Raw genomic sequence first — 89,436 nt, forward strand, 5'->3', positions numbered from 1 at the left:
GATGGCGCCATCGAGATCGACAACTCGGCGGCAGAACGCGCTTTGCGCGGCGTCGCGATCGGCCGCCGCAACTATCTGTTTGCCGGTGCCGACAGCGGCGGCGAACGCGCTGCCGCCATCTACTCCTTGATCGGTACGGCCAAGCTCAATGGTGTCGATCCTGGGGCTTGGTTGCGTCATGTGCTGACCCATATCGCCGACCATCCGGTCAACCGCGTTGACGATTTCCTACCCTGGAACTGCGCCGCGCAGATCGCTCCTGCCTGAAAAACACGCCGCTTCCCAGCGGTGTGATGCCATCATCGGGCAAGTCAACACCCGGTTCAAGACGTCGCTGGCACGACGCTTACATCCAATACGATGTACACGTCACCACCATCGAGGATTCATCAATTCAAAAAGCCGCCAAGGGTTGGCGTACCGTCACACAAGAAGAAGGCGATCTATTTATTGTTGAAGTTGACCCTGGAGTACCCAGCAGCCAGTTCGAATTACCTTTTTCCCAAGTAGATTTCTTCGCTGACGAACAACAAAAAAGAATTTCACAACGAGACCCAAGCATGAAGCTCTAGTTGAATTAGATATTCATGTCAAACTTAGTATGGAGCCGAATCGAAGTCAGACCGTACTATGCATTTGTAAGATGCACACTCCATACGCTGCTGCATTACATTCCTGAGAGCCCGACCAATATGGTCCAACATGCACAACGGGACGAAGAAACCGCATACGACGAAAGCACTCAATGACCCTACGAAATATCGGCTTCGACAGCATCGACAAATTCAGCTTGCAGCGACTAATTGACGACGGAACAGCGGAGTCTAGAAATATCGAATACAAAGCCACGACCTACGGCGGAAACGACGATGCACGTGCCGAATTTTTAGCCGACGTGTCGTCATTGGCAAATACTGTTGGAGGTGACCTTATACTAGGCATATCTGCATCTGACGGCACCCCTACTGCATTTTCTCCGCTAAAGATCGCGGCGGAGCAAGAGTGTCTGCGACTACAAAACATGGCGTTATCCGGACTAGAACCGAGAATCCCGAACCTTCAGATTAAGTCAGTGCCACTTTCGCCGGACGATTTCGCAATCGTAATTCGGATTCCTCGAAGTTATAATCCACCTCACCGCGTGGTCTTCAAGGGGAAAAACCGTTTTTGGGCACGATCATCGGCAGGCAAATATGAGCCCGATGTGGAAGAACTTAGGGCACTCTTCGTGCTGGCACCACAACTCGCCGACAAAATGCGAGAATTTCGCGAAAGCCGGATAGCTAAGATCGCGGCCGGTGAGGCTCCGGTAACGTTGACTGGCAAGTGTTGCCTGGCTCTACATGTAATTCCGCTTTCTGCCTTCGACATCGGATCAGGAACTGCGCTATCCATTTCCGACATCCATCAGAATTATAATTACTTCCCACCGATGTTCGGATCCACGAACAATTGGCGAGTCAATTTCGACGGCTTACTTACACTATCAAGTCCAGACCTCAGTGCAACGCAACAGCGGGCTTATGTACAAGTATTTCGCTCAGGAATAATTGAATCCGTAGCGGTAGTCGGTCAGATCAATCAGGGAGACAGCACCAAGTCAATAATTGAAGCGTTATCTGTCGAGATGGGAATTATTGCCTCGTCCCGCAAATATGCAGAATCGCTTGCCGCAAGTGGGCTGGCGACGCCATTTGTACTAGTGGTGAGGCTCTTAGGGACAAAAGGCCACCAATTGGTATATACGCGATACGGATTCCCGAAAACGGCAGTACCGAACTTGGATCGAGACCAACTTCATTTTTCCGAAGTGATTCTCGATACCATACCAGCTAACGATCTGACTTTTGCGCCAATGGTACGAAGCGTCCTCGACCAACTAGCAAACGCAGCTGGTTTTGCACAAACTGCGTCTTTCAACTCCGAAGGAGTATATGTGGTCGATAAATAAATCGAAAGTGGCCAGATGATTTGTACCTGACACACTCTACTAGGCGTCCGCAAAGCATCCTCCGCAGCCCGTCGAACCACATCGACATACGGAATCCCCCCACAAAAAAGTATCTTAAAAATGGGGGAATTACCGGCAGCCTGGCGCGGTGCATCCAAACTGCAACCAACGATTAGATATCTGACACACAGCTCTTTCCTCCATTACGTCGGCCAGTCGAAGGCGCTCACTGAGAGTTTGGTCCTTTCTGTGCCATGGCGACTAGACGCTATAGTTATAATACTGATTTGTCTCGTAGTCATATAGCGAAATGGAGCCTCCACTAACACTTCCTGCAAAAAACTTTTGAGAGTCGTAGTCGTATCCTTCAAATGTTTTTTCTTTGAGTTTCAACTGCACGAATTTGGAGTTGTGATAGTCATAGAAATCAAGAGACCCATTTCCACCACCAGAGAAATGGCTTGACGTTGAATAGTCGTACCCCGTAACGGCACCGACCGCTATGCTGGCAGAAATGTTCTTAAAACCCGACATGGAGTAATCGTAAACGGCTGTCACATCTTTCCGTAGTGCCGCAGCGCCAACAACAGCTGCAACCCGTACGCGTGTTGTGTTCTTCATTTTGCGCCTCCCTTCAGCATTGCCGACTAGACATATCCAATAGTTTCTTAGTCTTTTCTCTGCCCACCAACAAATACGCCGGCAAGTACGCCAAGTGCACCGGATCCTATGGCAACAATACCTTCTGGCGGGCTAATCTTGAAGAAGGCGAGAACGCTTAAGCTAATCAATGATAAAACCAATACTCCACCTAGCATATAAACTACATGCCGATAGAAAACGGGGTCACTATGATACGCAGGACGCCTTTCATCTAGGTTAGAAATCACCTCGTCAGGCGTAAGCTTTACAACTTCTTTTGCGAACCGAGGTTGATCATTTCCCGATGGCATTGGCCGCCCCTCCATGAATATTTCTTAGTCAGATCGGATGTTATCCAAAATTGGCATGCTGAGCTCTCGATAAGACTCTGATTTTTCATCGAGGGCGGCAATAATGCGACCGGTTTTCTTCTGTTTAATTGCCCATTCCAACAAGCTCAACGCATTATTAAACAATTCTTTGCGTGTCTTAATTCCGCCTTCACTCATAATCCGATCAAGATCTGCGATTTTTGTGTCAGGCAAGTCGAACTGAATGCGAGTTAACGTTTCTTCTGACATGATATTCACCTTTCTAGATTTCCGTATTCTCGGGTTCTTTTAAATCCCCTTTTCATCCCAGAAATATTAAACAATTGATTCAATCTCATTCGAATTCCCAAAACGGCTAATTGGAATTTAGCCCAAACTAACGTGCGGCAACAAAATTCTCCAAAAATGCATCGAAGTTAGTCATCGCAGAATTCGCGGTATCAGTATCGACATCCCCTCTCAGAGGTGCCGGGATTTCCGTAACGTCAGGTTCAGGAATCCATTCTTTAGGCTGAAGCTGTTCTGGAGGTTCTTTGGAAATGTTTAGTGACTTTACATTCAACGTTGTAATCATTGCTACAACTCCTTCTTAAAGGCAGTGTATTGCTCAGTGTAAATGGACACATGATGATTCTCCCGTTCTAAGTAAGTAAATAACTCCAAAAAACTTCATGATGTCAACGACATCAACTCCAGTATAGCGGGAAAAATATTATTTGCAGTAAAAAAAGAGTTAAAAACTAGATTTATTTAATCATAATAGACTCATTTTACACTCATTTTTTATCGAAACAGTATGACAAGTACAACAACCTAGAAGAAAATTCCATTTAAGCAATAATTTAGATAGGTCGCGTTACGTCTGCGCAAAGGCATCTTGTGCTGCTCGACGCACAGCATCCACGCACAACACGCCGGGGGCATAGTCCACCGACCCAATGTAATGTGCGCTCTCAAGGAAGGCCATGCAGACGGTATCCCACAGATCAGGAGATGGAATCCCCTCTTCCTTCATTTTGTCCTTCGGCTCGATGTGATATCTGGCCTTCTCATCGAAAAAATAAGGAATCTTGGACGCCTGGTCGAGTAGGTCCTGGACGTGCTGATTGGAGAAAGTGATACGGGCGTCCTTCACGGCCTCGGCGGCCAGGACGGAGCACTGCGCTCGGAGGTTGAAGAAGCGATCCTTATTCTTCTTTTTGAAGCATGGGTTGCCCCAATTGATCTTGACCACGTTGGGACAACCGAGGTTTTCTAGCATCTTGGCGAACTGGATACCTTGGCCGCCGACGTCGACCAAGATGGTGCAGTTAGACAGGCGCTGCGTATAGTGGAACACCTCGCCGGCGATGTGCTGCCAGTCCAGGGCGTTCGAGAAAATAGGTACGTCCATGATGTCCACGCGGCGCGGGTCGGCATCAATGCGGTCGCCGTTGCCGATCACTCGCGCGTAAGTACCGACGGTCTTGTCGCGAAACACGCCTGCAGCCACGTCAATGATGAACAGGTTGCCATAGGGTTCGCCGGTGCTGATTGTGCGTTCGGCGCCAACCAGCTTCTCTACCTGGCTGCGGCCCAGCAGGAAACGTTCAGACTGCTCGGGGAACAAGCCCAACACGCGGATCTGGTACTCAACCGAATCCCGGCCGCCGCTCTCTTTTTCCCGTTCCTTGAGCCATTTGGTGGTCGCAAAGGGCGAACGCTCCGAGTTGAAGCGCAGCGAATGCCAGGAACCACCATTACGCGCCGACAGCTTGTGATGCGAGGCGTGGTGCCGGCCACTGCTGCGAACGCCCTGAGAGGCGATCAGCGTCCGGTTACAAGGCTGCGTCTGCGTACCATCGATCACGTCGAAATGGTCGTCGCTCACGCCGGCGGCCTCATCGACAATGATCAGCTGCGCCCAGCGGTGCTTACCTGCGATGCCGACAGATTGCCCTTTGGCGAGCGCAACGCGGCCAACGAACCATTGCTCCTCGAAGCCAGTCACATACACGCGGGTCTTGGTGATGACGAAGTAGTCGCATAACCAGGAGTGCGGGCCGTTCGCCATTGCAATCTTCGAGTCCTGCATTTCCTTCCACACGCCGTCCGCGACCTGCTGCAAGTTCGGCGCACCAATGTAGGTATTCGAGCCGATCTCAAGCTTGCCGTCGTAGACCGCATAGGGATAGCACAGGAGATGCCAGAGCGCGATACGCCCGAACGAATTGGTCTTGCCGGTAGAGGTGCCAGAAACCACACTGACCTTGGCATCCATGGGTTCCATTGCCTGATACAGGTCAATCTGGTCCGCGCTGGGTGAAACGCCGCACACCTCGACAGCGAAGCGTAGCGGGTCAAACTGATATCGTTCTACGAATTCCGGGTAACGCGGATCATCTAGCAGGCGTTTCTTAGCCATTCGCGGCCGTTCCGCGCTCTTCATCCACCTGGCGCTGGCGTTCCTGGGCACGCAGCATAGCGCCAGCAAAACGTTCTTCCAGCGCTTCCCTGGTGTAGCTCTTCTCCACAGCGTCGGCCAGCTTGTCTTTATATAGACCAAAGTGGCGAGCCAGCTTATCCAGGGCATCGGTCTGGTTGTGCATCTGGATCTCCAGGCCGTCCTTGGTTTGCTTCACGCCGGCGTACAGCGGCAGGCTCTCACGGCCAAGCTTGCGGGTATCAGTGAAAAATGGGCGCCCGACGCCCTCGCCCCAGCATTCCGGGCACTCTGGGTGCGGATCACGATTGCCGACGAAACCCAGGCCGCCCTTATCGTCCCACTCCAGTTCAGGCAGCTCATCCAGCACACGCTTTGCGTTGGTATCGAAGAGCGCCTGCTTAGCATCCTCCATCTCAGCCGGCGTGAACTGATAACGGTGCCCCTCTCCCCAGCAGTACCGGCAATTGACCCGGCGATACTGCGTCAAGCAGTTCGGGTTGGCCTGCGAGATCTCCACCCACCGGGATATCACCATGTCGCCGTCAAAAATGCCCTGCTCGATGCGATCGTTCATTACAGCATCGACAGCTTGCTTAACACTAACATTTGCTAATAGACGGGCCGACTGCTCATTGGCAGTTTTTGCACTGTAGCCGGCGCGAGTGGCCGCCTGCGTACCGTTCATGTCCTTGGTGTACTCGACAACGAACAGCCTTGTTCTGGGAGGCAGATCAAAGCCGTTGATGATCTCCTGCGCACGGCGAAGGCGCACTTGCGCGGCACTGTCATCAACTGACACTTCGGGCGCCGTATCTTTCGTCGGAACCTTTACCGCCTTCTTAGTCGCCTTGCGTGCCGGAGGTCCGGACTTAGCTACCTTAGTCATTCACACTTCCTACGCCTGCACGATCGACCCAGCCAACTTGGCGAGCCCTTCTGGCAATATGCACACGTGCTTCACATCAAACAAATCGTTGAGTCACCATTAGAATGCATAAAGACTCGCTCCTCTTTGCAGGTTTTCCTTTTCCTGATCTAGCATCAAATTTGTAGTCAGAGATTGCGAGCTCAAATCCTGCAGCCAGCACCAATATCTAAAAGGCCCACCGCTCGGTGGGCCTTCTCTTTTATTGATCAGCATTGGCGTTTTTTCAGTGCAAGTTCTAAAGCGTATACGCACCCAATGACAGCTTCCAACCAGGAATATGCCTTGATGCGATTCGTCCTCTGAAAAGGGTGCACAATAACCCTATCGCTCGATCCATTCGTATGTAATGGGCCGGTCGAAGTGGGAGGATGTCATGTACAAGAAAATTTTGGTTGCCTATAACGGCTCACCAGAAAGTCTATCCGCGCTGCATGAATGTATGCGTATCAACCCGCCACCTTCGACAGAAATCCATTTGCTGGCGGTAGTTCAGCTTTCGCCGTATGGCATGGCGGGCGGCTACGCGCCTGAGATTGCATTCACTACTAAGCTGCAGATGATGGAGCAGGAGTTGGAGCGAGGGCGGGCTCTGATGGTGTCTGCCGGACTCGATGTGACGCCTCATCTGCAGATGGGTGAGCCAGTCGAGGTCATCGGTGCGCTGGCTGATGCACTGGACATCGGTCTCATTATTGTCGGCCATCCACGCCGCAAGGCGCTAGCGACGCGCTGGTGGCGCGGGTCTATGGATGCATTGCTGATCGAGAGGGTTAAATCCAGCATCCTGGTTGCCGTTCCTCCGTGACCGTAGAGCCAAGCACCGGAGTGGGCATTCAAGGCAGTGTCAAATCGAATGACTGAAGAAGTTCTTTCAAATGGCGATACTCAGGGTCTCTGAGCTCCTTTTTTGATGCCTCTAATACAGTAAGCAACGGACCTATGACTTCAGTCCCGAATATTTTTTCATTTTCAATCCGACGCAAAATACTGACAAAATCCTGATGAGAGATATTTGCTCGTCGAAAGCAATTTATCGTATATCTAACAAAGCCAGGTGCGTCAACAAATGCCCCCCTCTTTTGACCGACAACTTGCATATCGTAATTACAGGGTTGCTTTGAATTATTTACAAATGCAAAATCAACATCCGAGCCATATTCCGACGTAAACGTTACATACCAACATTTACGAAATATTTGATATGGGAACCAAATCATCGTCATATTCCAGTCGGATCCACCGAAACCAAATTTTGGGAATGCTTCTGCAAGCATAGATAGTTGGCTCCCCAAATTTTTTGTTACTGTCGCGGCCATGCTGTAAGAGTCGCTGTCAGGCGCGACTGATTTCCCCGCGATGAAAATTTTTAATTCATCATCCCAAGGGCAGAACGGACTAAGGCTCTGGTCTATTTCGGTAATCCTTTCCACGCTAGCCCCCCAGCATTGGTCCAGTATAGCGGGAGCCATGACGTCTTCAGTGATCGATATGGCTTCCCTCTGAAGTATGGAATTTAGAATCGTGGATCGCAGTGTATTCAACTTGGGAATTCGGTCAGAGGTATTTGATTGAAGTTTCGATGGAAATTAATCATCTCAACGTCACCGCGAAAATTATTAATATACCATCGGATTGTCTACGGCTATGAACGTCGCATATTGGCCGTTTTGAGCCGGTCGCCACAGACACATTTCGCCACTTAACAGATGATCGATTCCCTTGACGGCAGACCTTCAACGGCTAATTTAAATAAATCTGCGAAGTAATTTTTGCTCAAAATGAATTGTTAAACATTACTGTCGAGACTGTTTGAACAACCAATCTCGCCACCAATATCCTGGGTAGATTTCCGCGGGTAATTGATGATCTATACCGTCGTATTCTCTGAATTGGATATTCTTTCCGCCAATGCGTACCAATTCATTGAAAAATCTGCGATCGGCAGTTATAGGGTTTTCAGTGTCCGAGTTTCCATGAATGATCAATATAGATAGATTTTTGAAGGTTGGAGCGGACGAATCTGCCGGTGCGATTCCTGAAACTGGTACTACTGCAGCAAATAGATTCGGTCTGAGAGTCGGTGAAAGCCATGCTGCCGACCCACCCATTGAAAATCCTACGGCATAGATCTTAGATTTGTCGACGGCATGATGTGCAGTGAAGTCTTCTACCAGCTCAAGTGCAGCATTCAAAGCCGCAGTGGGTTCCGCGTGTTGGTCTGACGATGGCGGCCCATAATTGGCACTTCTGATAGGGAACTGAGGGATCAGAACGTAAGCCTGATAACGCTCACGTACATCTGACACTGCCCATGTTTTGGCGAGCCGATCAAGCTGCGTCAAATTGTCTGTACCAACACCGCCGGAGCCGTGTAGTTGCAGCACAAGGGGATAGGATTTCCCCTGGATACTATGTGACGGAGTCAAAAATCTGTATCGCAGCTTTGTTCCATCAGAAGCTTGAAAATCGGCAGTATCAAACTTTGTCGGTTCGATGGAGCCAAAAGCATCTTTGGCAAAAGATGTGGAGTTCTTGATGATGTTGTATTTGGGAGTTATAGATTCGCAGCCACTTGTGGCAATGCAGGACGCAAGGATGAGGATAGACAACCAGATATTTTGCATGAGTAGCAGAGCTATGTTTTTATTTATCTGTTCCATGATTCACACTATCCAATGAAAACTGTATTGTAGTTGGATCCAACGACAGCTCTTGGCCGAGGCTGTGTAAAAACGCAGAAAAATTTTGTTGAAAGGAAAATCGACCTTTCAAAACGGCCGCTATGCCATTTTTTCGGCATCGGCAATGGTGTCCCTACCCACGAATTTTTGTCAGATTTACGTTTTTACACAGCCTCGGCCAGAACCAGACATTCATCATTGCTGAGGAATAACGCTTTGAATCAATGCACCTACCGCCAACTACATGACGCGCTGCTGGACTACCAGGGGGACCGTGCATATGCTGAGGTGCTGTTACCTTGGCTGCAGGCGAATACAGATCAGCATCTGTGGTTGCGTTCTATTAATCAACGCGAGGGCAAGCCGATTCCCTCAGTTAAAGAGGACGAATTATGGGACCTCTATGCATTGAGTCGAGTCTTTGATCTCTTGCTTTTGCGATTTCAAGACGGAGGAGCAGAGGCGGACTGGGATGGTCCACATATTTCTACGGATGAATTCTTGGAGTTCACAAAGGCCTTTGGTCTAACTGTGGTGACGCCTACTTCCTATTCAGCTTTCTATCACGAGGTTGTGAAAGTTGAGTTGTCCGACAAGCTATCTCGCGCTCCAGCGATCAAGGCGTACCGATGGCCATGCGTGATGCTTGGAAACCTGCTGATCTTGCGGGGCGGGGTGGAATTGACCTCAGGAGCTAACATTCTCAGTCCGGACGTAGCTGAGAACTCGACCCTTTACTGGACGTATCGCCGAAAGGGACGTCCACATCAAGACCTGTCGCACGGATGGGGGAGTAACTCGCAGTGGCGAACGGCTTTTCGCCGAGACTATGTAATTGGGAACGTCCAATATTTCAACGTCGACGGCAAACAGGACCTGCAAGCGAAGGGTGAAAAGTTGACGCGGATACTAGAATCAGACCCTGAGCTGACATTGGAAGAACGCGTCGAGTTGCTAACGAATCGTTGCTTTGTAAAATGCGCAAAACCGCATGATGAATTATGGCCTTACGATGATCGCTTTCAAATAGCGCTCAGCTAAAGTCCGCCACCGCCAACTCCTGAGATAGCCCCATATGTTGCATACACGCGCCCACTCGCTGCCGGATGGAGTGTCAGTAGCCAGACAAAGATTGCCAAGCTGACGCCCGCAGGCAGCAGCAACCAAATCCCACCTTTGCCACTTAACCAAAGCAAGGGCATCAGCGAGGCATCAGATGCCCACGGGCCGTAACCGTCCAACAGCTCCTCCAAAAATTGTTCCAAAGCATCCAAATCAACATGCCGCGGGTGTATTATTTGGCAAGTTAGGAGCAAGGTTGCTCCTGACAGGGAAAATAGGAGATTAAGTTGCTTCAACAATTTTCAAAGTCATTCTTGATAGCGTGCGCATTGTACGGTGTTGCCACATCCGCGTCTTTCGCCGGTGACGATAAGCAATTGACAATTACACCTAAGCCTGGCAAAACCGTTTGTCAGTCAACATCCACCATCATCGGCGAGACTTCAGTTAAAGCAGAGCTATGCGTCAGCCAAGGAAATTTTTCGCATGATAACTATTTTTTGAAAATTGATGGAAAAACGCTGATCAAAGGAATTGACGATGAAACTACGAATGGCATTTCATCGGCATATAACAATCAGCAAATCAATCTGAAATGCGTACCTCAAGAGGTAAAGCCAAATGCTACGCCAGAAGAGATTCAAAAGATCATGCCAAACACACCCGTGGAAAAAACACGGTCCTATGCTGAACTAATGAAAAATTCGAGTCTTTCAATGGAAGTCGGAAGACTATGCACGGCAGTTGCTGACAACAAGCAATTCATTGAGGTTCAGGTAATTTTTGAATAGATGGGCGTGGTTCCAACGAAGTTGGACAGGGCATGTCCGATCGAGTCGGAACTATTACAACTTAGCATGCTGGTATCGGCCAATATCCCTACCTTAGGAACCTGAATGTCTTTTTTGATCAGCCTGATTCCGCTCTTAATGATTGGATTTCTTTACGTTTGGTATCTCCGCTTGGCGGCACGCTGGACACTCAAGATTTCGTTAAGTCGAAAACTCGCCTGGATATTTGTTGCGATTGTTTTCATCGTGTCTATGTTAGTTCGTAGATTTCTATCTCTGGAAGGCATTCCAGTTGCAACAATTGCGGGTATGGCTCTTCACCTTGCATTTGGCTCACTTTTTTTTGGGAATTTTGCGATTGATCAAGATCGAAAACGACCGAAAATCATCGGCGGATTGAAAATGACTTCTGTTGCTATGGCCTTGTTACTCGCAACTGTCGGGGCGCTATTTTTTGCTGTGAATATTCTTCAGAAAAATGTACCGGCCTCCTAGCATGGCGGTCGATCTGAGTGATAGTTGCGCGCTGCAAATCCTAATGTTATTTCGAACGACCAATCGCCAATCTCTACGTTAACGGCGTATGGCTAACCGAGGCGGTTCCCTTTCATTACATTGATTTTCAAGACTAATTCATAGGTGCGCGATGGAATGGTTGGAACCATGGTGGTCAACGGAGAAATTACCCCAGGAATTTCATGATTCTCTCCAAAGACAGTTGGAAATCGAGGTGGGACCAGGGCATGCGATGTACGGATTGCCTGTTCATCTCATTGCAAGAGGCAATGGCGACGACGCTCTGTTTGAGATTTTAGACGGAACCGGTCGAGTAGCCGACGTCCACTTAACATGGAGTAAAGGGCAGGAACAACCTCCCTGGCCAGGAACAACTATTTATGAAAATTTAGCGGTATGGGCAGCATCAGTCATGATTCCGAATCACCAAGATTGGACCGACTGAAACACACCAGATGTCGCTAGTTGTCTACTTGCATGAATGTCTGCTATTGATAGGCGCGACAGCTCGCTTTGGGTCGAGATCGACCTGTTGCGGTCGGCTCAAAACGGCCATGAGCGGACGACTGCCAATGAAAGCGCAGCCGACTTTAGACATGAAAGGACATAATGACAAACTGGAACATAATAAAAGTCGTTCTGACGAGTCTCTCGATAGTTTTGCTATCTAGTTGTGGTCATTATCAGCAAATGACTCTTTATCAACCGAGCATGCCTGAGGCGGCACGTAAAGATTTCAAGAGTTATAGCGAATATAACGGCTATATGAGCATGCAGCCAGCGCACGGTGTGTTCGTACAGTTGGCGGCAGAGGGTGGCATTACTCAGTCGCCGAGACTGGTAATGACGATTTTTTTGGACAAAGAAGCGTCAATGCGCTGGATCTCCGCCATCGCACTCGTATCAGATCTTCAAGGCAAGAATCAACATAGTGTGCGCATTGGCCAATTGGGTTTTCGAAATTATTGCGGACCTCCGCCAAAACGGATTTGTTCGATCTCCGATATCAATCTGGTGGACGGCCCAGTCGAAATAAAAAAATACCAGCGAGGAACTGGAGAGTGGGATAGAACCGAGACAATACACGTGGCGACAGGCCCAACAAACCGCATCCGAGGTACGCGATTGATCACTGAGCAGGTAATGCTTTCCGGAAAAGAGCGTTGGCTGAAAGTCGATGTACCACTTGCCATCGATGAAGGCTATCCCGACCTCAGAGAATTAATCTTGGCACTGCCGCCACTTGAGATCAATGGACAAAAAACTGACTTTCCACCAATTAAGATACTTCAGCAGAAACAAACAATTTATAGTCCTTTAAAGTTCTTCTAAGCAGGGGTCGCTTTAACGATTTTCTCGCGGGCTTCATCGCATGTCCGTAATCGAATTTGGCCTGTCGCGACCGTCTCAAAACGGCCAAAAGCAGCCGCTTCTTCTTGTGACTCCAGACGGGACACTAATGCGGCTAACATCAGGAGTGTTATGAAGATAAATGTTATTCGCCAGGCGTGCTGTGCAGCCGATGACCAAATCAACAGACTTGATGCGGTTTACGAAGTAGATGGGAACACTACTATCGAGGTTTTAATGCGGAAAATTTGCTCGTTAAATTTTTTACAATACTCGTCCACCCACAATCGACTAAGTGCCGAGGTCGACGGTCGGCAAGTCGCGGAAATATACCCCTCAGGCGACCCGACTTGGACTTTGGGTATCTTGCCTACTGAACCAGTCACGTCGGCAATAGGCGACAACACCTTGCATTTTGTCTTCCGTCTAAACTCTACTCGTGCTGAAAGCTAACGTCGGCCAATCGCGGTCGATCGATAGTGTCTGCCAAACTGATGGAGAGTCATGGCGGAGCCCTATAGAACTGTTTGGTCACCATAGTCAAAACAAATTTAAAAAAGGAAGAACATGTTGTTGGTTCCGGAGCCGTCTCGTTACTATTGTGAACCTGATGAGGATTATTTCTTCGCCTGGTTGAAAGCTATTCCAGCGGTTAAGGCTGTCACTGGTACTCCCTCTGGCTTGGAGTTAATCATGGAAGAACCAATAGATAAATTAAGTTTTTACGAACTCGTCGGTTTAATGACCAGATATGGTTTGGACAGAAGGTGTCTCCGGCCGTTATGTGATTCGCAATCTGATCCTTGGTTCAAGGATCCAAAAAACTATTGGTATGAGGCTGTCTTTGGTACTTAGCGACAGGTAGGCGCATTTGACCAATTGCCTGCAATCGGCCAGAAGCAGCCATTTAAGAGATTTTCCTGAAAGCGGCCATTCAGTATGCCAAAATCCTTCCCCTAACTATGCAATTACTTTCTTCGTCGTCGACATATTTCTATAAATTCATACTGCCAGTATTGTTGGCGGTGGTAGCTTGCGTTATATATTTTCGGATGCTAATTGAGGATAGATATAACGCACCGCTGGTTCTATTTGCCTCTGGTGTCATTTTATTTTTTGAGTACTGGTTCTTCGGTCGAGCAAAGAAAATCTCACTCGACGGCACGAATTTGGTGATATCAAATTTTCGGCAGGAAGTTCGGGTCCCGCTATCAAATCTCGAAAAAGCATCTGGTAGTCTCGGAATGAGGCCCGATGTGGTTTGGTTATATTTTCGACAGGCCACACCCTTCGGAAAAAAAATACTTTTTGTGCCAACTGAAAGGGCATTTCCGGGTTTTAACCAGCATCCTATCGTTGCCATGCTTAACGCAAAGGCTAGAACTCACCAATAACCAATCAACCGGCTGTAGCCGGCCAAAAGGAGACGATCGGGTATTTTGTCTATATTTCTAAGAAGCTGACTCAACCATAAAAAAGAAAATCTTCATGCACTCTGAAATACATATAGAAAATATTTTCACTGAGAATACTGAGGCGGGCCTATTTCTTATAATGCAGTGTCAAGTAATCAATGGCGCGGTGCAGATCGGTGCGAACGTGAGCTTGCCGTTTAGTGCTGGAATCGATATGACGATACCAGTCGATGGTATTGAAGTTATTGGAAATCGACACATTAAAATTAAAGTTCTATGTGAAGATTCTGCGGAAATTGATTTTCTTCTCGGGTTGAATCTCACCGGAGAGAACTTACTGGTTGAATAAACCAGTTGGAAAGTATAAGTGCATTACAAATTCGACTCTACGTACTAATATCCACCCTCGTTTTCCGTGCAACGGATGTCTGCTTTGGAGAAATTCGACCGGCGGCTTGGGGTCGGGTGCTGCCGGTCAAGCGGCACATTCCAGTCAGATCAAATCACGATTCATACAAATAATGGATAGCTGCCATCGTCCGTCGCCGCCTTCGCGCGGAAATCGGCAATCATCGACCGGCGCTCTACAAACTGCTTTGCCTTACACGCGGCGTCGCCGGCGGCGTCCACCGCACTCTCCAGGATCGAGCCGGCCAGAACATCGTTCTGAAATGCCTCGTTCTTGCGGCATACCTTGTCGTACGCCTCCTGCAGCTGGCCAATACGCTGGGTCAAGCTTTCGAGATGCGAACGCAATGGCGCCACCTCCCCGGCGTTCTTGAGCAAGACGGTGACCATCGCCGCGACGTTCTGCTCTACAGTCCCCTGCACCGACCGCAGCACCGCCACCTGCTCTGCTGTGCGCGGATCCCGCTCAGGTTCATTCGACAGCCCAAGGAGGTAATCAGCACTCACCCCATAGGCGATAGCAGCACGCACAATGAACTCTCTCGATACGTTCGCCTGGCCGGCTTCAATCTTGGAAAGCTGCGACGAATTGCTATAACCTAAAGTCTTCGCCGCTTCACGCTGATCGAGGTGGTTGAGCTTCCTGGCCAGAATGAGGCGACGGCAGATTTCTTCTCCTTTATCGCTGGCCTGGGCACCAGCGCCAGCACGTCTGTCCGCCGACGCCGAAAACGCCGCAATGTCATTAATGTATCCCATAGTGCTCTCCACCTTCATTTTGCAATTCGTTCATACGCCCAGCTCCTGGCACTGAATACTCACTACGGCAACGGCAGCGCTAAATACGTTGATCGGAATGTGACTGAGCATTTCATCCAACCCGCCGGCGGCACAGCGCAGGGATGTGGCCTCGGCTACAGACACGCCAACCTTGCCAACCCTATCGAAGCGGTCACAGATTGCCAGCATGGTGTTGTTGGCTCTTGCCAGCGACTCGCCGCGGGCGCCAGTATTTCCCATAGCCAGCAACATCTTGGATAGCTGGTTATAGGCGTCTGGGCTTGGTTCCGCAATCAACAGCTCAATCGCCAGCCTAAGTTCCAGCGCCAGGTCGTTGCGGGTGCATCGCATCATCGGAACGAATGCTCCTCTCGGCTTGTATGCTTTGCGGGGTCGTTTAGTACCAGCCATTACAGACTCCCTTCCACCGGCTTGACGTCAACCGCCGCAAACGGGCGTGCGGCATAATGCTTGCTGGCGACGATGCGCACTACCTGCGAGTCATCACCCCACACAATCTTGTTGCAAGCGTCTTTGATCCCCTTAACCACGTTGTCTAGGTCCGGCTTGCTCGTTGGTCGCAAATCACCCGAAATTGCCCGTGCGCGCTTCACCTTGGAATAGCTGGCGGGGATTTGCATGTACAGGAGGACGTGCAGTTCAACGGGTCCAGCCAGCGGACTGGCGCCACACATCGACGCCTTCGCCGCCCAGCTCACCTGTTGCTCGTAAGTCGCCGTCTTGGCCGGCGTGTATGCCTTGACGCCCTTCCCTACGCGAGCAAAGCGCGGGCGGCCTTTCGCTACTGGCTGACCGTCCACGACGAAATTGATTACAGCCGCCAGAGAGCTCGACGCCCCCAATTTCACTTCCGTACGCTCAAGGCAAGTCATCCAACATTCCTTTCGATTTAATCAACGCTTTCAAATTCAACCCCTCGGGCTTCTTGCCTCGCACCTCCTCGGCGCGGTCAGACCTGGTTATCCTGCTGCGCGGCGGAGGTGGCGCTTGCCCGCCGTTGTCGATGGCAGCCTGCACCCGCCCCTTGAATGCCGGCATTGACTCGCCAGCAATTGGCATAAGGCCGAGCTCCACCCCTTTGGCGACGGTGGAAGCGTCCGTTGCCCACCATGCGCCCTGCCCGCCGGCCTTGCTGGCGACAAGCGGCTTCTCGTTGCGGCACCAATTGCGCCAGGTCGCTTGCCAATCGGTTTTGCATCCGCGCTGCCCTGGCTGCGAGATCCAGTGATCTCGAAACTTGTCGGCCACCAAGCGGACATGCTCCGGCGTCCAGGTCGGATGCATCTCCAGCGCCCAGTCTCCCCACGACTTCGTAAGTGCCCAGTCTTCGAGCAAGCGGGAACCGCGTGCCCTCTGACGTTTACTTGATGGTTCAATTGATGGTTCCTTGATGGTTCTGGGTGCGAGATCTGCGGGGGTGGGGTGCGAAATCTGCAGGGGTACGGATGCAGATTCTGCGGGGGTGGGTGCAGATACTGCGGGGTGCCGAATCTGCGGGGGTGCGAATTCTGCGGGGGTGCTAAAACTGCGGGGGTCTATTTTGTACACGGTGCTGCGCCCGTTACGCAGGCCACGCCTCACTATGCCGGCCGCTTCCATATCCGTAATGTGCTGCTGTACCGTGCGCTCGCCCATGCTGCACTTCTGGGCAATGGCGCCAACAGATGGATAGCATTCCCCCTGGTCGTTCGCGTTGTCGCACAACGCAAGCAGCACCATTTTTCGACCAGACGGCAAATCAGTCTTCCAAGCAAGAGACATTAAATTAATACTCATTAGTCATCCATCAACAAACCAAGGCGCAGCAACTTCGCGCGCGTCGAGGCCACCGCTTCTTTAAATAGGGAAATCATTGAGTCATAGGAGAAGCCTTCCGGACGCCGTGCGCGACCATCAAGAACGTCGTGACAGCGGCAGCAGCCGTAGGCGCCCTTCTCATCTGCCGCCTTGATGCCGTAGCCCTTCCCGTCCTCCAGCAAATTGGAATGGCAAAGAACAGTCGTGTCGATGCGATAGTTGCAAACACCCGGAAATCGCAACGTGCATTCCTGATCGCGCGCGGAGGCGCGTATCTTGGTCAAAGGCTTATGGCGGGTCTTGATGCGCTTAGGCTGCTTCGATCGTTGAAAGGATGGGGAGGACAGAACACCAGTGAGGCCACGGGACATTGCCGTTCGGCGCATTGGCTTTGCCGAACGTTTCATGGGACTTCGCTTCATGCACGTAACCTGCACGTCCTGCACAGATCATCGTCGTGCGCGAATTGCCCGACACTCCTTCTCTTGCGGCACGCCCCTTTGCAGACCCGCTGGGCATGATTGAAAACAATCATCTTCGCCGTGCGTTCGACATAACGATCTGCCGCATGCCGTCGATCACCTACAGACACAGGAATCATGCGGCGACCATTTCATGCAGCTCCTTCTGGCGGGCCTGATACGCAACATGCCAACGTTCAGCGGCCTCAGAATGGAATGGATACCGACAGACGCTTGCCGGCCTGCCCTGCTCCGCCGCTTCATGCGCGTGCTGGATGATGCCGGCGATGGATACAATTGGTTCGCTCACGCTGCCACCTTCTCTTCCTCGCCGCGACAGTAGATGCGGAAAGTCAGCGCCAGCAGCTCCTGGGTGTGCCGGTGGATCTCGTCGCCAATAGCGGCCAAATCAGCACGCTCGCGCTTGTCGATCTCGCCGTCCTCCGTCGCCTCATTGAAGCGGCGGGACAACAGACCAATATGAGTGTGCAGCTTGTTGAACTTGCTCAGCAGCGCTTCGTTATCGATTTCGCTTGGCGCCGGCAGCGTCACAAACACGCCACCGCTTGCAGTTGCAACCGCCTCTGCGAACAGTGTCGTTCCCGACAATGACTGCATCTGCAATGCGGTTTCGACCCATAGCGATTGCCCCTTTTTTTCGTATATACGGTTTTCCAGCGCATCTCGTGAGTAACCGAGAGCGCCACACATCGCGTCCCATCCACCTGAGAATGCCTTGATCATGCCTAAATACGATTGACGTAAATTCATCCCTACTTTCCTTCTTTATGGTGGTTTTGATTCTGTGGAACTGTGGTTACAGTTCGATCATGGGAAATCAACTTGAAATTTAAAATTTGTAGAAAAATTAATCTGCAATGGATTTAGGATCCCTCGCGAAGAAACCGCTAAAGACGCAGGGACAGTTGCCCATCGAACTACGGTATTTCGAAGCGAGCGGAAAACCCGCAAAGCGCCGCCACTTGAACGGAGTTGAGGGCGGGAAATCACATTTGAGAATTACAAACGACTTTATACAAATCCAGAATTGCCAGACGCGTCCTGCCCATGCAATCGGCTTGCCCCTTAAGTATTCGATTCACAGTTGGTTGGGAGACGCCTATCTTTGTGGCGATAATCGGCTCACTCCATCTCGTTTTAACTTTGATTTCTCTTAGCGTCGTGCTGATATTTTTTTCCATACGCGCATAATATACGCGAACGGATAATATTTCAATTCGCGATTGAATAGATATTTGCTCCCAGCTATACGTGGATGTATATTCCAAACATGACAATCGCCAAACGACTTGATGCTGCAATGAGAGCGGCCGGATTCGAAACGCAAAGCGCGCTTTCGCGTAAATCTGGCGTTCCGCAGCCGACCATAAATCGGATACTGAAGGGCCTAGGGAAAAAAGGCCCAGAAACAGAAACGATTAAAAAACTGGCCGCCGCATGCAATGTCAGCGCCTCATGGCTTATCGACGAAACAAGCGAGTCGAGACAGGCGGGTAGCGATGCATACAACGCAGGACCTGAACAAAATCTACCTAAAGGGAAGTACGTGGCAATAGTGGGAATTGGGCAAGGTGGGGCAGATGGGTATATCAGTATTAATGACTATCTACCAGGAGACGGTGATGGCTATATCTATACATATAGCCGTGATCCAGGTGCATATGGTCTTCGCGTTCGTGGGGATAGCATGAGACCACGTATCAAGAGCGGCGAATTTTTGGTCGTAGAGCCGACGAGCGAGGCCCAGCCTGGTGACGATGTAGTCGTAAAGTTGAACAACGACAAAGCTCTTGTAAAGGAAATGCTTTGGGTTCGTGAGGACGAAATATCCCTGGGCTCTATTAACAACGGGATTCCCCCGATAACAATTCAGCTAGCCGATATTCGCAGCATCCATCGAGTTGCAGCCATCGTGCCACGTGGCTCCGCACTGCTAAAAGCCCGAGAATAATTTTACCGCCTAGAAGTCCCCAGCCTGGACGTAGGATCGTCCGGCGACGTACATGCAACATAAATTGCATCGAACTATGCTCAACACTATGTTTGGTTTTGGCAATCCCCCAGTCGATCCTCTATCAAGCAGATACTCAATAGCGGCTTTAGATTCCGCCCCCCAATGCTACTCCTAAGAGCTTCCTTGCTATTTCATCTGTCTTGGCGATCGATATTTCTTCCACCGACCCGAATTCAGTGCCGCCACCTTCTAGGGTGCCCGCTACGTGAAAATGAACATGACTGATTGCCTGTCCCGCCGAAACCCCATTGTTCTGCCACACTGCAATCCCGGGTTTTCCGTACGCCCGATTAATTAGAGCTGCTGCGTTTCGAACTTCGATAGCAATAGCGGCGGCTTCGGCATCCGTAAGGTCTAGAATGGTTGGCACATGTCTTAGTGGTAAAACAAGTAAGTGCGGATGCCCTCTCTGTTCCCGTGTGACGAAAGTCGCCGTATCCGCTGTACGAGATAGAATCGTATAAGGACGCGCCCCACTAAGGTAGGCGCAAAATGCACATCCAATGTCTTCCGGAAGTTCAATACTCGATTCGTTACTCATGATGATCGTAGTGATGACAAAAAGGACTGCAACTCAAGTCGATCAAGCTTCATGTAGTCTTCGGGTCTGACGACGATTCGAAGTTCATCACAAATCTTCCCACCGCGCGATGCAAACATGAAAGACAGAAGGATAAAACGAATTGCATCCTGCGCTGGGAGGACGCTCGATATTCGTGCTAGCCCACCGCCAATGACTGGTATCGACACGGTACCTCCGTTACTTTTTTTTGATACTTCGTCCCACAATAAGAGAAGGCTCTTCCAAACCTTATCGGGCGTTGAGTGCGCATTATTGAAAGCGTCCATTTCGCAGTACGCCAGAAAGAAAATCAACCGAGCCGCATGCTTGACAGTTGCAATGGTGCCGACACCATACTGTGCCTGTTTCCCTGCTTTTGCAATAGTACCAACTGATGGTTTGCCGGCAAGAGCGGTAGTCAGTTGTGCGTCAAGTTCTTTCAGATCTCCGCCATAGAGAATTTTTAGTGCTTGGCCTTGAAGGCTTTCCGCAGAAATTATAATCGGCGTTTCGGTGTCAAAAGTATCTGTCGTACCGATCACAAGATGCGTCGTCTCAGCAAGCATGTCACCCTTAACGATCGTAATTTTGGTCTTGGGCGCGCTATAGTCTTGCGTTATGAGTCTCGGCCAGGACCATACAAGTCCGGCAATAAGTGATATAGCTATTACCAAGAGTAGGAATGGCATGCCTTGGAAAAACGTGACCTTAGGGTTAATCACATTGCTAGTTTGCAGAATCATTGACAGTCCGCCCAGACACGCAAATGATCTGGTCAGAAATTGGCGCCAGAAGCGCCACGTCTTAAAAATTCCCATTTAAAGCCCGAGATCGCTGTAGATCTTTGCGGGATACAGATGCGGCCCCTTCTTTTCGCTTGCCGCGAATGTAACCGCATAATTGTCGAGTCCATACATGATGATCTTCGGCTGGTATGAAACCGAGACGGTGTAGTAATCGGCGTTTAGTAATAGGTCGGGGATATAACCTCTGTCCACAGTCCGATCTTGATCTAAATTGACCACCACAACGGGCAAATTGAATTCAATGATCACCTCGATTTCGTGAGCCAAGAACGACACTCCGTCGCCGCTCTTGCGCTTTCCATCCTTGCTTCCCAAAAGGACGACCTGCTTGGCGTTCTTCAATCGTTCTCGCAGGTTTCGTTTTATCGTTTCTGGCGTACTGGTATCGCGAGAAACGAAGAGATCGTGCGCATCGAAGAAGTCGAAATCGATATGTTCATTTGCCTTCCATGCCTCCATTAGGCGGTACTTGCTGATGTCTTCGCTCGCAAACGCCACGTAGGTCTTGTTTCGATAGCTCATAAGTCTCCCCTGTTGTATGCCCACGGAATGCGGGCCCCGCTCTGCCATTTTCGAACCGGCAATCCCCCAAATTCCAGACTGTATTGTCGCTAAAGCATATTCGCACTGTAATTAACATCCAGCAACAATAATCACGGTTAATAAGCACGAGTGAAAGACGAGCCATTTGCCACGCATACCAACAGTCGGATTCCATAAATGAAATATTTATTCATTCTCGTATTGATTTAATTATTCATTTGCGTATAATTTATTTCATTGGAGCAGCAATCACTTTGCAATTTTGTGCCGGATTTTGCTGCCCAATTTCTGCGCAAATTGACTAATTGGGGAGATTGCAGTGGGCGACGTAGCAGACATGATGTTGGATGGGACGCTTTGCCAAGGTTGCGGCGTATTTCTTAACGAAGATGCGCCTGGCTTTCCATGCAGCTGCCGCAATTGCAAAGCTGAGGAAAAGAAGGGCAAAGCAGCAGCCTATCAGCCACCGAAACCAAAAGCCAAATGCACTGTATGCGGACACAAGGTCAAGCCGACAGGATTGCCAGACCACATGCGTGATGCGCACAAGGAGCCGGCATGAGTTTCCAAATCACGATCAAGACGCAGGACGGCGGCACCAAAACCTACTCCGGCATCGGTGATCGCAATGCGCTGATGGACGCGGCCTACGATGCCGGCGCGCTTGGTGTAACTGTAATGGTGCAGCAATGACGCGAGCCACATTGACCACTTGGTCACTCGCAGGGTGCTTTTTTCTGCTTGTTTTGTCGGCCTATGCAATCAGTAACGACGCCGACAGCTATGCCGCGCCCACGCTGAAAGATTTATGCGAAGCGCAGGGCTGGCCCGACGACGAGAACAGCAAGTTGGCGTTTCGCCGCGCTTGCCATACCGAATTGCAGCGCAGCTACTAATCGCGCTATTCGCTCCACGACGCCCTGGCGTCACAAATTCACACACTGAGGGCAATCACATGGAAGTCCAAGACATCATGACGATCGAAAGCGGCACGATTGCGCTGCTGAACAAGTCGGAAATCGAACAGCAGGTCACGACCGCACACAAGTTTCCTCGCTCTATCAAGAAGTTTCGCGACGAAGCTATGCAGATGGTAACTCTGACTGAGAAAGTGGCCGGCGAATGTATCTATTCCCTCCCCCGCGCCGGAAAAACCATCGAAGGCCCGAGCGCCCGCTTTGCTGAGGTGATCGCGTCAGCATGGGGCAATAGCCGCGCCGGCGCCCGCGTCGTTAGTGATCAGGGCGAGTTTGTCACCACGCAAGGTGTATTCCACGACCTGGAGAAAAACGTAGCCATCACCTACGAGGTGCAGCGGCGTATTACAGACAGCCGCGGGAAGCGCTATAACGCTGACATGATCGGCGTCACGGCGAACGCGGCCTGCTCAATCGCGCTTCGGAATGCCATCTTAAAGGGCGTACCGAAGGCATTCTGGGCTGATATGTACGACGCGGCGCGCGCCACTGTCATGGGGGACTTCAAGACCCTGGCGAATCGGCGCGCGGACGCGATCAAAGCGTTTCAGTCCTATGGCGTGACGCAAGAACAGATCTGCTCAACCCTGGGCGTTTCTGGCACTGACGATATTGGCCTTGAAAAGCTCGTTACCTTGCGTGGCATTCTGACGGCTATTAAAGAAGGTGACACAACGCCGGAACAAGCTTTCGCGAACGCGGACCTTCCGGCCGCGCCGCCGAAGATGCCGCAATCGAAGTCAGCAAAGGCGGTAGAACCGGCCAAAGCACCCGAAAGCATTGCGCCGCCAAAAACTGACGAACTGCCACTGCAGGAGCCGAAGGACGAATCGCCGCTTTCCGAAGCGCAATTCGACTATCTCAAGATGAAGCTGGAAACCGCAGCCCTGAGCTCGACTGATATTCAGAGACAGTTCGGCTTTGCCATGGCTGATATCACGAACGCCAACTTCAATGACGTTCTGACCTGGATCAAGAATCCGGCGGCCTGATGCTTACTTTCGACGAACCAAGCCACGTATATCGCTGGCACGGCGAAGTTGTGCCCAGCGTGACGCAGATCCTCAGCCCTCTCGTGAATTACGCGATGGTGCCGCCCGAAGCATTGGAGCGCGCTCGACTGCTGGGGCAGGCAGTCCACCGCATGACCGAGTTGCACGACCTGGACGATCTTGACGAGGACAGCCTGACACCGGAAATGCTGCCTTACTTGGCCGGCTGGAAGAAATTTCGCGGCGATACCGGCTTTGTTCCCGACACCATCGAGAAGCGCATGTATCACCCACTCCACGGCTATTGCGGCACGTCCGACCGCACAGGCTCAGTCCGTGGCCGGCGTGCTGTCCTCGACATCAAGAAAATGATGACGCTGGGGCCGGTGATCGGTCCCCAGCTCGCCGCCTACCAGGCGACACACAACTTGGAAGGCGCGGCAATCGTGGACCGCTACGCCTTGGGATTGCGCCCCGATGGGACTTACCGGCTGGTTCCCTATACGGACCCAACAGATTTTGCAGCATTTATATCACTTTTAACATTACGGAAATGGAAAGACAAACATGGAATTAGTTGAAGAAATCCGTCCCGCCGCCCTACCCGCTCTGCCTCAGAAGGCAGCATTGGAAAAGGTCGCCGATAGCGTGAATGCCGTCGCGAATTCAATCACGATCAATTCGCCGGCCATGTATGAGATTGCAGTCGAAGAGCTTACGGACCTGCAGCGCAAAGTTGACGACTTGACTGAGCAGCGCTTCAAGATCACCCGTCCGATGGATACATCGAAGAAGGAAGTCATGGATCTGTTCCGTGGTCCGATTGAACGCTGCGAAGTCGGTATCGCGTTTCTGAAGAAGCTCATGCTTGACTACGTGACAGCAGAGAGGAAAAGAGCTGCAGAAGCCCAGCGCATCGCCGACGAACAGGCCCGCCAAGAGCGTTTGCGCCTGGAGAATGAAGCGCGCGACCAGCAAGCGGCGGCAGATCAGAAGGTTCGTGAAGCCCAGGCCGCAGCAGAAAAAGCGGCAGCTGCTACCAAGGCCGCCGAAGAAGCTACCGCAGCCGGCGATATCGAGGCAGCAAACAAGGCCAGCGCAGAAGCACTCGCCGCCAACCAGGTGCAAGCAGCGGCTCACGCAGATGCCCAAGTAGCCCATGCACGCGTCACACTGAACCAGACAATTGCCAGCGTAATGACCGCGCCAGTCGTCGCCAGCGCGGCACCAAAGATTTCCGGCGTGTCGACTTCAGAGCGCTGGACCGCCGAAGTCACCGACCTACTGACGCTGGTCAAGTTTGTGGCGGCCAATCCCCAATACATCACATTCCTGCAAGCGAACATGACACCGATCAAGCAGATGGCGACCTCGCTGAAAGCGAACATGAAGATTGACGGCGTTCGCGCATTCCCGCAGGCCGGCATCACTGCCCGCCGCAAGTAATCCAACTTAATTAGGAACACATCATGACCGACACGAGGATAGACCACTTCAGCGATGAAGCCGCTCAGAAAGCTCTCGATTTCCTGCGTTTTCAGGCGGGTGAAGCCGCGATCTCCCGCGCCAATCGTATCTACATGGAAGAATTTCGGAAGACGATCAAGGCCAACTGCATGGCCGCCAGTTCCGAGAAGACCCTCACAGCCCAAGAGCGTGACGCCTACTCCAGCCCCGAATATATCGCCCACCTGGAGGCCATGCGCGCCGCGATTGAACTGGATGAGGTTCATCGCTGGAAGATGGTCGCCGCGCAGGCAACGATTGAAGCATGGCGCACGCATCAAGCGAACCGCCGCGGCGAACAGAAGATGCAGTAACCGAACCGATTTTTCCAATTCAAAAAATCTACTTACAAGGACCACAATGAAAACCAACGAATCAATCAATTCCGTCGCTCACATGCTAGATGTCGTGCTTCAACAGCAAAACCTGAAGAACGACGCCGCTCTGTGCCGCGCTCTTGAAATCACCCCGCCCACCATCAGCAAAATTCGTAATGGTGTCCAGCCACTCGGCTTCATGCTGCTGGTGAAACTGCACGAGTTTACCGGCATGTCCACCAAGGAAATCAAAGCGCTCGCCGGCATTGCGTCCGAATGACCTGACTATCAAGGACAAATATGACAGAAAACATATTAGGTGCCGTCTCGCTTAAGGTATTGGCCGAGCGCAAAATCGACGGCGTCCAAAAAACTACCCGTTTCCAGGTTGATCCACGCATCATTGAAATTGAACCTGGATTCAATGGTCGCCCAATCGATCAAGAGCATGTCGATTCGATCAAGGCATCAATCAAGGCCGGTGCTGAACTGGATGCGTTGGTTGTTCGTGTCGAAGACGGCCGAATCATTCTGGTTGACGGCCACCATCGCCTGACAGCAATCCTGCAGCTGATCGCCGAGGGCTTAGAAATATTGAGGATCGATGCGCGTCAGTTTCGTGGCAATGACGCCGAGCGCATTGCGCATATGCTCACCAGTGCGCAGGGGAAGCCACTCACTCCTCTGGAACAAGGTTTGCAGTATCGAAAACTGGTTGGATTCGGCTGGACCAATCAAGAAGTGGCGTCAAAGGTTGGCAAATCCGCGAACTACGTTTCGCAGATGCTGACGCTGGCGGAATCCAACAGCGACGTGCAAGGCATGGTGGCGCGCAAAGAGGTTGCCGCCCATGTCGCTCTTGAGGTCGTAAAAAAGCATGGCAGCGGAGCTGGCAAAGTGCTTGCGGGACATTTAGAGACAGCCAGATCCGTAGGTAAAACCAAGGTAACAAAAAAGACGGTAACGCCTACAGAGCAACCCGCGCCGCGACCAATTTACGGCGACCTACTGGATACACAGCGACTTGACTACCTGATCGATCAAAAAGCCGTTGTCTTCCATGGCGGGAAAACAGTGTCTGGCGATGCCAAAATTGGCTTCTGGCTCTTGTGGCCGAATATTGACGAAACCCAGCCCGGTGTTTTTGAGAACTCTCGCGCAGCAATCGATGCAGCAATGCTAGTGCCAGACCATCAGGTGTCCGAATAATGGGTTACGTTAATCCTCTTCTCGATCTTCCCGCTGGAAAGGAATTGCAGAAGCTCCCGCGGGAAGATCGAATGCGGATCGCAGTTATTATGCGCGACCTTCGCAAGCAGGCCAACACAGAGGCAGAGAAATCATGGGTTCGCCGCAAAGGACCAATGGCCGCATATTGGCGCGCGGTATCTACCTATGCCCGCCATGTTGCGCACGCCCTTGAACAAAAAAATAGCATGGAGAAAAAATGCGAGATATAGCAGTTCAAATTCAGTGGGTTCTAATTCCAGTTTTCAGTACGCTAACTGGCTACACCGAAAAAGCCGTCAGGCGCAAGATTGAAGACGGCATTTGGATCCAAGGCAAGCATTACCAAAAAGCCCCAGACGGGCATATCACTATGAACATGCAAGGATATTACAAATGGGTAGAAGGCGACAAAGCAGCGGCGTAGAAATTCGGGAAGTCAGTATCCGAATCGTATTTTCGCATCAAGGAAAGCAGCAAAAGGAAACGCTTTATCTTGACAACGATCCATTACCGCCAACGCCGGCCAATGTGAAGTACGCCACTCGGATCGCTGCTGAGGTAAAGGATAAAATTCGAACCGGTCTATTCGACTACGCAGCGTATTTCCCGCACTCTCCAAAAGCACTCGTCAATCAAGGCGGGAGCGTCGGCGAATTTATGGACAAATGGTATGCACAACTTGAGCTAAAGCCTTCCACAATATCGGAATATAGGCGGACAAAAGATAATTTTTGGAAACCCAAGCTGGGGCACTTACCGCTAAAGTCCGTAAGGCATTCCGATATCACCAAAGCTCTAAAGGAAGGAACATGGAAAAGTAATAGGACGCGCAACAACATCCTTTACATACTAAGTAGCGCCTTCAACCTTGCCGTGGCAGACGGTTTGATTGCGAGTAATCCCTGCAATACCATCGCAAGTGCCTCGTGGCAGAAGAAGAAACCTGATCCTTTCAGTCTGATCGAGGCGAACAAAATCATCACTAGCTTGGCTGAAAGCTACCCGCAGCAAGTCTACAATTTCTATGATTTCATGTTTTTCAGCGGCCTGCGAACAGGTGAAGGTATCGGACTTGAATGGAAGGATGTCGACCTCAACAACAGAACCATTGTCGTCAAACAGGCATTCGTCCGCGGCGAAATGGTGGACACCAAGACGTCCAGAGAGCGGACCGTTAATTTGACGACTCGTGCCTTCCAGGCACTGAAGCGTCAAAAGGCATGGACATACTTAGACGAAAGCGGTCGAGTCTTCCATAACCCGAACACAAATAAGCCCTGGGCCAAGGAGCAAAATATCAGGGAGCCTTATTGGAATCCGACCTTGAAATTGCTAGGAATACGCCGTCGGCGTCCATATTGCACCAGGGCGACATATGCAACAGTGGGATTGATGGCTGGCGCGCGACCAGCATACATGGCCGCACAACTAGGGCATAGTCTGGACGTGTTCTACAGGGATTATGCAAAGTGGATTAGTCATCAGGACGATGACAGGGAAATGATCAAAATCGAAGCTCAGATTAATGAAAATATCCCTGAACTATCCCTGAGATTTTCACGACCGGCCTAACGTATTGATTTAAAACAGGAATTCTGGTGGGAAGTACAAGTTTCGAACTTGTGACCTATCGCGTGTGAGGCGATCGCTCTACCCCTGAGCTAACCTCCCGGAGAGGCCGCTATTATGACATAGAATTTCCAGTAAATAAAGCAGGCGCCGCGATGATGCAACACATTTCCCGGCCCCTGCTCCGCCAGCCTTATTGGCGCTTGGCTTCCAGCACTCCTTTTACCTCGCGGATCACGGCCAACGCCTTCTGCAGCTGGGCGGTGGACGCGATTTCGGCGGTGAACGCCATCCGCGCGTGCGCCTTGGCGCTTTGGGTGCTGACGCCGATGACGTTGATTTTTTCGCGCAGGAACACTTCCGAAATATCCCGCAGCAAGCCCTGGCGGTCGCTGGCCAGCACGAAAATATCGACCGGATAAACGGTTTCCGCTTCCGGCGCGCCCCAGGTGGTCTGGATCACGCGTTCCGGCGCCTTGATGCGCATCTCGGCGAAATTCTTGCAGTTTTCACGATGGATGGAAACGCCTTTGCCGCGCGTGATGAAGCCGACCACCGGGTCCGGCGGCGCCGGTTTGCAGCACTTGGCCAGCTGCGTCATCAAGCCGTCGGTGCCCACTACCAGCACCCCTGACCTGCCGCCGTGCGCCACGCTGGAAGCGCGGCTCTTGCGGGTGATCGCGGCTTCTTCCAGTTCGCTGCTATGCTCGGCCAGCTTGGCGCCAGGATCGTCGTGCAGGGCTTGCTCAACATGGCGCAGGCTGAATTCGTCCTTGCCCAGCGCCAGCAGCAGGTCTTCCAGCTTGGCGAATTCAAGCTTGCGCGCCAGCTCTTCCAGGTTGACCGCGGTCTTGCCTTCGCGCTGCAAGGTCTTGTCGAGCAGGCTGCGGCCGGTGGCCAGGGTTTCCTGCTGTTCGATGGCGTTGAACCAGGCGCGCACCTTGGAGCGGGTACGCGCGCTGGCGGCGTAACCCGGCGTCAGCCAGTCGCGCGAGGGGCCGGACCCGCCGGGCGCGTTCTTGGCGGTGATGATCTCCACTGTCTGGCCATTCTTCAACGGCGTATTCAGCGGCACCATGCTGCCGTCCACCCGCGCGCCGCGGCAGCGATGGCCGACGTCGGTATGCAGGTAGTAGGCAAAATCGATGGGCGTGGCGCCGCTCGGCAGTTCGATCACACGCGCCTGCGGGGTCAGCACGTAGATGTGGTCGTTGAGCGTGGCTTGCTTGAGCTTTTCCAGCCATTCGCGGCGGCTGTCCTCTTGCTCGACAACGGCATCCACCACTTCGCTTTTCCAGGCCAGCAGCTGGCGCAGCCAGGCGATCTTTTCGTCGTATTTCTGGGCAGAGAAATTGGAACCGCCGGCTTCCTTGTAGCGCCAGTGGGCGGCGACCCCGTATTCGGCGAAATGGTGCATTTCGTTGGTGCGGATCTGTACTTCCAGGGCCCGGTCGTCGTCGGCCAGCACCACCGTGTGCAAGGACTGGTAACCGTTCTGCTTGGGCCGCGAGATGTAGTCGTCGAATTCTTTCGGGATCGGGATCCAGATATTGTGGACGATGCCCAGCACCGTGTAGCAAGTCTTGACGTCGTCGACGATCACGCGGAAAGCGCGCACGTCGTACAGCTCGGAAAAATCGAGCTCCTTGCCTTGCATCTTGTTCCAGATGCTGTAGATGTGTTTCGGCCGGCCCGATACTTCGGCTTTGATGTCGGCCGCCGCCAGTTCGCTGCGCAGGCGCGTGATGGCGGCGTCGACAAAACCTTCGCGCTCGATGCGCCGCTCTTCCAGCATCTTGGCGATGCGTTTGTAGGTGACCGGATCGATGAAGCGGAACGACAGGTCTTCCAGCTCCCACTTGAGCTGCCAGATCCCGAGCCGGTTGGCCAGCGGCGCATACAGGTCCAGGGTCTCGCGCGCATACTGGCTGGTGCGCTCGTTTTCCATCTTGTGTTCGGCGAAATAACGCAGCGCAGTCACGCGCGAAGCCAGCCGCACCAGCACCACGCGCATGTCGGTCGCCATCGCCAGCAGCATCTTGCGCAAGGTTTCCACCTGGCTGGCAGCCTGCTGGGCGGCGTTCTTGCCGCGCATGACTTCCTGCGGCAAGCCGAAGGTAAAGCCGTGCAGCCGCATCAGCTGGCGGATGCCGCCGACCAGGTCGGAGATCTCCTTGCCGAAGCGCTGTTCGATGGTATCGGCGTAACTGGCGTCGAGCAAAGGCAGCTCGAACAGCAGTCCGGCGATGCGGGTTTCGACATCGGTATCGAGCAGCGCCAGGATGCTGGTCACGCCTTGCGAGAAATCGAGCGTGCTCTGGCCGGTGGTGATGACATTGTCGGCGTACAGCGGCTCGACGAACGCCAGCGCGTCGAGCACGCGCGCGCTATCCTCGGCACTCAAGCCGGCGGTGCACAGCTGGATTTGCGTAGCGCGTTGTGTTGCAGTGAGCGAAACCATGCTTACATCTTTATTTTTGTGCTGCGACCACGATAATTTCTATCAGGATTTCCGAACGCGCCAGCTTGGCTTCCACCGTTGCCCGCGGCGGTGCGTTGTCGGCCGAAACCCAGCTGTCCCAGACCGCATTCATGCCATCGAAATCCTTGACGTCGGCCAGGTAGATCTGGCAGGACAGGATGTGATGCTTGTCGCTGCCGGCTTCGGCCAGCAGGCGGTCGATATGGCCGAGCGATTCGCGCGTCTGGCCCTCGATGTTCTGGGTGGTGTCTTCGGCCAGCTGGCCGGCCAGGTAGACCGTGCCGTTATGGATGGCGACTTCCGAAAGTCTCTTGCCGACGTGCAGGCGCTGGATAGTCATATTTCGTCTCCTCAATTGAACATTAACAAATCAGCCGATCAGGAAATCGGTGACGACTTTTATCTGGTCGATATGCAAAAAGGTTGGAGCATGGCCGACGCCGGCCAGTTCCACCAATTTGGCTTTTGGTCCGCTTTCCGTCATAATGCGGGCCGTCTCGGGCGACAGCAGGTCGGATTCGGCGCCGCGCACCAGCAACGTGGGGCAAGTGATCGCCTGGTACGCTTTCCACAGCAGCTGTTCGGACAGCCTGAAGGTTTCTTCGCTGGTCGAAATGAAAGGCTGGGCCAGTTTCAAGTCGTAGTGGCGGATCCACTGGCCGTCCGCGTTCTGGCGCAATACATCGCTGGCCAGCTTGTGCCATTCGGCGTCGGTATGCGGGCCGAACGAGGCCGAGATGGCGCGCACATAGGCGGCCGCTTCGTCGAACGTGGCAAAACGCATGTCGGCGCCGATATAAGCGCCGATGCGCCCCATTGCCTCTGCATCCAGGCTCGGGCCGATGTCGTTCAGCACCAGCTTGCGTATCGGGTTTTCCGGCAGGGAAGCCAGGCCGATGCCGATCAGGCCGCCCATCGAGGTGCCGACCAGGTCGACGGTTTCGGCGTTGAGCCGGGCCAGCAAGGTGACCACATCGTTCAGGTACTGCGGCAACACATAATATTGCGGATCGCGCAGCCAGCCGGAGCGGCCGCGGCCGACTACGTCCGGGCATACCACCCGGTAGGTATCGCACACCGTGCGCGCCAGCTGGTCGAAATCATCCGACACCCGGGTCACGCCATGCAGGCACAGCAGCACATTCGGATTATGCGGATCGCCCCATTCCTGGTAGGCCATTTTATGCAGGCCGGCGGGGGAAATACACTGGACAGATTTGTGGGTGGCGATGGTCATTGCAATCCCGTTGCGGTCGAACTTGATGGGTGGCGACAGGCAAAACGATGGTCGGACAATATGTTTTGCTTTGCGTATATGCAACATCTTATCGCATATGGCCCCACCCTTGCACGCTCCCGTACGCGGCGATGTCCGAAAATCCCGCTAAAAAGCTGTTGCACGCCGCTCTCAAGCATATGACGCAATAAAAACGGCGTTTGACACCTGGTGTCAAACGCCGCTTCCCTACGATTGCGTCCGGGTCATTGCGCCAGTGCGATCTCCAATGGCGCGCCAGTCTGTTCGATGATGTCCTGCTGGCTCACGCCCGGCGCCAGCTCGATCACTTTCAACCCTTGCGGCGTCACATCCAGCACGCCGAGGTCGGTAATGATGCGGTTGACGACGCCGACGCCGGTCAGCGGCAGGTTGCAGGCATCGAGGATCTTGTGCGAAGTCGAACCGTCCTTGGACTTGGCGACGTGCTCCATCAGCACCACTACCCTGCCCACGCCGGCCACCAGGTCCATGGCGCCGCCCATGCCCTTGACCATCTTGCCGGGGATCATCCAGTTCGCCAGGTCGCCGTTTTTGGAAACCTGCATTGCACCGAGGATGGCGATATTGATTTTGCCGCCGCGTATCATGGCGAACGAATCCGCCGAGCTGAAATACGAGGATCCGGGCAGCGAAGTCACAGTCTGCTTGCCGGCGTTGATCAGGTCGGGATCGACCGCGTCGTCGGTCGGGAACGGGCCGATGCCCAGCAGGCCGTTCTCCGACTGCAGCCAGACTTCTATCTCTTGCGGCACATGGTTCGCCACCAGGGTCGGCAAGCCGATGCCGAGGTTGACGTAAAACCCGTCCTGCAATTCCTTTGCCGCGCGCGCGGCCATTTCGTCACGTGTCCATGCCATGTCGTTCTCCGTATTCTCTAGGTTATGCAGTGCGGACAGTACGCTGTTCGATACGCTTTTCCGGCGTCGCATTGACCACGATGCGGTGGACAAATATGCCAGGCGTATGCACCTGGTCGGGATCGATCTCGCCGACCTCCACCAGATGCTCGACTTCCACCACGGTGATCTTGCCGGCCATGGCCACGTTAGGATTGAAATTGCGGGCAGTCTTGTTGAACACCAGGTTGCCGCTGCGGTCCGCCTTGTAGGCTTTGACCAGGGAAATGTCGGCCACCAGCGAACGTTCCATCACGTACTTGGCGCCGTCGAATTCGCGGATTTCCTTGCCTTCGGCGACCAGCGTGCCGACGCCGGTCTTGGTGAAAAACGCCGGGATGCCGGCGCCGCCGGCGCGCAGCTTTTCCGCCAGCGTGCCTTGCGGCGTGAATTCAAGCTCCAGTTCGCCAGCCAGGTACTGCCGTTCGAATTCCTTGTTCTCGCCGACATACGAGGCGATCATTTTCTTGATCTGGCGCGTCGCCAGCAATTGCCCCAGGCCGAAACCGTCGACGCCTGCGTTGTTCGATATCGCAGTCAGGTTCTGCACCGCCGAATTGCGCAGCGCCAGGATCAGCGCTTCAGGGATGCCGCACAGGCCGAAGCCGCCTACGGCGATGGTCTGGCCATCTTTGACTATGCCGGCCAACGCGCTTGCCGCGTCAGGATAAACTTTGTTCATGCCAATGCCTCCTGTTTGTGTAAACTCCAACTATTATTGCTTTGCGTGCAGTCTGTTAGCATATGACGAAGCGCTGCTTGCAACAATACCGTAAAAATACGAAACCAACACCAGACTGATCTGCCAAGTGCCATTGCCTAATTTAGCCGTCGATTATGAAACCATCTTTGCGCACGCGCCGATCGGCATGTGCGTCTCTGAACGCCGCATCATGCAGGTGTGCAACCTGGCGCTGGCGCGCATGTTCGGCTACCTGCCGGGCGAACTGAACGGCGAGTCGTTCAAGGTGCTATACCCGACCCAGGACGAGTTCGAGCGCACCGGCGCCCGTATCGTACCGATCATGAACGCCAAGGGCATCTATTCCGACGAACGGATCATGCGGCGCGCCAACGGCGAGCTGTTCTGGTGCCACGTCACCGGCCACGCCCTGGTGCCGGAAGATACCCACGCCGCCGGCATCTGGACCTTTGAAGACCTGAGTGAAAAACGCCGCGCCTCATCCACGCTGTCGCCGCGCGAGCGGGAAATCGCGGCGCTGCTGGTGGAGGGCAAGACCAGCAAGCTGATCGGCAAGCAGATCGGCCTCAGCCCGCGCACGGTGGAGATGCACCGGGCCAACCTGATGAAGAAATTCACGGCGTCGACCTCCAGCGAACTGGTGCACCGCCTGCTGGGCATTGCCCAGAGCGAAGGCGTTTAGTATTCAGGCCGCAGGCGCGGGATCGAGCAGCAACTGGCGCAGGTCGTCAGGCAGGGGCATCGATTTTTCCAGGTCGAAATCGACCCAGACGATCTTCGCCGTGCCTTCGGCAAACACCACTTCCGGCAAATCGGCGCGGCGGATTTCGTAGCTGGCCTCGAAACTGGAGCGGCCGACGGCGCCGATGTAGGATTTGACTTCGACTTCGCAGGGATATTTCAATTGCCGCAGGAAACTGCATTGGGCATTGACCAGTACCGGCCCGTGGCGCGCATTGAAATCGCTGCCGATCTGCTGCAGCCACTCGATACGGGCCTGCTCCATGTAGCGGAAATACACGGTGTTGTTGACGTGGCCGAGCGCATCCATGTCGCCCCAGCGCATGGCGATGCGCGTGGTATGGATGTGTTTTCTGTTTTCCATTGCCCTGACTTTCCTGAATACTGTAAATTGGCGTCCAGCAGGCGAGGAACAACACTAGCCTGCCTGCTAGCATTCTGCCGCAAAATCCCGGACAATTAGCACATCCGTTCGAAAATTAATTATAGGTAAAGAGACAATGACTCCAACCCAAGGGCAGAACCAGCAGAATCTCCTGGAACAATACGGTCCGCGCGAAGCCATGGAATATGACGTGGTGGTGGTCGGCGGCGGGCCGGCCGGCCTGGCGGCGGCGATCCGGCTGAAACAGCAGGCTGCCGAAAAAGGACGCGAAGTATCAGTCTGCGTGCTGGAGAAAGGCAGCGAAATCGGCGCCCATATCCTGTCCGGTGCGGTGATGGACCCGCAGGCGCTGACCGAACTGCTGCCAAACTGGAAAGAGCTGGGTGCGCCGCTGACCACCGAAGTCAGCGAAGACCGTTTCCTGTTCCTGACCGAGAAAAAAGCCTACAAGACGCCTAACTGGATGCTGCCGGCCTGCTTCCAGAACCATGGCAATTACGTCATCTCGCTGGCCAACGTGGTGCGCTGGCTGGGCCAGCAGGCGGAGATCCTGGGCGTGGAAATTTTCCCGGGCTTCCCGGCGGCCGAAGTGCTGTACAACGAGGATGGCTCGGTCAAGGGCGTCGCCACCGGCAACATGGGCGTGGACCGCCATGGCCAGCCTACCGATGCCTTCCAGCTGGGCATGGAGCTGCACGCCAAGTACACCTTGTTTGCCGAAGGCGCGCGCGGCCACCTGGGCAAGCAGCTGATGGCGAAATTCGAACTGAACAAGGGCAAGGATCCGCAAACCTATGCGATCGGCATCAAGGAATTGTGGGAAATCGATCCCAAGCTGCACCAGCCGGGCCTGGTGGTGCATACCGCGGGCTGGCCGCTGGATACCCAGACCTACGGCGGCTCTTTCCTGTATCACCTGGAAAACAACCAGGTCGCGGTCGGCTACGTGGTCGGCCTGGCTTACGAAAATCCCTACCTGTCGCCTTACGAAGAATTCCAGCGCTACAAGACGCATCCGGAAATCAGCAAATTTTTCCAGGGCGGCAAGCGCATTTCCTACGGCGCCCGCGCGATCACCGCCGGCGGCCTGCAATCGCTGCCCAAGCTGACCTTCCCCGGCGGCGCCCTGATCGGCTGCGACGCCGGCTTCCTCAACGCCAGCCGCATCAAGGGCAGCCACGCCGCCATCAAGACCGGCATGCTGGCCGCCAACGCTGCCTTCGAAGCCCTGGGCAACAACCGCCAGTTCGACGAGCTGACGGCCTATGGCGAGGCGTTCGAGCAGTCCTGGCTGCACCAGGAACTGCACAAGGCGCGCAACTTCAAGCCATGGATGAGCAAGGGCCTGTATCTCGGCACCCTGATGGTCGGCATCGACCAGGTCGTGTTCGGCGGCAAAGCGCCATGGACGCTGCGCCACACCCATGCCGACCATGAATGCCTGAAGCCGGCGGCCAATTACGCGCCGATCAAGTATCCGAAACCGGACGGCAAGCTGACCTTCGACCGCCTGTCGTCCGTGTTCATCTCCAACACCAACCATGCCGAAGACCAGCCGATCCACCTGACCTTGAAGGATCCGAACGTGCCGGTCAACGTCAACCTGCGCGACTATGCGGGGCCGGAAGCGCGCTACTGCCCTGCCGGCGTGTATGAATTCGTGACCAATGAAGACAATACGGAACGCCTGCAGATCAATGCGCAAAACTGCGTGCATTGCAAAACCTGCGACATCAAGGATCCGACGCAGAATATCGTGTGGGTGACGCCGGAAGGCGGCGGCGGGCCGAACTATCCGAACATGTGATGTGCAAACAAGGCTGCGTATGCAGCCTTGTTTATGTCCTGCTCGCTTGCCGATGGATCTGGATGCCGGGCAATCTCTCCCCTGCCTTAAGGCAGCTTCCAATCGCCGGCGACAATTTTTTCAAGCCAGAACGTGCCGATCACGGTCTTGACGTCGGTGACCTTGCCTTCCCTCACCCAGTCCAGCATGTCCGTCAGCGGCGCCTTGAAGACGTCCAGGAATTCGCCATCGTCCAGCTTGCGCTCGCCGCCGGCCAGGCCGCGCGCCAGGTACAGCTCCAGATGTTCGTCGGAATAGGCAATCGCGTTGTGGATAGTGCAGACGTGCTGCCATTCGGTCGCGGTGTAACCGGTTTCTTCCAGCAACTCACGCTTGGCGCAGGCCAGGTGGTCTTCGCCCGGATCGATCTTCCCGGCCGGATATTCGATGAACACGCGTTCCAGCGGATAACGGTATTGCCGCTCGAGCAAGACCGTGCCGTCCTCGAACAGCGGCAGGATGACTACCGCGCCGGGATGCTTGATGTATTCGCGCGTGGTCGCCTTGCCGTCGGGCAGCTGCACCGTGTCGCGCTGCACCTTGAGGAAGTTGCCGTCATAGGCTTCGGCGCTGGCGATCCGGGTTTCTTTCAGGTGACTATCCATGCGGGTACTCCGGGGGGAAGATAAGGCAGACGAAAAGAAGATTGTAATGCAGGCGCTGGCCGCGCCGCCCGCCGCCAGGCAAGAAGCCGGTTCAGCGATGCTTTTTCAGGTAGCGCAGCACGTAGCCAGGATAGGCCAGCACCAGGAACATGCAGCCGGTTACGGCATAAAATTCCCAGCCCTGGCTAAAGGCATTGCCGATATTCGCTTCCAGCACATGGGCAAACAGACCAACCAGCGCATACAAGGCAAACAGCTCAAGCAAGCGCACCCAGACCGGCTTGGACGCCGCCTGGCCGCCGGACTTGAGCGGCACCAGGGCAAACAGGCGTTCGTTGATGAACGGCAGGTTGGCAGCCAGCAGCGCCAACAGGATCACGAACCAGCTGGAGAGCGAGACATTCACGAAGTTACTGCCCCACCCTGCTAAGGAAGGCGGTCAGGGATTTGACGATGGCCGAGGTAGTGGAATCCATCAGCCAGCCTGGCCACAGGCCCAGCACCAGCACCGCCAGCCCGTTCAGGCTGAGCAATACCCGGACATCGAGGTGAGCCACGATCGGCGAGCTGTCTTGCGGTTCGTCAAAATACATCAGCTTGATGACGCGCAGGTAATAGTAGGCGCCGATCAGCGAGAACAGTACCGCCACCACCACCAGCCACAGCTGGCCGCTGCCGGTGCCAAGCACGGCTTGCAGCACCGACAGCTTGGCGTAGAAACCCATCAGCGGCGGAATTCCCGCCAGCGACAGCATCAGGACCAGCATCACCGCGGCAAACCATGGGCTGCGCTGGTTCAAGCCTTTGAAGTCGTCCATGTTTTCCGCTTCGAAACCGGAACGCGCCAGCAGCATGATGACACCGAAGGTGCCGAGCGTGGTCATCACGTAAGTGATCGAATAAAACATGGCCGAGCTATAGGCATTGACGGTGGAGAACAGGTTGCCGTCGACTACCCCGGCCAGCAGGCCGAGCAGCATGAAGCCCATGTGGGAAATGGTCGAATAAGCCAGCATGCGCTTGATGTTGGTCTGGGCAATCGCAGTGATATTACCGATCGCCATCGACAGCACAGCCAGCACCACCAGCATCTGCTGCCAGTCAGTCGCCAGCGGCAGCAGCGCTTCCACCAGCAGGCGGAAGCAGATCGCAAAAGCGGCCAGCTTCGGCGCGCCGCCCAGCAACAGGGTGACGGCGGTCGGTGCGCCCTGGTAGACGTCGGGCACCCACATGTGGAACGGCACCGCACCCAGCTTGAACGCCAGGCCGGCGACAATGAACACCACGCCGAACACCAGCACGGTTGCGTTGATGCCGCCGGAGGATGCTGCGCGGGTAACTTCGATCAGGTCAAGCGAACCGGTGGCGCCATACAGCATCGACATCCCGTACAGCAGGAAACCGGAAGCCATCGCGCCCAGCACGAAATACTTCATGGCCGCTTCGGTCGCATTGGCGCTGTCGCGCCGCAATGCCACCAGCGCATATAACGACAGGGACATCAGTTCCAGGCCCAGGTAGATGCTGAGGAAATTGCTGCCCGAGATCATCACCATCTGGCCCAGCAGGGTAAACAGCGCCAGCGGGTAGAACTCGCCGCCGAGATGGCCGCTGACCATGCCGCGCTCGCTCACATAACGGCGCGAATATACCAGCGTCATTGCCACCGCCACGTAGGAAACCAGCTTCAACAGGCTGCTCAGCGGATCCGAGACAAACATGTTGTGGAAGGTATAGACCGTCTCCCCGCTTTGGAATGCGCCGAACGTCAATACGAAACACACAGCCAGCACGGCCAGCGTCAGGTAGTAAGTGAGGTAGCGCTTGGCATCCGAAACAAACATATCGATCAGCAGCACGACAGACGTCGCGATCAGCAGAAAGATTTCCGGATAAACAGGGATCAGATTCATGTTATTCATTTATTTGCCGCTTATTTTTATGCAACGCGCATTTAATCATCGTACTTAATCAGTTTAACTTGGTGACCGCGACATGCTTCAGCAGATCGGCTACCGACACTTGCATCGCATCGGTGAACGGCGCCGGATACACGCCCATCGCGATGACGGCAATCGCCAGCACGCCCAGCATGACGAACTCACGCTTGTTCAGGTCCAGCATTTCTTTCACATGCGAATTGGTGATGGCGCCGAACACCACGCGCTTGACCAGCCACAGCGAATACGCCGCGCCCAGGATCAATGCCGTCGCCGCCAGCAGGCCGATCCAGAAATTGAATTTGACCGCGCCCAGGATCACCATGAACTCGCCGACGAAACCGGAGGTGCCCGGCAGGCCGGAATTGGCCAGCGAGAACAGCACGAACAAGGCGGCGAAACGCGGCATGACGTTGACCACGCCGCCGTATTCGGCGATCTGGCGGGTATGCATGCGGTCATACAGGACACCGATGCAAAGGAACATCGCGCCCGACACGAAGCCGTGCGAGATCATTTGCACGATGCCGCCCTGCAGGCCGATATCGTTGAAAATGAAGAAGCCGAGGGTGACGAAACCCATGTGGGCGATCGACGAATAGGCGATCAGCTTTTTCATGTCGTTCTGCACCAATGCCACCAGGCCGATATAGATCACGGCGATCAGCGACAAGGTGATGATGAAACCGGCCAGGTAATGGCTGGCGTCAGGCGTGATCGGCAGCGAGAAACGCAGGAAGCCGTAGCCGCCCAGCTTCAGCATGATGGCCGCCAGCACCACGGAACCGCCGGTCGGCGCCTCCACGTGGGCATCCGGCAGCCAGGTATGCACCGGCCACATCGGCACCTTGACGGCAAACGCCATCAGGAAAGCCAGGAAAATCAGGACTTGCGCCGTCATCGTCAGCGGCAGCTGGTGCCAGGTCAGGATCTCGAAACTGCCGCCCGACTGGATATACAGGTACAGCAGCGCGATCAGCATCAGCAGCGAACCCATCAGGGTGTACAGGAAGAATTTGATCGCTGCGTAGACGCGGTTGGCGCCGCCCCAGACGCCGACGATGATGAACATCGGAATCAGCGTCGCTTCGAAGAATACGTAGAACAGCATGCCGTCCAGCGCGCAGAAGACGCCGATCATCAAGCCCGACAGGATCAGGAAAGCGCCCATGTACTGCGCGACTTTTTTCTCGATCACTTGCCAGGCGGAGATCACCACCAGCACGGTGATGAACGCCGTCAACGGCACGAACCACAGGGAAATGCCGTCGATGCCGAGGTAGTAGTTGACGTTGAAGCGGTCGATCCAGGTGGTCTTTTCAACGAACTGCATGCCATGGAAAGCGTTGTCGAATTGGCTGACCAGAGGCAGCGTCACCACGAAACTGACTGCCGCGCCGAGCAGCGACAGCCAACGCACCAGGGTTGGATTATCGTCGCGACCGACTGCCAGGACCAGGATACCGAACGCGACCGGGCACCAGATCGCGAGGCTGAGAAGAGGGAAAGTTGACATATTTATTATTGCTCTACCTAACTGAGTTGCTTCGCCAGCTTACTTGGCAAACGGAAACGGCATGAACCAGACCAGGAAACCCAGCACCCCGATAATCATCACGAATGCGTAGTGATAGATGTATCCGGACTGCCAGAGACGGGTAATTTTCGAGAACCAGCTGACTGCCTTGGCGCTGCCATTGACGATCAGGCCGTCGATCAGGCCACGGTCGCCGGCATTCCACAAGCCGCGGCCCAGCAGGCGCGCACCGCCGGCAAACACCACGTCGTTGAACTTGTCCATATAGTATTTGTTGTCGAGCAGCGTGAAGATCGGACCGGCCTTCTGCTTGATCGCCGCAGGCAGGCGCGGATTGACCATGTAGCAGTAATACGCTGCCGCCACGCCGGCGATTGCCAGCCACAGCGGCGCCGATGCAAAGGCATGGCTGACCATGCTGACCGGACCGTGGAATTCGTGGCGCAGTTCTTCCATTGCATGGTGCGCTTCGTTGACGAAAATCACGTCCTTGAAGAAGCTGCCGTACAACATCGGTTCGATCGCCAGGAAACCGATGACGGCCGACGGGATCGCCAGCAGGATCAGCGGCAGGGTCACCACCCAAGGCGACTCGTGCGGTTTCTGGCCAGGAGCCAGGCCGTGGTGTTCGTGCTCTTCTTCTGCCTCGTCGTGATGATCGTCGTGGCCGCCATGCGTCGCATGGGCATCGTTGGCGGCATGCGCCGCGTGGGCGCCGTGGCCGTCATGGGCCTTGCCGAAACGCTCTTCGCCATGGAACACCATGAAGTACATGCGGAACGAGTAGAAAGCGGTGACAAACACGCTTGCCAGCACGGCGAAATAGGCAAAGCCGGAACCGAACAGGGTCGATGCATGGGCCGCTTCGATGATGCTGTCCTTCGAGTAGAAGCCGGAGAAGAACGGCGTGCCGATCAGCGCCAGCGAACCGACCAGCGAAGTGATCCAGGTAATCGGCATGTATTTACGCAGGCCGCCCATGTTGCGCATGTCCTGGTCGTGGTGCAAGCCGATGATGACCGAACCGGCGCCAAGGAACAGCAAGGCCTTGAAGAAAGCGTGCGTCATCAGGTGGAATACCGCAACCGAGTAGGCCGAAGCGCCCAGGGCCACGGTCATGTAGCCGAGCTGCGACAGGGTCGAATACGCCACCACGCGTTTGATGTCGGTCTGGATCACGCCAAGGAAACCCATGAACAAGGCGGTAATCGAGCCGATGATCAGGATGAAGGACAAGGCGGTGTCGGACAGTTCGAACAGCGGCGACATGCGGGTCACCATGAAGATGCCGGCGGTCACCATGGTGGCGGCGTGGATCAGCGCCGAAATCGGGGTCGGGCCTTCCATCGAGTCCGGCAGCCAGACGTGCAGCGGGAATTGCGCCGACTTGCCCATGGCGCCGATGAACAGGCAGATACAGGCTACTGTCAGCAGCATCCAGTCGCTGCCCGGCAGCGTCAATTGCGCCAGCATGCCTTTTTGCGCGAACACTTCGCTGTAGTTCATCGAACCGGAATACGCCAGCAGCAAGCCGATGCCGAGAATGAAACCGAAGTCGCCGACGCGGTTGACCAGGAACGCTTTCATGTTGGCGAAAATCGCAGTCGAACGGGTATACCAGAAACCGATCAGCAGGTACGACACCAGGCCCACCGCTTCCCAGCCGAAGAACAGCTGCAGGAAGTTGTTGCTCATGACCAGCATCAGCATCGAGAACGTGAACAGGGAGATATAGGCGAAGAAACGGTTGTAGCCTTCGTCGTCCTGCATGTAGCCGATGGTGTAGATATGCACCATCAGCGAGACAAAGGTCACCACGCACATCATCATGGCCGTCAGGCTGTCGATCAGGAAGCCGATTTCCAGCTTGACGCCGCCGACCGTCATCCAGGTGTACAAGGTGCCGTTGAAGCTGGCGCCGTCGATCACCGCCAGCAAGGTCTGCACGGAAATGATCAGGGCGACCAGCACGCCCAGGATCGTGACCGTATGCGAGGTCTTGCGTCCGACCAGGTTGCCGAAGAATTTGGTGCCGAATAAGCCCGCGATCGCAGCGCCAGCCAGGGGCGCCAACGGTACGGCAAGAAGTAATTGTGGGTTAAGTTGCCCCGCCATGATGAACCTTATCTTTATTCGTTATTTGTCTGTGTATTCTTTACCTGCCTGCCCCCGCAAACCTGGGTTCGCGGGAGACAAGCCTCTTAGCCCTTAAGGCTGTCCAGGTCTTCCACGTTGATGGTGTCCAGGTTACGGAACAACGCCACCAGGATCGCCAGGCCGATCGCCGACTCGGCAGCTGCTACGGTAAGGATGAAGAAAACGAAAATCTGTCCGGCCGCATCGCCCAGGTAATACGAGAAAGCGATGAAGTTCATGTTCACCGCCAGCAGCATCAGTTCGATTGCCATCAGCAACACGATCAGGTTCTTGCGGTTCAGGAAAATGCCGACAATGCCGATCGAAAACAGGATCGCGCCAAGGATCAGATAATGAGCGAGAGAAATTGCCATGGTGCGTCCTTGTTATTTTTGTGGAGCCGCTGGCGCGGCCGGCGGGGTTGCGGCAGGAGTCACCGCAAGATTCGCAGGCGCAACCGGGTCGACCTTGGCTTCCGATTTCATCTTCACGATGCGCACCCGGTCGCTGCTCTTGACCTTGACTGCCGCGGAAGGCGAGAAATACTTGCTATCCTTGCGGCGGCGCAGCGTCAGGGCAACCGCGGCGACGATCGCCACCAGCAGGATGACCGCAGCGATTTCAAAGGCGTACACGTATTCGGTGTAGATCAGCTTGCCCAGCTCCTTGGTGTTGCCGATGTTGGCCGAGATGGCAGGAACATCGGATTCGGAACCCTGGAAGCCGTGGAAAATGACCGCGGCCATTTCCAGCACGATGACGGTGCCGACGGTCGCCGCCAGCGGGAAGTAACCCCAGAATCCCTCACGCATCTTGTCCAGGTTGATATCCAGCATCATCACCACGAACAGGAACAGCACCATCACCGCGCCGACATACACCAGCACCAGCACGATGGACAGGAACTCGGCTTTCAGCAGCATCCAGATGCCGGCCGCCGAGAAAAACGACAATACCAGGAACAACGCGGCGTGCACTGGATTGCGTGCGGTAATCACGCGCAAGGCGGCGATTACCAGCACCACCGAAAACGCGTAGAACAAGAAGGTCTTAAATTCCATAATGGCCCAGAAAGTCGGCTAAAAAAACTTCATCAATTACTAGAACAACTTTTACCCCGTCATTCCCGCTTACGCGGGAATCCATTCTAGTCAGCAACCTGGATCCCCGCGTTCGCGGGGATGACGGCAATTGGTTAGCGGTATGCAGCATCCGCAGCACGCGCCGCGGCAATCTCGGGTTCGTAGCGATCCCCCACGGCCAGCAGCATTTCCTTGGTGTAGTACAGGTCGCCGCGCTTTTCACCGTGGTATTCCAGAATGTGGGTCTCGACGATCGAATCGACCGGGCAAGACTCTTCGCAGAAACCGCAGAAAATGCATTTGGTCAGGTCGATGTCGTAACGCGTGGTGCGGCGCGAACCGTCGGCACGCTGCTCCGACTCGATCGTGATCGCCATTGCCGGGCAAACCGCTTCGCACAGTTTGCAGGCGATGCAGCGCTCTTCGCCGTTCGGATAACGGCGCAGCGCGTGCAGGCCGCGGAAACGCGGCGATTGCGGCGTCTTCTCTTCCGGGAACAGCACCGTAATCTTGCGGGCGAACAGGTAGCGGCCGGTCAGCCGCAACCCTTTGAGCAACTCCAGCAGCATCAGACTGCCGAAAAAATCCTTGATGGCTTCCATTTTCACTAACCTTCCATTACTTCCAGATATTCCATGGACTTTGAATCCAGGCAGCGACAATCACCAGGTAGGCGAGAATCAAGGGGATGAACACTTTCCAGCCGAGACGCATGATCTGGTCATAGCGATAACGCGGGAACGAGGCACGCACCCAGATAAACACCGACAGCATGAAGAAGGTCTTGGCGCCGAGCCAGATCCAGCCCGGGATCCAGTCCAGCATCGCCAGCGGCGAAGCCCAGCCGCCCATGAACAGCAGCGTGGTCAGAATCGAGACCAGGATCATGTTGGCGTATTCGGCCAGGAAGAACATCGCGAACGACATGCCCGAGTATTCGATCATGTGGCCGGCAACGATTTCCGATTCGCCTTCCACCACGTCGAACGGATGACGGTTGGTTTCAGCGATGCCCGAGATAAAGTAAATCAGGAACACCGGCAGCAGGGACAGCCAGTTCCACGACAGGAAACCGACGCCGTGGTCGTAGAAGTAGCCCTTGCTTTGCGCCATCACGATATCGATCAGGTTCAGGCTGCCGGACACCATCAGCACGATGACCAGCGCAAAACCCATGGCAATCTCGTAGGACACCATCTGCGCCGAAGCGCGCATCGCGCCGAGGAAAGCGTACTTGGAGTTGGATGCCCAGCCGGCGATGATCACGCCGTAGACTTCCATCGAAGTGATCGCCATCACGAACAGCAGGCCGGCGTTGACGTTGGCCAGCACGGTTTCCGGACCGAACGGCACCACTGCCCAGGCGGCCAGCGCCGGCATGATGGTCATGATCGGGGCAATGAAGAACAGTACCTTGTTGGCGCGCGCCGGCAGCGTGACTTCCTTCAGCAGCAGCTTGAGGGCGTCAGCGATAGGTTGCAGCAAACCAGCCGGGCCGACGCGGTTAGGGCCGAGGCGGATATGCATCCAGCCGATCAGCTTGCGTTCCCAGTAAGTCATGTAGGCCACGCACAACAGCAGCGGCACGACTACGACGATGATCTTGATCAGGTTCCAGACCAGCGGCCAGATGAAGCCGAACCAGTCGGCGCCGGTGGCATTGATGGCGGCGATGAAGTGATCCATCATGCTTTCTCCACTACGATAGAACCAAACATTCCGCCCAGGGCCGAGGTCGAGGCATGCGCAGCGGCTACCCGCACCACATTTTCCGGCAGCGCAGGATCGATCGCCGCTGTCAGTGCAGCAGCGCCCTGCCCTTGTTTGAGATTGACGCGATCGCCGGCAGCGATACCCAGTTTTGCAGCCAGTGCAGCCGACAGCCATGCCCGCGGCGCCTGGCCGTCAACGGTTTCCTGCAGCGAAACCGCGCGGCGCACTACCGCGTCGCCAAAATAGATAGGCACATCGGCGATGCGCTCCAGCGCGCCGTTGGCGGCTTGGGCCGCAGCCTGTGGAGCCAGGTCGCCGAAGTTGTTCAGGCGTGCGGCCAGGTTTGCTTCGGCGACTTCGCCGGTACCCAGCACTTCATCGCGGATCGCTTCGGAAGTATCGTAGTCAAAACCAGGCAAGCCCAGCAGGTTGCCCAGCACACGCAGCACCTTCCATGCCGGACGGGCATCGCCCATTGGGCGGACGGTGCCGTTAAAGCTTTGGGCGCGGCCTTCGCAGTTGACGAAAGTGCCGGAGGTTTCGGTGAACGGCGCGATCGGCAGCAGCACGTCGGAGTATTCAGCACCGTGCTTATACGCCGACAGGGTCACAACCATCTCGGCTTGCTTCAGCGCTGCAACTGCCGTTTGCGGGTCGAAACTGTCCAGCTCCGGTTCGGCGTTCAGCAGCACATACGCTTTGTGCGGCTGCGCGAAAATCTGTTGTGCGTTACGGCCCTTGCCCGCTGCAGGCAGGGCGTTGGCCCAGTAGCCGCCGACGGTGTTGCCGGCTTCGGTCAGGTAACCGAACTTCGTGCCGGCCTGCTCTGCGATCCACTGCGCCACTGCGTGCAGTTGCGAAGCTTGCGGATGCTGTGCGGCAGCGTTGCCCAGCAATACTGCCTTGGATTCGCCGGACAGCAGGCTGGCGGCGGTTTGCTTGGCTTCAGCCGACACTTCGGCATTTTCGAAACCGGCAGGCGCGGCCACGCCCTTGGCTTGCGCCACGGCGGCGGCCACCTGTCCCAGCGCCGACAGCCAGGCCGACGGCGCCACGATCATCTTGTTGGCGACCGGCATCAGCAGGTCATCGTCGGTGGCATGCAGGATGCTCAGCTTGGCGCCGCGCTTGATACCCAGGCGCAGCCGTGCCGACAGCAGCGGATGATCCTTGCGCAGGAACGAGCCGATGATGAAAGTGCGGTCCAGCTGTGCGAATTCGTTGATCGACATGCCCAGCCATGGCATGACTTTGCCATCCAGTGCGAAGTCTGACTGGCGCAGGCGGAAATCGATGTTTTCCGAACCCAGGCCGCGCGTCACTTTTTGCAGCAGCGACAATTCTTCCAGCGTCGAATACGGTGTGCCGACGGCAGCGATGGCGTCAGCGCCATGCTCATGGCGGATGTTGCGCAGGCCGTGCGCCACATATTCCAGCGCGGTTTGCCATTCCACTTCCTGCCACTTGCCGTCCTGCTTCAGCATCGGCCTGGTCAGGCGCTCGTCGCTGTTCAGGCCTTCATAGGCGAAGCGATCCTTGTCTGACAGCCAGCATTCGTTGACGTCGTTGTTTTCCAGCGGCAGCACGCGCATCACCTTGCCGGACTTGACTTGCACCACCAGGTTGGCGCCCAGGCCGTCATGCGGGCTGACCGATTTGCGGCGCGACAATTCCCAGGTACGGGCGCTGTAGCGGAAAGGCTTGGATGTCAGCGCGCCGACCGGGCACAGGTCGATCATGTTGCCCGACAATTCTGAATTGACAGTCTTGCCGACGAACGTGGTGATCTCCGAGTGTTCGCCGCGGCCGACCATGCCGAACTCCATCACGCCGGCGATTTCCTGGCCGAAGCGGACGCAACGCGTGCATTGGATGCAACGGCTCATTTCCTGCATCGAGATCAGCGGACCGGCGTCTTTCGGCGCCACGACACGCTTCTCTTCTTCGTAGCGGGAAGACGATTTGCCGTAGCCGACCGCCAGGTCCTGCAACTGGCATTCTCCGCCCTGGTCGCAGATCGGGCAATCCAGGGGATGGTTAATCAGCAGGAATTCCATCACGCTCTTTTGCGCGGTGGTGGCCTTTTCGCTGGCGGTGCGCACGATCATGCCGGCAGTCACCGGCGTGGCGCAGGCCGGCAGCGCCTTCGGCGCTTTTTCCACCTCGACCAGGCACATGCGGCAGTTGGCCGCGATGGAGAGTTTTTTGTGATAGCAGAAGTGTGGAATGTAAGTGCCAATCTTGTTGGCAGCATCCATTACCATGCTGCCCTCCTGGACTTCCACTTTCTTGCCGTCTATTTCGATTTCAACCATGGCTTTTGCTTTTCTTGCCTAAGTGTTTTGCACGCTGCTTGCGCAGGCTTAAACGTATGCCGGCACCAAGCAATGCTTATGCTCGATGTGATATTCAAATTCTTCGCGATAATTCTTCAGGAAGCCGCGCACCGGCATCGCCGCAGCATCGCCGAGCGCACAGATGGTGCGGCCCATGATGTTGCCCGCTACCGTATCCAGCAGGTCCATGTCTTCCGGGCGGCCGTGGCCGGTTTCAATCCGGTGCACCAGGCGATACAGCCAGCCTGTGCCTTCGCGGCATGGCGTGCACTGGCCGCAGGATTCTTCAAAGTAGAAGTAGGACAGGCGCAGCAGCGACTTCACCATGCAGCGCGTTTCATCCATCACGATCACGGCGCCCGAACCGAGCATGGAGCCAGCCTTGGCGATCGAATCGTAATCGAGGTCGGTGTCCATCATGACGTCGCCCTTGATCACCGGCGCGGATGAACCGCCGGGGATCACGGCCTTGATCTTCTTGCCGCCGCGCATGCCGCCGGCCAGCTCCATCAGCTTGGCGAACGGCGTGCCCAGCGGCACTTCGTAGTTGCCCGGCTTTTCGACGTCGCCAGAGATCGAGAAAATCTTGGTGCCGCCGTTGTTTGGCTTGCCGAGTTCCAGGTAGGCTGCGCCGCCCATGTTCAGCAGGAACGGCACGGCCGCGAAGGTCTCGGTATTGTTGATCGTGGTCGGCTTGCCATACAGGCCGAAGCTGGCAGGGAAAGGCGGCTTGAAGCGCGGCTGCCCTTTCTTGCCTTCCAGCGATTCCAGCAAGGCGGTTTCTTCGCCGCAGATATATGCGCCGTAGCCGTGGAATGCATGCAGCTGGAAGTTGAATTCGCTGCCGAAAATCTTGTCGCCCAAGGCGCCCGCGGCACGCGCCTCGTCCAGCGCTTCTTCAAAGCGTTCGTAGCCGGACCAGATTTCACCGTGGATGTAGTTGTAGCCGACCGAAATGCCCATGGCGTAAGCGCCGATGGCCATGCCTTCAATCAGCGAATGCGGATTGTAGCGGATGATGTCGCGGTCCTTGAATGTGCCAGGCTCGCCTTCGTCGGTATTGCAGACCAGGTACTTCTGCCCCGGGAACTGGCGCGGCATGAAGCTCCACTTCAGGCCGGTCGGGAAACCGGCGCCGCCGCGGCCGCGCAGCGAACCGGCCTTCAGTTCGGCGATGACTTGTTCCGGGGTAATGCCTTCGGAGAGGATGCGCTTGAGGGCGGTATAGCCGCCGCGCTTGACGTAATCGGCGTAGTGCCAGTTGTCGCCATCCAGGTTGGCCAGGATCAGCGGATTGATATGACGGTTGTGCAGGCTGGTCATTTCGGGGCTACCTCGCTGAGTTCCTTGAGCAAGCCGTCAATCTTTTCGTTCGACATCCAGCTGCACATGCGTTTGTTATTGACCAGCAGCACCGGCGCATCGCCGCAAGCTCCCATGCACTCGCCTTCAATCAGCGTGAACTGGCCGTCTGCGGTGGTTTCGCGGAAATCGATGCCGAGCTTGTGCTTCAGATGCTCCGCCGCCCGATCGCCGCCGGACAACTGGCATGGCAGATTGGTGCAGATGCTGATCTTGTGCTTGCCGACCGGCTTGGTGTTGTACATATTGTAAAAGGTCGCGACTTCCTGCACCGCGATGGCCGGCATGCCCAGGTAGTCAGCGACATCCTGCATGGTTTCCGGCGCCAGCCAGCCCTTTTCATCCTGCGCAATCGCCAGCGCAGCCATCACCGCCGACTGTTTCTGGTCGGCGGGAAATTTCGCTACTTCGCGATCGATTTTTTTGTATGTATCTTGACTTAACAACATGTGTTGGCCATTCGTGCGCGATGTTTTGCGCGAGTAGTTAAATTGGTAATAACTGCGTTGGTAATAACTGCGTTGGTAATAACTGCGTTGGTAATAACTGCGTTGGTAATAACTGCGTTCGCGAAAACTGCGTGGCAATGACTGCTTGGCAACAACAGCAATTGATAACGACAGCCTTAACGGTCGATCTCACCGAACACGATATCCTGCGTACCGATGATGGTGACGGCATCGGCGATCATGTGGCCCTTGGCCATTTCGTTCAAACCTTGCAGGTGCGGGAAGCCAGGCGCGCGGATTTTCAGGCGGTAAGGCTTGTTGGCGCCGTCCGATACCAGGTACACCCCGAACTCGCCTTTCGGATGCTCCACCGCTGCATACGCTTCGCCCGGCGGCACATGGAAACCTTCCGTGAAGAGCTTGAAGTGATGGATCAGCTCTTCCATGTTCGATTTCATGTCGATCCGCGACGAAGGCGCAACCTTGTGGTTGGTCGTCATCACAGGACCGCCGTTGTTGCGCAGCCATTCTACGCATTGCTTGATGATCCGGTTGGACTGGCGCATTTCTTCCACCCGCACCAGATAACGGTCGTAGCAATCGCCGTTCTTGCCGACCGGGATGTCGAAGTCCAGCAAGTCGTACACTTCGTACGGCTGCTTCTTGCGCAAATCCCATTCGACGCCTGAACCGCGCAGCATCGGGCCGGTAAAGCCCATCGCCTTGGCGCGCTCCGGCGACACCACGCCGATGCCGACCAGGCGCTGTTTCCAGATGCGGTTGTCGGTCAGCAGGGTTTCGTACTCATCCACGTATTTCGGGAAGCGCACGGTGAAATCTTCGATGAAGTCCAGCAGCGAACCCTGGCGGTTTTCATTCAGGGCGCTGATCGCCTTGGCGTTGCGCACCAGCGATGCCTTGTGCTGCGGCATGGTGTCCGGCAGGTCGCGGTAAACGCCGCCCGGACGATAATAGGCAGCGTGCATGCGGGCGCCGGAAACGGCTTCGTAGCAGTCCATCAGGTCTTCGCGTTCGCGGAATGCGTACAGCAGCACCGCCATCGCGCCGACGTCGAGCGCATGCGCGCCGATCCACATCAGGTGGTTCAGCAGGCGCGTGATTTCGTCGAACATGACGCGGATGTACTGCGCGCGCAGCGGCACTTCGAGGCCCAGCAGGCGCTCGATCGCCATCACGTAGCCGTGCTCGTTGCACATCATCGACACGTAGTCGAGGCGATCCATGTAAGGCACTGACTGCAGGTAGGTTTTCTGTTCCGCCAGCTTTTCGGTGCCGCGATGCAGCAGGCCGATATGCGGGTCGGCACGCTGGATCACTTCACCGTCCAGCTCCAGCACCAGGCGCAAAACGCCGTGTGCGGCCGGATGCTGCGGGCCGAAGTTCAGCGTGTAGTTCTTGATTTCTGCCATTATTTGATCCCGTAATGTTCTTCACGAATCACCCGCGGCGTGATTTCGCGCGGATCGATCGTTACGGGTTGATAAATTACGCGTTTTTGTTCAGCGTCGTAGCGCATCTCGACATAACCCGAGACCGGGAAATCCTTGCGGAACGGATGGCCGATGAAGCCATAGTCGGTCAGGATGCGGCGCAAGTCGTTGTGGCCTTCGAACAGGATGCCGAAGAAGTCGAATGCTTCGCGCTCGTACCAGTTGGCCGACGGCCAGATATCGGTCAGCGAAGCCAGCAGCGGCATTTCGTCGTCCGGCGCGAACACGCGCACCCGCAGGCGCCAGTTGTGCTCTATCGACAACAGATGGGAAACCGCCGCAAAACGGGCGCCGTCCCAGGCGCCGTCGCCATAGGTCGAATAATCGACGCCGCACAGGTCGATCAGTTCTTCAAAACGGGTATCGGCGTGGTCGCGCAGCACGCGCATCGCCGACAGGTAGTTCGCAGCCTTGACCACGATCGTGATCTCGCCGAAGGCCACGGCCAGGCTTTGGAGGTCGTCGCCAAGCGCATTGCGCACGGCGGCTTCCAGGTTTTCCAGTTTGGTCGTCATGGTGCTCTCTTAGCGCGCAATCGTATTGGTGCGGCGAATCTTGTTTTGCAGCTGGATGATGCCATACAGCAGCGCTTCCGCGGTCGGCGGGCAGCCCGGCACGTAAATGTCGACCGGCACGATGCGGTCGCAGCCGCGCACCACCGAATACGAGTAGTGATAGTAGCCGCCGCCGTTAGCGCAGGAACCCATGGAAATCACCCAGCGCGGCTCCGGCATCTGGTCGTACACCTTGCGCAAGGCCGGCGCCATCTTGTTGCACAGCGTGCCGGCCACGATCATCACGTCAGACTGACGCGGCGACGGCCGGAAGATTACGCCAAAACGGTCCATGTCGTAGCGCGAGGCGCCGGCATGCATCATTTCGACGGCGCAGCAGGCCAGGCCGAAAGTCATCGGCCACAGCGAGCCGGTGCGGGTCCAGTTGATCAGTTTGTCAGCAGTAGTAGTGACAAAACCTTCGTTCAATACACCTTCAATAGACATGGCTTACTCCCAATCCAGAGCGCCGCGTTTCCAGATGTACCAGAAGCCCACCACGAATTCGGCGATAAACACCATCATCGTGACAAAGCCCTGCCAACCGAGGTCGCGCATGGCAACCCCCCACGGGAAGAAAAATGCGGTTTCCAGATCGAACAAAATGAACAAAATGGCGACAAGGTAATAACGCACATCGAACTTCATGCGCGCGTCTTCGAATGCTTCAAAACCGCATTCGTATGGAGAAGTTTTTTGGGAATCAGGCCGGTGCGGCCCAAGTATGCGACCCAGCAGTTGCGGGGCAATGCCAACCGCGATACCGATCAGGATAAACAGCAGGACGGGAAAATAATTTTCGAGGTTCACGTTTTTGCGCCAGTAGTTTGAACAATCGAGGCTACGAGAGAGTTATCCCCTCGCAGCCCCTTTGCAGAATGATTTGCCGGTTTGAATGATCAAACCTGACGCCCCCAATCCGGCAAACCACGCCACAAGTTCCTCGACAAAAAGCCAGCGCAGGGGCAACCGTTGCTGGCCTCATATTCTTTGGTGCCGACGGCGAGACTCGAACTCGCACAGCTTTCGCCACTACCCCCTCAAGATAGCGTGTCTACCAATTTCACCACGTCGGCATAAGCGCGTATTTTAACCTGATTTGGTACTTTTGTTCAATGCACAATCGGATTAAAAGTCAGCAATTTCACTGCGAAAGCAGCCTTACTTTGGAATTTGATTCGACTGCGCGCTGCCAGTCGATGGCGCCGGCACCGAAGCCGCCGCGCTAGCCGATCCCGAAGCCGCCGCGGAAGCTGCAGCCGGCGCTGCCGATGTCTCTGGAATTGCTGCTGCAGGCGCCGAAGCCGCCGGCAGGTTTTCCATCACGCCGCCAGTGACCGCCGAGCGATGATTGCCGAGGTATACCAGCGCCAGTGTCGCGATAAAGAAAATCGCTGCCGCCAGGCCGGTCGATTTCGACAGGAAATTCGAAGAGCCGGTGGCGCCGAACAGGCTGCCGGAAGCACCGGAGCCGAAAGCCGCGCCCATGTCGGCGCCTTTGCCATGCTGCAGCAGCACCAGGCCGATGATCGTCAACGCCGACAACACCTGAACGATGACAATGATGTTAAATACTGTGTTCATTTAATAGATTTCCAAGGAGAGTTAATGCTTTATTTTTACTAAATCCGAATTACCGGGCTGCAGCGACAATCGCCAGAAAATCAACCGCCTTCAACGCTGCACCGCCAATCAGGCCGCCGTCTATATCCGGCATGGCCAGCAATTCGGCAGCGTTGTCAGGCTTCATGCTGCCGCCATACAAAATCCTTACTTCAACTGCCGCTGCGGGATTTTTCCCTGCCAGCTTGGCGCGCAAGGCCGAATGCACATCTTGCGCCATCTGCGGCATCGCCGTCTTGCCGGTGCCGATCGCCCATACCGGCTCATACGCAACCACGATCCGGGCCAGGTCGGCCGCATCCAGCATATCCAGCACCGCCGCCAGCTGCCGCCCTACGACTGCATCGGTCTGGCCGGCTTCGCGCTCAGCCAGCGTCTCGCCGACGCACACGATAGGCACGACACCCGCCTGCAAGGCGCGCAACGCCTTCTGCGCCACCAGCTCATCGCTTTCGGCATGATAAGCGCGCCGCTCGGAATGGCCGACGATAACGTACTGACAAGCAAAATCCTGCAACATGCCGACCGCGACTTCGCCGGTATAAGCCCCTGCGACATGCGCGGAAACATCTTGCGCGCCCCAGGCAATTGCCGATCCTGCAAGCTCGGCCTGGCATTGCGCGAGGTAAGGAGCCGGCGCGCAGACAGCGATGTCGCAAGCAGGAACAGCCAGCCCAGCCTTGATTTCCGCCAGCAATGCAGCATTGGCAACCAGACTGCCGTTCATTTTCCAGTTACCGGCTACAAGTTTACGACGCATATTTACCGAGGCCCAAGTTTTCAATAACCCGGCATTCTAACGCTTCGCAGGGAAGGCGGTCAAACCGGCAAGAAATATATGACGGGCGGCATGGGCTCTGCCGGCGGCCGGTTTTGCCCAGGGAAGCTCAAGCAAATGGTTTCGCAGCAGCAATACTGCGCGCGAAAAGTTCCATATCGACATTACCGCCGCTCACTATCACTCCGACCTTTTCTCCCGCAAACGGCAGCACCCGGTGCAGGACCGCGGCGGCAGCCAGGCAACCGGCCGGCTCGACCACGATCTTCATGCGCTCGGCAAAGAAGCGCATCTGGGTGCGCAACTGGTCGTCGCTGACGGTGACGATATCTTTTACATATGCCTGCAGGATAGGCAGCACCAGCTTGCCGATATGCTGCGTCTGGGCGCCGTCGGCAATCGTGTCCGGCACCGGGATGTGGACGATATTGCCGCTTCGCAACGACTGCTGGGCGTCATTGCCCGCCTCCGGCTCGACGCCGATCACGATGCAGCCGGGCGACAGCTGCGCCGCGGCGATGGCGCAGCCGGACAGCAAGCCGCCGCCGCCGGTGCACACGAACAGGTAATCGAGCGCCCCCACTTCATCAAACAGCTCTTTCGCCGCCGTACCCTGGCCGGCGATCACGTCCGCATGGTCATACGCAGGAATCACGGCGCAGCCGCGCTCAGCAGATAACTGCGCGGCGATCACTTCGCGGTCTTCGCGCTCGCGGTCGTACAGGATGATCTCGGCGCCATACTCACGCGTCGCCGCCAGTTTCATCGCCGGCGCGTTGCTTGGCATGACGATGGTTGCGTGCACGCCCAGCATGCGCGCCGCCAGCGCCATGCCTTGCGCATGGTTGCCGGATGAAAAAGCCACCACGCCCTGCTGCTTCTGCTCTTCGCTGAGGCAGCTGATGGCGTTATAGGCGCCGCGGAACTTGAAGGCGCCCACCCGCTGGAAATTTTCGCATTTGAAAAATACGCTGGCGTCCGCCTGGTGGTCGGCCTGGCTGGAAGTCAGCACCGGCGTCTTGTAAGCAACGCTCTCAAGGCGTTTGGCCGCAGCGGCGATATCCTTGTAAGTTACCGCCAGTCCGGCAAGTTCTGTTGCAGCCATTTTTCATCCTTTGTAGTTAATCCGCGCCAGACAACAATACTCGCATCTCGCCAATCACTCCGCCAGGCGGCGCCGGAACATCCAGCGGCCGCCGTCGGAATCCTGCGGCACATAGCGATAACCGTCCAGGTCGAAGGCTTTCAGCTTTTCCGCATCGCGGATCTTGTTCAGCGCCGCGTAACGCGCCATCAGCCCGCGCGCCCGCTTGGCGTAGAAGGAAATGATCTTGTACTTGCCGTTTTTCCAGTCCTCGAATACCGGCGTGACGATGCCGGCGGCCAGCACCTTTGGCCGCACCACCTTGAAATACTCTTCCGAAGCCAGGTTCACCAATGTGTCGGATTTTTGTTCGTCCAGCTGCTGGTTCAGCGCCTGGGTCACGGTGTCGCCCCAGAACGCATAAAGATTCTTGCCGCGCGGATTGGCCAGGCTGGTCCCCATCTCCAGCCGGTACGGCTGCATCCGGTCCAGCGGCCGCAATAAGCCGTACAAGCCCGACAGGATCCGGATGCGGCTCTGTGCATAGGTCAGCTGCGCCGCGTTCAGGGAGGGCGCATCCAGGCCTTCGTAGACATCGCCGTTGAACGCCATGATCGCCTGCTTGGAATTGGCGCTGGTGAATTTCCTGGACCACGAGGCGAACCGCGCGGTGTTCAGCTGCGCCAGCGGATCGGAGATTTTCATCATGCTGCCGATCTGGGCCGGCGACAGCTGCCGCAGGACGCCGATCAGTTCGGCGGAATGATCGATGAAATCGGGGGTGGTGTGGACTTCTGTCTTGCTGGGGGTGCTGTAATCGAGGGATTTTGCGGGCGACAAAACAATCAGCATGTGAACATCCAAATAAACCTGAGAATGTCCGCAATGATACCGAAACAAAGGCAACGGCGCTGGCGGCCGCCCCGCCCTGCCATCGGCGCTTAGCCGAAAGCGCCCCGCAGCAGGTCGCGCTCGAATTCGGCCACCCAGCTCGAACCGTCTCCGATCGGATATTGCTGTTTGTGTCCGCTGGATTTCCTGCTGACGGTGACAAAACCGGTCAGTCCGAAGATTTCATCGGTTTTGGGATCGGTCGTATCCACCTGGTGCAATTCGAAGTCGTCCGCAGGAAGGTGGCGCGCCCGCAGGACTGCCTGGAAATCATCCATTTCATCCGGCTCAATCAGCTTCATTGCCGCCTCCTGGAGTGAGATTGCGAACTGCCACCATAGCACGCTGGCGCCGGCCGCGCTTTCCGCCGCAGCGGCGGCGGCCTAGAATTGACGGGCAAACAATTTGGTTTTCTCGCCGTCGCCCTTTAGCTCCAGCAATCCTTCAAACTGCAAGCCTATCTTTTCCAGCAACCTGATCGACTGCTGGTTGTCGGGCGCCGTAATCGCCACGATCCGCTGCAAGCCGCAGGTCTTGTGGCCGAACGCCAGCACCGCCGACGCCGCTTCGCAAGCGTAGCCCTTGCCCCAGAAGTCCGGCATGAAGGCATATCCGATATCGACGTCCGGCAGGCTCTCGCGCTTGATCAGGCCGCACATGCCGATCGGCGTGGCGCTGTCCTTCAGTTCCACCATGTAGAAACCGAAGCCGTGGCTCTCGTACATCGCCATCGGCCCGTTGAGCAAGGCAGAGCGCGCCGCCTCGACAGTGCGTATGCCCTTGTCGCCGATGAACTGCAGCCATGAGGGCTCATTCACCAGGCGCAGGTAAAACCCGGCGTCGTCCGTGGTCAGCTTGCGCAAGACCAGCCGTTCTGTTGCTAGAACTGTCATCGATTTTTCCTTGAGATCGGGCATTTCCCTGTAGGATCGCAGCATAAGCAATGCCTTGAAGCTTGTCTAGGCGACCCCGTCTCGGCGACCCCGTCTAGAAGACCACTAATGAACCCAACCCCGAAAACCGTCCTGATTCCCTTGCCCAACCTGGATTTCGATCCCAGCGAAGTGGCGGTCTCGTGGCGCATCCTGACTTCGCGCGGACACCATGTAGTATTCGCCACGCCAGACGGCAAGGCGGCGGCGGCCGATCCGCTGATGCTGTCCGGCGAAGGCCTGGATGCCTGGGGCTGGATACCGCTGCTCAGGAAAATCAGGCTGCTGGGGCTGGCGCTGCGCGCCAATGCCGCGGCACGCGCCGACTATGCCGTGCTTGCAGACGATGGCGCGTTCCAGGCGCCGCTGCCCTACGCCGCGCTGCAGGCAGCCGACTACGACGGCCTGCTGCTGCCCGGCGGCCATCGCGCGCGCGGCATGCTGGCCTACCTGGAAAGCCAGCCGCTGCAGGATTTCACCGGCGCGTTCTTCGACAGCGGCAAACCGGTGGCGGCAATCTGCCATGGTGTCGTCCTGGCCGCCCGCAGCCGTTCGCCGCGCAGCGGGAAATCCGCCCTTCACGGGCGCAAAACCACCGCGCTGACATGGCAGCTGGAGCACAGCGCCTGGACCTTGATGAAATTCTGCGGCCGCTTCTGGGACCCCGCCTATTACCGCACCTACGGCGAACAAGAAGGCGAAGCCGCCGGCTATCGCGGAGTCCAGGCGGAAGTGACGCGAGCGCTGGCCCAGCCCGGCGACTTTATCGACGTCACCGCCGGTGCGCCGGATCATTTCCGCAAAAGCAGCGGCTTGTTCCGCGACAGCGCCGGCGACAGCCGCCCGGCTTTCGTGGTGCAAGACGACAACTATGTATCTGCGCGCTGGCCGGGCGACGTGCACCACTTCGCCGCCACTTTCTCCCTGCTGCTGGAAGATCGCTTGCCGCGTCAGCAACCGAGGTAAAATGCGCGCTATCGTTTGATGGAAACCCGCATGAACCCAGATTTACCGGCGCCGGCCCAAGCCAGCCAGACCAGACCGCGCATCGTCATCGACACCAATGTCTGCCTTGACCTGTTTGTCTTTCGCGACCCCCGTTGGGCCAGCCTGATGGCCGCCTTGCAGAGCGGCGCGGTCGAAGCCGTCACCCGCGCCGACTGCCGCCAGGAATGGCAAATGGTGTTGCATTATTCGCATCTGCCCGTCACCGACGACACCCGGCCGGCCTGCAATGCTGAATTCGACGCCTTGATCACCTGCCTGGAGGCCGAGGCGCTAAGCCCGCGTCCCGGCGTCCGCCTGCCCATCTGCACCGACCGCGACGACCAGAAATTCCTGGAGCTGGCGCTGGGCGCCAACGCCGTCACCCTGATCACCAAGGACAAGGCGCTGCTGAAACTGGCGCGCAAGACCGCCAAGGCCGGGCTTTTCGCCATCGTCGCGCCGCAGGCATGGGACCCGGCCGGCACCTAGGAGCCAGGAAAACGCGCAACCCTGTGCAGTCTCGGACAAAACGCTAAAATGCGAAATCCAGACACCAGGATTGACAGCAGATGAACCGCGATTTAAGAATTCCCGACAGCGCAGCCAGCGCAGACACCAAGCCCACACAACTTCAATCCAGACTGCCCAAAGTCGGCACTACCATCTTTACTGTGATGTCGACGCTGGCCAGCGAGAAATCGGCAGTCAACCTGGGACAAGGCTTCCCCGATTTCGACTGCGATCCGGCGCTGGTCGACGCCGTCAGCGGCGCCATGAAGAACGGCTTCAACCAGTATCCGCCGATGCCCGGCGTACCCGCCTTGCGCCAGGCCATCGCCGCCAAGATAGAAAAAATCTACGGCCACAGCTACGATCCGGCCACCGAAATCACCGTCACCGCCGGCGCCACCCAGGGCTTGCTGACCGCCATCATGTGCGCAGTGCATCCGGGCGACGAAGTGATCGTGATCGAACCGGCCTACGACAGCTACGTGCCGTCGATCGAACTGGCCGGCGGCAAGCCGGTGCTGGTGCAGATGACATTGGGCGCGGACGGATACCAGGTGCCGTGGGACCGGATTGCAGCGGCAGTCAGCCCGCGCACCCGCATGATCATGATCAATTCGCCGCACAATCCGACCGGCAGCGTGCTGAAACCGGCGGACATCGCGGCGCTCAAGGATATCGTGCGCGGCACCGAAATCCTGATCCTGTCGGACGAAGTCTATGAACACATGGTGTTCGACGGCGCGCGCCACGAATCAGTCTGCCGCGATCCGGAACTGGCGGCGCGCGCCTTTGTCGTTTCCAGCTTCGGCAAGACTTATCACGTGACCGGCTGGAAAATCGGCTATGTGGCGGCGCCGGCGATGCTGTCCGCGGAATTCCGCAAGGTGCATCAATACAATATCTTCACCGTCAATACGCCGGTGCAGCATGGGATCGCGCAGTACATGCAGGACCCCGCGCTCTATCTCGAACTGCCGGCGTTTTACCAGCGCAAGCGCGACCTGTTCCGCGACGGCCTGAAGCACACCCGCTTCAAGCTGCTGCCGGCCGACGGCACCTACTTCCTGTGCGTCGACTACTCCGCCATTTCATCGCTGAGCGAAGCCGATTTCGCGATCTGGCTGACGTCCGAAATCGGCGTCGCGGCGATTCCGGTATCGGCGTTCTACCAGTCCCCGCGCGAATCGGGCATCGTCCGCTTCTGCTTTGCCAAACAGGAGCAGACCTTGCAGCAGGCGCTGCAGCGGCTGGCAAAAATCTAGTACAAACCAGACACGCAACTGCACAACAAAGGAAATAGCCATGATCGATGTCTATAGCTGGGCCACGCCGAACGGCCACAAGATCCACATCCTGCTGGAAGAGCTAGGCCTGCCTTATCGCGTACACGCCATCGATATCGGCGCCGGCGACCAGTTCACGCCGGATTTCCTGTCGATCTCGCCCAACAACAAAATCCCTGCCATCGTCGATGCCGACGGCCCCGACGGCAAACCGATCTCGCTGTTTGAATCCGGCGCGATCCTGCTTTACCTGGCCGGCAAGAGCGGCCGTTTCCTCGGCCATACCGACCGTGAAAAATTCAATACACTGCAATGGCTGATGTTCCAGATGGGCGGCGTCGGGCCGATGCTGGGCCAGGCTCACCATTTCCGCATCTACGCGCCGGAAAAGATCGAGTACGCGGTCAACCGCTATACCAATGAAGCGAAGCGTCTCTATGGCGTGATCGACAAGCAGTTGTCGCAACACCCATACCTGGCCGGCAATGAATACACGATCGCCGATATCGCCACGTTCCCGTGGCTCCGTTCCTGGAAAAACCAAGGCATAGAGCTGAGCGAATATCCGCACCTGAAAACCTGGTTCGACGCCATCAGCGAACGGCCGGCGGTGAAACGCGGCGTCGAGGTGCTGGCTTCGGCGCGCAAGCCGCTGACCGACGACAAGGCGCGGGATATCCTGTTCGGCAGCCAGCAGTACCAGAAGCGGTAAAACCCTCGTAGGGCGGGCGGCGCCCGTCCTACGACTGCGGTGCGGGGTAGCTGACCGCCAGTATTTCCAGTTCGTCGATCCCGGCCGGCGTCATCAGGGTCACGCTCTCGCCTTCATGCGCCTTGGTCAAGGCGCGCGCCACCGGCGAAATCCAGCTGATCTTGCCATGCAGCGGATCGAGTTCGTCGATGCCGACGATGGTCACCGTATGTTCTTCGCCGGCATGGTTCTGGTAACTCACGGTGGCGCCGAAAAACACCTGGTCGCGGCCATGGTGCACACTTGGATCGACGACTTCCGCCAGGTCCAGCCGCTTGGTCAAGAATCGGATGCGGCGGTCGATTTCACGCAGCCTGCGCTTGCCGTAAATGTAATCGCCGTTTTCCGAACGGTCGCCGTTCGAGGCGGCCCAGGAAACGATGCGCACCACTTCCGGCCGGTCGACGTCGATCAGGCGCAACAGCTCGTCCTTCATGCGTTGGTAGCCTTCGGGAGTCATGTAATTCTTGGTGCCGGGCGGGATCGCCGGCAATCCGAATTCGAGATCGTCGTCATCGCCTTCGGATTCTTTTACAAATGCCTTGTTCATAGCTGACATTGTAGTTCCAAATACACTACGGCTGCCGATTTTGCCCCGAACCATGGCTTTTCTTGCATGGCGGTATGGTAAAGTCGGATTAGTGCAATGTTGCCCGTGCTGACTTCCGCCATATGCCTTCCTCCCTTTCCCGCCATACCTCTTCCGCTCCGTTCCGGATCGGCCTCGCCGCCAACCGCAGCCATCAGCAAGGCCCGGAATCGGCGCTGGCGCAGCTGCTGACCGGCAGCCGCAGCAGCATCGAACAGCAGCTCAAGCCGCAGCTGGTCGTGGTCGGCCGCACCCTGGACGCCATGCAGCAGCTGGGCCTGCTGGAAAATTATCCGCACATCGAACGCTTCCCCTACGGCCGTCACGGCGGCTTGATGAAGCTGGTGTCGCGGGTGGTCGACGCCGATCCGGCGCGCACCCTGGATGCGGTGATTTACCTGATGGATCCGGTCGATCCTTCTTCGATCTTTCCGGAAGCGGTAGCCTTGAAACGCCAATGCGTGATCCATGGCAAACCGTTTTTGTCGACGCTGGCCGGTGCCCGCGAATGGTTGGAGCTGGAGGCCACGGCGGACGGCGCCGCGCCAAATCCGGCACTGGATCCGACCTTCGACCTGGCGCAGGAAGGCATCGCCCTGATCGCCCACGACGCCATGAAAGACCGGATGCTGGAAATTGCGGAACGCCATTTCGCCCTGCTTGACCAGTTCGCATTCCGCTGCGCCACCGGCACTACCGGCAGCCTGCTCAACAAGCTGGCGCAGAAAATCAAGGGCGAAGAAGCCGGCCGCAACTGGGTCAAGCCCTTTCTCAGCGGCCCGCTCGGCGGCGACGCCCAGATCGCCGAGCTGATCCTCGACCGCCAGCAATGCCGGCGCGTATTGTTCCTGGAAGACCCGCATGTCGCCCGCCAGCACGAAGCCGACATCCAGCTGCTGGAACGCGCCGCCCGCACCGTCACCGACTATGCGCTGTGCATCAGCGACGCCGAATGCGGCGAGCGCTGGCTCACGCTGTTGCAGCAGCGCGCCGCGCAAAACCAGCCTGCCGCCCCGCGCTAGGCTTTAAGCGGCAGCCGGCGCAATCCGCTATTGATAAACGATGGTGAAGGTTGCCGTGCCGTTGGCCTTGCCGGTATTGATGTTGGGCGTGGTCTGGTAGTACCGGGCCTTGAACGGCACGACGTACTGTATGTCGTCGGAAGGACCGACATTGATGGAGTTGGTGTCGGCAACCGTCGATGTCGTGAATTTCACCGGCGTCCTGGTCTGGTCCAGCACCTGGATGCCGACCCCGGTCGCCACGTCGGGCTCCTGGGTCAGCTGCAGGACGCCCGGCTTGTTGGCGGGATCGGAGGTCGCCGCCATGTTCAATGCGATGATGTTCTGGGTATTCTCGCCGCGCTGGCAATTCAGCTTGATATTGAAATCCTTTTCGCCGGCCGTACTGCCGACTCCCTTGAAATTGCTCCTGGAAACGGACCCCAGGTTCACCGCGATGTTCTTTGAACCGACGTCAACCGTACAGGTGGGCGTAACGATGGTAATTGCGTTGACATCGAGATAGGTGGTGAGCACGGACAAATTGTCCGCGACGCTGTAGTACTTGGTATAGATGCCTGGCGCCAGAGGACCGCTGCCGGTCTTGGGACCGGTCTTGAACAGCTCGACGACAAATTTGGAGTTGACGTCGAATAGGCCGAAATCGGTAGTAGTGGAGCGAGTATGAGCATAATAAGTGGAGCTGACCCCAGTGAAATAGCGTGACAGGCGAACGCCGATTCCGGTGACGTTGGTGGAATACACATGATCGTATCCCGTGATCATCTGCCCTTGCAGCATGTCGCCGTTTACCGTGCCGCCGTTGGTGCAATTCCATGGCTTGTCGAGTTGCCCGCCCTGCAGCGGCAAGTTGAATTCTTTTCTTGCGATGAGCGCCCCCACAGCCAGGTCGCTCGGCAGATAGACCTTGCCGAAAAACATGTTGATCGTTTTTTCCGTATATGCAGGATTTTTAAAGCAGGCCGCCTGCGCTACCTGGGCGCCGGCCAGCAAGCACATGAAGACCAGCATGCCGGCCAGGCCGCGATACCGTCCCGCCAATTTTTGCGCGCACCTGCTTAACATGGTATTTCCGTTGTTCATGACATCATCCTGGTTTTCATGGCGTGCTCATTCGCACTGCGCATTCATTTGACGAATCGGCGCCGGATTTTTCTCGGCCGGCACCTGGTATTTGATGCTGCATTGTTCGGCCGCGCCCTGGCCCCACTTGACCTTGAACACGCCGGCATCCTTGGCGCCGGTAACGAAAGTCTGGCCCTCGCTGCCGACGATGCCCATCTCTTGCCCCTGCCCATCCTCGACCTTGGCGCCGAAAGGCAGCGGCTTGCCGCTCTTGTCGGCCAGGTTCAGCATCAAGCGCAAGCCTATCGAAGTCGCGAATTTGGCCAGCACCACCGCGCCGCGGGTCGGCACCACATCCATGGCGGCGTTCTTGATTTCCACTTCGTCGCCCAGGTCCTCGGTGCGCACCGCCAGGCGGTTGACCCGGTACGGGCTCAGGTTCGCCAGCACCGCATTGCCGCGGCTATCGGTACGGACGCCCGGATACACCTCGAAGCCGACATTGGCGGCGTCCGGCGCTTCCACCAGCGCCATGGTTTCCCCCAGCGGCTGCGACAAGGTCACGCCGCCGCCATGCGCCACCAGGCCGCCCGCCACGCCCAGCGTGGTCTGGCCGTAGCCGGAACCTTGCGCTCGGCCGAAGTCGAACCGGCCGTACTGCGACAGGTAGCTGGCGGACGCGCTGCCGCTGTTGCCGCTCCGGTTCGAATGAGTTGTCGATACGTTATAGGTCAGGCGGCCATCATCCAGCGCCGAGCCATAGACGCTGGCTTGCTGGCTGATTTCGCCGTTGTTGCCCTGCGCCGCCGAGTAGCGGGCGTAGGAACGGCTGTCGCCCAGCGGCATCGACAAGGTCACCATCAGCTGGCGGCTGGACGGTCCGCTCAGGCTGGTGCTGTTGTTATAGAAAAAGCTGTAGGTGAACTGTTTGTAGAAATTCGAATAACCGAGCTGAATCAGGCGCGTCTTCTGGTCCGTGCCCCAATAGCTTTGCTGCTGCGCCGAGGCGTAGACGCTGCCGCCCCTGCTGCCCAGCTGCTGGGCGAAATCCAGCTGCAGCTGGCTGCGGCGGTTGTTAAGCACCTGGCCGTTTTGCAGGTCCTGCATCTGCGCCGCTTCCTGGAACGTGCGGAAGCCGCCGGTGGAATAACGATAACCGGCCATGCGGACGCTGGTGCCGTAATTCTCGAACGACTTGGCGTACAGGAAACGCAGCGACTGGCCATCGTAGCTCTGGTTGAACGGTCCCTTGGTATGCGCTTGCGACAGGTCCGCCGAGATGGCGCCGAAATCGCGCAAATTCTTGCCGACGCCAAACACCACCGACTGGTGGATCTCGGAACCGATGACGCCGCCGTACAGCGAAAATTCCCGTCCCAGTCCGCGCGCCAGCGTACCTTGCATGAAAAACGGCTTGGAACCGCTGACATTCGAACCCAGGCCGTTGCGGTACTGGCCGGCGGTAGCGCTGTAGCGCCAGACGCCTTCGCGCAACAAGGTCGGCACGGCGGAGAACGCTTGCTTGAACCTGGTTTCACGGCCATCCGCTTCGGTAATCGTCACTTCCAGGTCGCCGCTGGTGGACGTCGGGTACAGATCGTCCAGTACAAATGGACCAGGTGCGACGTAAGTGCTGTACACCACGAAGCCGTTCTGGCGCACCGTCACGCGGGCGTTGGTTTGCGCTACGCCGCGAATGGTTGGCGCATAGCCTTGCTGGCTGTCGGGCAGCATGCCGTCGTCGGACGCCAGCTGGACGCCGCGGAACTGGAAGGAGTCGAAGAAATTGCCCGGCGTGGTGCTGTCGCCGAGCGTCAGCTGGCCGCCCAGCGCAGCGATGTCGCGCTGCAGGTAGGAAGTCACCGATTGCCAATGGCCTTGGCCGTCGAGGCCGCGATTGTAGGTCGAGAAATTGCGGAAGCGCCAGTCGCCCAGGTTAAAGCCGCCGCGCAGGCCGGCGTACAAGGTATTGCGGGCCTGGCTGGTGGTGCTCTGGTTGACGTTGAAATCGGTAATGCTGTTGCCGGTGCTGCCGGCGTTGTTGCCGCCGAAGTTGTTGCCACCATCATAGCGCGCCGCCGAAAACTGGTAGTCCAGCATGGCGACATTGATGCCCTTGTCCCACTTGTCGGGACTGATGGCGCCGCGCGCCTGGCGTTTCATGGCGGCTTGCGGAATGCTCAGCGTCAGCCGCAGTTTCTCGCCATTGTAGGAAACGCTGGAACCCGGAATCGCTTTTGCCAGGTCGATGCATTGATTGCCGGCCGCCATCAGCGCCGGGAACACTTCGACCTTGACGCCCCAGCCTTCCAGCATGCTGCGGGTGATGCAGGCCTGGGCGTTCTTGCTATCGGCCGCATCGTCGGGATTGTCGACGAAATTGACCTGGCTCTGGCCAACGCTGCTTTCATTGAGGCTGACATCCACCAGATAGCTGCCAGGCAGGACCCGGTTGCCGAACGCGAACAAGGACAGGTCGGCACGGCTTTGATCGCCGCCGATGTCCAGGAACTGCTCGTTGAATACCGAGCCGCCCTGGCCTTGGGCGTGCGCCACCTGCGCCAGCACGGCCAGCGTGATCGCGGACAGTGCCAGGCGCACCGGTTTGCGTTGATGCGACAATCTGATCACAGCTTTCCCTTCCTTTATTTCTGCCTTGCGCGGCAGACTGACTTGCCTTGACAGGATCTGTTGCTTGCTCTCTGGGAGATGACGGTGTTATTTGCCTGCGGCGGGGGCGGCTTGCGGGACCGGCTGCTGCGCTTGCTGCGGCATTTGCTGCGACACCTGCGGCCCGGCGCCGCCAACCGCGACCTTGGCCGTTACTTCCGGCGTTTCACCGCCGTAGTCGTTGATCGTGGTGTAGCTGGCTTCGATCGCCTGCGGCGCGCCGACCACGGTCAGCGGAAAATCCAGCGCGCCGAAAGCCGGCACCATGCCAGCCTTGGTCTGCTCTTTGTTGCCGTTGATTTTGAAACCGGTAAACGTGACGTTGTAAGCGCTCGGATTGGTCACCCGCAGCGCGGCGCCCTTGCCGTCTTCGCCAGGCACCACCGACAAGGTGACCAGGCCGCGCGCCTCGTCAGGCTTGCCAGCCAGGCCGGCAGGCCGGTAGAACACCTTGATGCGGGTGCGCACGGCGACCTGCAGTACATTCTGCTGGTCCGATTTTTCCGGGATTTCCTTGACGTTGAGCCAGAACACCGATTCGCGGTCGGTCGGCAAGTCGCCGCCGATGCGGACGATGCGCAAGATGTTTTCCGCGCCGGGATCCATGCGCGCCAGCGGCGGCGTCACCAGCAGCGGCGTCTTGTTCTTGCCTTCGCCGGCATCGATCCAGGTTTGCACGACATAGGGCGCGGCGCCGGTGTTCTTCAGCGGAATCGACGCCTGCCGGTCCTTCTCGCCCAGGATCACGCGGGTACCGCCCAGCATCACGCCGGCGCCGGCCGACAGTGCGCTGAACGCCAGCACGCTCCCGACCGCAAGGGAAGAAAAGAATTGTTTGCTCAACATGGAAGACCTCGTCTATCAAAATGTCCTATGCACAAATTTCTAAGCAAGCACAGGCTCGCGTGCTCACAAATTGATGCATGGGTAATGCGGGAAAATGATGGCTGGCTTGCCGCTACCGTTGCCGCAGGCCAGCCCATCCTTAAAGCCTGGCCGTCGCAAGCGCCAGGCTGCCCGTTTCGCACAACTGCGCGAAACGGGATAAAGCCGTTTTAGGATTTTTGCGAAGCGCGTCGATTACAGGTAAGAAACGACGAACTGTGCTGTCGAGTTAGCTGGACCGACAGTCACCGCAGTGCTGGTCGAAATGTAGGCAGCCTGGAACTTCAAAGGATTGTTGCCCAGACCCAGGATGTAAGTGCCCGATGCCGAACCGACAGGGATCTTGGTGCCGGCCGAGTCGCCCAGCTCGATCGCCACGCCAGTTGCAGCAGTCACGCCGACTTGGCCGGCGTTAGCGATAGCCAGGTCGTCTTTCACGGTAGCGTCGGTGGTGCCGGTAAAGGTCACGGTTGCGCCCTTGGCTGTCGGGCCGCAGTCGGTCAGCAGGATCGTGAACTTCGACGGTGTCGACTTCTTGCCGGCAACGCTGCCGAACACTGTGCGCGACACGTCGCCCAGGGGTACGGTGATGTTTTGGCTGGACGGGTCGACAGTGCATGGGGAGTCAACGATATTGCCGTTGAAGTTAACCGTGCCGCCGTCAGCGAAGGCCGCTTGGGACAACAGACCTGCAGCAGCAACTGCAACCAACTTAGCGATAGTCATTTGTTTCATTTTTACCCTCAAATATAAAAGTAGATGTTCGATTCAAATTAATGAATTGCCAACACGGCGAAACACATTCTAGGGGCAAAAAGACACAAAAATGCATTCATGACAATGTTTAACAATTACTAACCATCACTAATTATTAAGGTGCAATAAATGACATGGGAATTCAGGGGGGATTTGTATCTTTATTACTATCTTCAACAATCAATTAAACGCGGAAACTTCAATACTAGATTACCTTTCCGGGCGATGAAAGAAATCTGAAAGGATCCTTAAAGCAATCAATTATTCGGCGGAAACATCATCAATGCCTGGCGGCAATATGTAACTTTGTCGTGCAAATACGATAACTTTATTAAATCCCGTGACACATTTCCTTGCGAATCAAGATATCTACTTAATTTTTCCTGCAAACAACCGTTAACACTATTCAGGAAAACCGATTTTCAGTCCCCTTCACCATCCACATAAAAAAATCCAAGATGCGTAATGAAAATTTCATAGTTCGAGAACCTTTACTTGATCCGAAACAGGGCGTGGTCGGTTACGACCTCACCTGGCAGGAAACCGGCGGCGCCGATGGGCAAACGGATGAAGAGGATTTGCATGCCTTGCTGGATTTCGTCGCCGGCCAGCTGAGCGACGAGAAAAGCGGCTGGCTGCTGGGCAATAAGCTGCTGTTCCTGGAAGCATCCCCGGCCCTGCTGAACAGCGCAGCGATCCAAAGGATGCCAGCCGCCAGCACGGTGCTGATCCTCAAGCACGACGACCTGGCCGACCCTGCCACATTGGCCGCGGTAAAAAACCTGCGCTCCGCCGGGTACGGCATTTCCTTGCGCGGAGCCGAACTAGGCAGCGATGTGCTGCCTACCGACATCTCGCATCTTGAAGTACGGTTCTCCGCCGGCGATTTTGCAGCGCAAGCGCGGCGCTACGCCGCGCTGAAAAAATCGTCGCTGCGCATGGTCGGCCGGCCGGTCAGCAACTGGCAAGACTACGACGCCTGCGCCATGCTGGGGCTGGACGCCTTCGTCGGCAAGCTGCACCTGACGCCGCGCCCGGGCAAGCGCGCTACCGGCTTGAACCCGGCACAGCAAATCATCGTGCAGATCATGAACCTGGTCGCCAAGAATGAGAACCTGCAAAAGATCGAAGAAATCTTCAAGCGCGATCCCGGCCTGTCCTATGAGCTGCTGCGTTTCATCAATTCCGCCGCATTCGGCTTGAAGACGGAAGTCCAGTCATTGCGCGCCGCCCTCGCCCTGCTCGGCTACGAGGCGCTGTTCCAGTGGCTGTCCTTGCTGCTGGCCACCGCCAGCAGCAGCGGTTATTCGCCGGTGCTGATGGAAACCGCGATCATCCGCGGCCGTTTCTCGGAGCTGCTGGGACAAAAATACCTGCCCAAGGGCGAATCGGAAAATCTGTTCGTGGCGGGGATTTTTTCGCTGCTGGACCGGCTGCTGGGCGTCAGCATGGAAGAAGTGCTGGCCAGCATCAAGCTGTCCGACCAGGTGGCTGCGGCCTTGCTGACCCGTTCCGGGCCGTACGGTCCTTACGTGGCGCTGGCCGAGGCTTGCGAACTGAATTCGCCGCTGGTCGGGCCGCTGGCGAGTTCGCTCAAGATCAGCCCGATGGAAGCCAACCTGGCGCACCTGTCGGCGCTGGCATGGGCGCAGAAGCTGGGCGTGCCGGCGGCTTCTTAGGCGCTGCCGGTTTCCGGGCCGGCTACAGTGCCGCGGCGGCTGCCGGCGGGTGGTTCCCCGGCAGCTGCCGCTGCCAGTTGCGCAAGCCGATCACCGCCAGCACGATGAAACCGGCATACAAGCCCGCGGTCAGGTTCAGGTCTTTATAGACATATACGCCGACGTAGATAATGTCGACCGCGATCCACAGCCACCAGTTGGCAACGTATTTGCGCGCCATCCAGAACTGGGCCACCAGGCTGAAGCTGGTCAGGGCCGAATCCAGCCATGGAATGTGGGCGTCGGTAAAACTGGCCATGACATAACCCAGCATAACGCTGCCCGCCACGCCGGCCAGCAGGCCGATCAGCAAGCCTTGCTTCGGCAAGCGCTGCGGCTGGATATGCTGGCTGTCCTGCCCTGGCGCTCCCCGCTTCCACTGCCACCAGCCGTACAGCTGCATGACGGCAAAGATCAGCTGCAGCAGCAGGTCCGAGTACAGTTTCGCCACCAGGAAGATGCGCGCATACAGCAGCACCGATACCAACCCTATCGGCCAGCACCACAAATGACGGCGCGCAGTCAGCCAGACTGCCAGGGCGCTCAATATGACTGCAACGATTTCCAGACCTGACATCAAGGCTCCTGTTGACCGGTTTTACGCGCGCAGCGGCGCTGCAGGTGATCCAGCAAATACTGGCCGGCGTCGCTGTTGAACCACTCGGCATGGCCGAGGAAATAGGTGTCGTAGGCCAGTGCCGAGTTTTCGGCGGACTGCTGCACGCCGTGGAAATACGCCAGCTCCGACAACGCAAATTCGGCATGCGCCAGCGGCAGCAGCGCCGGCAAGGCAGCCGCTTCCAGCAGCGACAATGGCCGCAGCGCTTCATAGGCGTCGAGCATGGCGTCCAGCTGGTCGATGTGCACCAGCGGCCGCTGTTCGAGCGGCGGCGTCGACGGCAAAGCCAGCCACTCGATCATGTTGCGCTCGATGGCGATGGCAAGATCATAGACTGCGCAGGTGCGGTCGGCCAGGCCGAAATCGACTATCGTCGTTACCGCGGCCGGTTCGTGCGCCTGCCATAGCAGGTTGGAGGCATGCCAGTCGTTATGCGTCCACAACGGCGCCAGGCCGTGCAGCATCGGACCCAGGCGCGCGTGGAACGGCAGCAGCACCCGGGTTACTTCCTGCCGCCAGTCGCGCTGCGCCAGGTAACCTGCCAGCGCCGGCCTTTCCTGTATGTAGTGCCGGATCCGTTCCAGCACCTGCTGCGGATTGTCGGTATTGAACAAGGTGAAACCGGAGGCGAGTAATTTGGTGCTGCGTGCGGGCGCCTCGTAGCCGCGCGCGGCAAGATGCAGCTTGGCCAGCGCGCTGCCTGCCGCCGCCGCGTCTTCGGTGCCGGCAAACGGAGTCCACGAGGTGGCGTCGCGATAGCGGTCGACGCCCTGGCCGAGGCGCTGCACCTCGTAGGTCCAGCCGCCGTCGGCGTGGGCAGTGCTGCCGTCGCTGGCTTGCAATACTTCGCTGACCGCCAGGCCGTGCTGCCGCAGGTGCGCCATGAAGCGGTGCTCGTCCATCAATTCGTCGGCGCTGCGGATCTCCCGCAGCAAACGCTTGACGAACAGCGGGCCCGATTCGGTGGCGGCCACGCAGGCGCTGGAAAACGGCCGCGGGCTGTGCCACTCCAGGCGCGTGACGGCGCCGGCTTGCGGATAGTGGCGCAACAGCCGCGCCACCTCGTCCAGGGTCAGCGCCGGCCAGCTCGACGCCACCACGTCAAAGCCCATGCCGTGGCTCAAGACCGTCCCGTGTCCGTCCACGCCATCTTGTCTCGCGTCGCTCATGCAGCGTTTCCTGGTGCCGTTTAGAAGTCGTACTGGACCGACAGGCGAGCCGTGCGCGGCGCACCCAGGTGCAGGTAACCGTCGCCGATGTATTCGCCGACATCTTTCCAGTAACGCTTGTCGAACAGATTGTCCACGCTCAGGCGCAGCACGGTGGAGTGGCCCCACCAGCTGGTCTTGTAGCGTAGGCCGGCGTTGAACAGATGGTAGGCCGGCACATCGACGTTGCCCTCCCGCGTCGCCGCCTTGCTGCCGCTGTACTGCCAGCCGCCCAGCAGGCTCAGGCCGGCGACCTCGGGTACGGCATAAGCGGCATACAGGGCCGCGCGCAAGCGCGGCACGTTGATCGCCTGGTGGCCGTCGTAAGCCGGCGTGCCGGTGTCTTCGGCGCGCGCCTGGATCAATGCCAGGCTAGCCGTCAGCCGCAGCTGCTTGCTGACCTGGCCGGCCGCGCTCAGTTCGATCCCGCGGTGGGTTTCGGTACCTTGCTGGACGTAGCTGAAACCGCCTGCGTCCGGCATCGGATATTCGTAAGGCTTGCTCATCTGGAAGATCGCCGCGCTCAGGCTGAGCTGGTCCAGCCAGTCGTATTTGACGCCTGCCTCGATCTGGCGCGACACGGTCGGCGGCAGGAAGGCGAAGGCATTCTCGGTCCACCACGGCGCCTGGCCGCCCATCGTCAAGCCTTTGCTGTAGCTGGTGTATAGCGACAGGTCGGCTTGCGGCTTGTAGACCAGGGCAATCTGCGGCAACAGCAATGTCTTGTCGGTGGTGCGCGTCGCCGCGCCGGTGATGTCCAGCGCCCGTTCGTTGACCCACACCTGGCGCGCGCCGGCGATCAGCTGCCATTGCGGATTGAAGCTGAGGCGGTCGACGGCAAACAGGGCTTTCTGCCGGCTGTCCAGGCGCAGGTAGGAAGCGTCCGGCGTCAATGCCGATGGTGCGTAGACGACCGGGTTCGGGTTATAGATATTGTCGCTGCCGACATATTCATTGACGCCGTCGCTCTGCGACACGGTGCGGCGGAAAGTGCTGGCGCCCAGGGTCAGGTCGTGGCGCAGCTTGCCGGTATCGAGACGGCCCTGCAGCACGGCTTGCAGCTGGTCGTTGCGCCGCGTGTCGTCGGGAAAACGATAGTCGTAGATATCGAAATCGCCGCCGGCGCTGAAGTAGCGGGCCGGGGTTCCGCCCTCGCCGCAAGTGCTGCCGTAACCGCAGCCATAAGGAAACGCCGAGTTGTCGTCGATCACCACCCGGCTGCGGCTGGCGGCTACATAAGCGTGCCAGTCCGGCGCCAGCTCGAGATCCAGGCGCAGGTTCAGGTTCAGCGAATTGATCGTCACCGGCTTGGCCCACGGCTGCGCGCCCAGCAGCTTGCTCGGCGACACGTCGCTTGGAATGACGGTGCCGCCCAACAGCTGGTAGCCGGGCGCCGAACGTTGTTCGCGATGCTGGTATTCGGCGTCGAACTGCAGCCGCGCCTGCGGCGTGATCACCCAGTCAGCCGCCAGCGAGGCGAAATTGCGCTGGCCGTCGGTATCGTTCACATATGAATGCAGGGTTTCATGGGCGGCATTGATGCGGATGCCGAATTGCTTTTGCTCGCCGAACAGGGTCCCGATATCGGCCGCCAGGTAACGCGAACCGCGCGAATCGGTTTCCAGCGTCACCGAACGCACGTCGGCCGGCCGCTTGGTCACGTAGTTGATCAGGCCGCCGGGCGCCGCCATGCCGCTTTGCAGGCCGGCCAGACCCTTCAGGATTTCGACGCTCTCCTTGTTTTCCAGCGCCACGTTCTGTTCGCCGGCAATGCTCATGCCGTTGATCTGGTAGCTGGAAGCAAGGTCCAGCGCAAAACCGCGGATGGTGAAGTTTTCGTAGTAGCCGACCGGCGTGTAATTGTCGCCGACCGCGGCATCGTTGCGCACCACCTCGCTCAGCAGGCGCGATTGCTGGTCGTCGAGCTGACCGCGCGTGACGACTGAAATCGAAGCGGGGGTATCGAGCAGCGAAGCCTGGCCGAATGTGGCAACCGAAGCCGAGCTCTTGCGATAACTGTCGGCGCCGGTACCGGCGCCAGTCACGGTAATGGTCGGCAGGACCGGATCGCCATCCGCCTTGGCCGACGCGCCTGGCGCCGTTTCCTTTTGATCGGGAACGCCCTGTCCATGCGCCATCTGGGCGGCCGCCGCGGCAATCAGGGTGATCAGGAATTTTCTTTTGGCCGGGAGCTGCAAGCCGCCGCCAAACATCGGGTAAAACTCTTTTATATTTATCATTACTTTATTGCCAGTCCAAAACCGAAGTCCGCGCTGCCTGTCCTTTATACCCTGCGGGTGCCGGTATCGACAGCCTTGGTCTGTCCCGATTCCAGCGTAAACCCGGCGCCGGAATCGGTGCCCAGCACTTTCACCAGGTAGGGCATCAGCTCTTTGAGCATCGGTTCCAGCGTCCACGGCGGGTTGATCACGAACATGCCGCTGCTGTGCAGGCCGAAGCCGTCCGGCGACGGCGTCTTCACCGTCAGCGTGACGTTCAGCCAGCCATTCGCCTTCATGCGCTTGAGCTTGTCCGGCATCTGGCGCGATTCCATGCGGTTCAGCAGCGGATACCAGACGGCGTAAGTGCCGGTGGAGAAACGCGTGAGCGCATCTTCGATGGTGTTCTTGACGTGGCGGTAGTCTTCTTTCACCTCATATGGCGGATCGATCAGCACCAGGCCGCGGCGCGACGGCGGCGGCAGCAAGGCCTTCAGGCCGAGGAAGCCGTCGCCCAGCTGGATCATGACGCGCTTGCCGCGGCCGTTGCCGCGCGGGTTGCGCTCCGCTTCCAGGCGGCGGAAATTATCCGTCAGGATCTTGCCGTCGCTCGGATGCAGCTCAAACAGGCGCAGGCGATCCTGCTCGCGCATGACGGCATCGGCGCAATACGGTGAACCCGGGTAATAACGCAGCTTGCCGTCCGGGTTGAGCTGCCTGACGACATCCACGTATTCCGCCACAGCCGGCGGCAGGTCCTTGCGGTCCCAGAGGCGGCTGATGCCGGTCTCGAACTCGGCGTTTTTCGACGCGTAGCCGCCATCCAGCGCATATACGCCGGCGCCGGCATGGGTGTCGATCACCATGTAGGAGGTGTCTTTCTGGCCCAGGTAACGCAACAGCTGGATGGTGACCAAGTGCTTCAGCACGTCGGCATGATTGCCCGCATGGAAGGCATGGCGGTAACTCAACATAGGAAACTCTATCGTGGTGAAGGGTGTTGCCACACTCTACATCAAAGCGCCGGTCGGCTGCCGTGTAAAGGTATGGCGTAGATGGCTCGGGAGCTGCGCAGCGCATGCCGCCCGTGCGCAAACGACCCGCATTTTAACCTAGATTCGGTAGTTGACCGCTCACTGGCCCTGTGAAGCCCGATATGCATCTGCCTCCGCTCTTTCGATAAATCCCGCTACTGGATTGAGAGCGCTACGGGAGCGATTGCACACTTTTCCGGCCCTCTGGCGTCGTTGCTCCTCCTAGTGGAATTACAGTCCACGTCGTCGTCGCGCCTAGCCAGAGGGCCGAAAAAATGCACACTCGCTCCCGTTCAACTACCGAATCTAGGTTAACCATCGCAGCATTCGATAAGAAAAAGCTATTCGATAGATGATTGCATTTTCAACATCTCTTCCGCCACCTTGACGCAGGCTTCGATGTGGCGGTTGCCTATGGCCCGGAAGGCGGAAAAGCCGATTGCCGCCGACACCATCTGGCCGGCGATCGGCACCAGCCGGGTGGCGTTCTTGGAGAGCACCTTGACGCCGCTGCGGGTCAGGATTTTCAGCATGAGTTCACGCGTCACCGCCCGCCCGATAAGCGTGCTGCCGAGGCCGACGATGGTGCTGTAGGTAGCCACCTTGAGTTTTGGCTGGAGTTTGTCGATCTGCTGCGGCGTCAGGCCGAACTCGGCGTTGATATCTTCGATCAGCCGCGACAGCAGGTGGATGTCGACCGCGATATCGACGCCCAAGATCGGCAGCGCCGAAGCGCCGGCCGACAGCAAGGCTCGCTTCGCCACCATCTGGCGGCAGCGGTGGCGCACCGCGTGCAGCGCACGCTCGGTAGCGGGGATCAGGACCAGATCAGCCTGCCTGGACGGCATCTTGCGTCCAGGCAGGCGGCCACGCAAGGCGTCCAGCATCAGCTAGCTGCCTTGCCTTTGACAAAGCCGTAAATCAGCAACAGGATCAAAGCGCCGACGATCGAGCCGATAAAACCCGCACCTTGGCCGGCGTGGTACCAGCCGAGAGCCTGGCCGATATAACCAGCCAAAAACGAACCGGCAATACCCAGCAAGGTAGTCACGATAAAACCCATGTTTTCCTTCCCTGGATGAAGGAATTTAGCAATCACGCCGACGATGAAACCTACGATGATTGTCCACAGAATTTCCATTGCTGCTCCTAAGAGTTGATATTGTTTGCGGGGCGGCTGCCTTGGGCAAAGCCGGTGGCCCGCTGTCCAATATAGAGCAAACTCCGGCCGTACGCAGCGATTGCGAGGTAAATTTATGTGAAATATTATCTCGGCAACATTATTCAGGCGTGCAGCTCCTTCGAGCGGTCCAGCCGGAAATACGCATCCAGCAAGGAGGTCTTGTAGACCGCGCCCAGCAGTTCCGGGTCTTCATGGCTGCGCACCACCGGCAGCCGCTCGCCCTGGTGGTCAAGGAAAGACTGCAAGGCGTCGCCCAGCGACATCTCCGGCGTCACCACATGCAGGAATTCGCGCCGCACGAAATCGGCAGCCACCTTCTCTTGCGTCTCGCTCTTCTCCAGCAGGCAGGAAGTAATGTCTTGCAAAGCCACCACGCCGCAATAACGATTACGCTGGTCGACGACGTAGATGTATTTCACCGGATACTTCAGGAACATGCCGCTGATTTCGGCAAACGGCGCCGTCAGCGGCAGCACGGTGTCCGCCGGCCGGATCAGCTCGCTCATGTGGATGCCGCGCAGGCGCACCCGTTCCTGCGCATCGCGGTTGCGCTTGATCGTGATGTCGTACATGGAGGCGCCGTTGATGCTGCGTGCAACGAAATAAGCCACCACGCAGGACAGCATCAGCGGCAGCACCACCTGGTAGCTCAGGGTCATCTCGAAAATCATCAGGATCGCCATCAGCGGCGCGCTGGTGGCCGCCGCCAGGAAGGCGCCCATGCCCACCATGGCATACGCGAACGGCGCCGAGGTAAGGTCCGGCAGCACGATATGCAGCAGCTGCCCGAACAGATAGCCGATGGCGGCGCCGACGAACAAGGTCGGCGTGAAGATGCCGCCGACCGCGCCGGAACCGGTGGTGATGGCGGTGGCCAGGACCTTGAACACCAGCATCAGCAATACGCTCCACCACAGCCAGGGCGTATGCAGCAGCGAATTGACCACGCTGTAGCCGTTGCCCCATACCTCCGGCAGCCAGATCGAAATCAGGCCCACCAGCAAACCTCCCAGCGCCAGCCGCGGCGGCAGCGGCAAGGCGGTCCGGGTAAACAATTTCTTGGAAAATGCCAGCAAACGCAGGAATTGCGGCGCCGCAACTCCTGCCATGATGCCCAGCAGGACGAACCACAGGATCTCGATGCCGGCGACCGGCGGGAACGGCGGCATCTCGTAGGCCGGATGGTAGCCGGGCAATTCGCGCATGGTGATGTTGGCGACCACCGACGCCACCACCACCGGCCCGAAGCTTTCCATGACGATCGCGCCCAGCACGATTTCAGTAACGAAAAAAGCGCCGGCGATCGGCGCGTTGTAGGCCGAAGTAATCCCCGCTGCGGCGCCGCACGCCACCAGCAGGCGCAAGCGGGCCGGACTGAAATGCGTGAAGCGGCCTACCAGCGATGCCGCCAGCGCCGCCAGCTGCACCATCGGCCCTTCACGCCCGATCGAGCCGCCGGAAACCACCGTCGCCAGCGAGGAAAGGCTGCGCAGCAGGCTTTGCCGCACCGGGATGTTGCCGTCGCCGATAGCCACCGCTTCCATGTAATCCGAGGTCGCGCTGGACGGCACGCGCTTCGCCAGCACCAGGATCGCCCCGGCCAGCAGGCCGCCCGCGGCCGGCAGCAACAGGCGCATCCACCATGGCAGGCTCTTGGCCATGGCGACAAAACTGCCGCTATGGCCGGTCAGCAGCGACTGCAAACCGTAGATGCATTCGCGGAACAGCACTGTCGCCAGCGCACCCAGGAAACCGACCACCGCTGCCCATAGCAGCATCGAATGGCTTTCGGAAAAATGGAACAGGCGTTGCAGGCGGATCCGGTATCTTAGGAGTGTGCTGCGCGCGGTGCTGCGTGAGGGCATGGTGGCTGGTCGCAAAGAGATATGGTTGGAATGCAGCTGCGTCAATCGGCTGCGGGGCTGCCGGGCGCAGCCATCAGCGCGTCGAAGTACGCCATATCCGCGGCTACCGCCGCTTCCGCCTTGCTTTGCATGGCTTGGTAACGGGCGATGACTTCATGCCCGCTGGCCGTTACCTGGGCGCCGCCGCCTTTGGCGCCTCCGGTCGCAGTAGCCACCAGCGGCAACTTGAAGCATTGGTTCATCGCCTCGACCAGCAGCCAGGCGCGACGGTATGACATGCCTAGCGAACGCGCCGCCGCAGAAATCGAACCGCTCTGATGGATGGCCAGCAGCAACGCTGCCTTGCCGGGACCGAAGGCGATTGCATCGCCCTGCAACACTCTGAGCCGAATCGATTTGGAATTTGCCATATGCGGGATTGTAGCAAGGAGGTAGCGGCACACCAGATATTTTGTTGGCAGACTCGCCATGCCGGCAAGATTTCACGCAGGCTCGGTGTTTTAAAGTTGACCTACGCTATATCCTGCCATATATTTCGATGTTGCCGATCTTGCCATCCACTGTCCAGGAGACATTCCATGTTGTGCCGCCTCAAACGCCTCGTTCTTGCCAGCGCCCTCCCCTTGTTGCTGTTGACGCCGGTTGCCCACGCGGCCGACCTGGTGGTCTCGGCTGCCGCCAGCCTGACCAATGCTTTCAAGGATCTCAGCCAGTCGTTTGAAGCGCAGAACCCGGACACCAAGGTGATCCTCAACTTTGCCGCCTCCGATATCTTGCTGCAGCAGATCATCAAAGGCGCGCCGGCCGACGTATTCGCTTCGGCCGACCAGGAAGCCATGAACAAGGCCGAAGCCGAAAAGGCAGTGGTGGCCGGCAGCCGCAAGAATTTCGCCAATAACCAGATCGTGCTGATCGTGCCGGCCGACAGCCAGCTGCACATCCAGCAATTGCAGGACCTGGCGCAGCCGGCGGTCAAGCGCGTAGCCTACGGCAATCCGGCTTCGGTGCCGGTCGGCCGCTACACCAAGGCCGCCCTGGAACACGCCAACCTGTGGGACGCGGTTGCCGCCAAGGGCGTGCCGGCGCAAAACGTGCGCCAGAGCCTGGACTATGTGGCGCGCGGCGAAGTCGACGCCGGCTTCGTTTTTTCCACCGACGCCGCGATCATGCCGGACAAGGTCAAGGTTGCACTGCGCGTACCTTCGCAAACCGCGGTCAGTTATCCGATCGCCGTCACCAGCAACACCAAACAGGCTGACATGGCGGCCAAGTTCGTCGCCTACGTACTGTCGCCGGCCGGCCAGGCCACGCTGGCGCGCTACGGTTTCTTGAAACCCTGATGACAGAGTGTTATCGTCAAGTTCTTCCGCACGAGATCAAGCGCATCACATCAAGGGTAAGTAGTGAATAGAAAGCAGAAGCCATGAACAATGGGGCCTGGGTCGCCCTCCTGCTGTCGCTGAAAGTTGCCGGCTGGGCTACCCTGCTCAACATGCTGCTTGGGGTCGCCGCCGCCTATGGCCTGTCGCGCTGGCGTTCGCCGGCGCGCGACCTGGTCGACGCCGTCCTGACCCTGCCGCTGGTGCTGCCGCCGACCGTGCTCGGCTACTATCTGCTGGTGCTGCTGGGCCGCCGCGGCGTGTTCGGCGCCTGGCTGGAAAAATGGGGCATCGAACTGGTATTCACCTGGCAAGGCGCGGTGATCGCGGCCACCATCGTCGCCTTTCCGCTGGTGCTCAAGTCAGCCCGCGCCGCTTTTGACAATGTCGACGTACAGCTCGAAAACGCCGCCCGCGTGCTGGGCGTATCCGAGGCCGGCGTGTTCTTCCGCGTCACCTTGCCGCTGGCCTCCAAGGGCATTGCCGCCGGCGTATTGCTGGCGTTTGCACGCGCGCTAGGAGAGTTCGGCGCCACCCTGATGATTGCCGGCAACCTGCCGGGGCGCACCCAGACTTTGTCGGTCGCCATCTATGAAGCGGTGCAGGCAGGCGACGACCAGACCGCCAACCTGCTGGTGCTGATCACTTCGGCCACCTGCATCGTGGTGCTGCTGATCGCCGGCCGCCTGTTACCGAAAAGCCAGCGGCGCAGGCAATCATGACGAATTTCCTATGACCATCGAGATCAGCATACGCAAGCATTTGCAAGCCGACGACCGCGGCTTCAACCTGGACATCGCCTTGCGCACTGAAAGCGACCGCGTGGTGCTGTACGGCCCGTCGGGCGCCGGCAAGAGCCTGACCTTGCAAGCGATCGCCGGTTTACTGACGCCAGACCAGGGGCATATACGCCTCAAGCAAAACACCCTGTTCGACAGCGCCGGCGGCATTTGCCTGCCGCCGCAGCAGCGCAAGGTCGCCTACCTGTTCCAGGACTATGCGCTGTTTCCGCACCTTACCGTGGCCCAGAACGTGGCTTTCGGCTTGCGCCCGGGCTGTTTCAACCTGCGCCGCCCGCACGATCATCCGATCGTCAGGAAGTGGCTGGCCTCGTTCGAGCTGAGCGCAGCCGCCAACAGTTATCCGCACCAGCTGTCCGGCGGCCAGCGGCAACGTGTGGCCCTGGCCCGGGCGCTGGCGCTGGAACCGGACATCCTGCTGCTGGACGAACCGTTTTCCGCGCTCGACCTGAGCCTGCGCGACAAGATGCGGCGCGAATTGTCCGAGCTGCAAAAGCAGCTGGACGTGCCGATGATGGTGATCACCCACGATCCTGCCGACCTGGCCTTGCTGGGCGACGAGATATTCGAGATCCGCGACGGCATGATCGCGCCGCCGGCCGGGACATAAAAAAAGCGCAGCCGAAGCTGCGCTTTCTGTCGCCGGATTTCCTTGCTTAGAAAATGTGGCGGATGCCGATCGCAACACCGGTCACGCTATCCTTGCCAACCAGTTCCGACAAGGCTGCGTTCTTGGCCTTGTTGTAGTCCACGGTACCGTAGACCTGGGTCCGCTTCGACAAGGCATATTCAGCCACGCCGACCAGCGCGTAGCGGGTGCCGTCGCCCAGGTTGCCCAGGGTGGCGACCGTGACGTTCTTGCTCTTGTCATAGTAGCCGGCTGCAGTCAGCGACCAGGCTGGAGTTGCCTGGTAAGTCGCGCCCAGGAAGTAAGCATCGTCCTTGCGCTCGACGCCGCCGATGCCGCCATTGATCGAAGCCACGCTGTTGGTGACGCCGAAATATGCCGGCGTGGTGCCGGTGCTGTCCTTGATGCGATAGTAGCCGCCGAACAGCTTGGCCGCGCCCAGGGTGTAGGACAGGCTCAGGTTATAGGCGGTATCTTTCCAGTCCGAATTGGTCGGGCTGACGGTTTGCTGGAAGCCGCCGCCGATCGCAAACGGACCTGCGGTATAGGCCAGCGTAGCGCCGATCTGGCTGCCCAGCTTGACCGATCCGGCCTTCTCGCCCGCAGCGTAGCTCACGCCGGCAGCAAGGCCGCCGAAAGTGCCGTAGTACTTGAGCATGTTCGAATTGCGGACCAGCGTGGCGCCGGCCGGCAGCCATGCATTCTGGTCGTAATTGCCGACGGTCAGCGGATCGAAATGATCTGCCATCAGGTCAAACAGCGGAGTCTGTTGACGGCCCAGGGTGACCGTGCCGAACGAACCGCTCAGGCCGACGTAGGATTGGCGGCTGAACAAGGTACCGGCGCTGGACAGGCTGCCGGTATCGGAGTTGAAGCCGTTTTCCAGGCGGAAAATGGCTTTCAGGCCGCCGCCCAGGTCTTCAGTACCCTTGAAGCCGATGCGGCTGTTGGAGATCGCGCCATTCGTGATGACGAAGTTCTTTTGCCCGGCTGCGTTATCGCTGCTGAGATAACGGATGCTGGTGTCGACAATGCCGTAGATCGTGACATTGGTCTGGGCCATCGCGCTCCCGCTGGCCAAACCTGCCGCTACCAGCATCAAGGATATTTTTTTCATGCGTCTCTCCGTAAGTTAAACATTTTTTAGATTTTTTTCGACAGCCTGGCGACGCCTGCCCCCACGTCGCCCCGCCATCGCTTTACCGCCACTGCTGCTACATCACGCTGCCACTCCAGCGTCGCCGGGATAAAGTTGAACGGACATCATATCAGCACAACTTTCTCCCAAAACAAGTTGTTGTTAAAACCCAACTAAGTTTATTCTGATTTCAGTACACCGCGGCGTATCTGGTCGCGTTCGATGGACTCGAACAGCGCCTTGAAATTGCCTTCGCCGAAGCCTTCGTCGCCTTTGCGCTGGATAAATTCGAAAAATACCGGCCCCAGCGTGGTCGCCGAGAAGATTTGCAGCAGCAGGCGCTGGCCGTCCTGGTTGGAGACGCCGTCCAGCAGGATGCCGCGCATCTGCAGCTCGGCGGTCGGCTCGCCATGGCCAGGCAAACGCCCTTCCAGCATTTCGTAATAGGTCGCCGGCGGCGCGGTCATGAACGGCGTGCCCATTTTCTTCAGGGCGTCCCAGGTCTGCACCAGGTTGTCAGTTTGCAAAGCAATATGCTGGATGCCTTCGCCGTTGAACTGCATCAGGAATTCTTCGATCTGGCCCGAGCCTTTGGACGACTCTTCATTCAGGGGGATGCGGATCTTGCCGTCCGGCGCGCTCATCGCCTTCGAGGTCAGGCCGGTGTATTCGCCCTTGATGTCGAAATAGCGGACTTCGCGGAAATTGAACAGTCGCTCGTAGAACGCGGCCCAGTGCGCCATGCGGCCGCGGTACACATTGTGGGTCAGGTGGTCGATGGTTTTCAGGCCGGCGCCGGCTGGATTGCGGTCGACGCCCTCGATGAATTCGAAATCGATGTCATAGATCGACTTGCCGGGAGTGAAACGATCGATCAGATACAGCGGCGCGCCGCCGATGCCCTTGATCGCCGGCAAGCGCAGCTCCATCACGCCGGTGTTGATTTCCATCGGCTCGGCGCCGCGTTCCAGCGCGCGCTGGTAGGCCAGGTGCGCATCATTGACGCGGAACGCCATGCCGCAGGCCGACGGGCCATGCTCTTTGGCGAAATAATAAGCGGGGCTCTTCGGCTCGTAGTTGATGATGAAATTGATATCGCCCTGGCGATACAGCGTCACGTCCTTGGAACGGTGACGCGCCACCTTGGAGAAGCCCATGGCTTCGAATGCCGGCTCCAGCACGTTCGGGGTGGGCGAGGCGAATTCGACAAATTCAAAGCCGCACAGGCCCATGGGGTTTTCAAACAGATCGGACATGATGAACTCCTGCAAATAAAGTCTGGTGGACTGGGTCAAAACGGATCAGCTGCGGGTAGCAGCCGGCTCCGGGGTTTCTGGTGTATCTGGCGTAATCAGTTGCTGCAGGGCGATTTCAAAAGCGACTTTGGCGATGCCGGTGCGGCTGGCCGAACGCGCATGGCATTTCTCCAGCGCCGCGGCCACGGTGGCCGAGACATCGCCGAAGATCGCTTCGTCCGAAATTTCAACCTCGCTTTGCATCAGGAACGCAAAAGCGCGCGCCATGCCGCAGTTGGCGACGAAATCCGGGATCACGGCAACCTTGGCGTCGGCATCTTCATAGATCGGGCCGTAGAAAATATCGCTGTCGGCAAACGGCACGTTGGCGCCGCTCGCGACCACTTCAAGGCCGTGGGCGACCATCTGCTCCACCTGTTCCTGCCTGACCAGGCGCGAGCCGGCGCAAGGCAGGAAGATGTCCGCGCCGACGCTCCAGATCGCCGCATTGCATGCCTCGAACGACAGCATGCCGTCGGCGATCAGCTGGTTGCCCTGCTTGGCCAGGAACAAGGCATGCACTTCGTCATGGCTGTAGCCATCGGCTTTCACCAGGCCGCCATTGCGGTCGATGATGCCGACCACGCGTGCGCCGGCCTTCGACAGGTAATACGCCGCGGTCGAACCGACATTGCCCCAGCCCTGCACGATCACGCGCTTGCCTGCCACGCTGCCGCCATACAGGCGGTAGTAGTGCAATACGGACTCCGCGACGCCCCAGCCGGTGATCAGGTCCGCCACCAGGTACTTGCGGCCGGCGGCCGGCGTATAGCGCGCGTCTTCCACCACCTTGGCCACGCCCATCCGCAACTGGCCGACCTTCTGGATGCGGGCGCTGTCGCTCGGCTGGAAATGGCCGTTGACGATGCCTTCCTGCGGATGCCACAGGCCGTAGCTCTCGGTCATCGGGATCACTTCGTGGACTTCATCGACATTGAGGTCGCCGCCGGTGCCGTAATAGGTTTTCAGCAAAGGCGTGACTGCCTTGTACCAGCGCCGCAGCACGCCATCCTTGCGCGGATCGGCCGGATCGAAATCGATGCCCGACTTGGCGCCGCCGATGGCCGGGCCGGAGACGGTGAACTTGACTTCCATGGTCTTGGCCAGCGATTCCACTTCGCGCCGGTCCAGGCCGCTGCGCATGCGGGTGCCGCCGCCGGCGGCGCCGCCGCGCAGCGAGTTGATGACGATCCAGCCGCGCGCCGGGGTCTCCGCGTCATGCCATTCAAAGACGATTTCCGGCGCCCTGCTTTCAAACGCATTCAATAAAGCCTTCATGTTTCTCCTGTCTGGGTTTTCTGCGCTGCTGCCCGGTCAGCCCAGCAACAGCTTGTCGTCATCGATTTTTTCGCCGCGCGTGGTTTCGAACATGCGCAGCAGGTCAGGCACATCCATGCCCTTGCGCTGCTCGCCGTGCACGTCCAGGATCACCTTGCCTTCGTGCAGCATCACGGTGCGCGTGCCATAGTCGAGCGCCTGGCGCATGCTGTGCGTCACCATCATCGCCGTCAGTTTTCCCGATTCGACGATCTTTGCCGTCAGGCTCAGGATGAAGGCCGCGGTTTTCGGATCGAGCGCGGCGGTGTGTTCGTCCAGCAGCAAGATGCGCGACGGCTGCAGCGAAGCCATCAGCAGGCTGACGGCCTGGCGCTGGCCGCCTGACAGCAGTCCCATGCGATCGGACAGGCGGTTTTCCAGGCCCAGGCCAAGGATGCTGAGCTTTTCGCGGAACAGTTCGCGCATCGGGCGGTTCAAGGAAAAACGCAGGCCGCGCGGGCTGCCGCGCTTCCACGCCAGCGCCATGTTTTCTTCAATCGTCAGGCTCTCGCAGGTGCCCGCCATCGGGTCCTGGAATACCCGCGCCACCAGGTCGGCGCGCTGCCAGCTGGAGCGGCGGGTGGCATCGGTGCCGTCGATGGTGATGCTGCCGCTGTCGACCATCAGGTCGCCGCTGACGGCATTGAGCATGGTCGACTTGCCGGCGCCATTGGAGCCGATCACCGTCACGAACTGCCCTGACGGAATCTCCAGCGATAGCCCGCGCAGCACCTTGTTTTCGATAGGCGTGCCGGGATTGAAAGTGATTTCCAGGTTATTCAGCTGCAGCATCAGTTTTCTCCTTCCTGGGTTGCCGGCACAACGCTGCCGCCGGAAGGTTTGAGTTTTCCATTGCCGCGCTTGCGGCCGAAGCTGCGCTTGAAATTAGGTATCAGCAGCGCAAAGCCGACCAGCAAGGCTGTCACCAGATTCAGGTCCTGCGCCTTGAGGCCGATGAAATCCATGTCCAGCGCCAGCGCGATGAAAAAGCGATACAGCACGGCGCCGAAGATGCAGGCCGCGGTGGTGATCACCAGGCTGCGTGCCGGCACCACGGTTTCGCCGATGATCACGGCAGCCAGTCCGATCACGATGGTGCCTATGCCCATCGAAATATCGGCGCCGCCCTGGGTCTGCACGAACAGCGCGCCGGCCAAGGCCACGAGCGCGTTCGAAATCGCCAGGCCCCATACGGTCTGGCGGTTGGTGGAGATGCCCTGGGCACGCGCCATGCGGGCATTGCCGCCGGTGGCGCGCATGGCCAGCCCGGTCTCGGAGGCAAAAAACGCATCCAGCAAGAGCTTGGCGATCAGCACGATCACCAGCATCACCAGTGGCTGCACCCAGTAGTCCGGCAGGTCGCCGATACTGGTCATGCTGAACACCGTCGGCTCGCTGATCAGCGCTACGTTGGGTTTGCCCATGATGCGCAGGTTGACCGAATACAGTGCAATCATCACCAGGATGCTGGCCAGCAATTGCATGATCTTCAGGTATACATTCAGGCAGGCTGTCACGCAGCCCGCCAGTCCGCCGGCCAGCAGCGCGATGAAGGTGGCCAGGAAAGGATTCCAGCCGGAGACAATCAGGGTTGCGGCAACTGCGCCGCCGAGGGGAAAACTGCCGTCGACCGTCAGGTCGGGAAAATTGACGACACGGAAAGACAAGAACACGCCAAGCGCGACCAGGCCGAAAATCAGGCCTATCTCAATGGCGCCTAGCGAAGCGATGAGCGACATAAACTTCCTTCAATAAGCTCGGGACCGCCCTGCCGGCAAGGCGGCAGGCGGTTCACCAACAAAACAGAATCACCAGCGATGCAGCAAGCGGATGGCAGAGTCATCCGCGCGCATCTTATTGCTCGACCACCTTGGCCGACTTGACCAGGTCAGCCGGCAAGGTCAGGCCCTGTTTCAGCGCAGCTTTAGGATTGACGTAGAGTTCGAATGTCGTGCTGGTTTGCGAAGCGATCGTGCCGGCGGCTTCGCCCTTCAGGATGCGCACCACGATCTTGCCGGTCTGGCGGCCGAGGTCGTAGTAGTTGAGGCCGATGGCAGCGGCGGCGCCGCGTTTCACCGCGCCGGTATCGGCAGCAACCACGGGCAGCTTGGCCTGTTCCGCTACCTTGACGATGCCTTCGAAGGCCGACATGACGTTGTTGTCGGTCGGCGCGTAGATGACGTCGACCTTGCCTACCAGGCTTTGCGTAGCGCTAGGCACATCGATGGTGCGGGCGGCGGCGCCTTCGACCAGGGTCAGGTCGGTGCCGGCCAGCAGTTTCTTGAGCGATTCGACGATGGATACCGAATTGGCTTCGCCCGGGCTGTAGATCACGCCGATGCGCTTGGCTTTCGGCGCCACCTTGCGGATCAGTTCGATCTGCTTGTCCAGCGGCGACATGTCGGAAACACCGGTGACGTTGGTGCCGGATGCATCCCAGCTCTTCACCAGCTTGGCGGCGACCGGATCGGTCACTGCAGCGTATACGATAGGCACGGTCTTGGTGGCGGCCACCAGCGCCTGGGCTGAAGGAGTGGCGATCGCGACCGCGACATCCGGCCGGCTGCCGGCATACTTGCGGGCGATCTGCGACGCCGTGGCGTTGTTGCCTTGCGCGCTTTGATATTCGAACTTCAGGTTCTTGCCCGCTTCATAGCCGGCCGCCTTCAACTCGTCCTTGACGCCGTCGCGCACAGCGTCGAGCGCCGGATGTTCAACGATGGCCGTGACCACTACCGTTTTATCTGCGGCATACGCCGCGGAAGCGGATACGCCCGCCAGGCTCAGCAAGACCAGGGATGCAATAGCGGAACGCAAGAAAGGAAATTTCATGACTTTGTCTCCAAATGAGTCAGTTTGGTTGCCGGAAATCGGCTTCTTTATTATATTGCAACAGGGACTTGCTTCGTACTGCTCCCCCTGCGGCGCCATGTGTTATTTTGAAAAAAGTATAGCTTTTAACGCTCAAAATTGGCTTGCGACTTGAGGCCGATGTTTACCCGGTTATGAAATATAATTTCGTAGAAAATACGCAAATCGAGAATAAATTGCACAAAATAGACATCGATCAAATCGACCGCAAAATGTTGACTTTTCTGCAGCAGAACGGCCGCGTATCCAACCTGGAGCTGGCGCAGGCAGTCAACCTGTCGGCGCCGCAGTGCCACCGCCGCCATCGACGGCTGGAAGAAGCAGGTTTTATCGTACGCTATGAAACCCGCCTGAATCCAGCCAGCCTGGGCCTGTTCGTGATCGCCTTTGTCCACGTCTCGATGGAAAAAGGACACATCAACGACTTGTCCGGCTTCAAGAGCGCTATCAACGAATGGCCGCAGATCCTGGAATGTTACTCGGTAACCGGCGACTTTGACTATGTGCTCAAGGTCACCGCCCACGACCTCAAAGAGCTGTCGGATTTTCTGATGGAAAAACTGATGCGCATGCGCGGCGTCAGCGGCGTGCGGTCCAGCGTCTGCCTGGATGAAATCAAGTCGACCAACATGCTGCCCTTGCCTCCGGCATGAACAAACCCGCTCGCCAATGATAAAAGGCCGCACCCTTGTGGGATGCGGCCTTCATGGCCCCTGGCGAGATAACACCAGAGGCTTGCCGGCTAGCCGGCGTTCAATAAACTTTCAATCCTGCAAATCAGGCCACCTTGGCTTCGAAGAATTGTTCATCTTCGGTCGAACCGTGCAAGGCGGTAGTCGATGACTGGCCTTGCTGGATCGCCTGGGTCACCGCATCGAAATAACCGGTGCCGACTTCGCGCTGGTGCTTGACTGCGGTGAAGCCCTTGTCGGCGGCGGCGAACTCTGCTTCCTGCAGTTCGACGAAAGCGGACATCTGGTTGCGGGCATAACCGTGCGCCAGGTTGAACATCGAGTAGTTCAATGCGTGGAAACCGGCCAGCGTGATGAACTGGAACTTGTAGCCCATCGCGCCCAGCTCTTTCTGGAACTTGGCGATGGTGGCGTCGTCCAGGTTCTTTTTCCAGTTGAACGATGGCGAGCAGTTATACGCCAGCATCTTGCCTGGGAACTTGGCATGCACCGCTTCCGCGAATTTCTTGGCGAAAGCCAGGTCCGGCTTGCCGGTTTCGCACCACACCAGGTCGGCGTACGGCGAGTAAGCCAGTGCGCGCGAGATGGCCTGGTCGATGCCTGGGCGGGTCTTGTAAAAACCTTCTACCGTGCGTTCGCCCGTCAGGAACGGCTTGTCGTTTTCGTCGACATCCGAAGTCAGCAGGTCAGCCGCTTCCGCATCGGTGCGGGCGATCACCAGGGTCGACGTGCCGGAAACGTCGGCCGCCAGGCGCGCCGCGTTCAGCTTCTCAACCGCTTCACGGCTTGGCACCAGCACCTTGCCGCCCATGTGGCCGCATTTCTTGACCGAGGCCAGCTGGTCTTCGAAGTGAACGCCGGCAGCGCCGGCATCGATCATCGACTTCATCAGTTCATAGGCGTTCAGCACGCCGCCGAAACCGGCTTCCGCATCCGCCACGATAGGCGCGAAGAAGTCGATATCGTTTTTGCCTTCCGACCATTGAATCTGGTCGGCGCGCTGGAATGTATTGTTGATGCGCTTGACTACCAGCGGCACCGAGTTGGCTGGGTACAGCGACTGGTCAGGATACATTTCGCCGGCCAGGTTGGCGTCGCCCGCGACTTGCCAGCCCGACAGGTAGATCGCTTTCAAGCCTGCCTTGACTTGCTGCATCGCCTGGTTGCCGGTCAACGCGCCGAGGGAGTTGACGAATGGTTCTTCGTGCAGCAACTTCCACAGCTTGTCGGCGCCGCGCTTTGCCAGCGTGTGTTCGATCTGCACCGAACCGCGCAGACGTACGACGTCTTCTGCAGAATAATTGCGGGTAACGCCCTTCCAGCGTGGATTTTCGGCCCAGTCCTTGGCCAGTGCGGCAACTTGCTGTTCACGTGTAGTCATCGTCGTTCTCCTGTTAAAAACAAAAAGTAAAATCAAATCCGATGACTAAATAGTAGGCTTATCTGTGCGAGGCAACAATGTCTTATATAAGATATATAAGTATTTTTATTTCATTTAAATTCAATGACTTAACTTTCATTTTTTGCGATATGAAATAAAATCCCTGAGAGTGAAATATGAAAATGGTGCTTCGCATTTCACAATTCCACATTATGAAATGCATGTCGTATCCTGAAATATGCGAAAAAAAAGAGGGAGCAAGCTCCCTCCAGGTTGCTGACAAAGCCTTCCGAAATTGGAAGGCTTTTTCTATAATGGGGCATGCTAAAAATCCCTGCACCGTACCAGCACGAACTGGAGATGGTGACACTGGAAAGCCTGGTGCCCAGTGATCATCTACTACGTAAGATCGCTGCGGCGGTCGATTTCGATTTTATCCGTGAGAAGGTAGCGCACCTGTACTGCGCCGATAACGGGCGTCCGGCGCTCGATCCGGTAGTGTTGTTCAAACTCTTATTCATTGGCTATCTGTTTGGCGTACGCAGTGAACGGCAGTTGATGCGCGAAGTACAAGTGAACGTTGCGTATCGCTGGTTCGCCGGTTTCAGG

At 57.3% G+C, this 89,436-nt stretch carries 100 protein-coding genes, 2 tRNA genes and 1 pseudogene; 35 read left to right on the forward strand and 68 right to left on the reverse strand.

From position 1 onward, the window contains the following. The 3 genes from BM062_RS18480 to BM062_RS18485 form a co-directional block, all read left to right on the forward strand. Positions 1-267, forward strand: a 267-nt coding sequence (locus BM062_RS18480) for a transposase domain-containing protein (RefSeq protein WP_139220110.1), incomplete at its 5' end; no start/stop codon positions are given. Positions 268-293: 26 nt separating this feature from the next. Next, positions 294-572, forward strand: a complete 279-nt coding sequence (locus BM062_RS25235; protein WP_139220111.1) for a hypothetical protein — start codon at positions 294-296, stop codon at positions 570-572. Positions 573-745: 173 nt separating this feature from the next. Beyond that, positions 746-1,951, forward strand: coding sequence for an AlbA family DNA-binding domain-containing protein (locus BM062_RS18485; RefSeq protein ID WP_092399532.1), 1,206 nt, complete (start codon positions 746-748; stop codon positions 1,949-1,951). Between the two features lie 261 nt (positions 1,952-2,212). Here BM062_RS18485 and BM062_RS18490 read toward each other — a convergent pair whose 3' ends face one another. From BM062_RS18490 to BM062_RS18505, 5 genes are all read right to left on the reverse strand, one after another. Beyond that, positions 2,213-2,572, reverse strand: coding sequence for a hypothetical protein (locus BM062_RS18490; protein ID WP_139220112.1), 360 nt, complete (start codon positions 2,570-2,572; stop codon positions 2,213-2,215). A 356-nt stretch (positions 2,573-2,928) separates the two neighbouring features. Continuing rightward, positions 2,929-3,174 carry a hypothetical protein gene (locus tag BM062_RS18495; RefSeq protein ID WP_092399536.1) on the reverse strand — a complete coding sequence of 82 codons (246 nt, stop codon included), beginning with the start codon at positions 3,172-3,174 and terminating at the stop codon, positions 2,929-2,931. 127 nt (positions 3,175-3,301) lie between these two features. Further along, positions 3,302-3,499: a hypothetical protein gene (locus tag BM062_RS25240; RefSeq protein WP_139220113.1), complete on the reverse strand. Its 198-nt coding sequence runs from the start codon at positions 3,497-3,499 to the stop codon at positions 3,302-3,304. 282 nt (positions 3,500-3,781) lie between these two features. After that, positions 3,782-5,329 (reverse strand): hypothetical protein, encoded by a 1,548-nt coding sequence (locus BM062_RS18500; RefSeq protein ID WP_092399538.1) that lies wholly within the window; start codon positions 5,327-5,329, stop codon positions 3,782-3,784. Further along, entirely contained in the window at positions 5,322-6,236 is a 915-nt protein-coding gene (locus tag BM062_RS18505; protein ID WP_092399540.1) for a terminase small subunit, read from the reverse strand. Before BM062_RS18505 ends, BM062_RS18500 begins: the two co-directional genes overlap by 8 nt. A gap of 415 nt (positions 6,237-6,651) precedes the next feature. On the opposite strand from BM062_RS18505, the gene BM062_RS18510 reads away from it, so the two are divergent. After that, entirely contained in the window at positions 6,652-7,083 is a 432-nt protein-coding gene (locus BM062_RS18510; protein ID WP_092399692.1) for a universal stress protein, read from the forward strand. Positions 7,084-7,111: 28 nt separating this feature from the next. Here the strand turns inward: BM062_RS18510 and BM062_RS18515 are convergent, their stop codons facing one another. Together BM062_RS18515 and BM062_RS18520 are read right to left on the reverse strand one after the other, a co-directional pair. After that, positions 7,112-7,747 carry a hypothetical protein gene (locus BM062_RS18515; protein WP_139220114.1) on the reverse strand — a complete coding sequence of 212 codons (636 nt, stop codon included), beginning with the start codon at positions 7,745-7,747 and terminating at the stop codon, positions 7,112-7,114. Between the two features lie 324 nt (positions 7,748-8,071). Continuing rightward, the gene (locus BM062_RS18520) at positions 8,072-8,938 is read right to left on the reverse strand and encodes a carboxylesterase family protein (RefSeq protein WP_092399544.1); all 867 of its coding nucleotides are present in this window, start codon (positions 8,936-8,938) and stop codon (positions 8,072-8,074) included. Between the two features lie 33 nt (positions 8,939-8,971). Between BM062_RS18520 and BM062_RS18525 the strand changes: the two genes are divergently transcribed. Beyond that, positions 8,972-10,000 (forward strand): hypothetical protein, encoded by a 1,029-nt coding sequence (locus tag BM062_RS18525; RefSeq protein ID WP_139220115.1) that lies wholly within the window; start codon positions 8,972-8,974, stop codon positions 9,998-10,000. Positions 10,001-10,023: 23 nt separating this feature from the next. Here BM062_RS18525 and BM062_RS18530 read toward each other — a convergent pair. Continuing rightward, positions 10,024-10,212 (reverse strand): annotated as a pseudogene (locus BM062_RS18530) (hypothetical protein); the annotation flags it as partial. 186 nt (positions 10,213-10,398) lie between these two features. On the opposite strand from BM062_RS18530, the gene BM062_RS18535 reads away from it, so the two are divergent. From BM062_RS18535 to BM062_RS18550, 4 genes are all read left to right on the forward strand, one after another. Continuing rightward, on the forward strand, positions 10,399-10,812 hold the full coding sequence (locus tag BM062_RS18535) for a hypothetical protein (RefSeq protein ID WP_139220116.1): 414 nt from the start codon (positions 10,399-10,401) through the stop codon (positions 10,810-10,812). A 105-nt stretch (positions 10,813-10,917) separates the two neighbouring features. Then, positions 10,918-11,307: a hypothetical protein gene (locus tag BM062_RS18540; RefSeq protein ID WP_092399550.1), complete on the forward strand. Its 390-nt coding sequence runs from the start codon at positions 10,918-10,920 to the stop codon at positions 11,305-11,307. A 630-nt stretch (positions 11,308-11,937) separates the two neighbouring features. Continuing rightward, positions 11,938-12,660: a hypothetical protein gene (locus BM062_RS18545; protein ID WP_092399552.1), complete on the forward strand. Its 723-nt coding sequence runs from the start codon at positions 11,938-11,940 to the stop codon at positions 12,658-12,660. Positions 12,661-14,166: 1,506 nt separating this feature from the next. After that, positions 14,167-14,442 (forward strand): hypothetical protein, encoded by a 276-nt coding sequence (locus tag BM062_RS18550; RefSeq protein WP_092399554.1) that lies wholly within the window; start codon positions 14,167-14,169, stop codon positions 14,440-14,442. A gap of 161 nt (positions 14,443-14,603) precedes the next feature. On the opposite strand, the gene BM062_RS18555 is transcribed toward BM062_RS18550, so the two are convergent. The 7 genes from BM062_RS18555 to BM062_RS18580 form a co-directional block, all read right to left on the reverse strand. Further along, positions 14,604-15,260, reverse strand: a complete 657-nt coding sequence (locus BM062_RS18555; protein WP_175501080.1) for a helix-turn-helix domain-containing protein — start codon at positions 15,258-15,260, stop codon at positions 14,604-14,606. Positions 15,261-15,290: 30 nt separating this feature from the next. Beyond that, positions 15,291-15,635, reverse strand: coding sequence for a hypothetical protein (locus tag BM062_RS18560; RefSeq protein WP_092399558.1), 345 nt, complete (start codon positions 15,633-15,635; stop codon positions 15,291-15,293). Positions 15,636-15,691: 56 nt separating this feature from the next. Beyond that, positions 15,692-16,174: a RusA family crossover junction endodeoxyribonuclease gene (locus BM062_RS18565; RefSeq protein WP_092399560.1), complete on the reverse strand. Its 483-nt coding sequence runs from the start codon at positions 16,172-16,174 to the stop codon at positions 15,692-15,694. Beyond that, the gene (locus BM062_RS18570) at positions 16,161-17,078 is read right to left on the reverse strand and encodes a helix-turn-helix domain-containing protein (RefSeq protein ID WP_092399562.1); all 918 of its coding nucleotides are present in this window, start codon (positions 17,076-17,078) and stop codon (positions 16,161-16,163) included. Before BM062_RS18570 ends, BM062_RS18565 begins: the two co-directional genes overlap by 14 nt. After that, on the reverse strand, positions 17,078-17,506 hold the full coding sequence (locus BM062_RS18575; protein ID WP_175501081.1) for a nuclease domain-containing protein: 429 nt from the start codon (positions 17,504-17,506) through the stop codon (positions 17,078-17,080). Before BM062_RS18575 ends, BM062_RS18570 begins: the two co-directional genes overlap by 1 nt. Positions 17,507-17,696: 190 nt before the next feature. Beyond that, positions 17,697-17,870 (reverse strand): hypothetical protein, encoded by a 174-nt coding sequence (locus BM062_RS25660; protein WP_175501082.1) that lies wholly within the window; start codon positions 17,868-17,870, stop codon positions 17,697-17,699. After that, on the reverse strand, positions 17,867-18,331 hold the full coding sequence (locus tag BM062_RS18580; protein ID WP_092399566.1) for a YmfL family putative regulatory protein: 465 nt from the start codon (positions 18,329-18,331) through the stop codon (positions 17,867-17,869). Before BM062_RS18580 ends, BM062_RS25660 begins: the two co-directional genes overlap by 4 nt. A gap of 505 nt (positions 18,332-18,836) precedes the next feature. On the opposite strand from BM062_RS18580, the gene BM062_RS18585 reads away from it, so the two are divergent. After that, positions 18,837-19,532, forward strand: coding sequence for a S24 family peptidase (locus BM062_RS18585; protein WP_092399568.1), 696 nt, complete (start codon positions 18,837-18,839; stop codon positions 19,530-19,532). A gap of 148 nt (positions 19,533-19,680) precedes the next feature. Here the strand turns inward: BM062_RS18585 and BM062_RS18590 are convergent, their stop codons facing one another. The 3 genes from BM062_RS18590 to BM062_RS18600 form a co-directional block, all read right to left on the reverse strand. Continuing rightward, positions 19,681-20,136 carry an HIT family protein gene (locus BM062_RS18590; RefSeq protein WP_092399570.1) on the reverse strand — a complete coding sequence of 152 codons (456 nt, stop codon included), beginning with the start codon at positions 20,134-20,136 and terminating at the stop codon, positions 19,681-19,683. Then, the gene (locus tag BM062_RS18595) at positions 20,133-20,900 is read right to left on the reverse strand and encodes a macro domain-containing protein (protein WP_139220118.1); all 768 of its coding nucleotides are present in this window, start codon (positions 20,898-20,900) and stop codon (positions 20,133-20,135) included. Before BM062_RS18595 ends, BM062_RS18590 begins: the two co-directional genes overlap by 4 nt. A 75-nt stretch (positions 20,901-20,975) precedes the next feature. Further along, positions 20,976-21,485: a TIR domain-containing protein gene (locus BM062_RS18600; protein ID WP_092399694.1), complete on the reverse strand. Its 510-nt coding sequence runs from the start codon at positions 21,483-21,485 to the stop codon at positions 20,976-20,978. Positions 21,486-22,064: 579 nt separating this feature from the next. On the opposite strand from BM062_RS18600, the gene BM062_RS26145 reads away from it, so the two are divergent. Genes BM062_RS26145 through BM062_RS18645 form a run of 11 tightly spaced genes read left to right on the forward strand, consistent with a single transcriptional unit; the run spans position 22,065 to position 28,100 of the window. Next, positions 22,065-22,199, forward strand: coding sequence for a hypothetical protein (locus tag BM062_RS26145; RefSeq protein WP_256381581.1), 135 nt, complete (start codon positions 22,065-22,067; stop codon positions 22,197-22,199). Further along, on the forward strand, positions 22,196-22,402 hold the full coding sequence (locus tag BM062_RS25250) for a hypothetical protein (RefSeq protein ID WP_139220120.1): 207 nt from the start codon (positions 22,196-22,198) through the stop codon (positions 22,400-22,402). Before BM062_RS26145 ends, BM062_RS25250 begins: the two co-directional genes overlap by 4 nt. A gap of 59 nt (positions 22,403-22,461) precedes the next feature. Further along, on the forward strand, positions 22,462-23,475 hold the full coding sequence (locus tag BM062_RS18605; RefSeq protein ID WP_092399574.1) for a hypothetical protein: 1,014 nt from the start codon (positions 22,462-22,464) through the stop codon (positions 23,473-23,475). After that, on the forward strand, positions 23,475-24,056 hold the full coding sequence (locus tag BM062_RS18610; RefSeq protein ID WP_092399576.1) for a hypothetical protein: 582 nt from the start codon (positions 23,475-23,477) through the stop codon (positions 24,054-24,056). The genes BM062_RS18605 and BM062_RS18610 overlap by 1 nt, the downstream gene beginning before the upstream one ends. Further along, positions 24,043-24,921, forward strand: a complete 879-nt coding sequence (locus tag BM062_RS18615; RefSeq protein ID WP_139220121.1) for a hypothetical protein — start codon at positions 24,043-24,045, stop codon at positions 24,919-24,921. Before BM062_RS18610 ends, BM062_RS18615 begins: the two co-directional genes overlap by 14 nt. A 23-nt stretch (positions 24,922-24,944) precedes the next feature. Continuing rightward, entirely contained in the window at positions 24,945-25,295 is a 351-nt protein-coding gene (locus BM062_RS18620) for a hypothetical protein (RefSeq protein WP_254785154.1), read from the forward strand. 46 nt (positions 25,296-25,341) lie between these two features. Then, complete coding sequence (locus BM062_RS18625) at positions 25,342-25,578, forward strand: hypothetical protein (RefSeq protein ID WP_092399580.1); 237 nt, start codon at positions 25,342-25,344, stop codon at positions 25,576-25,578. 20 nt (positions 25,579-25,598) lie between these two features. Beyond that, the gene (locus tag BM062_RS18630; protein WP_092399582.1) at positions 25,599-26,507 is read left to right on the forward strand and encodes a ParB/RepB/Spo0J family partition protein; all 909 of its coding nucleotides are present in this window, start codon (positions 25,599-25,601) and stop codon (positions 26,505-26,507) included. After that, on the forward strand, positions 26,507-26,758 hold the full coding sequence (locus BM062_RS25805) for a hypothetical protein (RefSeq protein WP_092399584.1): 252 nt from the start codon (positions 26,507-26,509) through the stop codon (positions 26,756-26,758). Before BM062_RS18630 ends, BM062_RS25805 begins: the two co-directional genes overlap by 1 nt. Beyond that, positions 26,746-26,952, forward strand: a complete 207-nt coding sequence (locus BM062_RS18640; protein ID WP_092399586.1) for an excisionase — start codon at positions 26,746-26,748, stop codon at positions 26,950-26,952. Before BM062_RS25805 ends, BM062_RS18640 begins: the two co-directional genes overlap by 13 nt. Further along, entirely contained in the window at positions 26,922-28,100 is a 1,179-nt protein-coding gene (locus BM062_RS18645; protein WP_092399588.1) for an Arm DNA-binding domain-containing protein, read from the forward strand. The genes BM062_RS18640 and BM062_RS18645 overlap by 31 nt, the downstream gene beginning before the upstream one ends. Positions 28,101-28,124: 24 nt before the next feature. Here the strand turns inward: BM062_RS18645 and BM062_RS18650 are convergent. The 6 genes from BM062_RS18650 to BM062_RS18675 all read right to left on the reverse strand — a co-directional run bounded on the left by BM062_RS18650 (position 28,125) and on the right by BM062_RS18675 (position 33,436). Continuing rightward, positions 28,125-28,199 (reverse strand) — tRNA-Val (locus BM062_RS18650). 91 nt (positions 28,200-28,290) lie between these two features. Then, a complete protein-coding gene (locus BM062_RS18655) occupies positions 28,291-30,558 on the reverse strand; it encodes a RelA/SpoT family protein (RefSeq protein WP_092399590.1) in 2,268 nt (755 codons plus the stop codon). Between the two features lie 10 nt (positions 30,559-30,568). Continuing rightward, positions 30,569-30,919 carry a RidA family protein gene (locus BM062_RS18660; protein WP_092399592.1) on the reverse strand — a complete coding sequence of 117 codons (351 nt, stop codon included), beginning with the start codon at positions 30,917-30,919 and terminating at the stop codon, positions 30,569-30,571. A 30-nt stretch (positions 30,920-30,949) separates the two neighbouring features. Continuing rightward, entirely contained in the window at positions 30,950-31,816 is an 867-nt protein-coding gene (locus tag BM062_RS18665) for an alpha/beta fold hydrolase (protein ID WP_092399698.1), read from the reverse strand. A gap of 245 nt (positions 31,817-32,061) precedes the next feature. Next, complete coding sequence (locus tag BM062_RS18670) at positions 32,062-32,715, reverse strand: 3-oxoacid CoA-transferase subunit B (RefSeq protein WP_092399594.1); 654 nt, start codon at positions 32,713-32,715, stop codon at positions 32,062-32,064. Between the two features lie 22 nt (positions 32,716-32,737). After that, a complete protein-coding gene (locus BM062_RS18675; protein ID WP_092399596.1) occupies positions 32,738-33,436 on the reverse strand; it encodes a CoA transferase subunit A in 699 nt (232 codons plus the stop codon). Between the two features lie 127 nt (positions 33,437-33,563). On the opposite strand from BM062_RS18675, the gene BM062_RS18680 reads away from it, so the two are divergent. Further along, positions 33,564-34,139 carry a LuxR C-terminal-related transcriptional regulator gene (locus tag BM062_RS18680; RefSeq protein ID WP_092399598.1) on the forward strand — a complete coding sequence of 192 codons (576 nt, stop codon included), beginning with the start codon at positions 33,564-33,566 and terminating at the stop codon, positions 34,137-34,139. Between the two features lie 3 nt (positions 34,140-34,142). Here the strand turns inward: BM062_RS18680 and BM062_RS18685 are convergent, their stop codons facing one another. Then, positions 34,143-34,562, reverse strand: a complete 420-nt coding sequence (locus tag BM062_RS18685) for an acyl-CoA thioesterase (protein WP_092399600.1) — start codon at positions 34,560-34,562, stop codon at positions 34,143-34,145. Between the two features lie 136 nt (positions 34,563-34,698). Here BM062_RS18685 and BM062_RS18690 point away from each other — a divergent pair, with 136 nt between their 5' ends. Next, positions 34,699-36,390 (forward strand): electron transfer flavoprotein-ubiquinone oxidoreductase, encoded by a 1,692-nt coding sequence (locus BM062_RS18690; protein ID WP_092399602.1) that lies wholly within the window; start codon positions 34,699-34,701, stop codon positions 36,388-36,390. 86 nt (positions 36,391-36,476) lie between these two features. Here the strand turns inward: BM062_RS18690 and BM062_RS18695 are convergent, their stop codons facing one another. The 23 genes from BM062_RS18695 to BM062_RS18805 all read right to left on the reverse strand — a co-directional run bounded on the left by BM062_RS18695 (position 36,477) and on the right by BM062_RS18805 (position 56,923). Beyond that, the gene (locus BM062_RS18695) at positions 36,477-37,034 is read right to left on the reverse strand and encodes an NUDIX domain-containing protein (RefSeq protein ID WP_092399604.1); all 558 of its coding nucleotides are present in this window, start codon (positions 37,032-37,034) and stop codon (positions 36,477-36,479) included. Positions 37,035-37,125: 91 nt separating this feature from the next. Then, positions 37,126-37,440, reverse strand: coding sequence for a DUF2818 family protein (locus BM062_RS18700; protein WP_092399606.1), 315 nt, complete (start codon positions 37,438-37,440; stop codon positions 37,126-37,128). Between the two features lie 4 nt (positions 37,441-37,444). Further along, on the reverse strand, positions 37,445-38,956 hold the full coding sequence (gene nuoN, locus BM062_RS18705; RefSeq protein ID WP_092399608.1) for an NADH-quinone oxidoreductase subunit NuoN: 1,512 nt from the start codon (positions 38,954-38,956) through the stop codon (positions 37,445-37,447). Between the two features lie 49 nt (positions 38,957-39,005). Next, positions 39,006-40,496, reverse strand: coding sequence for an NADH-quinone oxidoreductase subunit M (locus BM062_RS18710; RefSeq protein ID WP_092399610.1), 1,491 nt, complete (start codon positions 40,494-40,496; stop codon positions 39,006-39,008). Positions 40,497-40,529: 33 nt separating this feature from the next. After that, entirely contained in the window at positions 40,530-42,626 is a 2,097-nt protein-coding gene (gene nuoL, locus BM062_RS18715) for an NADH-quinone oxidoreductase subunit L (protein WP_092399612.1), read from the reverse strand. An 86-nt stretch (positions 42,627-42,712) separates the two neighbouring features. Next, on the reverse strand, positions 42,713-43,021 hold the full coding sequence (nuoK, locus tag BM062_RS18720; protein WP_014005587.1) for an NADH-quinone oxidoreductase subunit NuoK: 309 nt from the start codon (positions 43,019-43,021) through the stop codon (positions 42,713-42,715). Positions 43,022-43,033: 12 nt separating this feature from the next. Continuing rightward, on the reverse strand, positions 43,034-43,708 hold the full coding sequence (locus BM062_RS18725; protein ID WP_092399614.1) for an NADH-quinone oxidoreductase subunit J: 675 nt from the start codon (positions 43,706-43,708) through the stop codon (positions 43,034-43,036). Positions 43,709-43,842: 134 nt separating this feature from the next. Continuing rightward, on the reverse strand, positions 43,843-44,331 hold the full coding sequence (gene nuoI / locus BM062_RS18730) for an NADH-quinone oxidoreductase subunit NuoI (RefSeq protein WP_014005585.1): 489 nt from the start codon (positions 44,329-44,331) through the stop codon (positions 43,843-43,845). A 16-nt stretch (positions 44,332-44,347) separates the two neighbouring features. Then, complete coding sequence (gene nuoH, locus BM062_RS18735) at positions 44,348-45,415, reverse strand: NADH-quinone oxidoreductase subunit NuoH (protein WP_092399700.1); 1,068 nt, start codon at positions 45,413-45,415, stop codon at positions 44,348-44,350. Then, positions 45,415-47,757 carry an NADH-quinone oxidoreductase subunit NuoG gene (gene nuoG / locus BM062_RS18740; RefSeq protein ID WP_092399616.1) on the reverse strand — a complete coding sequence of 781 codons (2,343 nt, stop codon included), beginning with the start codon at positions 47,755-47,757 and terminating at the stop codon, positions 45,415-45,417. Before nuoG ends, nuoH begins: the two co-directional genes overlap by 1 nt. A gap of 48 nt (positions 47,758-47,805) precedes the next feature. Further along, the gene (gene nuoF, locus BM062_RS18745) at positions 47,806-49,101 is read right to left on the reverse strand and encodes an NADH-quinone oxidoreductase subunit NuoF (RefSeq protein WP_014005582.1); all 1,296 of its coding nucleotides are present in this window, start codon (positions 49,099-49,101) and stop codon (positions 47,806-47,808) included. Next, positions 49,098-49,589: an NADH-quinone oxidoreductase subunit NuoE gene (gene nuoE, locus BM062_RS18750; RefSeq protein ID WP_092399702.1), complete on the reverse strand. Its 492-nt coding sequence runs from the start codon at positions 49,587-49,589 to the stop codon at positions 49,098-49,100. The genes nuoF and nuoE overlap by 4 nt, the downstream gene beginning before the upstream one ends. Before the next feature lie 176 nt (positions 49,590-49,765). Further along, positions 49,766-51,019 (reverse strand): NADH-quinone oxidoreductase subunit D, encoded by a 1,254-nt coding sequence (locus BM062_RS18755; protein WP_092399618.1) that lies wholly within the window; start codon positions 51,017-51,019, stop codon positions 49,766-49,768. Continuing rightward, on the reverse strand, positions 51,019-51,615 hold the full coding sequence (locus tag BM062_RS18760) for an NADH-quinone oxidoreductase subunit C (RefSeq protein WP_092399620.1): 597 nt from the start codon (positions 51,613-51,615) through the stop codon (positions 51,019-51,021). Before BM062_RS18760 ends, BM062_RS18755 begins: the two co-directional genes overlap by 1 nt. Before the next feature lie 9 nt (positions 51,616-51,624). Next, entirely contained in the window at positions 51,625-52,101 is a 477-nt protein-coding gene (locus BM062_RS18765; protein WP_014005578.1) for a NuoB/complex I 20 kDa subunit family protein, read from the reverse strand. Between the two features lie 3 nt (positions 52,102-52,104). After that, positions 52,105-52,464, reverse strand: coding sequence for an NADH-quinone oxidoreductase subunit A (locus BM062_RS18770; protein WP_092399622.1), 360 nt, complete (start codon positions 52,462-52,464; stop codon positions 52,105-52,107). A 181-nt stretch (positions 52,465-52,645) separates the two neighbouring features. Beyond that, positions 52,646-52,730, reverse strand: a tRNA-Leu gene (locus tag BM062_RS18775). Positions 52,731-52,815: 85 nt separating this feature from the next. Continuing rightward, positions 52,816-53,238: a preprotein translocase subunit SecG gene (gene secG / locus BM062_RS18780; RefSeq protein WP_092399624.1), complete on the reverse strand. Its 423-nt coding sequence runs from the start codon at positions 53,236-53,238 to the stop codon at positions 52,816-52,818. A gap of 49 nt (positions 53,239-53,287) precedes the next feature. Beyond that, complete coding sequence (gene tpiA, locus BM062_RS18785; RefSeq protein WP_092399626.1) at positions 53,288-54,037, reverse strand: triose-phosphate isomerase; 750 nt, start codon at positions 54,035-54,037, stop codon at positions 53,288-53,290. 127 nt (positions 54,038-54,164) lie between these two features. Further along, entirely contained in the window at positions 54,165-55,160 is a 996-nt protein-coding gene (locus tag BM062_RS18790; RefSeq protein WP_092399628.1) for a threo-3-hydroxy-L-aspartate ammonia-lyase, read from the reverse strand. A 54-nt stretch (positions 55,161-55,214) separates the two neighbouring features. Then, positions 55,215-55,991 (reverse strand): peroxide stress protein YaaA, encoded by a 777-nt coding sequence (gene yaaA / locus BM062_RS18795; RefSeq protein ID WP_092399630.1) that lies wholly within the window; start codon positions 55,989-55,991, stop codon positions 55,215-55,217. An 89-nt stretch (positions 55,992-56,080) separates the two neighbouring features. After that, on the reverse strand, positions 56,081-56,332 hold the full coding sequence (locus tag BM062_RS18800; protein ID WP_175501083.1) for a transcriptional regulator: 252 nt from the start codon (positions 56,330-56,332) through the stop codon (positions 56,081-56,083). 81 nt (positions 56,333-56,413) lie between these two features. Next, positions 56,414-56,923: a GNAT family N-acetyltransferase gene (locus BM062_RS18805; RefSeq protein WP_175501084.1), complete on the reverse strand. Its 510-nt coding sequence runs from the start codon at positions 56,921-56,923 to the stop codon at positions 56,414-56,416. 108 nt (positions 56,924-57,031) lie between these two features. Between BM062_RS18805 and BM062_RS18810 the strand changes: the two genes are divergently transcribed. The 4 genes from BM062_RS18810 (at position 57,032) to BM062_RS18825 (ending at position 60,454) form a co-directional block, all read left to right on the forward strand. Beyond that, on the forward strand, positions 57,032-57,928 hold the full coding sequence (locus tag BM062_RS18810; RefSeq protein ID WP_092399636.1) for a type 1 glutamine amidotransferase domain-containing protein: 897 nt from the start codon (positions 57,032-57,034) through the stop codon (positions 57,926-57,928). Between the two features lie 30 nt (positions 57,929-57,958). Next, complete coding sequence (locus BM062_RS18815; protein WP_092399638.1) at positions 57,959-58,438, forward strand: putative toxin-antitoxin system toxin component, PIN family; 480 nt, start codon at positions 57,959-57,961, stop codon at positions 58,436-58,438. A 185-nt stretch (positions 58,439-58,623) separates the two neighbouring features. Then, positions 58,624-59,721: a pyridoxal phosphate-dependent aminotransferase gene (locus BM062_RS18820; protein WP_254785157.1), complete on the forward strand. Its 1,098-nt coding sequence runs from the start codon at positions 58,624-58,626 to the stop codon at positions 59,719-59,721. 40 nt (positions 59,722-59,761) lie between these two features. Next, positions 59,762-60,454: a glutathione binding-like protein gene (locus tag BM062_RS18825; RefSeq protein ID WP_092399642.1), complete on the forward strand. Its 693-nt coding sequence runs from the start codon at positions 59,762-59,764 to the stop codon at positions 60,452-60,454. Positions 60,455-60,482: 28 nt separating this feature from the next. Here BM062_RS18825 and greB read toward each other — a convergent pair whose 3' ends face one another. Further along, positions 60,483-61,043: a transcription elongation factor GreB gene (gene greB / locus BM062_RS18830; protein WP_092399644.1), complete on the reverse strand. Its 561-nt coding sequence runs from the start codon at positions 61,041-61,043 to the stop codon at positions 60,483-60,485. A 122-nt stretch (positions 61,044-61,165) separates the two neighbouring features. On the opposite strand from greB, the gene BM062_RS18835 reads away from it, so the two are divergent. Beyond that, positions 61,166-62,104, forward strand: coding sequence for a methylglyoxal synthase (locus BM062_RS18835; RefSeq protein WP_092399646.1), 939 nt, complete (start codon positions 61,166-61,168; stop codon positions 62,102-62,104). 27 nt (positions 62,105-62,131) lie between these two features. Here the strand turns inward: BM062_RS18835 and BM062_RS18840 are convergent, their stop codons facing one another. From BM062_RS18840 to BM062_RS18855, 4 genes are all read right to left on the reverse strand, one after another. After that, positions 62,132-63,187, reverse strand: a complete 1,056-nt coding sequence (locus BM062_RS18840; protein WP_092399648.1) for a fimbrial protein — start codon at positions 63,185-63,187, stop codon at positions 62,132-62,134. Positions 63,188-63,214: 27 nt separating this feature from the next. Then, the gene (locus BM062_RS18845; RefSeq protein WP_092399650.1) at positions 63,215-65,800 is read right to left on the reverse strand and encodes a fimbria/pilus outer membrane usher protein; all 2,586 of its coding nucleotides are present in this window, start codon (positions 65,798-65,800) and stop codon (positions 63,215-63,217) included. Between the two features lie 87 nt (positions 65,801-65,887). Further along, complete coding sequence (locus BM062_RS18850; protein WP_092399652.1) at positions 65,888-66,685, reverse strand: fimbrial biogenesis chaperone; 798 nt, start codon at positions 66,683-66,685, stop codon at positions 65,888-65,890. 234 nt (positions 66,686-66,919) lie between these two features. Next, positions 66,920-67,450 (reverse strand): fimbrial protein, encoded by a 531-nt coding sequence (locus tag BM062_RS18855; RefSeq protein ID WP_254785155.1) that lies wholly within the window; start codon positions 67,448-67,450, stop codon positions 66,920-66,922. A gap of 488 nt (positions 67,451-67,938) precedes the next feature. On the opposite strand from BM062_RS18855, the gene BM062_RS18860 reads away from it, so the two are divergent. Continuing rightward, complete coding sequence (locus BM062_RS18860; RefSeq protein ID WP_092399656.1) at positions 67,939-69,159, forward strand: EAL and HDOD domain-containing protein; 1,221 nt, start codon at positions 67,939-67,941, stop codon at positions 69,157-69,159. A gap of 22 nt (positions 69,160-69,181) precedes the next feature. On the opposite strand, the gene pnuC is transcribed toward BM062_RS18860, so the two are convergent. The 8 genes from pnuC to BM062_RS18900 all read right to left on the reverse strand — a co-directional run bounded on the left by pnuC (position 69,182) and on the right by BM062_RS18900 (position 77,736). Beyond that, positions 69,182-69,775 carry a nicotinamide riboside transporter PnuC gene (gene pnuC / locus BM062_RS18865; protein ID WP_092399658.1) on the reverse strand — a complete coding sequence of 198 codons (594 nt, stop codon included), beginning with the start codon at positions 69,773-69,775 and terminating at the stop codon, positions 69,182-69,184. After that, a complete protein-coding gene (locus tag BM062_RS18870) occupies positions 69,775-70,986 on the reverse strand; it encodes a phosphotransferase enzyme family protein (RefSeq protein WP_092399660.1) in 1,212 nt (403 codons plus the stop codon). Before BM062_RS18870 ends, pnuC begins: the two co-directional genes overlap by 1 nt. A gap of 20 nt (positions 70,987-71,006) precedes the next feature. Further along, entirely contained in the window at positions 71,007-73,265 is a 2,259-nt protein-coding gene (locus tag BM062_RS18875) for a TonB-dependent siderophore receptor (protein WP_217647613.1), read from the reverse strand. A 44-nt stretch (positions 73,266-73,309) separates the two neighbouring features. After that, positions 73,310-74,218 carry a 23S rRNA (adenine(2030)-N(6))-methyltransferase RlmJ gene (locus BM062_RS18880; protein ID WP_092357568.1) on the reverse strand — a complete coding sequence of 303 codons (909 nt, stop codon included), beginning with the start codon at positions 74,216-74,218 and terminating at the stop codon, positions 73,310-73,312. A gap of 401 nt (positions 74,219-74,619) precedes the next feature. Then, positions 74,620-75,165: a hypothetical protein gene (locus BM062_RS18885; protein WP_092399664.1), complete on the reverse strand. Its 546-nt coding sequence runs from the start codon at positions 75,163-75,165 to the stop codon at positions 74,620-74,622. Beyond that, positions 75,165-75,419 (reverse strand): GlsB/YeaQ/YmgE family stress response membrane protein, encoded by a 255-nt coding sequence (locus tag BM062_RS18890; RefSeq protein ID WP_092399666.1) that lies wholly within the window; start codon positions 75,417-75,419, stop codon positions 75,165-75,167. The genes BM062_RS18885 and BM062_RS18890 overlap by 1 nt, the downstream gene beginning before the upstream one ends. 143 nt (positions 75,420-75,562) lie before the next feature. Continuing rightward, complete coding sequence (locus BM062_RS18895) at positions 75,563-77,326, reverse strand: ClcB-like voltage-gated chloride channel protein (protein WP_092399668.1); 1,764 nt, start codon at positions 77,324-77,326, stop codon at positions 75,563-75,565. A gap of 41 nt (positions 77,327-77,367) precedes the next feature. After that, on the reverse strand, positions 77,368-77,736 hold the full coding sequence (locus BM062_RS18900; RefSeq protein ID WP_092399670.1) for a winged helix-turn-helix domain-containing protein: 369 nt from the start codon (positions 77,734-77,736) through the stop codon (positions 77,368-77,370). A 168-nt stretch (positions 77,737-77,904) separates the two neighbouring features. Here BM062_RS18900 and modA point away from each other — a divergent pair, with 168 nt between their 5' ends. The 3 genes from modA (at position 77,905) to BM062_RS18915 (ending at position 80,115) form a co-directional block, all read left to right on the forward strand. After that, entirely contained in the window at positions 77,905-78,666 is a 762-nt protein-coding gene (modA, locus tag BM062_RS18905) for a molybdate ABC transporter substrate-binding protein (RefSeq protein ID WP_092399672.1), read from the forward strand. Positions 78,667-78,749: 83 nt separating this feature from the next. Then, complete coding sequence (gene modB, locus BM062_RS18910) at positions 78,750-79,427, forward strand: molybdate ABC transporter permease subunit (protein WP_092399674.1); 678 nt, start codon at positions 78,750-78,752, stop codon at positions 79,425-79,427. Between the two features lie 10 nt (positions 79,428-79,437). Then, a complete protein-coding gene (locus BM062_RS18915) occupies positions 79,438-80,115 on the forward strand; it encodes an ATP-binding cassette domain-containing protein (RefSeq protein ID WP_092399676.1) in 678 nt (225 codons plus the stop codon). Between the two features lie 46 nt (positions 80,116-80,161). Here the strand turns inward: BM062_RS18915 and BM062_RS18920 are convergent, their stop codons facing one another. From BM062_RS18920 to BM062_RS18945, 6 genes are all read right to left on the reverse strand, one after another. Then, positions 80,162-81,250, reverse strand: a complete 1,089-nt coding sequence (locus BM062_RS18920; protein WP_092399678.1) for a porin — start codon at positions 81,248-81,250, stop codon at positions 80,162-80,164. A 200-nt stretch (positions 81,251-81,450) separates the two neighbouring features. Further along, a complete protein-coding gene (gene hppD, locus BM062_RS18925) occupies positions 81,451-82,527 on the reverse strand; it encodes a 4-hydroxyphenylpyruvate dioxygenase (RefSeq protein WP_092399680.1) in 1,077 nt (358 codons plus the stop codon). A 45-nt stretch (positions 82,528-82,572) separates the two neighbouring features. Further along, the gene (locus tag BM062_RS18930; RefSeq protein ID WP_092399682.1) at positions 82,573-83,844 is read right to left on the reverse strand and encodes a Glu/Leu/Phe/Val dehydrogenase dimerization domain-containing protein; all 1,272 of its coding nucleotides are present in this window, start codon (positions 83,842-83,844) and stop codon (positions 82,573-82,575) included. A gap of 36 nt (positions 83,845-83,880) precedes the next feature. Next, positions 83,881-84,675, reverse strand: coding sequence for an ABC transporter ATP-binding protein (locus BM062_RS18935; protein WP_092399684.1), 795 nt, complete (start codon positions 84,673-84,675; stop codon positions 83,881-83,883). Further along, a complete protein-coding gene (locus BM062_RS18940; protein ID WP_092399686.1) occupies positions 84,675-85,622 on the reverse strand; it encodes an ABC transporter permease in 948 nt (315 codons plus the stop codon). The genes BM062_RS18935 and BM062_RS18940 overlap by 1 nt, the downstream gene beginning before the upstream one ends. 115 nt (positions 85,623-85,737) lie before the next feature. After that, positions 85,738-86,715: an ABC transporter substrate-binding protein gene (locus BM062_RS18945; protein ID WP_092399688.1), complete on the reverse strand. Its 978-nt coding sequence runs from the start codon at positions 86,713-86,715 to the stop codon at positions 85,738-85,740. Here BM062_RS18945 and BM062_RS25665 point away from each other — a divergent pair. Together BM062_RS25665 and BM062_RS18950 are read left to right on the forward strand one after the other, a co-directional pair. After that, positions 86,714-86,869, forward strand: a complete 156-nt coding sequence (locus BM062_RS25665; RefSeq protein ID WP_175501085.1) for a hypothetical protein — start codon at positions 86,714-86,716, stop codon at positions 86,867-86,869. The genes BM062_RS18945 and BM062_RS25665 overlap by 2 nt on opposite strands. A 61-nt stretch (positions 86,870-86,930) precedes the next feature. Beyond that, a complete protein-coding gene (locus BM062_RS18950; protein ID WP_092399704.1) occupies positions 86,931-87,407 on the forward strand; it encodes an Lrp/AsnC family transcriptional regulator in 477 nt (158 codons plus the stop codon). Positions 87,408-87,531: 124 nt separating this feature from the next. On the opposite strand, the gene aceA is transcribed toward BM062_RS18950, so the two are convergent. Then, complete coding sequence (aceA, locus tag BM062_RS18955; protein ID WP_092399690.1) at positions 87,532-88,827, reverse strand: isocitrate lyase; 1,296 nt, start codon at positions 88,825-88,827, stop codon at positions 87,532-87,534. A gap of 321 nt (positions 88,828-89,148) precedes the next feature. Here aceA and BM062_RS18960 point away from each other — a divergent pair. After that, positions 89,149-89,436, forward strand: a 288-nt coding sequence (locus tag BM062_RS18960; RefSeq protein ID WP_139220122.1) for a transposase, incomplete at its 3' end; no start/stop codon positions are given.

This window comes from Collimonas sp. OK412, assembly GCF_900112135.1.
Taxonomy (GTDB): domain Bacteria; phylum Pseudomonadota; class Gammaproteobacteria; order Burkholderiales; family Burkholderiaceae_D; genus Collimonas; species Collimonas rhizosphaerae.

What these genes read in the sequence shown, in the direction of transcription:
- BM062_RS25235 (WP_139220111.1), top strand. Translation starts at nt 294, where the DNA reads ATGCCATCATCGGGCAAGTCAACACCCGGTTCAAGACGTCGCTGGCAC.
- BM062_RS18485 (WP_092399532.1), top strand. Translation starts at nt 746, where the DNA reads ATGACCCTACGAAATATCGGCTTCGACAGCATCGACAAATTCAGCTTG.
- BM062_RS18490 (WP_139220112.1), bottom strand. Translation starts at nt 2,572, where the DNA reads ATGAAGAACACAACACGCGTACGGGTTGCAGCTGTTGTTGGCGCTGCG.
- BM062_RS18495 (WP_092399536.1), bottom strand. Translation starts at nt 3,174, where the DNA reads ATGTCAGAAGAAACGTTAACTCGCATTCAGTTCGACTTGCCTGACACA.
- BM062_RS25240 (WP_139220113.1), bottom strand. Translation starts at nt 3,499, where the DNA reads ATGATTACAACGTTGAATGTAAAGTCACTAAACATTTCCAAAGAACCT.
- BM062_RS18500 (WP_092399538.1), bottom strand. Translation starts at nt 5,329, where the DNA reads ATGGCTAAGAAACGCCTGCTAGATGATCCGCGTTACCCGGAATTCGTA.
- BM062_RS18505 (WP_092399540.1), bottom strand. Translation starts at nt 6,236, where the DNA reads ATGACTAAGGTAGCTAAGTCCGGACCTCCGGCACGCAAGGCGACTAAG.
- BM062_RS18510 (WP_092399692.1), top strand. Translation starts at nt 6,652, where the DNA reads ATGTACAAGAAAATTTTGGTTGCCTATAACGGCTCACCAGAAAGTCTA.
- BM062_RS18515 (WP_139220114.1), bottom strand. Translation starts at nt 7,747, where the DNA reads ATGGCTCCCGCTATACTGGACCAATGCTGGGGGGCTAGCGTGGAAAGG.
- BM062_RS18520 (WP_092399544.1), bottom strand. Translation starts at nt 8,938, where the DNA reads ATGGAACAGATAAATAAAAACATAGCTCTGCTACTCATGCAAAATATC.
- BM062_RS18540 (WP_092399550.1), top strand. Translation starts at nt 10,918, where the DNA reads ATGTCTTTTTTGATCAGCCTGATTCCGCTCTTAATGATTGGATTTCTT.
- BM062_RS18545 (WP_092399552.1), top strand. Translation starts at nt 11,938, where the DNA reads ATGACAAACTGGAACATAATAAAAGTCGTTCTGACGAGTCTCTCGATA.
- BM062_RS18550 (WP_092399554.1), top strand. Translation starts at nt 14,167, where the DNA reads ATGCACTCTGAAATACATATAGAAAATATTTTCACTGAGAATACTGAG.
- BM062_RS18555 (WP_175501080.1), bottom strand. Translation starts at nt 15,260, where the DNA reads ATGGGATACATTAATGACATTGCGGCGTTTTCGGCGTCGGCGGACAGA.
- BM062_RS18560 (WP_092399558.1), bottom strand. Translation starts at nt 15,635, where the DNA reads ATGATGCGATGCACCCGCAACGACCTGGCGCTGGAACTTAGGCTGGCG.
- BM062_RS18565 (WP_092399560.1), bottom strand. Translation starts at nt 16,174, where the DNA reads ATGACTTGCCTTGAGCGTACGGAAGTGAAATTGGGGGCGTCGAGCTCT.
- BM062_RS18570 (WP_092399562.1), bottom strand. Translation starts at nt 17,078, where the DNA reads ATGAGTATTAATTTAATGTCTCTTGCTTGGAAGACTGATTTGCCGTCT.
- BM062_RS18575 (WP_175501081.1), bottom strand. Translation starts at nt 17,506, where the DNA reads ATGAAACGTTCGGCAAAGCCAATGCGCCGAACGGCAATGTCCCGTGGC.
- BM062_RS18580 (WP_092399566.1), bottom strand. Translation starts at nt 18,331, where the DNA reads ATGAATTTACGTCAATCGTATTTAGGCATGATCAAGGCATTCTCAGGT.
- BM062_RS18585 (WP_092399568.1), top strand. Translation starts at nt 18,837, where the DNA reads ATGTATATTCCAAACATGACAATCGCCAAACGACTTGATGCTGCAATG.
- BM062_RS18590 (WP_092399570.1), bottom strand. Translation starts at nt 20,136, where the DNA reads ATGAGTAACGAATCGAGTATTGAACTTCCGGAAGACATTGGATGTGCA.
- BM062_RS18595 (WP_139220118.1), bottom strand. Translation starts at nt 20,900, where the DNA reads ATGATTCTGCAAACTAGCAATGTGATTAACCCTAAGGTCACGTTTTTC.
- BM062_RS18600 (WP_092399694.1), bottom strand. Translation starts at nt 21,485, where the DNA reads ATGAGCTATCGAAACAAGACCTACGTGGCGTTTGCGAGCGAAGACATC.
- BM062_RS26145 (WP_256381581.1), top strand. Translation starts at nt 22,065, where the DNA reads ATGAGTTTCCAAATCACGATCAAGACGCAGGACGGCGGCACCAAAACC.
- BM062_RS25250 (WP_139220120.1), top strand. Translation starts at nt 22,196, where the DNA reads ATGACGCGAGCCACATTGACCACTTGGTCACTCGCAGGGTGCTTTTTT.
- BM062_RS18605 (WP_092399574.1), top strand. Translation starts at nt 22,462, where the DNA reads ATGGAAGTCCAAGACATCATGACGATCGAAAGCGGCACGATTGCGCTG.
- BM062_RS18610 (WP_092399576.1), top strand. Translation starts at nt 23,475, where the DNA reads ATGCTTACTTTCGACGAACCAAGCCACGTATATCGCTGGCACGGCGAA.
- BM062_RS18615 (WP_139220121.1), top strand. Translation starts at nt 24,043, where the DNA reads ATGGAATTAGTTGAAGAAATCCGTCCCGCCGCCCTACCCGCTCTGCCT.
- BM062_RS18620 (WP_254785154.1), top strand. Translation starts at nt 24,945, where the DNA reads ATGACCGACACGAGGATAGACCACTTCAGCGATGAAGCCGCTCAGAAA.
- BM062_RS18625 (WP_092399580.1), top strand. Translation starts at nt 25,342, where the DNA reads ATGAAAACCAACGAATCAATCAATTCCGTCGCTCACATGCTAGATGTC.
- BM062_RS18630 (WP_092399582.1), top strand. Translation starts at nt 25,599, where the DNA reads ATGACAGAAAACATATTAGGTGCCGTCTCGCTTAAGGTATTGGCCGAG.
- BM062_RS25805 (WP_092399584.1), top strand. Translation starts at nt 26,507, where the DNA reads ATGGGTTACGTTAATCCTCTTCTCGATCTTCCCGCTGGAAAGGAATTG.
- BM062_RS18640 (WP_092399586.1), top strand. Translation starts at nt 26,746, where the DNA reads ATGCGAGATATAGCAGTTCAAATTCAGTGGGTTCTAATTCCAGTTTTC.
- BM062_RS18645 (WP_092399588.1), top strand. Translation starts at nt 26,922, where the DNA reads ATGGGTAGAAGGCGACAAAGCAGCGGCGTAGAAATTCGGGAAGTCAGT.
- BM062_RS18655 (WP_092399590.1), bottom strand. Translation starts at nt 30,558, where the DNA reads ATGGTTTCGCTCACTGCAACACAACGCGCTACGCAAATCCAGCTGTGC.
- BM062_RS18660 (WP_092399592.1), bottom strand. Translation starts at nt 30,919, where the DNA reads ATGACTATCCAGCGCCTGCACGTCGGCAAGAGACTTTCGGAAGTCGCC.
- BM062_RS18665 (WP_092399698.1), bottom strand. Translation starts at nt 31,816, where the DNA reads ATGACCATCGCCACCCACAAATCTGTCCAGTGTATTTCCCCCGCCGGC.
- BM062_RS18670 (WP_092399594.1), bottom strand. Translation starts at nt 32,715, where the DNA reads ATGGCATGGACACGTGACGAAATGGCCGCGCGCGCGGCAAAGGAATTG.
- BM062_RS18675 (WP_092399596.1), bottom strand. Translation starts at nt 33,436, where the DNA reads ATGAACAAAGTTTATCCTGACGCGGCAAGCGCGTTGGCCGGCATAGTC.
- BM062_RS18685 (WP_092399600.1), bottom strand. Translation starts at nt 34,562, where the DNA reads ATGGAAAACAGAAAACACATCCATACCACGCGCATCGCCATGCGCTGG.
- BM062_RS18690 (WP_092399602.1), top strand. Translation starts at nt 34,699, where the DNA reads ATGACTCCAACCCAAGGGCAGAACCAGCAGAATCTCCTGGAACAATAC.
- BM062_RS18695 (WP_092399604.1), bottom strand. Translation starts at nt 37,034, where the DNA reads ATGGATAGTCACCTGAAAGAAACCCGGATCGCCAGCGCCGAAGCCTAT.
- nuoN (WP_092399608.1), bottom strand. Translation starts at nt 38,956, where the DNA reads ATGAATAACATGAATCTGATCCCTGTTTATCCGGAAATCTTTCTGCTG.
- nuoL (WP_092399612.1), bottom strand. Translation starts at nt 42,626, where the DNA reads ATGGCGGGGCAACTTAACCCACAATTACTTCTTGCCGTACCGTTGGCG.
- nuoK (WP_014005587.1), bottom strand. Translation starts at nt 43,021, where the DNA reads ATGGCAATTTCTCTCGCTCATTATCTGATCCTTGGCGCGATCCTGTTT.
- BM062_RS18725 (WP_092399614.1), bottom strand. Translation starts at nt 43,708, where the DNA reads ATGGAATTTAAGACCTTCTTGTTCTACGCGTTTTCGGTGGTGCTGGTA.
- nuoI (WP_014005585.1), bottom strand. Translation starts at nt 44,331, where the DNA reads ATGGAAGCCATCAAGGATTTTTTCGGCAGTCTGATGCTGCTGGAGTTG.
- nuoH (WP_092399700.1), bottom strand. Translation starts at nt 45,415, where the DNA reads ATGGATCACTTCATCGCCGCCATCAATGCCACCGGCGCCGACTGGTTC.
- nuoG (WP_092399616.1), bottom strand. Translation starts at nt 47,757, where the DNA reads ATGGTTGAAATCGAAATAGACGGCAAGAAAGTGGAAGTCCAGGAGGGC.
- nuoF (WP_014005582.1), bottom strand. Translation starts at nt 49,101, where the DNA reads ATGACCAGCCTGCACAACCGTCATATCAATCCGCTGATCCTGGCCAAC.
- nuoE (WP_092399702.1), bottom strand. Translation starts at nt 49,589, where the DNA reads ATGTTGTTAAGTCAAGATACATACAAAAAAATCGATCGCGAAGTAGCG.
- BM062_RS18755 (WP_092399618.1), bottom strand. Translation starts at nt 51,019, where the DNA reads ATGGCAGAAATCAAGAACTACACGCTGAACTTCGGCCCGCAGCATCCG.
- BM062_RS18760 (WP_092399620.1), bottom strand. Translation starts at nt 51,615, where the DNA reads ATGACGACCAAACTGGAAAACCTGGAAGCCGCCGTGCGCAATGCGCTT.
- BM062_RS18765 (WP_014005578.1), bottom strand. Translation starts at nt 52,101, where the DNA reads ATGTCTATTGAAGGTGTATTGAACGAAGGTTTTGTCACTACTACTGCT.
- secG (WP_092399624.1), bottom strand. Translation starts at nt 53,238, where the DNA reads ATGAACACAGTATTTAACATCATTGTCATCGTTCAGGTGTTGTCGGCG.
- tpiA (WP_092399626.1), bottom strand. Translation starts at nt 54,037, where the DNA reads ATGCGTCGTAAACTTGTAGCCGGTAACTGGAAAATGAACGGCAGTCTG.
- BM062_RS18790 (WP_092399628.1), bottom strand. Translation starts at nt 55,160, where the DNA reads ATGGCTGCAACAGAACTTGCCGGACTGGCGGTAACTTACAAGGATATC.
- yaaA (WP_092399630.1), bottom strand. Translation starts at nt 55,991, where the DNA reads ATGCTGATTGTTTTGTCGCCCGCAAAATCCCTCGATTACAGCACCCCC.
- BM062_RS18800 (WP_175501083.1), bottom strand. Translation starts at nt 56,332, where the DNA reads ATGAAGCTGATTGAGCCGGATGAAATGGATGATTTCCAGGCAGTCCTG.
- BM062_RS18805 (WP_175501084.1), bottom strand. Translation starts at nt 56,923, where the DNA reads ATGACAGTTCTAGCAACAGAACGGCTGGTCTTGCGCAAGCTGACCACG.
- BM062_RS18810 (WP_092399636.1), top strand. Translation starts at nt 57,032, where the DNA reads ATGAACCCAACCCCGAAAACCGTCCTGATTCCCTTGCCCAACCTGGAT.
- BM062_RS18815 (WP_092399638.1), top strand. Translation starts at nt 57,959, where the DNA reads ATGAACCCAGATTTACCGGCGCCGGCCCAAGCCAGCCAGACCAGACCG.
- BM062_RS18820 (WP_254785157.1), top strand. Translation starts at nt 58,624, where the DNA reads ATGTCGACGCTGGCCAGCGAGAAATCGGCAGTCAACCTGGGACAAGGC.
- BM062_RS18825 (WP_092399642.1), top strand. Translation starts at nt 59,762, where the DNA reads ATGATCGATGTCTATAGCTGGGCCACGCCGAACGGCCACAAGATCCAC.
- greB (WP_092399644.1), bottom strand. Translation starts at nt 61,043, where the DNA reads ATGAACAAGGCATTTGTAAAAGAATCCGAAGGCGATGACGACGATCTC.
- BM062_RS18835 (WP_092399646.1), top strand. Translation starts at nt 61,166, where the DNA reads ATGCCTTCCTCCCTTTCCCGCCATACCTCTTCCGCTCCGTTCCGGATC.
- BM062_RS18840 (WP_092399648.1), bottom strand. Translation starts at nt 63,187, where the DNA reads ATGAACAACGGAAATACCATGTTAAGCAGGTGCGCGCAAAAATTGGCG.
- BM062_RS18850 (WP_092399652.1), bottom strand. Translation starts at nt 66,685, where the DNA reads ATGTTGAGCAAACAATTCTTTTCTTCCCTTGCGGTCGGGAGCGTGCTG.
- BM062_RS18855 (WP_254785155.1), bottom strand. Translation starts at nt 67,450, where the DNA reads ATGACTATCGCTAAGTTGGTTGCAGTTGCTGCTGCAGGTCTGTTGTCC.
- BM062_RS18860 (WP_092399656.1), top strand. Translation starts at nt 67,939, where the DNA reads ATGCGTAATGAAAATTTCATAGTTCGAGAACCTTTACTTGATCCGAAA.
- pnuC (WP_092399658.1), bottom strand. Translation starts at nt 69,775, where the DNA reads ATGTCAGGTCTGGAAATCGTTGCAGTCATATTGAGCGCCCTGGCAGTC.
- BM062_RS18870 (WP_092399660.1), bottom strand. Translation starts at nt 70,986, where the DNA reads ATGAGCGACGCGAGACAAGATGGCGTGGACGGACACGGGACGGTCTTG.
- BM062_RS18875 (WP_217647613.1), bottom strand. Translation starts at nt 73,265, where the DNA reads ATGATAAATATAAAAGAGTTTTACCCGATGTTTGGCGGCGGCTTGCAG.
- BM062_RS18880 (WP_092357568.1), bottom strand. Translation starts at nt 74,218, where the DNA reads ATGTTGAGTTACCGCCATGCCTTCCATGCGGGCAATCATGCCGACGTG.
- BM062_RS18885 (WP_092399664.1), bottom strand. Translation starts at nt 75,165, where the DNA reads ATGCTGGACGCCTTGCGTGGCCGCCTGCCTGGACGCAAGATGCCGTCC.
- BM062_RS18890 (WP_092399666.1), bottom strand. Translation starts at nt 75,419, where the DNA reads ATGGAAATTCTGTGGACAATCATCGTAGGTTTCATCGTCGGCGTGATT.
- BM062_RS18895 (WP_092399668.1), bottom strand. Translation starts at nt 77,326, where the DNA reads ATGCCCTCACGCAGCACCGCGCGCAGCACACTCCTAAGATACCGGATC.
- BM062_RS18900 (WP_092399670.1), bottom strand. Translation starts at nt 77,736, where the DNA reads ATGGCAAATTCCAAATCGATTCGGCTCAGAGTGTTGCAGGGCGATGCA.
- modA (WP_092399672.1), top strand. Translation starts at nt 77,905, where the DNA reads ATGTTGTGCCGCCTCAAACGCCTCGTTCTTGCCAGCGCCCTCCCCTTG.
- modB (WP_092399674.1), top strand. Translation starts at nt 78,750, where the DNA reads ATGAACAATGGGGCCTGGGTCGCCCTCCTGCTGTCGCTGAAAGTTGCC.
- BM062_RS18915 (WP_092399676.1), top strand. Translation starts at nt 79,438, where the DNA reads ATGACCATCGAGATCAGCATACGCAAGCATTTGCAAGCCGACGACCGC.
- BM062_RS18920 (WP_092399678.1), bottom strand. Translation starts at nt 81,250, where the DNA reads ATGAAAAAAATATCCTTGATGCTGGTAGCGGCAGGTTTGGCCAGCGGG.
- hppD (WP_092399680.1), bottom strand. Translation starts at nt 82,527, where the DNA reads ATGTCCGATCTGTTTGAAAACCCCATGGGCCTGTGCGGCTTTGAATTT.
- BM062_RS18930 (WP_092399682.1), bottom strand. Translation starts at nt 83,844, where the DNA reads ATGAAGGCTTTATTGAATGCGTTTGAAAGCAGGGCGCCGGAAATCGTC.
- BM062_RS18935 (WP_092399684.1), bottom strand. Translation starts at nt 84,675, where the DNA reads ATGCTGCAGCTGAATAACCTGGAAATCACTTTCAATCCCGGCACGCCT.
- BM062_RS18940 (WP_092399686.1), bottom strand. Translation starts at nt 85,622, where the DNA reads ATGTCGCTCATCGCTTCGCTAGGCGCCATTGAGATAGGCCTGATTTTC.
- BM062_RS25665 (WP_175501085.1), top strand. Translation starts at nt 86,714, where the DNA reads ATGACTTTGTCTCCAAATGAGTCAGTTTGGTTGCCGGAAATCGGCTTC.
- BM062_RS18945 (WP_092399688.1), bottom strand. Translation starts at nt 86,715, where the DNA reads ATGAAATTTCCTTTCTTGCGTTCCGCTATTGCATCCCTGGTCTTGCTG.
- aceA (WP_092399690.1), bottom strand. Translation starts at nt 88,827, where the DNA reads ATGACTACACGTGAACAGCAAGTTGCCGCACTGGCCAAGGACTGGGCC.